Origin of the sequence: Delftia sp. WSY_22 (assembly GCF_043104185.1) — a bacterium.
GTDB classification, from domain to species: domain Bacteria; phylum Pseudomonadota; class Gammaproteobacteria; order Burkholderiales; family Burkholderiaceae_C; genus Comamonas; species Comamonas tsuruhatensis.
Genome location: NZ_JBICKN010000027.1, coordinates 167180 through 277313, shown reverse-complemented (window position 1 = coordinate 277313; position 110134 = coordinate 167180). Strand labels below are relative to the sequence as shown.

The window sequence follows — 110134 nt, the reverse complement described above, 5'->3', positions numbered from 1 at the left end:
CATGCTGCCGCCCGTGCTGCAGGAGATCGCGCTGAACTTTCCGGGCATGCAGATCGACATCCATGTGGGGCGCAGCCCTTTCCTGATGGAGTCGCTCAAGCAGGGCGAGCTGGACCTGGCCATCTCCAACCGCGAGGATGAGGGCTTCGAGGGCTTTGCCCTGCGCTCCACACCCACGGTCTGGCTGTGCGGCGCGGGCTATGCCCATGACCCGGGCAAGCCCGTGCCCCTGGTCATGGCCGACGGGCCCAGCATCTTCCGCCGCCTGGGCTGCGACGCGCTGGATGCGGCAGGCATCGCCTGGACACCGCGCCACACCTGCACCAGCCTGGTCGGCATACGCGCAGCGCTGCGCGCGGGCCTGGGCGTGACGGCGCGCGGCGTGGAGCAGCTCGACCCGGGCCTGCGCGTGCTGGGCGCGGGCGACGGCATGCCGCCGCTGCCGGACCTGGCCTACCGCCTGTACATCCGCAGCCATGTGATCAGCCCCGTGACACGCCAGATCTTCGAGAACCTGCATGCCCGCATGCGCCAGCCGGCGAGCTGAGTGCCGGGGTGCTTGGCGCGCGGCAGCGCTGGATGTGGCGGCGCACTTGACTGCACCGCTTGTAATGGGACTTATTCTCAAATAACATCCGCGCCACCGCCGCCCCCTCCGGCCGGCGTTTTTCGAGCCTTTCCAGGCCCCGTGCCATGCCATCTCCCACTCTTGCCCGCACCCATGACTGGTTCCGTGACTACGGGCCGCTGATCTCCCGCATCCTCGCTGCGCTGTTCGGCGGCTATGCCGTGGCCGCCCTGGCCAGCGTGGCCGTTGTGGCCCTGCCCGCAGACCGCACGCAGGCGGCGATCTCGGGCACCTTGCTGAGCTTTGCCGTCTACGCGGGCGCGGTGATCTGGGTGTTTGCCGTGCGCAGCGCCACGCGCGCCTGGGCCGGCCTGCTGGTCGCCGCCCTGGTACTGGCGCCTGCCGCGTGGTGGACCTGGGGCAAGGGGCTGGGCGCATGAACACGAACACCACGAACACCGCGGACACCACGAACATGGCAGGCAAGCCCGCCAAGCCTGCGAAAGCGGCCAAGGCACCCGGCATCCGCCAGACCATGTCCGACCTGCACACCTGGGTCGGCCTGCTGCTGGGCTGGTTCCTCTACGCCATGTTCCTCACGGGCACGGTGAGCTATTTCAGGAACGAGATCACGCAGTGGATGCAGCCCGAGCAACCGCACCAGAGCCAGGCGAGCGAGCCCGCGCTCGTGGCCCAGCGGATCGGCGACGCCATGGCGCATGTGGCGCCGCAAAGCCCGCAATGGCTGATCAACCTGCCCGATGCGCGCAGCACGGTGGCCACGGTGTTCTGGAGCCCGCCGCAGACCGAAAAGGGCGCCAGGCGCCGCTTCGAGAACGGCCGCTTCGACCCGGCCACCGGCACGCGCCTCGAAGGCCCGGTGCGCGAGACGCGCGGCGGCGAGTTCTTCTACCGCTTCCACTTCCAGTTCCACTACATGCCCGTGCTCTGGGGCCGCTATCTGGCGGGGCTGTGCGCCATGTTCATGCTGGTGGCCATCGTCAGCGGGGTGATCACGCACAAGAAGATCTTTGCCGACTTCTTCACCTTCCGCTGGGGCAAGGGCCAGCGCTCCTGGCTGGACGCGCACAACGCGCTGTCCGTGCTGGGCCTGCCCTTCCACCTGATGATCACGTACACCGGCCTGGTGACCCTGGCCCTGATGTACATGCCCTGGGCCAATCTGGCCACGACCATGACGCCCGAGCAGCGCGTGGTGGCAGGCCAGCAGCTCAGCGCCTTCGTTCCGGCTGGCAAGCCCTCGGGGCAGGCCGCGCCCCTGGCACCGCTGGCCGACATGGTGCGCCAGGCCGAGCAGCGCTGGGGCGCGGGCCAGGTGGAGCGCCTGAACGTCAACCTGCCCGGCGATGCCAAGGCCAGCGTGGTCGTGGTGCGCGGCGACAACGGCCGCGTCTCCATCAGCCCGCAGTTCATGACGTTCGACGGCGTCAGCGGCCAGCTGCTGCAGGCACAGGACAGCGTGGGCGCCGCCGCCGAGACGCGCGGCGTGCTCTATGCGCTGCACATGGGCCGCTTCGGCGACCTGCCCACGCGCTGGCTGTACTTCATCGTCAGCCTTGCGGGCACGGCCATGGTGGGAACGGGACTGGTGCTGTGGAACGTGAAGCGGCGCAGCAAGCTGCCCGACCCGGAAAGGCCGCATTTCGGCTTCCGGCTCGTGGAACGGCTGAACATCGCCACCATCGCCGGCCTGTCCATCGGCATGGCCGGCATGCTCTGGGCCAACCGCCTGCTGCCGGTGGAGATGGCGCAGCGCGCCGAGTGGGAGGTGCACGCCATGTTCATCGCCTGGGGGGCCACCCTGTTCTGGGCGATGGGCCGGCCCGCCAAGCGGGCCTGGATCGAGTTGCTGTGGGCCGGCGCCGCCGCCCTGGCCCTGCTGCCCGTGGTCAACGCGCTGACCACGGATCGCGGCCTCTTGGCCAGCCTGCGCGCGGGCGACTGGGTATTCGCGGGCATGGACCTCATGCTGCTGGCCCTGGCCGCACTGCATGCCCATCTGGCCCTGCGCACCCAGCGCCACCAGCCCAAGGCCAAACCGGTGCGCGCCGCCCGGCCCGCGCCTACGGCAGCCGCCACTGCAGCAGCCGCCACGGCAGTGGCTGCCACGGCTGTGGCCGCCACAGCAGCGGCCGCCGCAGCGGAGACCAGCGCATGAGCATGGCCCATCTGTTCTGTCAGCTGCCGGCCCTGGGCGCCTTCGCCTGCCTGGCCCTGGCCATGGACCGCCACCAGAGCGACCTGTTCGGCAAGGAACTGCCACCCGCCCGCACACGGCGCCTGCGCGCGGCCGGCTGGGTGCTGCTGGCGCTGTCGCTGTGGGCGGCGCTGCAGGTGGAGCCCTGGTCGCTGGGGCTGGTGGCCTGGTTCGGCCACATCGCCGCAGCAGCCGCCATCGTGCTGCTGTCCATGGTGGCGCGCGAGCGCCTGCGCTGACGGCCCTCCTGGCGCCTTCAGAGAAACATGCCGCCCGAGGCCTCGATGCGCTGACCCTGCACCCAGCCCATGCCGGGCTGCAGCAGGGCGGCCATCACGGGGCCGATGTCGTCGGGCTGGCCCACGCGGCCCAGCGCCGTCTGGCTGGCCAGGGCCGCGCCTACCTGCGCATCGTCGCGCACACGGCCACCGCCAAAATCCGTGGCAATCGCCCCCGGCGCCACCGTGTTGACGCGAATGCCGCGCGCCCCCAGCTCGCGCGCCAGGTAGCGCGTCAGCACCTCCACCCCGCCCTTCATGGATGCATAGGCCGCATAACCGGGCTGGGTGAAGCGCGTGAGCCCGCTGGACAGGTGGATGATGCTGCCGCCGTCGCGCAGCAGGGGCAGCAGGTGCTGGCTCAGGAAGAACGGCGCCTTCAAGTGGATGGCGACCAGCTCGTCGAACTGCGCCTCGGTGGTGGTGGCGAATGGCGCGTTGATGCCGATGCCGGCGTTGTGCACCAGCGCATCGAGGCGGTCGGCCTGCCAGGTCTCGGCCAGGGCCCGGCGCACGCGGGCCGCAAAGTCCGCAAAGCCCGCGCTGCGCGCCACGTCCAGCTGCAGGGCGGCGGCCCGCCCGCCCAGCGCCTCGATGGCGGCCACGGCGGCCTGGGCCTGGTCGGCACGCTCGCGGTAGGTCAGCACCACGTCCAGGCCCTGGCGCGCCAGGTGCTCGGCCGTATTGCGGCCCAGGCCGCGGCTGCCGCCCGTGACGAGGACGATGCGGCGGGCGGCAGAGGAAGAAGTGTTCGAAAGAGACGCTGTCATGACGGACCTCGGCAGTGGGTTGCAATGACGGCGACTGTATTGAAGGCTGTTTTCTGGATAAATTGGCTGTTTCTGATTTATTTGTTCGTCCCATGCAAACAATCAAGCTTCTGGAGCAGATGCAGATCTTCAGCCGCGTGGCCGAGATGGCCAGCTTCACGCGTGCGGCCGACAGCATGGGACTGCCCAAGGCCAGCGTCTCCCAGGCCGTGCAGCAACTGGAGGCGCGGCTGGGCACGCGGCTGCTGCACCGGACCACGCGGCGCGTGCAGCTCACCCAGGACGGCCAGGCCTGCTACGAGCGCTGCCAGGACCTGCTGGCCGACGTGGACGAATTCCAGGGCCAGTTCCAGCAGGCCGGCGACGCACCGCTGCAGGGCAAGGTGCGGCTGGACATGACCACGGGCCTGGCGCGCCACGTCGTCATGCCCTTGCTGCCGCAACTGCTGCAAAGCCATCCGGCGCTGGAGCTGGAACTGAGCTGCACCGAGCGCCGCGTGGACCTGGTGCGCGAAGGCTTCGACTGCGTGCTGCGCCTGGGCCCCGTGGACGAGCCCGGACTGGTCGCCCGCCCGCTGGGCCTGGTGGCGCTGGTCACCTGCGCCAGCCCCGGCTATGCGCAGGCCCACGGCCTGCCGGCCACGCTGGCCGACCTGGGCGGACACCGGCTGGTGCACTACCAGCGCACGCTGGGCGCGCGGCCGCTGGGCTTCGAGTACGAAGAGAACGGCCAGGCACTCAGCCTGCCCATGGCGGGCGCGCTCACCGTGAACAACGCCGAGGCCTATCTCTCGGCCTGCCAGGCCGGCCTGGGCCTGATCCAGGTCCCGCGCCTGGCCGTGCAGCCGCTGCTGGATGCCGGGGAGCTGATCGAGGTGTTGCCCCGCCATCCGCCCCCGCCCATGCCCTTGCACCTGATCTATGCCCACCGCCGCCAATTGCCACGCCGCGTGCGCGTGCTCATGGACTGGCTGGCACAGGCCATACAGCCCTGGACACTCGACGCTGGCCTGCCCGAAAAGCAATAGGCGATGGCCCGCCGGACTCGGCCAGCGTCATTTTGCTTATCACTAATCCGTATCAAGACAAAGGTTCGCGCCTGCCCCTTTTGACGCCATTTACCGGACAATAGCGACCTTGCCCCGGTCACCGGCCGCCACGAAGCAGCGGCAACGCGCACACCGCGCCTGCCCCCTGCGCTTCCCGCCACCGCGTGCCTGCATGGCACTGACCTCTCATTGCAACGTCCCGGCGGGCACTGTCCGCCCCGAATTCACCGTATTGCCAACATGAGTGCTTTTCTTGAAGAACGCGTGCTGTCCGTCCACCACTGGACCGACCGCCTTTTCTCCTTCACCACCACCCGTGACACTGCGCTGCGCTTTTCCAACGGCCATTTCACGATGATCGGCCTGAAGGTCGACGGCAAGAACCTGCTGCGCGCCTACTCCATTGCCAGCCCCAATTACGAGGAGCACCTGGAGTTCCTGTCCATCAAGGTGCCCGACGGCCCGCTGACCTCGCGCCTGCAGAACATCAAGGTGGGCGACACCATCATCGTCGGCAAGAAGCCCACGGGCACGCTGCTGATCGACTACCTGCTGCCCGGCAAGAACCTGTACCTGATCGGCACCGGCACGGGCCTGGCCCCCTGGCTGGCCGTGGCGCGCGACCCCGAGACCTACGAGCGCTACGAGAAGGTGGTCGTGGTGCACGGCGTGCGCCATGCCAACGAGCTGGCCTACCAGGAGCTGTTCGAGAAGGAACTGCCCGAGCACGAGTTCCTCGGCGAGATCGTCAAGGACAAGCTCATCTACTACCCCACGGTGACGCGCGAGCCCTTCCGCAACCAGGGCCGCATCTCCAACCAGATCACGGCCGGAACCTTCCCGCAGAACATCGGCCTGCCCGAGCTCAACCCCGAGACCGACCGCGTCATGCTGTGCGGCAGCCCCGCCATGCTGAACGAACTCAAGGAGCTGCTGGAGCACCGCGGCTTCAAGGAAGGCAACACCACCACGCCCGGCGACTTCGTGGTCGAGCGCGCCTTCGTCGAGAAGTAAAGCCCACGACACCCCGTGGCGGGGCGGCTGCCGATAATCGGCGCATGCCGCCCTCCTCCCTCCCTTCAGCCCCGCCAGGCGACGAAGACCGCAACTTCATCGTCGCACTGGCGCGCGGGCTGGACGTGCTGTCGTGCTTTCGCTCCGGCGAGAAGCTGCTGGGCAACCAGGACATCGCCAGGCGCTGCGGACTGCCCAAGTCCACGGTCTCGCGCCTGACGCACACGCTGACCACGCTGGGTTACCTCATCCATGTGCCCGAAGAGGGCAAATACCGCCTGGGCACGGCCACGCTGGCGCTGGGCAGCGCCATGCTCTCGCGCCTGGACGTGCGCCAGATCGCGCGCCCGCTGATGCGCAAGCTGGCGGCCGCCACCGATGCCGAGGTGGCCCTGGCCACGCGCGACCGGCACAACATGGTCTACATCGAGCACTGCCCCAGCGCGCGCTTCATGCACCGCGACCTGGACATGGGCTCGCGCATTCCCCTGGCCACCACGGCCGTGGGCCGTGCCTGGCTGGCCGCCAGCCCCGCGTCCGAGCGCCAGCGCGCGCTGGACTACCTGCAATCGCACGCCCCCGAGCAATGGGCCGCCGCACAGGCCCAGTTGCCGCTGTGGCCGGAGGCAGGCAACCAGCCCCAGCCATGGCTGTCGCGCTCGTTCGGCGACTGGCAGCCCGAGGTCAACGCCATTGCCCTGGCCTTCTCGCCGGGGCGCGGCCTGCCGCTGATGGCCGTCAGCCTGGGCGGGCCCTCGCGCTTCGTCACGGCCGACGCGCTGCGCCAGGACGGCGTGCCCGCGCTGCAGCGCATGGTGCGGCGGCTGCAGCAGGACATCGACAGGGCCTGAACGCCTGTCCCGCAGGTGCCCGCGCGGTACCGCTCAGCACGGCAAAGTAGCCAAGACGACAGCGTGCACGGTGCCGGCGCCCTAGCATGCAGGTGTTGCTCAACCACCAGAAACCCAAGCCAGGAGACATACAGCATGAGCGTGAAAGCATTGTTCGACCTCACGGGCAAGACCGCCCTGATCACCGGAGGCTCGCGCGGCCTGGGCCTGCAGATGGCCGAGGCGCTGGGCGAGATGGGCGCCCGGCTCGCCATCACGGCGCGCAAGTCCGACGAGCTGGCCGAAGCCAAGGCCCACCTGCAGGGCCTTGGCTACCAGGTCGAGACCTTCACCAACGACCTGCAGAAGTTCGACACCATCCCCGCCCTGGTCGAGGACGTGCTGGCGCGCTGCGGCGACATCGACATCCTCGTCAACAACGCGGGCGCCACCTGGGGCGCCAAGGCCGAGGAATACCCGGACGAGGCCTGGAACAAGGTCATGAACCTCAACGTCTCCGCACCCTTCTTCCTCACCCGCGAAGTGGCCAGGCGCGTGATGATCCCCAAGGGCCGGGGCAACGTGATCATCACGGCCTCGGTCGCCGCCTTCAAGGGCACGCCGCCCGGCATGAACACCGTGGCCTACAACACCTCCAAGGCGGCCGCCGTGCACCTGGCGCGCACCCTGGCCTCGGAATGGGGCCACTACGGCATCCGCGTCAACTCCATCTGCCCGGGCTTTTTCCCCAGCAAGCTGGCCAACGGCCTCATCGACAAGCTCGGCGACCAGCTCATCGCCCGCGCCCCGCTGCGACGCATCGGCGGCGAGGAGGACCTCAAGGGCGCCGTGGTCTACCTGGCGTCCGATGCATCGCGGCACATGACGGGGCAGGCGTTGGTGCTGGATGGTGGAGCGAGCTTGTTGTAAACAACGCAGCCCTGCAATGAGAAAGGCCCCTGTACCGCGGTGCAGGGGCCTTTCTTACGTGAGCCGCTGCGCAGCGACTCAGCATGTCTTCTTCAAGCCTGCAGAGCAAAGGGCTCGATGGACTCCAGGTCGTCGCCTATGGCCTCGCGCGCGATATCGGCGTCGTACTGGCTTTGCAGATTCATCCAGAACTCCACGGACGTGCCAAAGAAGCGCGCCAGGCGCAGCGCCGTATCCGCCGTGATGGAGCGGCCGTTCTTGACGATGGCCGCGATGCGTGTCTGCGGGACATGGATGGCCTGGGCCAGGCGGTATTGCGTCAGGCCCATGGGCTCCAGGAATTCAGTGGCCAGGATTTCGCCTGGCGTGGGGAGGTTCAAAGGTTTGTTCATGGTCAGCACTCCTGCGCCAGATCCAGGATCAACGCTTTCGCTTCAGTGGTAATCGACGATCTCCAGCTCACTCGGGCCTTCATGGGTCCACACAAAGCACACGCGCCACTGGTCATTGATGCGGATGCTGTGCTGCCCCTTGCGATCCCCCTGTAGCGCCTCCAGCCGGTTTCCGGGCGGGACCCTCAAGTCCTGAAGCACATGAGCGGCATGCAGCATCCGAAGCTTGCGCAGCGCAACCACTTCAATGCTGCTCCACCGACGCACCCGCCTCTGCTGGAACAGTTGCTCGGTGTCGGGGCACTTGAATGACTGGATCGTCATGGAAGCAAATAATAACGCACCGCGTCAGTAACGTCAAACGTAAGCATCAGGCAACTGAGTCCACAAGAAAGCGCCTGGGCCAGATCAAGCTGGCACCAGGCGCTTTCGGTCGAAAAACTGAGCGGCGCTCTACTTGTTCGCCACCGTCATCACCGCCTCGATCTTGCCGTCGCGCACAGCGGCGCCGCGCTCCGTGGTCAACGTGCCGCCACGCTCATCCACGCCCTTGACGCCACCGGGGTTCACGTCGGGGCGCAGGGATTTGTAGGCTTCGTCGAGCTTGGCGTGGATGGCCTTGGTGTCCGAGGCCGAGCCGGCCAGCTGCATGGCCTTGACGGTGGCGTGCACGGCCGTGTAGTTCCACTGCGCCTCCGAGCCGGGGATGCGGCCCGGGTAGACCTTGCCGAAGCGTTCGACGAAGGCCTTGTTCTCGGGCTTGGTGTCCTCGGAGACGGGCATGACGCCGATGGCGCCTTCCAGCGGCGCATAGCCGCCGACCACGCGGGCCATTTCGTCGAGCTTGGCCTGGTCCATGACCACGAAGCCGCCCTTGAAGCCCAGCTCGCGAGCCTGCTTGACGACCAGGGCCGTGGGCTCGGAGGCTCCGCCCACAAAGAGCACGTCGGGCTTCTCGGCCAGGGCCTTGCTCACGCCGCTGTAGAAATCGGTGGCGCGGTTGTAGCTCATGGCGTTCTCGGCCACCACGGTGCCGCCCAGCTTTTCCCAGCCGGGCTTGAAGGCGGCGACCCAGGCCTTGGCGTAGTCGTGGTCGGCGCCCACCAGGGCCACCTTCTTGCCGAAGCGGCCCATCACGTACTTGGAGAACGGGTCGATATACGAGGTGAACTCGGGCGGGATGCGCAGGGTCAGCTTGTTGCCCCGGTTGGTGATCTGCGGCACCGAGCTGTAGGCCAGCACGATGAAGTTGCTGCGCTCGTTGGTGGTCTGCAGCGCGAAGATGCCGCCCGAATGCGGCACCAGGATGGCCGCCGTCTTGTGCTGCTGCACCAGGCGCTGGGCGTTGATCGCGGTCTCGGACGGGTTGTACTTGTCGTCCAGCGGAACGATCTCGATCTTGACCTTCTTGCCACCGATCTCGGGCGCTGCGGCATTGATCTCGGAGACGGCCATCTGCATGCCGTCGAGCACGTTCTTGCCGTACTGGGCAGCGCCGCCCGACAGCGGGCCGGAGTAGCCGATCTTGACGACTTCCTGGGCCAGCGCAGGGCCGGCGGCGGCCACGGCGGCGCAGGCCAGGGCCAGCGTGCCCACCCTGCGGCGGGTCAATGGTGCGAATGCTGTCATGTCTGTCTCCTTGGATCGTTGGTGGTGGTGGCTTGGGTAGAGGCAAGAGGCGGCGTCATGCACCGATGTAGGCTTTTCGGATGGAGTCGTCAGCCAGCAGCTCGGCCGGCTTGCCCTCGCGCACGATGCGGCCGCTTTCCATCACATAGGCGCGGTGCGCGATCTTCAGCGCCGCATAGGCGTTCTGCTCGGCCAGCAGCACGGTGGTGCCGGCCGCGTTGATGCGCTGTATGGCCTCGAACATCTGCTTGATGACCAGGGGCGCCAGGCCCAGCGAGGGCTCGTCCAGCAGCAGGGCCTGGGGCCGGCCCATCATGGCGCGGCCGATGGCCACCATCTGCTGCTGGCCGCCAGACAGCGAGCCGGCCGGGTCGTGCTGCTTCTCGCGCAGGATGGGAAACAGCTCCATCACCTCCTGCAGCGTCTTCTGGCTGGGACCGGGGTCGCGGCGGTGCACATAGGCGCCCAGCTGCAGGTTGCGCAGCACCGACATCTGGGGAAACAGCTTGCGCCCTTCGGGGCACTGAACCACGCCGGACTGCACGATGGCCGAAGGCTTGCGCCCGGCCAGCTCTTGCCCGTTCCAGACGATGGAGCCGCCCGCGGCCTTGTGGATGCCGCTGGCCGTGAGGAACAGCGAACTCTTGCCTGCGCCGTTGGCGCCCAGCAGCACCACCAGCTCGCCCCGGTCGGCATGCAGGCTGACCCCGTCCAGCGCCAGGAAGCTGCCGTAGCGCAGCGACACGTTCTCAAACTTCAGCATGCTCGCTCCCCAGGTAGGCATCGATGACGGCGGGGTTGCGGCGTATCTCCTCGGGCGTGCCCTCGGCGATCTTCTCGCCGTAGCTGAGCACCAGGATCTTGTCGGCCAGGCTCATGATCATGCCCATCTTGTGCTCGATCAGCGCCACCGTGATGCCGTGGCGCACCAGCTTGCGGATCAGCTCGGCCAGGCCCTCGGTCTCCTCGGGGTTGACGCCGCCGGCGGGCTCGTCGAGCAGCATCAGCTTGGGGTCGGTGGCCAGGGCCAGCGCGAAGGCCACGCGCTTGCGCTCCTCCTGCGTGATGTCGCCCGCAATGCGGCCGGCCACATGCGACAGGCCCACGAAGTCCAGCGCGTCGCGCGCCTTTTCGCGGCACACGCGCTCTTCCTCGCGCAGGCGGCTGGAGCCGCGCAGCACATCCCATAGCCCTGAGCGCGTGCGCAGCCGGTGGCCCACGATGAGGTTGTCCAGCACCGTGGCGCGGTCGAACAGCGCCGTGGTCTGGAAGGTGCGCGCCACGCCCAGTTTCGCCACCTGGTCGGTGCGCAGCGAGGTCACGTCCTGGCCATTGAAGGTGATGGTGCCCGAGGTGGGCTTGTGCACGCAGCTGATCAGGTTGAAGAACGTGGTCTTGCCGGCGCCGTTGGGGCCGATGATGGCGTTGATGCGGCCTTCCTCGATCACGGTACTGACATCGCTCACGGCGGCCAGTCCGCCGAACCGCTTGGTCAGGTGGTCAATCTTGAGCATGCGGCTTGCCCTCCTTGGCATTGCGGCGCGCGCGCCAGGCGGTGACGCTGCCCACCACGCCGTAGGGCATGAAGATCACCAGCATCACGAGAATGGGGCCGAAGACGATGAAGCGGTACTCCTGCAGGAACTGCAGGTACTGCGTGATCCAGGGCATGCCGATGGCGCCCAGCAGCGGCCCCAGCACCGTGCCCATGCCGCCGACCATGGCGAAGATCATCATGTCGAAGGTGTGGTGCACGCCCGCCATGTCCGGCCCGATGAAGCGCACGAAGCCCGCATACAGGCCGCCCGCCACGCCCGCGTAGACCACGCTCAGCATGAAGGCCAGCACCTTGTTGCGCATGAGGTTGATGCCGAGCGCCTCGGCCAGCTCGTCGCTGTTGCGGATGGCCACGAAGGTGCGGCCCAGCAGCGACCGGACGATGCGCCGCATCACCCAGACCGAGGCCACGAGGAAGGCCAGCACCAGGTAGTACAGCGCCAGCGGCGACTCGAAGCTCAGCGCACCCAGGGCCTCGGGCGCGGGGATGCCCATGATGCCCACCGTGCCGTGGGTCAGGCCCTCCCACTTCTCGATGACGAGGAACATGATGTAGCCCACGCACAGCGTGAAGATGGAGAAGTAGTGGCCCTTGAGCCGCAGCGAGACGATGCCGATCAGGTAGCCCAGCACCGCGCACACCACGCCCGACATCACCAGCCCGCCCCAGAACGGCCAGCCATGGTCCACCGTAAGGATGCCCACGGTATAGGCGCCCGCGGCCATGAAGCCCGCATGCGCCAGATTGAGCTGGCCCGTGTAGCCCGTGATCAGGTTCAGGCCCAGCGTGGCGATGGCGAAGATGTAGGCCGTGCTCATCACCGTGAGGTGGTAGTCGTTGCCCGCCAGCCAGGGAAAGGCGATGCCGGCGGCCAGCAGCAGGCCCCAGGCAACGCGGGAGTCGATGAATCCGTTCATTCAATGACTCCTCTTGGCGAACAGGCCCTGAGGGCGCAGCGACAGGATCACCACCAGCAGCACGAAGGCGATGATGTCCTTGTAGTCGGTGGAGATGTAGTAGGCGCCGAAGCTCTCGGCGAAGCCGATGATCAGCCCGCCCAGCACGGCGCCCGGGATGCTGCCCATGCCGCCCAGGATGATGATCACGAAGGCCTTGGTGATGACCAGGTGACCCATGGCCGGATAGACCAGGTTGATGGGCGCATACAGCGTGGCCGCCACGGCCGCGAGCACGCCCGAGATGGCAAAGGTCAGCATGGATACGCGGTTGGCGTCGATGCCCACCATCGATGCGCCCTCGCGGTTCTGGGCCATGGCGATGATGGTCGAGCCCGTGGTGGTGCGCGTCAGGAACAGGTGCAGCGCCACCATCAGCGCAAAGGCCGCGACTATGATCAGCAGGCGCTGCGCAGGCGCCGTGATTCCGCCCATCTCCACGATGGAGGTATAGGGCGTGGGCATGCGCTGGAAGTCCGCGCCCCACAGCGCCTGGGCTCCGGCCTCCAGGAACAGCAGCAGCCCGATGGAGGCGATCTTGGGATGCAGGGGCGAGGCCTTGCGCAGCGGATGGAAGATCAGCCGCTCGCTGACGATGCCCAGCACCGCCACCGCCACCGCCGCCACCAGCATGGCCGCCCAGTAGCCCCAGCTCCAGGCCACCATGGCCTGGAAGGCCACGAAGGCGCCGATCATGTAGAAGCCCCCGTGCGCGAAGTTGGGCACGTGCAGGATGCCGTAGACCAGGGTCAGGCCCAGGGCCACGAGGCCATAGATGCCGCCCAGGGTCAGTCCGTTGAGCACTTGCTGCAGGAAGACGTCCATCACCGCCTCCCGCCTGCCGCCGCCGGTGGCCGCCACCGGACCAGGGTCTGTTCTCGCATTGCCTTGCCTCCTTGTTTGCTGTGAACCAGCTTAGGAGGCGGTGCCGTGCACCATCAACCCGAAGATTCCGCACAGCGGAATTCACCTGGGAAACCCCGAGGCTCAAACCGCTGCGGCAGTAACCTAGATGACAGGCGCAGGCCGGCAGGAGCGGGGAACGCTAGATGGACAGCGCCGGCAGGTTCTCGGGCAGGCCCTGCATGGAGCGCTGCGTGTGCTCGGCCACGAAGTCAAGAAAGCTGCGCACGCGCGCCGGCATGAACTTGCGCGTGGGCAGGGTGGCGTAGAGCGTGAATCGGCCCGTGGTCCATTCGGGCAGCACATGGCGCAGCCGGCCCGAGCGCAGGTGGCGCGCGATCAGGTCCAGCGGCTGGGTGCTGATGCCCGCGCCGTCCAGCGTGGCGCGCAGCAGCGTGCCCGTGTGGTTGGCCACCAGCACGGGGCGCACGGCCACCTCGACCTCGCCCGCGTTGCCGTCGAGCCGGCGCATGCGCAGCATGTCGGAGCGGCCCTGGATGCGCCGGCGCAGCAGGCACTGGTGGCCGGCCAGGTCCTCGGGCACGACAGGCACGCCATGGGCGTCCAGGTACTCGGGCGCGGCACAGGCCAGGCCGCAGGTGGTGACGATGGGCCGGGCCACCACGTTGCCGTCGTAGCCCTCCTCGGCATTGAGGAAGGTGATGTCGTATTCGCCCACGGCCGCCTCGCTGGCCGACTCCACGAAGACCTCGATGCAAATGCGCGGATGCAGGCGGTGGAAGTCCGCCACCAGCGGTGCCAGCACATGCTCGGCGAACACGGGCGGCGTGAGCACGCGCACGGCGCCAGACAGCTCCAGCGTGTGCGCCTGGGCCAGGCTGAAGGCGTCCTCCACATCGGCCAGGATGCCGCGCACGCGCTCCAGGTAGGCCTCGCCAGCCTCGGTCAGCGACACGCTTCGCGTGGTGCGCTGCAGCAGCCGCGTGCCCAGGTGCTGCTCCAGGTCGGCCACCAGGCGCGTGACCGTGGGCACGGACATGTCCAGGCGCCGCGCCGCCGCCGAAAACCCGGCCTCGTCGGCCACGGTCTGGAATACCCGCATGGTCTGCAATCGGTCCATCTTGTCCTTGGCCCCCGGCCTTGGTGCCAGGGGACTTTGCTGCATTGTTCCATTGCCCAAACGCCTGCGCCGCGGCTTTGCGGGCCGCGGCGCAGGCGTTCATCTTCGTCGAAATGCGGGAACTCAGCCCTTGCCGCCTGGAGTGTCCCCGGCGCTGGCCGCCTCGGCGGGCGGCGCCCAGCGGATAGGGTGGGTGAAGCGCACGCCGGCATCGCTGAAGGCCTTGGCCGTGGCGGCCGACAGCAGCAGGATGGCCGAGGAAAAGTAGATCCACATCAGCAGCACCACCAGCGAGCCCGCCGCGCCATAGGCCGAGACCACGGCCGCCGTGGCCAGGTACCAGGCCAGGGCCTGCTTGCCCAGCGTGAACAGCAGGGCGCCGATGATGGCACCGAAGATCAGATAGCGCAGCCGGGGCTTGGGGCCGCCGCCTATGCGCATCAGCCCCACAAAGAGCAGCACGGTGATGCCGAAGGACACGCACTCGTTGATCAGGCTGACCAGCGGCCCCAGCGGCTGCATCTGCAGCTTGGTGCCGGCCCAGTTGGTGATCAGCTGGATGGCCGTGGACAGGGCCATGGACACCAGCAGCAAGAAGCCCAGCGCCAGCACATAGGTCAGGCCGCGCAGCCGCAGCGCGGCCATGCGCCACCACACGGCCTTGGGCGGCGGCGGCTCGCCGTTCGAGGTCCAGAGCCTTTCCAGCGCGGACTGCAGCTCCACGAAGACACCGGTGGCGCCCGACATCAGCAGGATGAAGCCGAACAGCGAAGCCAGCCGCCCCTCGTCGGGCCGCTGGGCGCTTTCCAGCGCGCCGCGCACCACCTGGGCGCCGCGCTCGCCGATCACGTCCTGCACCTGGTCGATGAGCTGGTGCTCCACATAGCTGCGGTCCACCCACCAGCCCAGCACGCCGACCAGCAGCAGCAGCAGCGGCGCCAGGCTCAGGATGCCGTAGAAGGACATGGCGGCGCTCATGCGCAGGCCATCGGCGTCCAGCCACAGCTGCACGGCGTTCCACATGGCGCGCAGCGGGTTCAGTTCCAGCAGCCGGTCCAGGCGTGCGGACCAGGACGAAGCGGGGGGAGTTTCCGGGGTATCTGAGGGCATGGCCCCCATTGTGCGCAGCGGCGCACCGGCGCCCTGTCAGCCTGTGCCGACAGGGGCCTGTGCGCGCGGCTCAGGTCACGGGCGCTGGATTGAACAGCACCAGGGCGTTGTGCAGCTTCCACTGCTCGGCCCAGGTCTTCCTGCGGCCGCTGGCCACGTCCAGCATCAGGCGGAACATCTCCCAGCCCACGTCCTCGATGCTGGCCTGGCCCTCGGCGATGCGGCCCGCGTTCACGTCCATCAGGTCATGCCAGCGCCGCGCCAGGTCGCTGCGCGTGGCCACCTTGATCACGGGCACCTGGGCCAGGCCGTAGGGCGTGCCCCGGCCCGTGGTGAACACATGCAGGTTCATGCCGGCGGCCAGCTGCAGCGTGCCGCAGATGAAGTCGCTGGCCGGCGTGGCCGCGTAGACCAGGCCGCTTTGGATGCCCCGGTCGGCCAGACGCTGGCCCGGCGACAGCACGCCGGTGATGGGCGCCGTTCCGCTCTTGATGATGGAGCCCATGGCCTTCTCGACGATGTTGGACAGGCCGCCCTTCTTGTTGCCCGGCGTGGTGTTGGCGCTGCGGTCCACGCGGCCCTTGTCCAGGTAGGCGTCGTACCAGGCCATCTCCTCGATCATGGCCTGGGCCACCTCGGGGCTGGAGGCGCGCGAGGTGAGCTGGTCGATGCCGTCGCGCACCTCGGTCACCTCGCTGAACATCACGGTGGCGCCTGCGCGCACCAGCAAATCGGTGCAAAAGCCCACGGCCGGATTGGCCGTGACGCCGCTGAACGCATCGCTGCCGCCGCACTGCACGCCCACCACCAGGGCGCTGGCCGGCACGGTCTCGCGCCGGCGCGCGTTCAGCCGCTCCAGATGCACCCTGGCGCGGCCCATGATGGAGTCCACCATGGACATGAAGCCCACATGCGCCTCGTCCTGCAGGCAGACCACGTCCAGCGCGGGCTCGCGCTCATCGACGATGGGGAAGGACCCCGGCGGCAGCAGCCGTTCGGGCTGCAGCTTCTCGCAGCCCAGGCTCACCACCATCACCTCGCCGCCAAAATTCGGGTTGTGGCTGATGTTGCGCAGCGTGCGCTGCGGAATCTCGGCGCCCACGGCATCGATGGCCACGCCGCAGCCATAGCTGTGCTCCAGGCCCACCACATCGTCCACGTTCGGATAGCGCGGCAGCAGCTCGGCCTTGATGCGGCCCACCGCGAAATCCAGCACCCCGGCCACGCACTGCACCGTCGTGGTGATGGCCAGGATGTTGCGCGTGCCCACCGTGCCATCGGCATTGCGGTAGCCCTCGAAGGTGTAGCCCGTCAGCGGCGGCAGCTCGGGCGGCTGCACCGTGGCGATCGGCAACCCCTCAAGAGACAGCGCCCCCGGCATGCGCAGCAGCCGCTCATGCACCCAGCTGCCCGCGGCAATGGCCTGCAGCGCATAGCCGATCACCACGTTGTAGCGGCGCACCTCGCCGCCCTCGGCAATGTCCACCAGCGCCACCTTGTGCGCCTGCGGCACCTTGTCGACCAGCACCAGCCCCCCGGACATCACCGTGCCCGCAGGCAACCCCCCGTCATTGGCCACGATGGCCACGTTGTCGGCCGGATGCATGCGGATGGAAAGAGGAAGTGGGGTACTCATGGCAATGTCTCAATTTTCTAAAGGGCTGGCACTACAGCAGTAAAGCAGTTGGCACAGCCTGCGCGACTGGCGCGGCCCAAGGCGAGGGACACCGAGGAAGGGCCGCCCCGCACCGAGGGTGTCGTCCCCCTCCCTTGCGAAGCAAGTAGAGAGGCGCCGTGCAACGAGGGGGAAGCGGCGCAAGCCGCTCAGGGGGTGCTTTATTTACTCTGCCTTTATTCCAGCAGCCTTGATCACCTTCCCCCACTTGACCACCTCGGCCTTCTGGAACTCGCCCAGCTCGGCCGGCGTCATCTGCGAAGGCAGCATGCCGAAGTTCTTCAGGCGCGCCTGCACCTCGGGCGTGGCGACGATCTTCATGATCTCCGCATGCAGCCGCTCCACGATGGGGCCCGGCGTGCCTGCGGGCGCGAACACGGCCTGCCACGATCCCATGTCGAAGCCCTTCTCGCCGGCCTCGGCAATGGTGGGCACATCGGGCAGGGATTCCAGGCGCTTGGAGCTGGTCACGGCGATGGGGCGCAGCTTGCCGGCCTGCACATGGGGGCCGACGACCAGGGCGGTGTCGAACATCATGTCCACCTGGCCGCCGATCACGTCCTGCACGGCCGGGCCGCTGCCCTTGTAGGGCACATGGGTGAACTTCACGCCCGTCTGGTAGCCCAGCAGCTCCAGCGCCATGTGGTTGGAGGTGCCGCTGCCCGGCGAGGCCGAGGTCAGGCCGCCCGCCGCTGCCTTGGCCTTGCTGGCGGCCAGCACGTCGGCCAGCGTCCTGTAGGGGCTGGAGGCCGGCACCACCAGCACCAGCGGGCCCGAGCCCAGCATGGCCACCGGCGTGAAGGACTTGACCGGGTCGTAGTCCAGCTTGGCGTACAGGCTCACATTGATGGCGTGCGAGCTGATGGTGCCGCCCAGGATGGTGTAGCCATCGGCCGGTGCGCGCGCCGCAATGGCCGAGCCCACGCTGCCGCCCGCGCCGCCCTTGTTCTCGATCACCACGGGCGTGCCCAGGGCCTTGCTCAGCGGCTGGGCGATCACGCGCGCCAGCGTATCGGTATTGCCGCCGGGCGGGAACGGCACCAGGTAGGTGATGGGCTTGCCCGTGGGCCAGTTGCCCTGCGCTGCGGCCGGCATGGCGGCCAGGGCCGTGCCCAGCAGCAGGGCGCTGGCGAGGGAATGTTGGATGAGTGTGCGGCGTTGCATGGTGCTTGTCTCCGGGTTTGTGTCGTTGGAATCGTGTGAAAGCGGGTTCAGAAGCGCGGCTGGTGGCCGGTGAACGCGGGGTCGTACTTGCGCATCTGCCCCAGGTCGTCGCGGTTGCGGATGCCGCAGTGCAGGTAGTTGTCGTGCAGGCGGGCCAGGGCCTCGCGGTCCAGCCGCACACCCAGGCCGGGCGCCGTGGGCACGCGCAGGCTGCCCTGCTCGAACTGCAGCCGGCCGCCCTCGACCACTTCCTCGTCCTGCCAGGGGTAGTGCGTGTCGCAGGCATAGGTCAGCAGGGGCACGCTGGCGCACAGGTGCGTCATGGCCACCAGGCTGATGCCCAGGTGGGAATTGCTGTGCATGGACAGGCCCAGGTCGAAGGTGCGGCACAGCGTGGACAGGCGCTGCGTGGCGCGCAGCCCGCCCCAGTAATGGTGGTCGCTGAGCACGATCTTCACGGGGCAGCCCATGTCGGCGTTGCGGCGGAACTCGGCAAAGTCCGTCACCACCATGTTGGTGGCCAGCGGCACATCGCACTCGCGCGCCACGGCGGCCATGCCGTCCAGGCCCGGCGCCGGGTCCTCGTAGTACTCGAGCACGCCCTGCAGCTGCTGCACGATCTTCAGGCTGGTCTCCACCGTCCAGTTGCCATTGGGATCGATGCGCAGCGGCGTGCCCGGAAAGGCATCGGCCAGCGCCAGGATGCCGGCCGCCTCCTGCCCGGGCGGCAGCGCGCCGGCCTTGAGCTTGATGCTCTGGAAGCCGTACTGCGCAATCATGCGCCGCGCCTGCTCCACCAGCTGCTGCGGCGCCAGGGCCTCGCCCCAGGCGTCGGGCGAAGAATCTGGCCCATAGGGCCTGTCGATGTGCTCGGCGTACTTGTAGAACAGGTAGGCCGAGAACGGCACGCTGTCGCGCGCCGCCCCGCCCAGCAGGTCCACGATGGGCGCCCCGGCCATCTGGCCCTGCAGGTCCAGCATGGCGACCTCGAAGGCGCTGACCACCTTGGCCACGGTCTTGGACACATGCGTGCCCGGCGCCAGCGACACCTGCTGGCCCAGGAACTCCGACGCCGTCAGCGCAGGCGGCGCCACCAGGGCCGCGACGCGGGCCTCCATCTCGTTGAGCGCCCAGGGCGACAGCCCCACCAGCGCGGGCGCGGCCTTGGCCAGCGCATCGAGCATGGGCTGGTCGCCGTAGCTTTCGTTGATGCCGACCAGGCCCGAGGCCGTCTCGATCTCGATGATGGAGCGCAGCGCCCAGGGCTCGTGGATGCCGGCCGCATTGAGCAGCGGCGGATCACGGAAGGCAATGGGCGTGATGCGGACGTGGCGGATCGCGTGGGTCGCTTGGGAGGTGCTCATCTGGACTGCGGACGGGGTCGGAAAATCGGAAAAATCTGCGAAAGCATTGACGTCTTGTGATACGTTGTCGTACAACTTGGAGCGATTATGATCAGCACCATGGAAAGTTCGGCAAAGGGATTTCCCGCATCACCCCCAACGATCGAGCTTCCCCTGCGAGGAAAGTCCGGTCGCAGCGGCCGCAATCTGGCCGCCCTGCTGTTCGACGAGTTCGCGAGCAAGATCCGCAACGGCCTGCTGGCCGAAGGCGAGAAGCTGCCCACGGAATCGTCGCTGGTGCAGACCTACGAAGTCAGCCGCACCGTGGTGCGCGAGGCGCTGTCGCGCCTGCAGGCCTCGGGCCTGGTGGAGACGCGCCATGGCATAGGCACCTTCGTGCGCGCCGCCCAGCCCGCATCCACGCTGATGCTCAATGCCGACGAGCTGACGGCCGCCGTAGACGTGATGGCCGTGCTGGAGCTGCGCATCAGCCTGGAGACCGAAAGCGCCGGCCTGGCCGCGCTGCGCCGCAGCCCCGAGCAGCTGCAGGGCATACGCACGGCGCTGCAGGCCTTCGAGATCGCCTTTGCGCGCGGCGAGGACACGGTGGCCCATGACCTGGCCTTCCACACCCAGATCGCCGAGGCCACGGGCAACCGCTACTTCGGCGACATCCTGCGCCACTTCGGCGCCCAGCTGATTCCGCGCACGCGCATCGCCTCCATCCACCAGCCCCAGCGCGACCCCGACTACCTGCGCCGCGTCAACCGCGAGCATGAGGAAATCCTCGCCGCCATCGAGCGCCAGGACGCCGACTCGGCCCGCGCGGCCATGCGCATCCACCTGACCAACAGCCGCGAACGCCTGCGCCTGGCGCAAAAGACCAGCGCCGCCTGACGCCTTCTGACGCCTTCTGGGCATCCTGGACCGCCCTGCGCCCTGCGGGACGGATGGCGCCGGCACAGGAATTCAGACAACCAAGGGAAAACCCTTTATCACGGCATGCATGTCTCGGTTGAAAATTCGCTTCAGTTGTACGACAACTGACAACACAAAACCCGGAGACAAGAGCATGACCCTGAGCCGAAAGCAATTCCTGCGCGCCGCTGGCGCCACCGCCCTCGTGGCCACCGGCGCCGGCGCGCTGGCCCAGAGCAACTGGCCCACGCGGCCGCTGCGCCTGGTGGTGCCCTACCCGCCGGGCGGCAGCTCGGACATCATTGCGCGCGCCATCGGCCCGCTGCTGTCGGCGGAACTCAAGCAGCCCGTGGTCATCGAGAACAAGCCTGGCGCCAACGGCAACCTGGGCGCCGACATGGTGGCCAAGGCCCAGCCCGACGGCCACACGCTGATGCTGTGCGACCTGGGTGCGCTGGCCATCTCGCCCTCGCTCTACACCAAGCTGTCCTTCGACCTGTCCCGGGACCTGCGCGGCACGGCCATGCTGGCCTACTCGCCCCACCTGCTGGTGGTCCATCCTTCGGTGCCAGCCAACAACCTGCAGGAGCTGGTGGCGCTGTCCAAGAAGGAAGACCTGAGCTTTGCCGTCACCGCCACGGGCAGCGCCCCGCACCTGGCCGGCGTGGAACTGGCGCGCGCCACGGGCGCCCGCTGGGAATACGTGCCCTACAAGGGCGGCGTGCAGTCCATACAGGACACGGTGGCAGGCCAGACCCAGGTGCTGATGAACGGCATGCTGGCCACCTATCCCCATGTGCAAAGCGGCAAGCTCAAGCTGCTGGGCCTGTCCAAGGGCACGCGCATGCCGCTGGCCGCCAACGTGCCCACCATCGCCGAGCAGGGCGTACCCGGCTTCGAGACCGGCACCTGGCAAGGCGTGGTCGTTCCGGCCAAGACGCCCGAGGCCGTGGTCCAGCGCCTGCATGAGGCCCTGATCACCGCCATCCGCTCGCCCGAGGTGCGCGCCCGCCTCACGGGCCAGGGCGCCGAGGTCGTGACCATGAACCCCGCCGAGACCGCGCGCTTCCTGGCCACCGAACGCCAGCGCTGGCAAAAAGTGGTTCAGACAGCCGGTTTGAAGCTCGACTGACTCCACCCCTTTTTCTTTCTTCCCCACCCTTGTTCCCGAGAGCACCATGACCCCCCAAGACCTCAAAGACGTGATGAGTTCCGGCCTGCTGTCCTTCCCCGTGACGGACTTCGACAGCAACGGCAACTTCAATGCCAAGGGCTATGCGGCCCGCCTCGAATGGCTGGCCCCCTACGGCGCCAGCGCGCTGTTCGCGGCCGGCGGCACGGGCGAGTACTTCTCGCTGTACGGCGAGGAATACGGCCAGATCATCAAGACCGCCGTGGACACCTGCCGCGGCAAGGTGCCCATCATCGCGGGCGCCGGCGGACCCACGCGCACGGCCATCGCACACGCCCAGGAGGCCGAGCGCCTGGGCGCCCACGGCGTCCTGCTGCTGCCCCACTACCTGACCGAAGCCGGCCAGGAAGGCCTGATCGCCCATGTGGAGCAGGTCTGCAAGAGCGTGAAGTTCGGCGTCATCGTCTACAACCGCGACCGCACCCGCTTCACGCCCGAATCGCTGGCCATCCTGGCCGAGCGCTGCCCCAACCTGGTGGGCTTCAAGGACGGCATGGGCAACATCGAGACCATGTCCTCCATCTTCATGACGATGGGCGACCGCTTCGCCTACCTGGGCGGCCTGCCCACGGCCGAGGTCTATGCGGCCGCCTACAAGGCCCTGGGCACGCCGGTGTACTCCTCGGCCGTCTTCAACTTCATCCCCAGGACGGCGATGGCGTTCTACGAAGCCGTGCGCACCGACGACATGGCCACGCAGCACAAGCTGCTCAAGGAATTCTTCATGCCCTACCTGAAGATCCGCAACCGCGTCGAAGGCTACGGCGTGAGCATCATCAAGGCCGGCGCCAAGCTGGTGGGCCACGACGCCGGCCCCGTGCGCGCCCCGCTGACGGACCTCAAGCCCTCCGAGCTGGAAGAGCTCAAGGCCCTGATCGACAAGCTCGGCCCCCAATAAGCCACAAGACCGGGCGCAGGGGCCAGTCCGGCCCTTGCACCCCCCAGGAGACAAGAACATGAAAAAGATTCTGATCGCGCTGGGTGCCGCACTGGCCCTCACGGCGCAGGCGGCCGGCAGCTTCCCGGACAAGGCCGTCAACATCATCGTGCCCTTCCCGGCTGGCGGCTCCACCGACACCGTGGCCCGCGCCATGGCCCTGAGCATGGGCGAGCAGCTGGGCAAGCCCTTCGTGGTGGAAAACCGCCCCGGCGCCACGGGCACCATCGGCGCGGGCGCCGTCAAGCGCGCAGCGGCCGATGGCTACACCCTGCTGGTGGCCTCGCTGGGCCCCTTCGTGGTCACGCCGCACCTGGTCAAGAACGTGCCCTATGACGCAGGCAAGGACTTCGACTACATCACCATCCCCGTGCAGGCGCCCAACGTGCTCGTGGCCAGCCCCGCGCAGAAGGCCCGCACCGTGGCCGAGGTGATCGCCGCGCTCAAGGCCAACCCCGGCAAGATCAGTTTCGCGAGCTCGGGCAACGGCTCCTCGGACCATCTGTCGGCCGAGCTGTTCTGGCAGCAAAGCGGCACCGAAGGCATGCACGTTCCCTACAAGGGCGGCGCCCCGGCCATCACCGACCTGATCGGCGGCCAGGTGGACTTCTCGTTCCAGAACGTCAACGCCGTGCTGCCCCATCTGCGCAGCGGCAAGCTGCATGCGATCGCCGTGACCGGCAGCCAGCGCTCGCCCGTGCTGCCCGATGTGCCCACGCTGGCCGAGGCCGGCGTCAAGGGCGCCGAGGTCTATTCCTGGCAAGGCTTGGCCGCACCCAAGGGCCTGCCCGCCGATGTGAAGGCCAAGCTGGCCAAGGCCGCCATCGCCTCCGTGCAGCAGCCCGACATCCGCAAGCGCTTCGTGGAGCAGGGCCTGGAGATCGTGGGCAACACGCCCGAGGAATTCACGCGCTACCAGGCCCGGGAATCGGAGCGCTGGAGGCAGCTCATCCAGACAAGAAAGATCACCGCTGATTGAGCTGGAAACAACGGGCCGGCCCCGGGGCCTTTGCCCGCCGGCCTTTGCCCGCTGGCCTTTGCCCGCTGGCCTGCGCACCGCAGGCCCTTTTCACCGGGGCTTGCAGCCCCTGCAAGTTCCAAGGATTCCAAGGCATGGCGACCTCCCGTCCACGCGTTCTCCAGTTCGGCAAGATGCCGCTGCCCCAGCTCGATGCCGAGCTGGCCCAGGCCTATGAGGTGACGCTGCTGTCCGAGCAGCCCGACCGCGAGCGCTTTCTCGCCGAGCACGGCGCGCAGTTCGAATACCTGGTCACCTCGGCCGCCATGGGCGTGCCCGCGAGCGTGGTGCAGGCCCTGCCCCAGCTGCGCTTCGTGAGCAGCTTCGGCGTGGGCTTTGACGCGCTGGACCGCGAGTCCCTGCTGCGCCAGGGAGCCCGCGTGGGCTACACGCCCGGCGTGCTCGACGACTGCGTGGCCGACATGGCCTTCGCACTGCTGCTGGACGCCGCGCGTGGCCTGAGCGAGTCCGACCGCTTCGTGCGCCGGGGCGACTGGAGCCAGGGCCGCTTCGGCATCCGCACGCGTGCCAGCGGCAAGCGCCTGGGCATCTTCGGCATGGGCCGCATCGGCTCCACCGTGGCGCGCCGCGCGGCCGGCTTCGACATGGAGGTGGCCTATCACAACCGCCGCCCGGTCGAGGGATCGCCCCACCTCTACCAGCCCTCGCTGCTGGAGCTGGCGCGCTGGGCCGACTTCCTCGTCATCACGGCCGCAGGCGGCGACGGCACGCAGCACCTGGTCAACGCCGAGGTGCTGGACGCGCTGGGCCCGCAGGGCTTTCTGATCAACGTGGCGCGCGGCAGCGTGGTCGACGAGGCCGCACTGGTCCAGGCCCTGCAGCAGGGCCGCATCGCGGGCGCGGGCCTGGATGTGTTCGAGGACGAGCCCCGCCCCCATGCCGAGCTGCTGTCGCAGGACAACGTGGTGCTTGCGCCCCACATCGCCAGCGGCACGCATGAAACCCGCCGCGCCATGGCCGACCTCGTGCTGCGCAACCTGGCGCAATTCATCGCCACGGGCCGGCCCGAGGCCGAAGTGCCCTGGTCGGCCGCGCAGCAGCCGGCCACCGCCACCACCGCATAGCCCTTTTTTTCCCAGAGACCGATCCAACGATCCAAGAGCACGCCATGTCCTCCACCCCGACCATCACCGAGATCGAAGTCATTCCCGTCGCCGGCCGCGACGGCATGCTCATGAACCTCAGCGGCGCGCATGCGCCCTACTTCACGCGCAACATCGTGCTCATCCACGACAGCGCGGGCCACACCGGTGTGGGCGAAGTGCCTGGCGGCGAAGGCATACGCAAGGCGCTGGAGGACAGCAAGGCGCTGCTCATCGGCCAGTCCGTGGGCAACCACCTCAAGCTGCTGCAAAACGTGCAGCAGGCCCTGGCCGGCCGCGACACGGGCGGGCGCGGCCTGCAGACCTTCGATCTGCGCATTGCCGTGCATGCCGTCACCGCCGTGGAGTCGGCCCTGCTGGACCTGCTGGGCCAGCACCTGGGCGTGCCCGTGGCGGCCCTGCTGGGCGAAGGCCAGCAGCGCGACCGCGTGGAGATGCTGGGCTACCTGTTCTTCACCGGCCCCACCGACAGGACCGACCTGCCCTACGTCCAGCCCGGCGAAGACCAAAGCGGCAGCGACGACTGGACGCAGGTGCGCCACATGACCGCCATGGACCCGGCCGCCATCGTGCGCCAGGCCGAGGCGGCGCATGCGCGCTACGGCTTCAACGACTTCAAGCTCAAGGGCGGCGTGCTGGCCGGCGAGCAGGAGGTGGAGGCCGTCACCGCGCTGGCCAGGCGCTTTCCGCAGGCGCGCGTCACGCTGGACCCCAACGGCGGCTGGCTGCTCAAGGACGCCATCCGCCTCATGCGCGACATGCACGGCGTGCTCGCCTATGCCGAAGACCCCTGCGGCGCCGAGAACGGCTTCTCGGGCCGCGAAGTCATGGCCGAATTCCGCCGCGCCACCGGCCTGCCCACGGCCACCAACATGATCGCCACCGACTGGCGCCAGATGGTGCATGCGCTGTCGCTGCAGTCCGTGGACATCCCGCTGGCCGACCCGCATTTCTGGACCATGGCGGGCTCCGTGCGCGTGGGCCAGACCTGCCGCGACTGGGGTCTGACCTGGGGCTCGCACTCCAACAACCACTTCGACATCTCGCTGGCCATGTTCACCCACGTGGCCGCCGCCGTGCCCGGCAAGGTCACGGCCATCGACACGCACTGGATCTGGCAGGACGGCCAGTACCTCACCCAGAACCCGCTGCAGATCAAGGGCGGCTTCGTCGAAGTGCCCAAGACCCCGGGCCTGGGCGTCACCGTGGACCGCGCCGCGCTGCAGCGCGCCAACGCCCTGTACCTGGAGCACGGCCTGGGAGCGCGCAATGACGCCATGGCCATGCAGTACCTGATTCCCGGCTGGACCTTCGACAACAAGCGCCCCTGCATGGTCCGCTGACCCCTTCCTTCCGTTACCCCTTTCCCGGAGCACCTCATGTCCCGCTACGACAACCTCATCAACGGCCAATGGAAGGCCGCCGACGGCTACAGCGCCAACACCAACCCCAGCGACCTGTCCGATGTGATCGGCGAGTACGCCCAGGGCAATGTCGCCGATGTGGAAGCCGCCATCGCCGCGGCGGCCGCGGCCTTTCCCGCCTGGAGCACCTCGGGCATCCAGGCCCGCCACGACGCCCTGGACAGGATCGGCAACGAAATCCTGGCCCGCAAGGAAGAGCTGGGCGACCTGCTGGCGCGCGAGGAAGGCAAGACCCGCCCCGAAGCCATTGGCGAAGTCGGCCGCGCAGGCCAGATCTTCAAGTTCTTCGCGGGTGAATGCCTGCGCCTGGCCGGCGAAACCCTGCCCTCCGTGCGCCCCGGCATCGGCGTGGAAATCACGCGCGAGCCCGTCGGCGTGGTGGGCCTGATCACGCCGTGGAACTTCCCCATCGCCATTCCCGCCTGGAAGATCGCCCCGGCCCTGGCCTTCGGCAACTGCGTGGTCCTGAAGCCCGCCGACCTGGTGCCCGGCAGCGCCTGGGCGCTGGCCGACATCATTCACCGCTCGGGCATTCCGGCCGGTGTCTTCAACCTCGTCATGGGCCCGGGCCGTGTCATCGGTGATGCCCTGGTGCGCCATAGCGACGTGGCCGCCATCAGCTTCACCGGCTCCGTGGGCGTGGGCCGCGGCATTGCCCGCGCCTGCGTGGAAAGCGGCAAGAAGGTGCAGCTGGAGATGGGCGGCAAGAACCCGCAGATCGTGCTGGACGACGCCGACCTCACCCAGGCCGTGGAGCTGTCCGCGCAAAGCGGCTTCTACTCCACGGGCCAGCGCTGCACGGCATCGAGCCGCCTCATCGTCACCGACAGGATCTACCCCGCCTTCATCGAGGCCCTGCAGGCCCGCATGGCCAGGATCAAGGTGGGCGACGCCCGCGCCGCAGGCACCGACATGGGCCCCGTGGTCAGCCAGGCCCAGCTGGAGCAGGACCTGAGCTACGTGGAAATCGCCAAGGCCGAAGGCGCCGTGCTGGCTGCCGGCGGCGCAGCCGCCGCCTGCCACACCGGCAGCGGCAACAAGGGCTACTACATGGCGCCCACCCTGTTCGTGGACACCCAGGCCGCCATGCGCATCAACCGCGAGGAAGTCTTCGGCCCCGTGGCCAGCGTCATCCGCGTCAAGGACTACGAGGAAGCCCTGGCCGTGGCCAACGACACGCCCTTCGGCCTGGCCGCAGGCATTGCCACCACCAGCCTCAAGCACGCCACCCACTTCAAGCGCCACAGCCAGGCCGGCATGGTCATGGTCAACCTGCCCACGGCCGGCGTGGACTACCACGTGCCCTTCGGCGGCCGCAAAGGCAGCAGCTACGGCCCGCGCGAACAGGGCCGCTATGCGCAGGAGTTCTATACGACGGTGAAGACCGCCTACACGCTGGCCTGAACAGCATTCGGCTGACGAGAAAAAAGCACCTTTCGAGGTGCTTTTTCATTGGGCGGATTCCGGGAGTCAGCAGCCCGGGGCGCCCTGGCAAGCGGACCAGCGAATCAGCGCTGAAACGCCGCCGCAGCAGCCGCTATCCGCCGCAGATACGCCGGGTCTTCCTGCAGGCAATGCACGTGGTTGACCTCGTCCTCCACCAGTTCCTCCATCCGCTGCGCAGCCCCGCAAATGGCCTGCAGCGCATTGGCCACCACCTCCAGATTGCGGTAGCCCTCGGGCCGCTCCAGCCAGGCCAGCGCCAGCTGGCCCAGCGAGTACACCTCGCTGCTGCCCTGCAGCGTCAGCCGACCGATTTCGGTCACGGCATGGCTCAACTGCTGCGGCGTGGGCTGGGTCAGGGTTGTGGAAGCGGTACTCATGGCGCCACCCTTCCCATGGCAGATGCGCGAGAGTGAGGCGCTTGGGTGGCAGAGGGGAATGCAAAAGAAGAAATGCCGTGCATGGTTTCGTACTCCTTCGTGAGAACAAAAACCACCGGCCCGTGTTCTTACGCACAGACAGGTGGACGGGATGTTAAGAACACGAACGAAGCCGTGCGGACGCCCTTGCGGGTAGCCCCATCCCGTCCGTAACCGCAGGAACGCAGGCTTGCGCCCACGCTCCGGAAATCAGACGTGACAAGGCCTCCTTGACGGCGAGGCCGCACCGCTTCGTTTTGGGTGTTCTTACGCACCGGCCCCGGAACAGGGGGCTGCCGCGATGATAGAGGCTTTCAAGATGGCAAGCGCCCCAGCACTCCAGGCCGAGCGCAGCGAAGGCCCACACCCACTCCCCGTATGCCCGCGCCTGCGCCGTGGCGGTTGCGGGGTTGCAGTCCTGCCGAAGGACAGGACTGCTTCGTCATCTGACTCGCCGTGATTGTTTGAACGTAGCTCGCAGAGCGAAGTGAGTTTCACGGCGAACCCCGCAACCGCCACGGCGCAGGTGGCCCCGCAGCGCAGCGAAGGGGTCGCGGACATCCGGGTCGCCTTCTTTGATCTGACCTTTCTTGGCGAATCAAGAAAGGGCAGTCGGCTGCCGGGCCGAGACCCGGCCTCGAAAAACAACCACCCGGCAGGGGCAAAAAATGCACCTAAGCCAAAAGCAAACAAGGTGGGCGGGAGTCAAGACCATGTGCAAGGCATGCGGACGCCCTCACGGGCAGCCCCATACAGCCCCAAACCCAAAGACAGCCAGGCCCCCAAAAGCCCCAGCCATCAAACCCTGGACAAGGATGGCAGCTCCCGCATCAATTCAGAAAATCACTTCAGAAAAACAGCACCCTCACCCAAGGCGCCACCACCACATTCAACGCCCCCGCAATCATCATCACCAACGAAGCAACCACCGCCTGCACATCCCCAAACTGCCGCGCCTTCGCCACCCCGCTGCCATGCGCGGCACCGCCCAGAATGGCGCCCGCAGCCAGCTTGCTGCGTACGTGCGGCAGCAGCCGCAGGATGGTCTCGCCCATGAGCATGCCGCTGACGCCCGTGAGCAGCACGAACAGCGCGGCCAGGTCGGTGGGCCCGCCCAGCACGCGCTCGGCCTCGATGGCGAAGGGGGTGGTCACCGAGCGCACGGCCAGGCCCTTTTGCAGGTCCACGGGCAGTCCGAAGGCCTGTGCGAACCAGATGGTGGTGGCAATGGACACGCCACTGGCCACGAGCACGCCGGTGGCGATCGACATCCAGTGCTTGCGCAGCAAGTGGCGGTTTTCGTGCAGGGGCAGCGCAAAGGCCACCGTGGTGGGGCCCAGCAGCCAAACCAGCCAGTGCGTCTGGGCGATGTACTGCGGGTAGCGCACATGGGTCAGCAGCGCCAGCGCGATCAGCACCATGGGCGTGGCGACGATGGGCATGAGCAGCGGATGCGGATGGCGGCGGTACACGCGCTTGTTGGCCGCATAGCAGGCCAGCGTGGCCAGCAGCGACAGCAGGCCTATCGTCTGGTCGGACATGGCGTTCATTCCTGCTCCCTGTGCAGCCCGGCGCGCGTGGAGCGGCGCCGGGCCAGCCACAGCTCCAGCCGGTAGACGCGGTCCACGGCCAGCGCCGTGGCGGCCATCACGCAGGCCGTGCTGGCCACGATGACGCCCAGGATGCGCAGGCCCTGGTGCTGGATCAGCTCGGTGTATTCGGTGACGACCAGCATGGCGGGCACGAAGAACAGCAGCATCTCGGCCAGCAGCCAGTTGGTGCCGCCCTGCAGCCAGCGCGCCTTGACCAGCCCGCTGAACAGGCCCGTGGCCAGCAGCGCGAAGCCGATCAGCCCGGCCGGCATGCCCCAGCCAAAATGGGCGCGCACGGCCTCCATGGCCACCCACAGCGCACTGAGCAGCCCCACCTGCAGCACGCCGCGCAGCAGCGGCCAGCAGCGGTGCTGCAGACCCTGAAACACCTGCGGCCGCAGGACGGGCATGGCGGAAATCTTTGACATGGGGCAATCCTAGGGTTTCCACTCAGATTCGTAAAATGAATAATCTCCATTTTTCCCATGCACAAAAGGAATCCTCATGGACCTGCGCGCGCTGCGCTACTTTGTCGAGGTGGTGCGCTGCAACAGCTTCACGCGTGCGGCCGAGGCGCTGCATGTGACCCAGCCCACCATCAGCAAGATGGTGCGGGCGCTGGAGGAGGAGCTGGGCGGCCCGCTGCTGCTGCGCGAGGGGCGCAGTGTGCAACTGACCGACGCAGGCCAGGTGGTCCATGCGCGCGGCCTGCAGGTGCTGGAGCAGTCACGCCAGCTGCTGCAGGAGGTGGCCGAGGTGGACGGCATTGCGCGCGGCAGCCTGAGCGTGGGCATCATGCCCACGGCCGGGCACTACATGGCGCCCGTGATCGCGCGCTTTCAGCAACTGCATCCGGGCGTGGAACTGCATGTGCAGGAGCAGGGCGCACGCGCCCAGCGCCAGCTGCTGCTGGACGGCAAGCTGGACATGGCGCTGGGCCTGCACGGCGCGGGCGAGGCGGGTGGTGACCTGGCCGGAGAGGGCCTGGAGTACTGCACCATCGCCCACCAGAAGACACGCGTGGCCTTTGCCGCGCACGAGGTGCCCGACCCGGACGCACCCGTGCACTGGAGCGAGCTGGCCCGGCGGCCCTTTGTGTTCTACACCTCGGACTTCGCCCTGCACCAGGCCGTGCTGGAGCATTGCGCGGCGGCAGGCTTCAGCCCACAGGTGCGGCTGCAGACGCGCTACTGGGACTTCATCGGCGACCTGGTGGCAGAAGGCGTGGGCGTGGCCGTGATGTTCGAGCACGTGATCGCGCGGTTCGACCCCCGGCGCGTGTCCAGCCGCCCGCTGGTGGGGCCTGAACTGCACTGGGACGTGGTGCAGCTGTGGCGCAGCGGCTATCTGTCACGCGCGGCGAGGGCCTGGCTGGAGTGCGTGCGTGCGGTCTATCCCGACGACAATCGCTGAGTCCATGCAACCCAGAAAACGCCCTCCCTCGCGCTCCTTTGCGGGCCCATCCCGGCGCCTGCAGACCGCCTTCGCCGACCGGCCCGACACCGGCCCCTCACGCCTGCTGTGCTTCAACAAGCCCTACGGCGTACTCAGCCAGTTCACCCCCGAGGGCCGCTGGCGTGGCCTCAAGGAATACATCGACGTGCCGGGCGTGCATGCGGCAGGCCGGCTCGACGCCGACAGCGAAGGACTGCTGCTGCTGACCAACGACGGCCCGCTGCAGGCGCGCATCGCCGATCCGCGCTTCAAGATGGAGAAGACCTACTGGGTACAGGTCGAGGGCCTGCCCGACGCGGCCGCGCTGCAGGCCCTGCGCCAGGGCGTGCAGCTCAACGACGGCATGACGCTGCCCGCGCAGGCGCGCCGGCTGGAGCCGCCGCCCGTGCTGTGGCAGCGCGACCCGCCCATCCGCGTGCGCCAGAACATTCCCGACTGCTGGATCGAGCTGGTCATCCGCGAAGGCCGCAACCGCCAGGTGCGCCGCATGACGGCGGCCATTGGCCACCCCACGCTGCGGCTGGTGCGCGCGGCCATCGGGCCCTACACGCTGGACGGCCTGGAGCCCGGCCAGTGGAAGGATGTGGAGCCCGCCTAGGGCTCCGGATTGTCGGTAGGTGCCACAGCCTTCCAGCGCTGCAGGCCGAGCCACGGATGAAAGCGCCGCGCCTCGCCCACCTCCACGCGCTCGACGCTGCCGGCCAGCAGCGGCCACAGGCGCTGCAATTGCGCCGAGCGCTGCTGCGTGCAGCGCCGCGCGCGGGCCAGCAGCTCGCTGCCCTGGCCCAGCAGGCGCGACAGCTCGCGCAGGCGCGGCGGCGGCAGGCATTGGGCGCTGGCCAGCATCAGCCAGGACGGTGCCTGGCCCGCCTGGGCGGGGCCGCTGGCGGCGAACTGCTCCAGCAAAGCGACATGGGCGCTGAGCAGGGGCGCGGGTGGCTTCTCGGCCAGCATGATCTCCAGCAGCCTGCCATCGAAGCGAAAGCGGGCAGGCACCACGGCGTGCTCTACCGAGTTGCCGAAGCGCGTGGACTGGCGATGGCGGACGGCACGGCTGCCCTGCTCCAGCAAGGGCTGCAGCAGTTCGGCCAGGGCCTGCTCGCGCTGCGCCGTGGGCGCTTCGGCCAGCGTGATGCGCAGCGGCACGGCCTCGTAGCCGCGCAGCTGGTCGCGCCAGGCCATCCAGCCCGCCGTATCCGGGCCGCCCAGCAGCAGGGCGAGGAAGGCGCCCAGGCCAGCCAGGGCCGATCCGGTCCACCATGACACCTGCACAGGCTGCCGCCCGGCGATCAGCCAGCCCGTCAACCAGACCAGCGCCCCGGCGCAGGTGGCTGCCAGCAGGCCCATGCCGAAGGCGAGGAAGGGTGCGCCATCGAGCCGGTCGGGCAGCAGCACCAGCATGGCCACGCAGGCCGCGCCGGCGCACAGCGCAACGGCCCACCAGCCCGCCACGGGCAGGGTGCGCGCGGTGCGCTCTGTGTGGCCTATGCGCCCCGCCACCGCAAGCAGCATGAGGGCCACCACTGCGCCAGCGGTCAGCGCAATGAACAGGGGCGCAAACACCCACAGCGCCAGCAGCCCGAGGACCGCCGATACCGCAAGCGACAGCGCCAGCATGCTCAGGCCTTCTTGAGGAACTCCGACTTGAGCAGCATGGAGCCCAGTTCGGTCTTGCAGTCCACGTTGTGGCCGTCGGCGCCATCGACCAGGCGGATGCCCTTGATCTTGCTGCCCTTCTTGAGCACGGTGGACGAGCCCTTGACCTTGAGGTCCTTGACCAGGATCACGGCATCGCCGTCGGCCAGCGCATTGCCGTTGGCGTCGCGCACGATGCCGTCGCCAGCGGCGGCTTCGCCGGACTCTTCTTCGGCCTGCATGGGCCATTCGAAGGCGCAGTCGGGGCAGATGTAGCTGGTGGCGTCGGGATAGGTGTTTTCAAGGCCGCACTGGGGGCAGGCGGGAGTGGTCTGGGGCATGGGATGGACAGATTCGGTGAAGACAAAGAGGCGCGGCGGGCGCGCCGTACCTGGCGATTGTCGCCCCTGCCCCCGCAGGCATGCCCCGGCAAACCCGAGCGGCCTGCTACGCTGCGCGCCACTCTTTGCTTTTTCCCCATGGATACGCTGACCCCCTTGCGCGCCTTCCGGCGCATCGTAGAACTGGGCTCCATCGCCAAGGCGGCCGACGCGCTGGACCTGTCCTCGGCCGCGCTGAGCAAGCAGCTGCGCGCGCTCGAAGCCCATCTGGGCGCCGTGCTGCTGCAGCGCACCACGCGCCGCATGAGCCTGACCGACACGGGCCAGGCCTACTACGCCGAGTGCTGCCGCCTGCTCGATGAATTCGATGCGCTGGAGCAGTCGGTGCGCGCGCAGTCGCAGCAGGTGACCGGCCGGCTGCGCGTGAATGCGCCGCTGTCGTTTGCGCTGAGCACGCTGTCGCCGCTGCTGGCGCGCTTCATGCAGCGCCATCCGCAGCTGCAGATCGACCTGTCCATGGAAGACCGGCTGGTGGATGCGGTGGGCCAGGGCTTCGATGTGTCCATCCGCCTGAGCGCGGAGCTGGCGGACTCCTCGCTGATCGCGCGGCGCCTGGCCTCGCTGTCGCAGATGCTGTGCGCGGCCCCGTCCTATCTGCAGGCGCATGGCCGCCCGGCCAGTGCCGCCGGGCTGCGCGGCCATGCGCTGCTGAACTACAGCCTGGCGCATGCGCCCCGCGAAGCGGGCGAGAGCCCCCAGGCGCCGTCCGAGGCGCGCGCCAACGTCAACAACAGCCTGATGCTGCGCGACCTGCTGGTGGCGGGCCTGGGCATTGGCGCCCTGCCCTCGTTCCTGGCGCGGCCGGCGATTGCGGCAGGCCAGCTGGTCGCACTGGACCTTGCGGACCAGGCCGCGCAGGCCCGCCATGTCTACGCGGTCTATCCCACGCAGCGCCACCTGCTGCCCAAGGTGCGCGCCTTCGTGGACTTCCTGGCCGAGGAGCTGCCCGCCGCCATGGGCGAGGATTGTTGACGCCGCGTTAAGAGTTCCTCAAGCGCGCGCCCCTTTTTCGCGCCGGGCCTGCGGCCTACGCTTGCCGTCCATCACAGCCATGAAGGACACAAGCATGACGCAATGCAATGATTTTTCCTGCGCCCTGCCCGCGCAGGATGCGGCGGCCGCCTCGCCGCAGCAGGCCCTGCAGGCGGCGCCCGCAGCGGCGCCTGCGGTCGCCCCCGCCATCGACTTCTTCCATGACGTGGTCTGCGGCTGGTGCTACGTGATGTCGCCACGCCTGCGCCAGGTGGCGCGCGAGCTGGGCCTGCGCGTGCGCCACCGCAGCTTCGTGCTGCAGGCCTCGCGCGCCGAGATGGTGGCGGCCTTCGGCTCCATGGAGCGCGCCAAGCAGGTCATCCTGGAGCACTGGCAGGCCTGCGCGCAGCATGACGACGAGGACCGCATCGACATCGAGGGCATGCGCCGCGAGGCCTTCGAGTACCCCAGCGGCATGGCCGGCGCACTGGCCTGCCAGGCGGCCCAGATCCTGGGCGGCGATGACGCGCACTGGGATCTGTTCGACGCCATCCAGCACGCCCACATGAGCGAGCACCGCAACATCGGCGACGCCGAAGTGCTGCTGGACATCGCCACGCGCACGGGCTTCGAGCGCAACGCCTTCGCAGGCTGCATGGAAGGCGCCCAGGCGCTGGAGCAGGTGCGCCAGGACCGCGCTCTGGCGCAGCGCATGGGCCTGCGCTCCATTCCCACGCTGATCGCGCCGGGCCTGCCGCCGCTGCAGACCCAGTCGCTGGCTGCGCTGCGCGAACGGCTGCACTTCCTGGCGGCCTGAGCGCCCCCGTCTTTGCTTTTTTTCATCGGCGTTTTCCGCCTTCCCTTGCGCGCGGCATGCGCGCCCTCTTTCAGCAGACCAAGGACTCTTGCATGACTCTCCAACGCTTCGCTCGCCGCATGGCGCTGCCCTCTCTCGTGATCGCCCTGGCCGCCGCCTTCGCGGGCACCGCGGCCCAGGCCCATGGCGGCCACGAGCCCCCGGCCGGCGCACGCCAGGACGTGGGCACCAGCCCCTGGGGGCCGGCCGACGAGATCGGCCGCCTGAACCTGATCACGCCGGCCTCGCGCGCGGCCATCCTGCAGCGCATCACGGGCGGGCAGGTCTATGACCTGGCCACCGAGTACTACGTGGGCATGCCCAGCTGGCAGGACGCGGGCGATCCGCACTACCAGTTCTGGATGACGCACACGCCGCGCGGCACAGTGGTGGACGACCCGATGAACGTGGGCAAGGACATGAACGCCACGCGCAGCTACACGGGCACGGCGTTTTCCATGTACAGCCACACGGGCACGCACATCGATGCGCTCAACCACTTCGGCATCCGCGGCAGGATCTGGAACGGCTTCAGCGCAGACCAGCACCTGGGCGACCGGGGCTGGCAGCGCACGGGCATCGAGAAATTCCCGCCGCTGGTGGCGCGCGGCGTGCTGATCGACGTGGCGGCCGCCAAGGGCCTGGAGATGCTGCCCGACCAGTACCGCATCACGCGCCAGGACCTCAAGGATGCGCTGGCACGCCAGAAGGTGACGCTGCAGGAGGGCGACATCGTGCTGGTGCGCACGGGCCGCATGAAGCTGTACGGCCAGCCCCAGGCCTACATGGCCAAGCCGCCGGGCCTGGGCCTGGATGCCGCGCGCTTCCTGGTGGAGGAAGGCGGCGCCATGATCGTGGGCGCCGACAACCTGAGCCTGGAGACGTTCCCGTCCGAGGTGGACGACGACTACGTCCCGCTGCACAGCTACCTGCTGGCGCAAAAGGGCGTGCCCATCATGGAGCTGGTGGCGCTGGACGATCTGTCGCGCGACAAGGTCTACGAGTTCGCCTTCATCGGCGGCCCGCTCAAGATCCGCGGCGGCGACGCCGCGCCGCTGCGGCCCATCGCCATCCCGGTGCGCTGAGCGGGGCAAGACGAGATTTCTTGAGCTTGACCTCGAAACTCCCGCGCCCCCAAGGCGAGGGACACCGAGCAAGGGCCTACGCCGGCCGCGCCGCCCCGCAGCAAGGGTGTCGCCGGCTGCCCGTACGCCCCCCTCCGAAGAGAGGGGGAAGGCGCGAAGCGACTCAGGGGGTGATCACAGACTCGTGCCCATTTTGCTGAGGAAGCGCTCGCAGGCGTCGAGCTGGGCCAGCTCGACGAACTCGTCGGGCTTGTGCGCCTGCTCGATGGAGCCGGGGCCGCAGACCACGGTGGGAACGCCGGCGTTGTGGAACAGGCCGGCCTCGGTGCCGTAGGCCACCTTGCGCTTTTCCTGGTCGGCGGTCAGCGCGCGCACCAGCTGGGTGATGGCGGCTTCTTCCGAGGCTTCCAGCGCGGGCGCGCTGGCGCCGGTCTCGATCTCGATGCGCGCGTCGGCGAACTCGGCGCGCATGCGCGGCAGCAGTTCGTCGCGCACATAGGACTCGACCTGGGCCTGGATGCCATCCACCGACATGCCGGGCAGGTTGCGGAATTCATAGGCGAATTCGCACAGCTCGGGGATGGTGTTGACCGCGATGCCGCCCTGGATCTGGTTGGTGGTCATGGTGGTGAAGGGCACGTCGAAGAATTCGTCGTAGGGGCCGTGCGCCTTGAAGTGGTCGGCGATGTCCCGGATGCGACAGATCAGCCGCGCCGCGTATTCGATGGCATTGCTGCCGCGCGGCGTGAGCGACGAATGCGCGGCCTTGCCGTGCACGCGGCAGCGGTAGAGGTTGATGCCCTTGTGCGCCACCACGACCTGCATGCTGGTGGGCTCGCCGACCACGCAGCCGTCGAAGCGCGCGCCCTCGGCCTTGAGCTGGTTGATCATCACGGGCGCGCCCGCGCAGCCGATTTCCTCGTCGTACGAGAAGGCCAGGTGCACGGGCCTGGCGCGCTGCGTGGCCAGGAATTCGGGCACCAGCGCCAGCGAGGCGGCGATGAAGCCCTTCATGTCGCAGCTGCCGCGACCATAGAGGCGCCCGCCCTTTTCGGTGAGCGCAAAGGGGTTGGTGCTCCACTGCTGGCCATCGACCGGCACCACGTCGGTATGGCCGGACAGCACGATGCCACCCTGCGTTTCGCCATTGCTGGCCGGCAAAGTGGCGAAGAGATTGGCCTTGGCGCCGTCCGGAGAGTGGAACAATCGGGCACTCACGCCCAGCGTGGCCAACTCATCGCGTACACACTCGATCAGCGCCAGGTTGGAGTTGCGGCTGGTGGTGTCGAATGCGACCAGTGTTTCCAGCCAGTCGCGGGTGTTTTTCCAGGTAGTCATGTGGTTCCATCTGCGCCATGGCCTGCGCCGCCCTTCGTGGACGACGCAGGCCATGGCATAGGCATTGCATATGGCGAAGCAGTGTACGCCCGGGTTGCGGCCCGGGCAGGCACGCCGACCCATGCCCCGGGCGTGACTGCCGTCTTTTCAATCCCTTTTCGGAAATGGACCCTGCTTTGACCAAGCAAACCGTCTCGACCCGCAACATCGTGGCTGCCGTCATCGGCAACGCGCTGGAGTGGTATGACTTCCTGGTGTTCGCCTTCATGACACCCATCGTCGCCAAGCTGTTCTTCCCCAGCAATCCCGACAATCCGGACGACAACATCAACCGCATCCTGATGACCACGGCCGTGTTCGGCGTGGGCTTCTTCATGCGGCCCGTGGGCGGCATCCTGCTGGGCCTGTACGGGGACCGCAAGGGTCGCAAGGCGGCCATGGTGATGGTGACCGGCCTGATGGCCGTGGCCATCGCGCTGATCACGCTGGCGCCCACGTATGCGGCGGTGGGCATCCTGGCGCCGCTGTTCATCGTGCTGGCGCGGCTGCTGCAGGGCTTTGCGGCCGGCGGCGAGTTCGGCACGTCCACGGCACTGCTGATCGAGCTGGCACCGCCCGGCAAGCGCGGCTTCTATGGTTCCTGGCAGATGGCCGGCCAGATGCTGGCCCTGCTGATCGGCGCGGCCACGGGCACGCTGATCACCGAGATCTTCACCGAGGAAGAGCTGATGGCCTGGGCCTGGCGCGTGCCCTTCGCCGTGGGCCTGCTGATCGTTCCCGTGGCGCTGTACATCCGCCGCCATGTGGAGGAGCCCGAGGTCTTCAAGGAAATGCAGGCCGCGCAGGCCAGCGGCAAGGCGCGCCAGATCGGCATCATGGAGATGCTGCGCACGCATGCGCGCGAGACGCTGGTGGGCATGGGCCTGGTGGTCACGGCCACGGTGTCCATCTACATCACCTTCACCTATCTGGTGACCTATGCCACGGTGACGCTGAAGCTGCCCATGCGCGATGCCTTCATGGTGCAGATGGCCGGCGCCGCGCTGATGGTGGTGATCATGCCGTTCTTCGGCGCCCTGTCGGACCGCGTGGGCCGCCGCATGCTGACCATCGGCTCGCTGATCGGCTACCTGGTGGTGCTCTACCCGCTGTATGCCTGGCTGACCGACGGCCCCACGGTGCAGAAGCTGCTGATCACCCAGCTGGTGGTCTGCGTGTTCGTGGCCGTGTTCTTCGGCGTGTTCAGCACGGTGATGGCCGAGCTGTTCCCGCCCCAGGTGCGTTCGGCCGGCATGTCCATGGCCTACAACGTGGCGGTGATGATCTTCGGCGGCTTCGCGCAGTTCATCGTGACCTGGCTGATCCGCTCCACGGGCTCGCCCATGGCGCCGGCCTTCTATGTGATGTTCGGCGTGACGCTGGGCCTGCTGGCGGCCTTCTTCATCAAGGACCGCGCGATGGAGCGCAACCTGCGCTGATCCCCCCCGGGCGGCGCGCCCTGCGCCGCCCTCGCGCATGCCCCGGCACGGGGCCTGCACAGCCTTGCCGCACGCCGCGCGCACCATGCGCGGGCATGCCGGCCCCCGCCCTGCACCACGGCGGGGAGGCCCGCCCGCATCTGCCGATTTCATGCAGAAAAAGTCAGGGCTGAACTTCTCTGGAGTGCCGCAAATCCGCAGGGAATACCCTCTGCTGGCACGCGTTTCGCTTGTCTACATTCTTGCATGCAAGTTGCAGAGCCACTTGCATACAAGATTCCACAACTTGCGAAAGACGACTATGCGCCGCTTTGCCAGATCACTGTTCGGACAGGTGGTGATCGCACTCATCCTGGGTGTGCTCGCCGGAATATTGGCCCCTGAATGGGCCGTGAAACTCAAGCCCCTGGGCGATGGCTTCATCAAGCTCATCAAGATGATCATTCCCGTGCTGGTGTTCTGCGTGGTGGTGCACGGCATCGCGGGCGCGGGCGACCTCAAGCGCGTGGGCCGGGTCGGCGTCAAGTCGCTGATCTACTTCGAGGTGCTGACCACCATCGCCCTGGTGCTGGGCCTGGTGCTGGCCTTCGTGTTCCAGCCCGGCGCGGGCATGAACGTGGACCCGAGCAAGCTCGACGCCTCGGCCATGAGCGCCTATGCCAGCAACGCCGACAAGCTGACCAGCGGCGGCACGGTGGACTTCCTGATGAAGCTCATCCCCACCACCGTGGTGCAGGCCTTTGCCACGGGCGACGTGCTGCAGGTGCTGCTGTTCGCCGTGCTGTTCGGCTGCGCACTGACCATGCTGGGCGAGCGCGGCGCGCCCGTGCATGCGCTGATCGACACGCTGTCGAACGTGCTGTTCAAGATCATGGGCATCCTCATCAAGCTGGCGCCGCTGGGCGTGCTGGGCGCCATCGCCTTCACCGTAGGCCAGTACGGCATAGGCTCGCTCAAGCAGCTGGGCATGCTGGTGCTGCTGTTCTACGTGGCGGTGATCTTCTTCGTCTTCGTGGTGCTGGGCCTGGTGATGCGCTTTTCGGGCTTCAGCCTGATCAAGCTGCTGCGCTACCTGCGCGAGGAGCTGATGGTGGTCTTCGCCACCACCTCCTCGGACAGCGTGCTGCCCCAGATCATGGCCAAGCTGCGCAACCTGGGCGTGCGCGACTCCACCGTGGGCCTGGTGATTCCCACGGGCTACTCGTTCAACCTGGACGCCTTCTCCATCTACATCACGCTGGCGGCCGTGTTCATCGCCCAGGCCACGAACACGCCCATCGGCATGGCCGACCTGCTGACCATCCTGGCGATTGCGCTGGTGACCTCCAAGGGCGCCCACGGCGTGCCGGGCTCGGCCATCGTGGTGCTGGCGGCCACGCTGCATGCGATTCCGGCCATCCCCGCCATCGGCCTGGTGCTGGTGCTGTCGGTGGACTGGTTCATGGGCATTGCCCGCGCGCTGGGCAACCTGATCGGCAACTGCGTGGCCACCGTGGCCATCGCGGCCTGGGAAGGTGACATCGACCGCGAGCGCGCCCATGCCGTGCTCAACGGCCTGGCCGACAATCAGGGGCCCGACGCCGAGCCCTCCGGCGCCGCCGCCGTCCCCGCAACCGTGACTCCTGCCCACCCTGCAACGCAATGACACCTGTAAGCCCCCAGCACATCGCCGAGCGCGTCGTCGAAGCCATCCTGGCCCAGAAACTGGCGCCCGGCGAACGGCTGGGGGAGCAGGAGCTGGCCGACAACTTCGAGGTCAGCCGCACCATGGTGCGCGAGGCGCTGATGCAGCTGCAGGCGCGCGGCTTCGTGCAGGTGCAGCCCCGGCGCGGCTGGTACGTGGTCCAGCCCTCGGCCGAGGAGGCGCAGGACGCCTTCGCGGCGCGCCGCATCATCGAGACCGGCATCCTGGGCGAGGCCGGGCGCCCCCTGCAAAGCGTGATCGGCCAGCTGCGCCGCCACATCGCCCAGGAGCAGGAGGCCATTGCGGGCGCCGACGCCGCCACGCGCGCCTTCCTGCTGGCCGACTTCCACGTCTGCCTGGCCGAGCAGATGGGCCACCGGCTGCTGGCGCTCACCCTGCGCGACCTCACGGCGCGCACCACGCTGGCGGCCACATTGTTCCAGTCCACCCACAGCGCCAGCCAGTCCTGCGCCGAGCACGAGCGCATCGTCGAGGCCCTGGAGCGCGGCGACACCGAGGGCGCCAAGGCCCTGCTGCTGGAGCACATCGGCACGGTGGAGCGTTCGCTGGAGATCCGCCCGAGCGAGGCGCCCGACGCCGGCGACCGCCTGCGTGCCACGCTGGCGCCCCTGTTCGGGGGATAACCCTGTGTCGGTGGGTCGGCAAATTTCCACCGACCGTCGCTAAAACGCCAATCCGGGCCCTACGGAGCGCACTGTCATGGTGCCGACACGGCTCACTGCATACGCTGCTGAGCTGGCGCATTGCGCGCCGTTCATCAACCCACCACTGCTTCGGATATGACCCAACGTCCTATGTCCTTTTCCCGCACTCCCCTGCTCGCGTCCCTGTGCGCGGCTGCAGTCCTCACGGCCTGCGGCGGCGACGGCGGCTCGTTCTACCTCACGCTCGACGGAAAGCAGCCCCAGGTGATCGCCCACCGCGGCTTCTCGGGCAAGTTCCCGGAGCAGACGCGCATGGCCTACGAGGCCGCCGCCGACGCGGGCGCGGACATGCTCGAACTCGACATGCACATGACGAAGGACTGCCAGCTGGTCGCCCGCCACAACGCCTGGCTCAGCGACAGCACCAACGTGGCCGACGTGGCCAAGACCAATGCCGAAGTGGCGCGCCGCCAGCGCACTGCGGCCGGCGTGCTGGTCAACGTGAAGTACCCCGCCGTGCCTGCCAACGGCCCCTCGCAATACCTGAGCGACCAGCTCGATGCCAACGATCCCAAGTCCGTGCTCAAGGCCCTGGTGGTCGATGGCGAGGACCACCGCAACGACTGGTCCATCAGCGACTTCACGATGCAGGAGCTGCGCAGCTGGCTGGGCGGCACGATCCTGGACAACCGCAGCGAGCGCCCCACCGAGTGGAACGGCAAGCTGCCCCTGATCAGCGCCCAGGACGTGCTGGACATCGCCGCCGCCAAGGGCAAGGCCCTGGGCCGCACCATCCCCGTCTACGCCGAGACCAAGAACCCGTACTGGAACAACCAGCAGGCGATCGCCAACGGCTGCGGCGCGCCCGGCTCGCGCCCGTTTGAAGACGCGGTGATCAAGCTGCTGGACCAGAACAAGCTCAACGCCAAGGATTCGCCCATCTACATCCAGAGCTTCGACCCGGCCAGCCTCAAGTACCTGCGCCAGGCCGGCATGAAGGCCAAGGGCGTGCAGCTGATCGACGGCAACGACTTCAATCTGCGCGACGGCTCCATGGTCTACATCACCAACGATGAATGGACCTTCATCAGCGGCCGCCCCTACAGCTGGACCCTGGCCGGCGACGCGCGCACCTTCGCCACCATGCTCACGCCCGCAGGCCTGGCCGAGATCAAGACCTATGCCGACGGCATCGGCCCCTGGAAGCCCCAGGTCCTGGCCCACTCCGTCGTGCCCTACAAGGACGGCGCCGGCCTCAAGGACGTGAACACCGTCAAGGACACGGGCCTGATCCGCGACGCCCACAAGGCCGGCCTGATCGTGCACAGCTTCACCTTCCGCAACGAGCCGGGCCGCCTGGCCGGCCTGTACAAGGGCGACCCCGTGCAGGAATACCTGGCCTACTACCGCCTGGGCATCGACGGCGTGTTCACCGACTTCACGGACACGGCCGTTGCGGCGCGCAAGGCGTACAACAAGGAAATCGGGCTCTGATCGAGCGCTGAATGCCGCTGCGGCGGCGTCCATAAAAAAGCCAGGGCACGCCCTGGCTTTTTTCTTGCAACGCGCGGCACCAGTCCGCGCGGACAAACGTTCTCACCCCAGATTCGGCGCCAGCAACCGGCGCAGTTCCTCGATGTCCATGCCCCGGCGCGCGGCCATGTCGGCGAGCTGGTCCTCGCCGATCTCGCCGACGTTGAAGTAGACGGAGTCGGGGTGGCCGATGTAGAAGCCGCTGACGCTGGAGGCCGGGTTCATGGCCAGGCTTTCGGTCAGGGTCATGCCGATCTCGTCGGCCTTGAGCACCGCGAACAGGTCGGTCTTGGCGCTGTGGTCGGGGCAGGCCGGGTAGCCGGGCGCGGGGCGCACGCCCTTGTACTGTTCCTTGATCAGCGCTTCGTTGCTGAGGTCCTCGTCGGGCGCATAGCCCCACAGGTCCTTGCGCACGCGCTGGTGCAGGCATTCGGCGAAGGCCTCGGCCAGGCGGTCGGCCAGGGCCTTGAACATGATGCCGGAGTAGTCGTCCAGCGCGTCCTGGAACTCCTTGTCCTTCTTCTCGGCGCCGATGCCGGCCGTGACGGCGAACAGGCCCGCGTAGTCCTGGATGCCCGATTCCTTGGTGGCCACGAAGTCGGACAGGCAGCGGCTGGGGCGCATCACGGGCTGGCCATCCGGGCCTTCCACCATCTGCTTTTCGGTCTGCTGGCGCATGCCGTACCAGGTCATCAGCACCTGGCTGCGTGATTCGTCGGCGTAGAACTCGATGTCATCGCCCACGCGGTTGGCAGGGAACAGGCCGATGGCGCCGTTGGCCTGCAGCCAGCGGCCTTCGATGATCTTCCTGAGCATGGCCTGGCCGTCGGCCAGCACCTGGCGGGCCTGCACGCCCACGATCTCGTCGTCGAGGATGGCCGGATAGGGGCCTGCCAGGTCCCAGGTCTGGAAGAACGGGCCCCAGTCGATGTATTCGGCGATCTCGGCCAGGTCGAAGTTGCGGAACACGCGCCGGCCCAGGGCGCGCGGTGCCACGGGTGCCTGGGAAAAGTCCACGGGCGTGGCGTTGGCGCGGGCCTTGTCCAGCGGCCACAGCGGCGTCTTCTTCTTGTTGGCGTGCTGGGTGCGGACCTTGTCGTAGTCGGCCTGGATCTCGGCCAGGTAGTTGCCCTTGTTCTCGCCCAGCAGGCTCTGGGCCACGCTGACGCTGCGCGAGGCATCGGGCACGTAGACCACGGGGCCTTCGTACTTGGGCGCGATCTTGACGGCGGTGTGCACGCGCGAGCAGGTGGCGCCGCCGATCAGCAGCGGAATCTTCTTGATGCGGAAGTAGTCGTCCTTGTGCATCTCGCCGGCGACGTACTGCATCTCTTCGAGGCTGGGCGTGATCAGGCCCGACAGGCCGATGATGTCCGCGCCCTCGGCCTTGGCCTTGGCCAGGATCTCGTGGCAGGGCACCATCACGCCCATGTTGATGACCTCGAAGTTGTTGCACTGCAGGACCACGGTGACGATGTTCTTGCCGATGTCGTGCACGTCGCCCTTGACGGTGGCGATGACGATCTTGCCCTTGCTGGACACGTCCAGGCCCGCCGCTTCCTGCTGGCGCTTTTCCTCTTCGATGTAGGGCACGAGGTGGGCCACGGCCTGCTTCATCACGCGCGCCGACTTGACCACCTGGGGCAGGAACATCTTGCCGGCGCCGAACAGGTCGCCCACGATGTTCATGCCGTCCATGAGCGGGCCTTCGATCACGTGCAGCGGGCGGCCGCCGCCCTGCACCACAATCTGCTGGTAGGCCTCTTCGGTGTCGACGACGATGAAGTCGGTGATGCCGTGCACCAGGGCGTGCGACAGGCGCTCGCCCACGGTCTTCGGGTTCTCGGGCGTGCCGCGCCATTCGAGCTTCTTGCTGTCGTCCTTGGCGGCGCCCTTGGCGGCGTCGGCAATCTCCAGCAGGCGTTCCGCAGCGTCAGGGCGGCGGTTGAGCACCACGTCTTCCACGCGCTCGCGCAGTTCGGGCTCCAGGTCGTCATAGACGCCGACCATGCCGGCGTTGACGATGCCCATGTCCATGCCCGCCGAGATGGCGTGGTAGAGGAACACGGTGTGGATGGCCTCGCGCACGGGGTCGTTGCCGCGGAAGCTGAAGCTCACGTTGGAGACGCCGCCCGAGACCTTGGCGCCGGGCAGGTTCTGCTTGATCCAGCGCACGGCCTCGATGAAGTCCACGGCGTAGTTGTCGTGCTCCTCGATGCCGGTGGCCACGGCGAAGATGTTGGGGTCGAAGACGATGTCCTCGGGCGGGAAGCCCACCTCGTCCACCAGGATGCGGTAGGCGCGCTCGCAGATCTCGATCTTGCGCTGGTAGGTGTCGGCCTGGCCCTTCTCGTCGAAGGCCATGACCACGGCGGCCGCGCCGTAGCGCTTGATCAGCCGGGCCTGGCGCTTGAATTCATCCAGGCCTTCCTTCATGGAGATGGAGTTGACGATGCCCTTGCCCTGCAGGCAGCGCAGGCCGGCCTCGATGACCTCCCACTTGGAGCTGTCCACCATGACCGGCACCTTGGCGATGTCGGGCTCGGAGGCGATGAGGTTCAGGAAGCGCACCATGGCGGCCTTGCTGTCCAGCATGGCCTCGTCCATGTTCACGTCGATGACCTGGGCGCCGTTTTCCACCTGCTGGCGCGCCACGGACAGCGCTTCCTCGTACTGCTCGTTGAGGATCATGCGCGCAAAGGCCTTGGAACCCGTGACGTTGGTGCGCTCGCCCACGTTGACGAACAGCGTGCCCTCGCCGATGGTCACCGGCTCCAGGCCGGACAGCTTCATGGGAGGGGGAGTGAAAGAGGACGACATCAAGCTCACCTGCAAAAACGGCATGGCAACAGGTGAGCGTCGTTGGCACCGTGGGCGCGGTCCGGCCGGGAACCTGCACCTGGCCCAAGCCTGACGCGGCACGCGATCCGGTGTACGGATGGGCGGGTGCCGCGCTGCAACGCTCCTCGGGCCAAAGCCCGGGATTCTACGGCGGCTGGCGGCGGCCTGCAGTGCGGGTTTTACGCCCGCATTCGGGGCAGGCCTGCACAAAGCCATGCGGCACTGCACCAAAGCGCGGCAGCGCGGGCCGCTGGCGGCGCCTTCGGGACGGATTGTCTATGCCCCATCGCCCCGGATTCTTTGCAGCGCCTGAGGACAACGCTCCTTTTTTTGCATCTGGCACGCAATTCGCTATCTGCTGGGTACGTGGTCTGACCAGTCAGGCCAAAACCCTCCACCCGCGCCAGCCCATGCAAAGCATTCCGATCTCGATGGCCCAGACGCTGCAGCAGCACATCCTGAGCGGCCACTACCCCGGCGGCAGCCAGCTGCCGCCGCAGCGCGAGCTGGCCCGGCAGCTGGGCATCAGCCGCGCTTCGCTGCGCGAGGCGCTGTCCATGCTGGAGGCCCTGGGCCTGGTCGAGATCCAGCCGGGCAAGGGCGTGCGCATCAACGGCCCGCACAGCGGCCGTGCACGCATGCACCGCGCCTATGCCACCCCGGCGCTGGGCACGCTGTCGCCGCGCCAGCTGATCGAGCTGCGCCTGGTGCTGGAGCCCGGCTGGGCCGCGCTGGCGGCCGTGCGCGCCGACGACAGCGGCCTGCGCCAGCTGCAATGGACCCAGTCCCAGCTGGCCCACGCCCTGGACCGCAGCGACCTGCTGGCCGCCGCCGACGCCGATCTGCAGTTCCACCTGCTGCTGGCCCAGCTGTCGGGCAACCCGGGCCTGGTGGCCATGGCGCGCCAGCTGGAGCTGGCCATCAGCCACAGCCTGCGCCTGCCCTTTGCCTGGAGCGGCGCCGACGACCAGCCGGTGCGCGAGCACGACGCCATCGTGCAGGCCGTCTGCGCAGGCGATGCGCCGGGTGCGGCGGGTGCCATGCGCGCCCACCTGCTGTCGGCTGCCAGGCGCAGCGGCATCGATCTCGACACACCGGACGACGCGGCGGCGCCCGACGCGACGGCGCCCGACGCAACGGCGCCCGATACATCTGCGCCCGATACATCTGCGCCCGACCCTGACCCGCTTTCCTTTCGCCTCACCCCACCTTCCGAAGGAGCTTTCGCATGACTTCCCCCCTGACACCCCGCCGCGCATTCATCCGCACCGCCCTGGCGGCCGCCACCCTGGCCGCTGCCGGCCTGGGCGGCGCCGCCCATGCCGACATGCTGGCCAACATCCAGAAGGCCGGCGTGCTGCGCGTGGCGATTCCGCAGGACTTCCCGCCCTTCGGCTCGCTGGGCACCGACCTGAAGCTGCAGGGCTATGACATCGACATGGCGGCCCTGGTGGCCCAGGAGCTGGGCGTGAAGGTGGAGCTGGTGCCCGTGACCAGCACCAACCGCATCCCCTTCCTGACCACGGGCAAGGCCGACATCGTCATCTCCAGCCTGGGCAAGAACGCCGAGCGCGCCAAGGTGATCGACTTCACCCAGGCCTATGCACCCTTCCCCAAGAGCGTCTATGGCCCCAAGGACATGAGCATCAAGGCCCCTGCCGACCTGGCCGGCAAAACCGTGGGCGTGACGCGCGGCTCCACCGAGGACCTGGCCCTCACGCAGGTGGCGCCGGCCTCGGCCACCATCAAGCGCTACGAGGACAACAACGCCACCGCGCAAAGCTATCTGACGGGCCAGGTGCAGCTGGTGACGCTGGGCAACATCGTGGCCAACGCCGTGAACGAGCGCACCAGGCTGCGCCAGCTGGACGTGAAGTTCGCGGTCGAGGACACGCCCTGCTACATCGGCGTGGCCAAGGGCGAGCCGGCGCTGCTGCAGAAGGTGGACGCCATCATCACCAAGCTCAAGGCCGACGGCCGCCTGACCAGCCTGTCCCAGCGCTGGATGAAGATGCCGCTGCCCGCCACCCTGTAACCGCTGCGCCCCTGTTCCCGGAAATCCTTCCATGGCCTATCAATTCGACTTCGGCGCCGTGTTCGACTACAGCGGCCTGCTGGCACAGGGCGCGGGCTTCACGCTGGCGCTGACGGCGGCGGGCGCCGTGCTGGGCGGCGCCATCGGCGTGGCCGGCGGCGTCAGCCGCGCCTGGCGCATTGCGCCGCTGCACTGGCTGTTCAAGGTGTACGTGGAGGGCATACGCAACACGCCCTTCCTGGTGCAGCTGATGTTCGTGTTCTTCGGCCTGCCTTCGCTGGGCGTGCAGATCAACGAATGGCAGGCCTGCCTGCTGACCACGGTGATCAACCTGGGCGCCTACATCACCGAGATCGTGCGCGCCGGCATCCAGGAGACGCCGCGCGGCCAGCTGGAAGCCGCTGGCGCGCTGGGCATGGGCCGCTGGGCGGTCTTCCGCCATGTGGTGCTGCGCCCTGCGCTGCAGCGGGTCTGGCCCTCGCTGAGCAGCCAGATCGTGATCGTGATGCTGGGCACCTCGGTGGTCTCGCAGATCGCGGCCCAGGACCTGACGTTTGCGGCCAACTTCATCCAGTCGCGCAACTTCCGCGCGTTCGAGACCTACCTGGTGGTGACGGCGGCGTACTTCGTGCTGGCCCTGGCACTGCGCCAGTTGCTGGCCTGGATAGGCCAGCGCTTCGTGGTGGGCCGCCGCACGCCGCGTGCAGCCAGGCCCGCTGCACCTGCTGCACCTGCGACCACTGCCGGAGACGCCGCATGATTGCCGACATTCCCCTGCTGCCCATCCTGGCCAAGCTGGCCGAGGGCCTGCTGGCCACGCTGGCGCTGTCGCTGCTGGCCTTCGTGCTGGGCGGCGCCACCGGATTGCTGGTGCTGTTCGCCCGCGTGGGCCGCAGCCTGAACCTGCGCCGCCTGGCCAAGGCCTATATCCAGGCCTTCCAGAACACGCCGCTGCTGATGCAGATGTTCATCGTGTTCTTCGGCTCGTCCATGGCCGGCCTGGACATCTCGCCCTGGACGGCGGCCGCCATCGGCCTGACGCTGTACACCAGCGCCTACCTGGCCGAGGTCTGGCGCGGCTGCGTGGAGGCTATCCCCCGCGGCCAGTGGGAAGCCTCGTCCAGCCTGGCCATGGGCTACCTGCAGCAGATGCGCCATGTGGTGCTGCCGCAGGCGCTGCGCCTGTCGATAGCGCCCACGGTCGGCTTCTCGGTGCAGATCATCAAGGGCACGGCCGTGGCCTCGATCATCGGCTTCAGCGAGCTGACCAAGCTCGGCTCCATGCTGGCCAACGCCACCTTCCAGCCCTTCCTTATCTACGGCCTGGTCGCCGCAGGCTACTTCCTGCTGTGCTGGCCCCTGTCCCTCTACGCATCCCATCTGGAGAAGAAACTCTATGCCGCTCGTTGATGTGCGCGCCGTTCACAAGCATTACGGCAACAACCATGTGCTCAAGGGCGTGGACCTGAGCGTGGACAGCGGCCAGGTGGTCGCCATCATCGGCCGCAGCGGCTCGGGCAAGAGCACGCTGCTGCGCTCCATCAATGGGCTGGAGGCCATCCAGTCCGGCCAGATCGTGGTGGACGACGCCGTGCTCAAGGGCTCGGAGGGCAGCGCGCCCTCGCCCGCCCAGCTGCGCGCGCTGCGCCTGAACGTGGGCATGGTCTTCCAGCAGTTCAATCTGTTCCCCCACCTGACGGCGGGCGAGAACGTGGCCCTGTCGCCCACCGTGGTCAAGGGCGTGAAAAAGCCCGAGGCGGCGGCGCTGGCGCGCCAGATGCTGGCCAAGGTCGGCCTGGGCGACAAGTACGACAGCTACCCCGACCAGCTCAGCGGCGGCCAGCAGCAGCGCGTGGCGATTGCTCGCGCGCTGGCCATGCAGCCCAAGGTGCTGCTGTGCGACGAGATCACCTCGGCCCTGGACCCGGAGCTGGTCAACGAGGTGCTGGCCGTGGTCAAGCAGCTCGCCGCCGAGGGCATGACGCTGATCATGGTCACGCACGAGATGCGCTTTGCCCGCGACGTGGGCGACCAGCTGGTGTTCATGCACCAGGGCCTGATCCACGAAAGCGGCCCGGCCAAGCAGCTGTTCGCCAACCCGCAGACGCCGGAGCTGGCCGGCTTCATCGGCGCCGTGCATTGAGCGGGACGGCCAGGCAGGACAAAGGCCCGCGTCGCGGGCCTTTTTTGCATCGGTGCGGCGCAGGGGCCGCGGTCAGTGGCTGATCATCCAGGGCCGCTTGGTCGGGAAGGTCTTGGCGCCGTTGGGCGCCGTGACCGTGGAGCCGCGCTTGCTGGCGCCGCTGCAGCAGCCGCAGCCCGAAGGGTGGCGCATGCGCGCATAGCTGCCCTCGGCCACATCGCGTGAGCGCCTGGGCTCGTGCCGGGCGCGTTCGTTGGTGTCGTGGGCGCGGCGCTGCTCGGGGCTGGTGCAGGCCAGGCGCGGCGCGCTGACGAAGACGCGGGGCGAGGCCGCCTCGCAGCTGGGGCAGGGCGCGGGCTCGTTGCGCTGCGAGAGGCTGCGCAGCGCGTCGAAGCCGCCGCATGCGGTGCAGTGGTAGTCATAGGTGGGCATGGGCGGCCTCTGGCGGATGGTGGATGGCGGGTGTCGTATGCCGGGCTTACTTGTCCTGGGCGATGGGCAGGTCCACCCCGCCCGTGATGATCTTCTGTGGTCCCTCGGCCGTGGGATTGATGTCGAAGTCGAAGATCTCCGTGGGCAGCCACAGCGTGGCGCAGGCATTGGGCACGTCCACCACGCCGCTGATGTGGCCCTGCACGGGCGCCGTGCCCAGCAGCGAGTAGGCCTGGGCACCGCTGTAGCCGAATTTCTTCAGGTACTCGATGGCGTTCAGGCAGGCCTGGCGGTAGGCCACGGTCACGTCCAGGTAGTGCTGCTTGCCCTTTTCGTCCACCGAGATGCCTTCGAAGATCAGGTAGTCCTTGTAGTTGGGCGTCATGGGGCTGGGCTTGAAGATGGGGTTTTTGATGCCGTACTTGGCCATGCCGCCCTTGATCAGCGAGACCTTCATGTGCACCCAGCCGGCCATCTCGATGGCGCCGCAGAAGGTGATCTCGCCATCGCCCTGGCTGAAGTGCAGGTCGCCCACGCTCAGGCCCGCGCCGTCCACGTAGACGGGGAAGAACACGCGCGAGCCGCGCGAGAGGTCCTTGATGTCGCAGTTGCCGCCGTGCTCGCGCGGCGGCACGGTGCGCGCGCCTTCGGCGGCGGCCTTGTCGCGCGCCTCGCCCTGCATCTGGCCCATGTGGGCAGTGCTGGCGTTGGGCGGGTTGGCCAGGCCGGGAATGCGGTCGGGGTCGGTGGCGATGAGGCCGGTCTCGCGCTCATTCCAGCTGGCCAGCATCTTGGGGTCGGGCAGGCAGCCGATCAGGCCCGGGTGGATGAGGCCTGCGAAGTTGACGCCGGGGATGTGGCGGCTCTTGGTGAACATGCCGTGGAAGTCCCAGATGGACTTCTGGGCCAGCGGGAAATGCTCGTCCAGGAAGCCGCCGCCGTTCTGCTTGGAGAAAAAGCCGTTGAAGCCCCAGAGGCTGTCGTCGCGCGCGCCGATGTCCAGCAGGTCCACCACCAGCAGGTCGCCGGGCTGTGCGCCCTTGACGCCCACGGGGCCGGACAGGAAGTGGACGGTGGACAGGTCCACGTCGCGCACGTCTTCGGCGCTGTCGTCGTTCTTGATGGCGCCGCCGGTCCAGTCATAGGTCTCCAGCTTGAACTCCGCGCCCGGCTCCACCCAGACCGCCATGGGAATGTCGGGATGCCAGCGGTTGTGCACCTGCGGGTTGTCGTAGGGGGACTGGTTGAGATCGACCTTGATCAGGGTTTCGGCCATGGTGTGCTCCTTGCGATGGCAGTGGGAAAAAACGGATCAGACGGAGAGGTAGGACTTGATGCGCTGCTCGTCGGTATCTGCTCTGGCCGTCTCATGGACCAGGCGCCCGCCCTCGATGACGAACAGCCGGTCGGCCACATCCATGGCGAAGGAAAGCACCTGCTCGCTGACCACGATGGTGATGCGGCGCAGCTTGCGGATCTCGTTGAGCGCCTTGGCGATGTCCTTGATGATGGAAGGCTGTATGCCCTCGGTGGGCTCGTCCAGCAGCAGCACCTTGGGGTCGGTGACCAGGGCGCGCGCAATGGCCAGCTGCTGCTGCTGCCCGCCCGAGAGGTTGCCGCCCTTGCGCCGGCGCATGTCCCAGAGCACGGGGAACAGGACGTAGATGTCGTCGGGCACCTGGCGCGTCTTCGCGTTCTCCAGGCCCGTCTGTATGTTCTCTTCCACGGTCAGCGTGGGGAAGATCATGCGGCCCTGGGGCACGTAGGCAATGCCCTTGGCCACGCGCCGGAAGCTCTCGTCCTTCGTGACGTCCTGGCCGGCCACGGTGATCTGGCCGCTCTTGGCGGGCATGACGCCCATCAGGCTTTTGAACAGCGTGGTCTTGCCCATGCCGTTGCGGCCCATGATGGCCACGGTTTCGTTCTCCCGGCCCTCGAAGCTGATGCCGTGCAGCGCCTCGCTCTGGCCATAGGCCACGTACAGATCCTTGACTTGCAGCATGTGAATTCCTTGTGCGTGCCTCAGTGGCCGAGGTAGACGTCGATGACCTTGGGGTCGGCCTGCACCTTGTCCATGGGACCCTCGGCGAGGATCTTTCCCTGGTGCATGACGGTGACCTTGTGCGCGATGCGCGCCACGAACTCCATGTCGTGCTCGATGACGATGACGGAGCGGTTCTTGCAGATGCGCTGCAGCAGCTCGGCCGTCAGCTCGCGCTCGCGGGCGCTCATGCCGGCGATGGGCTCGTCCAGCATCAGCAGCTCGGGCTCCTGCATGAGCAGCATGCCGATCTCCAGCCACTGCTTCTGGCCGTGGCTGAGCAGGCCGGCCTCGGTGTCCAGGCGCTCGTCCAGGCCGATGTCGGCGGCCACGGCCTGCACGCGATCGCGCACCGCCTCCGTGCACTTGAAGGCCAGCGCGCCGAAGACCGAGCGGCCTTGCGGGTAGGAGACCTCCAGGTTCTGGAAGACCGACAGGTTCTCGTAGATGGACGGCGTCTGGAACTTGCGCCCGATCCCCAGGCGCACGCGCTTGTGCTCGGCCATGCGCGTGAGTTCCTCGTTCTTGAACTTGATGCTGCCGGCCGTGGCGCGGGTCTTGCCGCAGATCAGGTCCAGCAGCGTGGTCTTGCCCGCGCCGTTGGGGCCGATGATGACGCGCAGCTCGTTCCTGTCGATGTACAGGTTCAGCGCGTCGATGGCCTTGAAGCCGTCGAAGGAGACCGTCAGGTCTTCCACGGCCAGCGTGAAGTCGGTATTGCTCATGGTGTGCTCCCGCTGTGGTTCAGGCGCCCTGGCGGCCCATGCCTTCGGACAGGGCGGACGTGGACTTGGTGGCGGCCGGGGCCTGGGCAGGTGCTGCCTGGGCTCCCTGCGCTGCGGCAGGCGCTGCGGCCGGTGCCGCGCCCTTGCGGCGGCTGTTCCACCAGGGAACGATGCGGCTTTCCCACAGCCCGGCCAGCCCCATCGGGAAGGCCATGGTCACGCCGATGAACAGGCCCGCCATGAGGAACAGCCACAGGTCCGGGAAGCTCTCCGAGAAATAGGTCTTGCCCGCGTTGACCAGCAGCGTGCCGTACACGGCACCCACCAGGCTCATGCGCCCGCCCACGGCGGCGTAGATGACCATCTCGATGGAGGGCACGATGCCCACGAAGCTGGGCGACATGAAGCCCACCTGCAGCGTGAACAGCGCGCCGCCCACGCCCGACAGCGCAGCGGCCAGGCAGAACACAAAGACCTTGAAATTGGCCACGTCGTAGCCGGAAAAGCGCACGCGGTCTTCCTTGTCGCGCATGGCCAGCAGCAGGGTGCCCACCTTGCCCGTCTGAATCCAGCGGCACAGCACGATGGCGCCGATCAGCAGGGCCACGCAGACGTAGTAGAGGATGTACTTGGCGCTGTCCGTGCGCGTGTCCCAGCCCCACAGGGTCTTGAGGTCGGTCATGCCGTTGACGCCGCCCGTGTAGCCCTGCTGGCCGATGATGAGCACGGTGACGATCAGCGCCACGGCCTGCGTGATGATGGCGAAGTACACCCCGCCCACGCGGCGCTTGAACATGGCGAAGCTGATGAGCCAGGCCAGCAGCGTGGGCACGGCGATGACGGCGGCCAGCGAGAACGGCAGGCTCTTGAAGGGCAGCCAGAACGAGGGCAGCTCGGTCAGCTGGTTCCAGTCCATGAAGTCGGGGATGCCGGGCGTGGACTGGATCTTGGTGCTGATGGGGTCGGACGCCTCCAGCTTCAGGAACATGGCCATGGCGTAGCCGCCCAGGCCGAAGAACACGCCCTGGCCCAGGCTGAGCACGCCGCCATAGCCCCAGACCATGACCAGGCCGATGGCGACGAAGGCATAGGTCAGGTACTTGCCGACCAGGTTGAGGCGGAAGATGTCCAGCGCCAGGGGCAGCACCACCGCCAGCAGGACGGTGAGCAGCACCAGGCTGGCGAGCTGGTAGCGCTGTATCCAGGCTTTGAGGGCTTGCATGGAATGACTCCGGTGAACTCAGGGGAAATCGGGGGAACGCGGGGGAATTCGTGGACAGGGCCGGCGCCGGGATCAGCGCCGCACCTTGGACGCGAACAGGCCCTGGGGACGCAGCATCAGGATGAAAACGATCAGCGACAGCGTGATCACCTTGGCCATGGAGCCCGCGAGGAAGAACTCGGTGATGGACTGCGTCTGCGCAATGCCGAAGGCCGAGACCACGGTGCCCAGCAGGCTGGCCGCGCCGCCGAAGGTGACCACCAGGAAGGCGTCCACGATGTACAGCGAGCCCGAGGTGGGGCCGGTGGAGCCGATGGTGGTGAAGGCCGCGCCCGCCACGCCCGCGATGCCGCAGCCGATGGCAAAGGTCAGGCGGTCGGTCTTCTTGGTGTCGATGCCGATGGCGTTGGCCATCACGCGGTTGCTGACCGTGGCGCGCACGCGCAGGCCCCAGCGGCTCTTGTGCAGCGCGATCAGCACGCCGGCCGTGACGGCCATGGTCAGCGCCAGCACGAACAGGCCGTTGATGGGAATGTCCAGCCCCTCGGCCGGCGCCCACGAGCCCATCAGCCAGTCAGGCAGGGTGGGGCTGACTTCCTTGGGGCCGATGAAGGTGCGAAAGCACTGCTGCAGCGCCAGGCTCACGCCCCAGGTGGCCAGCAGCGTGTCCAGCGGCCGCTTGTAGAGGTGGCGGATCAGCCCCCATTCCACCAGCCAGCCGGCCACGAAGGCGAACAGGAAGGCGGCCACGATGGCCAGCGGGAAGTAGTAGGGCATGAACTCGGGCGCGTGCTGCGCCGTGAGCGTGGAGCCCAGGTAGATGGTGTAGGCGCCAATGGTCATGAACTCGCCATGCGCCATGTTGATCACGCCCATCTGGCCAAAGATGATGGCCAGGCCCAGGCCCATCAGCAGCAGCACGGCGAACAGGCTCAGCCCCGCGAAGCCCTGCATCAGGCCGATGTTCATCATGTCGGAAAAACTCATGGTGCTGCTCCTGCGCGCAAGCCAATCGGGAGAGGGGGAAACGATTCACGCGGCAGCCCGCCCACCAGGCCGCAGGCCGCCGCGCATCACCTGCCTGAACGGATCAGGGCTTACTGGTAACCCTTGGGGAAGGGATCGGGTTTGATGAGTTCAGGCGACTCCGAGACCACCTTGAACGTGCCGTCCGGCTGCCCCACGGCAATGCGCGACTTGCTCCACAGGTGGTGGTTGGCATCCACCTTCACGTAGCCTTCGGGCGCGGTCTTGAGTTCCAGCCCCGGCGATGCGGCCACCACCTTGTCCACGTCGAAGCTCTTGGCCTTTTCCACGGCGGCCTTCCACAGCCAGGGGCCCAGGTAGCCGGCCTGGGTGACGTCGCCGATGACGGCGTTGGGGCCGTACTTGGCCTTGAAGGCGGCCACGAACTTCTTGTTGTTCTCGTTGTCCAGCGTCTGGAAGTACTTCATCGAGGAGTAGAAGCCCGTGAAGTTCTCGCCGCCCACGCCGGTCATCTCGTCCTCGGTCACCGACAGCGTGACCAGCAATTGCTTGTCACCCGTGATGCCTGCGGCCTTGAGCGCCTTGTAGAAGGCCACGTTGGAGCCGCCCACCACGGCCACGAAGATGCAGTCCGGCTTTTGCAGCTTGATCTTGTTGACCAGCGAGCCGAAGTTGGTGCTGCCCAGCGGGTAGTACTCCTCGCCGACGACCTTGCCCTTCTGGAAGTTCTCGATGTGCTTGCGCGCGATCTTCATCGAGGTGCGCGGCCAGATGTAGTCCGAGCCGATCAGGAAGAAGGTCTTGGCCTTTTTCTCGGCCTTGGCCCAGTCCAGGCTGTACAGGATCTGCTGCGTGGCTTCCTGGCCCGTGTAGATCACGTTCTTGGACTGCTCCAGGCCTTCGTAGAAGGTGGGGTAGTACAGCAGGCCGTTTTCCTTCTCGAACACGGGCAGCACGGCCTTGCGCGAGGCGCTGGTCCAGCATCCGAAGACGGCGGCGCAGCGGTCGTTGATGAGCAGTTTCTTGGACTTCTCGGCGAAGGTGGGCCAGTCGGAGGCGCCGTCTTCCTTGATCACGCGGATCTTGCGGCCCAGGATGCCGCCCATGGCGTTGATCTGGTCGATGGCCAGTTGCTCGGCCTGGATGGAGCCGGTCTCGGAGATCGCCATGGTGCCCGTGGCCGAGTGCAGCTGGCCCACGACGACCTCGGTGTCGGTCACGGCCAGCTTGGTGGTGTTGACCTGGGCCGTGGGCTGGGCGAAGGACCAGGCCGGCAACCCGGCCACCGAGGCGGCGCCAAGCGCCTGCAGGACGCGGCGGCGGCCCATTTCCGTGCCGGGGGAACCAGGTGTGCGGGGGTCGGAGGGGTGGCTCATGGTGACTCTCCTGTAAGGATCGGTTGGGTGATCTGCAAGTGGCTGAAAACTGGCGTTGCGGTTACGGCTTGTTTCCGCGCTGGGTCCAAGATTAGGAAGAACCCTTGCCGCCGCCCATACGTCAATTGACGTAGCCACCTGCGTACGCACCCCGGCTACCCCTCTTGCAAGCCGCGCCAGCATTGGCCCCGCACGTTTCTTGCTAGACCTGGGAATGCACTCCGCCCCCCCGCCCGACAGCCCCACCGGCACCGCAGCCGCGCCGCAGACCATCTTCCGGTTCCGGCGCGAGTACAACGCCTGGGTGGCCGACGAGACCATGGAGGACTACGCGCTGCGCTACACGCCGCGCAGCTTCCGGCGCTGGAGCGAGTTCCGTGTGGCCAACACGGCCTTCGGCTCGCTGTCCTTCCTGGCGCTGGAGGCCATCGGCGGCGCCATTGCGCTGAACTACGGCTTCGCCAACGCCATGTGGGCCATCGTCACCGTGGGGCTGGTGATTTTCCTGACGGGGCTGCCCATCGCCGTCTGCGCCGCACGCTACGGGCTGGACATGGACCTGCTGACGCGCGGCGCGGGCTTCGGCTACCTGGGCTCGACCATCACCTCGCTGATCTACGCCGTCTTCACCTTCATCTTCTTCGCGCTGGAGGCGGCCATCATGGCGCTGGCCCTGCAGCTGGTGGTGGACTGGCCGCTGCAGTGGTGCTATGCGCTGTCGGCCCTGGTGGTGCTGCCGCTGGCCATGCGCGGCATCACGCTGATCTCGCGCCTGCAGGCCTGGACGCAGCCGCTGTGGCTGTTCCTGCTGGTGCTGCCCTTCGTGTGGATGGCGCTGGCCCAGCCGCAGCTGTACCGCGACTTCGCCAGCCTCACCGGCCTGCGCTCGGGCAGCAGCCAGTTCGATCCGCTGATGTTCGGCGCGGCGGCAGCCGTGATCTTCGCGCTGGTGGTGCAGATCGGCGAGCAGGTGGACTTCCTGCGCTTTCTGCCGCCGCGCACCCAGGCCAACCGGCTGCGCTGGTGGGGCGCGGTGCTGGTGGCCGGCCCGGGCTGGGCCGTGATGGGCATGCTCAAGATGGCGGGCGGCGCCTTTCTCGCGTTCGCGGCCATGCAGCTGCAGGGGGTGGACGCCACGCGCGCGGCCGAGCCCACGCAGATGTTCCTGGCAGGCTTCCAGCAGGTGCTGCAGGCCCTGGGCCTGCCGGGGCTGGCCGTGGCGGTGACCGTGGTCTTCGTGGTCATCTCGCAGGTCAAGATCAACGTGACCAATGCCTATGCGGGGTCGCTTGCCTGGTCCAACTTCTTCGCGCGCATCACGCGCAGCCATCCCGGGCGCGTGGTCTGGATGGTGTTCAACGTGGTCATCGCCACCTTGCTGATGACGCTGGGCGTGTTCGGCGCGCTGGAGAAGGTGCTGACCATCTACAGCAACGTGGCCATCGCCTGGGTGGGCGCGCTGGTGGCCGACCTGGTCATCAACAAGCCGCTGGGGCTGAGCCCGCCGGGCATCGAATTCCGCCGCGCCCATCTGTACGACTTCAATCCCGTGGGCCCCGTCGCCATGCTGCTGGCCGCCGCCGTGGCCTGCTGCGCCTATGCGGGCCTGCTGGGCGAGACGGCGGCCGCGTTCTCGCCCTTCATCGCGCTGGCGCTGTCCATGCTGCTGTCGCCGCTGCTGGCCTGGCTGACGGGCGGGCGCTACTACCTGGCGCGGCCCGCAGGCAATCTGTGGAAGCCCGGCGAGACGGTGCGCTGCGCCGTCTGCCAGAACCAGTTCGAGTCCGAGGACATGGCGCGCTGCCCGGCCTACGGCGCGCCCATCTGCTCGCTGTGCTGCTCGCTGGAGTCGCGCTGCCATGACCGCTGCAAGACCGGCTCGCGCGCGGGCGAGCAGCTGCGCGCGCTGGCCTCGGCCATGCTGCCGCCGCGCTGGGCCACCAAGGTGAACTTCCGCGCGGGCCAGTACCTGGTGGTGATGCTGTCGCTGTGCGCGGTGACGGCCTTCATGGTGGGCGTGGTCTACATGCAGGAAAGCCTGCAGGCAGGCAGCGTCGATGGCGGCGCGCTGCGCATCCCCTTCCTCAAGGTCTTCGCGCTGCTGGCCCTGCTGTGCGCCGTGGCCGCCTGGTGGGTGGTGCTGAGCACGGACAGCCGGCGCATGGCCCAGGACGAGTCCGAGCGCCAGAACCAGCTGCTGCTGCAGGAGATCGCCGCCCACAAGCGCACCGATGCCGAGCTGCAGGCCGCCAAGGACCATGCCGAGCAGGCCAGCCAGGCCAAGACCCGCTATGTGGCGGGCATGACGCACGAGCTGCGCTCGCCGCTCAACAGCCTGCTCGGCTATACGCAGATCCTGCTCAAGAGCCCGCAGGTCGATGGCTGGGTGCGCGAGACCCTGTCCACCATGCAGCACAGCGGCCAGCACCTGCGCGCGCTGATCGACGAATCGCTGGAGCTGGCCAGCATCGAGGCCGGCCGCCTGCGCCTGGACCTCGCCCCCCTGCCCCTGCCCGCGCTGATCGACGGCATCGAGGCCATGATGCGGCCCCAGGCCCAGGCCAGGGGGCTGCAGTTCTCGGTCGAGACGCTGGGCACCATGCCGCGCTGGGTGCGGGCCGACGCCAAGCGGCTGCGCCAGATCCTGATCAACCTGCTGTCCAACGCCGTGCGCTTCACCCAGCGCGGCGAGGTGCGGCTGCGCATGGATTTCCGGCCCCATGTCTCGCGCATCGAGGTCATCGATACCGGCATCGGGATCGAACCGCAGGACATGGAGCGCATCTTCGTGCCCTTCGAGCGCGGCAGCGCGGGCCGGCGCGTCAGCGAGGCGGGCACGGGCCTGGGGCTGACCATCACCCACCTGCTGACCGAGCTGATGGGCGGGCAGCTCACGCTCAGCAGCACGCCCGGCGAGGGCAGCTGCTTCACCGTGCGCCTGTACCTGCCCGAGATGGCGCCCGACGCGTCCTGGGTGCCCCCCGGCGCAGCCGCCACGCTGCACACCGTCATCGGCTATCTGCCGCCCCGGCGCACCCTGCTGGTGGTGGACGACCAGCCGCTGCAGCGCCAGCTGCTGGCCGGCCTGCTGCTGCCGCTGGGCTTCGAGATCCGCGAGGCCGCCAGCGGCCGCGAGTGCCTGGAGATCGTGGAGCAAAGCCTGCCTGACCTGGTGCTGCTGGACATCAGCATGGACGACCTGGACGGCTGGCAGACCGCCGCCCTGCTGCGCGCGCGCCGGGATGCGCAGCAGCTTCCCGTGGTCTTCGTCTCGGCCAACCTGTTCGACAACGACCCGCCGCGCCTGGCCGATGCGCATTGCCAGGGCTTTGTCGCCAAGCCGGTGATCGAGTCCGAGCTGCTGCAGGTGCTCGAGCGCGTGCTGCGGATCGAATGGGTGCATGACAACCGCCCGTTGCTGCTGCCGGCGCCGCGCGCGGAGCAGGCAGAGGCAAAGGCAGCGCAGGCGCCGGCAGCCGCCCCCTTCCCGCCCGACCTGCGCGAAGACCTGGCCCGGCTGGCGCGCTCGGGCCAGGCCACGGCCCTGCGCGAGCGCCTGCGCCAGGCGCGCCAGCAGGCGCCCGCGCATGCCGCGCTGCTCGATGCGCTGCAGGCCTGCGCGAACCGCTTCGACTTCGATGCGCTGGCGCGCATGCTGCCGCGGCCCGAGCAAGAGGATGAAGAAGACGAAGAAAGAGAGGAGACCGATGAATGAGAACCCGCAAAGGCCACAGATGACGACCGCCGACAGCAGCAGACACCCCAGCCACCCCCCTCACAACGCCCACGTCATCCTCGTGGTGGACGACGCGCTGGACAGCCTGCGCATGCTGTGCGACGCGCTGGCCGCCGAAGGCTACGTGGTGCTCGCCGCGCGCGATGCCGACGAGGCGCTGCAGCGCTTTGCCCTGACCGTGCCCGATGGCGTGCTGCTGGACGCCGTCATGCCCGGCATGGACGGCTTCACGCTGTGCCGCCGGCTCAAGGACACGCCGGCCTGGGCCCATGTGCCCGTGGTCTTCATGACCGGCCTGTCGGACACGGACCAGATCATCCGCGGCTTTGCCAGCGGCGGCGTGGACTACGTGGTCAAGCCGCTGCGCATCCCCGAGGTGCTGGTGCGCCTGGCCACCCATGTGCGCAACGCCCGCGCCACGCGCCAGGCGCAGGAGGCCGTGGACGTGGCGGGGCTGGGGGTGGTGGTGCTCGACGGCCAGGGCCGCGTGGCCTGGCGCTCTCCCCAGGCAGCGCGCTGGCTGGAGGAGGCCTTTGCGGACCAGCCCTTCCCCATGGAGGCGGCCGGGGACTGGCTGGCCGGTGCCCAACAGCCGGACCAGGCCGGTCACCAGGATCTGGCGCTGGCCCTGGCCGATGGCCGCCAGTTGCTGGCGCGCCACATGGGCGCCAGCGGCCTGGGGGAGTCGATGGTGCTGCTCAGCCACGAGGCGCCGCAGGCGCCCGCCGCGCGCCGGCTGCAGCAGGTGGCGCTCACCCCGCGCGAGACCGAGGTGCTGTCATGGCTGAGCAAGGGCAAGACCAACCGCGACATCGCCGACATCCTGGGCATGAGCCCGCGCACGGTCAACAAGCACCTGGAGCACATCTTCGAGAAACTCGGCGTGGAGACCCGCACGGCCGCCGCCGCCGTGGCCGGTCAGCTGCTGCAGGCCGGCTCGCCCTGAGCGCGGGGTGCCACCGCAGCGGATGCCGAGGCCGAGGCCGGCAGGCCGAACACATGGTCGAAGCACCAGTTGAAGACATAGGTGTAGACCAGGAAGAAGACCAGCAGGCCGGCCTCCATCACCGTGGCCTCCCACAGCGTGACGCCGAACCACCAGGCCATCAGCGGGATCAGCACCATGGCCAGCCCGCCCTCGAAGCCCAGGGCGTGCACCACGCGGCGCAGCACCGAGCGGCCCTTGACGCTCTGGCGCGACTCCCACTGCTCGAACAGGTGGTTGAAGGTCAGGTTCCAGACGATGGCCAGCGTGGAGGCGGCAATCGCCATGCCGCCCGAATGCCCGGCGCTCTGGCCGATGGCCATGAACAGCAGGCTGGAGGCGAGGATGGCGATCAATTCATACAGGGTCACGAAGACCACTTTGCGCTTGGGCCCCTGGAGGCCCTTTTTGTGTGTCTGCAAGGTCATAGGGGGCGCAGTCTATATGCCGACAATTGAACGTTAAAGTCAGATTCTTTCAATAAATCTGACAGGTCCCCACCATGTCCTTTCCAGCCGACCAGGTGCCGCTGTTCATTGCCGTGCTGGACCACGGCTCGTTTTCCGCCGCCGCGCGCCAGCTGGGCCGCGTGCCCTCGGCCGTGAGCATGGCCATCGCCCAGCTGGAGGCCGAGCTGGACCTGCAGCTGTTCGACCGCAGCGGCCGCGAGCCCCGGCCCACGGCGGCGGCACGCGCACTGGAGCCCCAGGCCCGGCTGCTGGCCGCCCAGCTGCAGCAGCTCAACCACCAGGCGCTGGCCCTGCACCAGGGACTGGAGGAGCGGCTGACCCTGGTGATCGCGCCCGAGCTGCTGTCCACGGCCTGGGCCGCGCCGCTGCAGCCGCTGGTCGAGGAATTCCCGGGTCTGGAGGTGGAAGTGCTGGTGGCCGCCCAGGTCGATGCGCTCAAGGAACTGCACTCGGGCCGCGCACATCTGGCCCTGGTCTTCGAGCGCCCGGCCATCGACGGGCGCGAGGATTTCCAGGAGATGGGCCAGGAAACCATGGTCGCCGTGATGGCGGCCAGGCATCCGCTGGCCCGGCAACTGGGCGTGGACGGGCAGCAGCGCCTGGACGTGGGCCAGCTGGCCGGCGCGCGCCAGATCCTGCTGGCCAGCCGCGACCTGGCCCATACCGATCCGCGCTTCGTGTTCTCGCACCAGCTGTGGCGCACGGACAGCCACCTGGCGGCCCTGTCGCTGATCTCGGCCGGCCTGGGCTGGGGGTGGCTGCCCTTCAGCGTCGCCGAGCCCCTGCTGCAGACGGGCGCGCTGCTGCGCATTCCGCTGTGCAACATCAGCAACGGCACCCAGCTGTTCGTCGACTGGGTGTGGTCCAAGGAGCGCCCGCTGGGGCTGGCGGCGCGGCGGTTCGTGGAGCAGTTGCAGGTGCCGGTGCGGCTGGAGCCCAGGTGAGGCCTGCGGCTTGCGACCTGCAGGCAAGCCCTGCGCCTACACGCGGGAAACCGGCCAGCGCTTGCCGCCTGCAGGCAGGCCTGGGATAGTGGCGCAAGCGTCCGGCCGCCCTCCTTCTTCTGGCTGGACATGGACCATCGAGAGGAACCCATGTTTCAAGACCACTTTGGGGCCAAGGCCCTTGTTGCACTGGTACTGGGTGCGGGACTGGCAGGCTGCGGCGGCGGGGGCGGCGGCTCCACGCCGGGCGACTCCATCACGACACAGTTGACCCCCGCCTGCACGGGCGCCTCGTGCGGGGCGACCGACGCCACCACCTATTCCGGCCAGGGCGTCGGCGTCTGGAGCTACACCAACGCCACCGCCGCAGAGCAGCCCGTTGCCGTGGGCCTGCGCAATCTGGGCACCCGGCCCGTGACGCTGATCTATACCAACACCGGCGATGCCGCCGTGGCCCTGCCGCCCATCACGCTCACGCCGCCAGCCGCAGCGGCGCAGGGCATTGCGGCGCAACAGTCGCTGAGCGCTGCGCAACTGGTCAACCAGATCCCCCAGCGCGTACGTGACTTCAAGCCGAGCCTGCCCGCCCCGGTTGCAGGGCAGAGCGTGCAGCCCTCGCGCGCGGTGTCGGCGGCCGTGCTGCCCGTGGGCAGCCAGCGCAGCTGGTTCGTCAACACGGAAAGCCCCACGGTCGAGACGCGCAGCGCCACGCTGCGGCGCCAGACCACCGCGCCCACGCCCACGGGCACCCGCACCATCAATCTGTGGCTGGAAGACAGCGAGTACGGCAGCGCCAAGGTCAGCGACGCCCTGCTGGACACCGTGATACAGCGCTTCGCCAGCGGGCCGGATTCCGTGCACGCCCTGGTTACGGGGCTGGCGGGCCAGCCCTGGGGAGCCCAGGCCCACAGCGAGCTGATCGCGGCCGACCAGCCGATCGACATCGTGTTCGTGAACTTCACGCCCGACAGCCAGCCCTACGGCCTGCTGGGCTACTTCTGGGCCGTGAACAACTTCAAGCGCACGGCCGGCAGCTCGCAGTTCCAGTACAGCAACGAATCGCTGTCGTTCTACATGGACACGGAAACGCTGTACCTGGGCGGCGCCAACGGGCTGACCACGCAGATCAGCACGCTGTCGCACGAGTTCATCCACATGATCAACTTCTACCAGCGCGGCGCGCTCAAGGGCTCGGACTACATGTTCGACACCTTCCTGGAAGAGATGTCGGCCCTGATGTCCGAAGACATCCTGGCCGAAAGACTCACGCCCGGCACCAATCCCATGCGTGACGGCCGCATCAGCGGCTGGATGTCCAAGCCCGGCTTCAACTGCGACCTGGCCAGCTGGGCCTCGGATGTCAATGCCACCTGCTTCGGCTACAACGTCACGGGCAGCCTGGGCGCCTATCTGCTGCGCCAGCACGGCGTGGGCTTCTACCAGCAAATGCTGAGGAACACCTCCTCGCCCGACTCGCTGCAGGTGCTCGGCAACGCCATTGCACAGGCCGGTGGCCCCTCGTTGCCCGTCACGCTGCAGCGATGGGGGTCCAACATCGCCCTGTTGCCTTCCAGCGGCCCGGCCGGCTACGGCTGGCCCGCACGCACGGACCAGGGCTTCACCCTGGTGGGCATCGACGGCCAGCGCTATGCGGCGGCACGCCGCCTGCCCGCCACCGTGCCCGCCCAGCTCGCGGCGCGCGGCCACTTCCCCTTCGTACGCCAGCCGGACGCCCAGGGCCTGTACCAGGAGCAGTTGCGCGTTCCCGCCGGCACCACCCTCACCGCCATCGTGCAATGACCGCCATGACCCAGACATCCCATACCGCAGTTGCCCGGGCCCTGCCCCTGCTGCTGGCCGGCAGCCTGTCGCTGCTGGCCACGGCCTGCGCCGCGCCACCTCCACCTCCTGCAACCGCACCGGCGCCCGCTTCGACATCGGCCGCGCCCGCCGCGCCGGATGCCGGCCAGCCCCTGACCCTGCAAGGCCGCCTGGTGCTGCGCGGCAATGCGCCCCATGAGCAGCCCGTGCTGCAGACCACCTCCGGCGAGACCTGGCAGCTCCAGGGCCTGAGCGCCGAGCAGATCACGCAGTGGCAGCGGCAGAACGTGGAGGTCCGGGGCCAGCCCGGCCCCAGGCCCGCCGCTGGCGCCGCGCCTTCGATGGCGCAGCCGCAACTGCAGGTGCAATCCATTCGCGCCCGGCCCTGACATTCCACCTCACCCACCGCTCTATCCATGGACGCCTCCAACCCTTTCTCCAGCCGCGATGCGGCCGTGCAAAAGCTCTGGGAACAGTGGCAGCCGCGCTCCGCCAGGTCCGACAAGGACAAGGACAAACCCATTGCCCTGGCCGACTTCGACCCGGGCGCCAAGCCCTTTTCCAATGGCAACGGCAAGGCCGAGGACAAGGTCGCCGTCGAGGCCCTGGCCGAGGAGCTGGATGCGCTGCAGAACCTGCTGTACGCCGACCGCCGCTACAAGCTGCTGGTCGTGCTGCAGGGCACGGACACGGCGGGCAAGGACGGCACCATCCGTGGCGTCTTCGGCCGCATGAGTGCGCTGGGCGTGCACGCCGTGGGCTGGAAGGCCCCCACCGAGGCCGAGCGCGCCCATGACTACCTGTGGCGCATCCACCAGCAGGTGCCTGCCGCTGGCGAAATCACGGTCTTCAACCGCAGCCATTACGAGGACGTGCTGGTGCCCGTGGTCAACGGCTGGATCACACCCGAGCAGCAGCGCCAGCGCTTTGCCCACATCAACGACTTCGAGCGCATGCTCAGCGAGACGGGCACCGTGGTCGTCAAGTTCCTGCTGCACATCAGCGCCGACGAACAGCGCATGCGCCTGCAGGAGCGCCTGGACGACCCGGCCAAGCACTGGAAGTTCGACGAGAACGACATGAAGGTGCGCACGCAGTGGAAGGACTACCAGCAGGCCTACGGCCAGCTGCTGGGCGCCACGCATACGCCCTGGGCGCCCTGGACCATCGTGCCGGCCGACTCCAAGACGCACCGCAACCTCATGATCGCCACCTTGCTGCGCGAGGTGCTGCGCAACCTGGAACTGCGCTTTCCGCCCGGCGATCCGGCCCTCAAGGACTACAAGATCACCTGATCACTCGATGGCCTGCCTGAAGGTTCACAGCTGCAGGCGGGCTTCGGCGATGCCGTCCAGCTCGGCCACCACCAGGTCGCCGGCCTGGGCAAAGGCCAGGCCATTCCACGTGCCCGTGGTCACCACCGTGCCTGCGGGCACGCTGCCATAGCGGCGCACCAGCTCCTGCAGCCAGCCGGCCAGCAGCCACAGCGGATCGCCCAGCGGATGCGTTCCGGTGAACGCCTGCAGCGGCGCCGCACCCACGCGCAGCCGGCAGACCTGGGCAGACCAGTCCCGCGGCGACTCGCGCGGCAGCAGCCGCGAAGCGTCCTGCCACGGCCCCAGCACCAGGGCGCGATGGCACAGGCCGTCGGCGGCCAGCAGCAGCGGCGGCGCCTTCAGGTGCTGGCGCCAGCGCGTATCCACCACCTCGATGGCGGCGGTGATGCCGTCGATCAGCTCCAGCCCATCGCCGGGCTGCAGCGCGGAAGCCATCTCGGCCGTCACCTCGCGGCCCAGGCGCAGGGCGATCTCGGCTTCGATGCCGCGCAGGTGCAGCGGCGCGCCACCGGCCACCGAAGGGCTGGCCCAGACGCCTTCTTCGGGCAGCGGCGCATGGGTTAGCGGGGCATCGCGGCGCGGCGCGCCAGACTTCCAATAGCCCGGAACGCGGCCCGGTCCCTGCTGGCTGCCGGCCACGCGCCAGCCCAGGGCGGGCGCCATGGCGGCCTGCACGGCCTGCGCATCTGCGGGCGCGCGCACCACGTCGGCCCAGTCGTCGGCATCCAGCAATTCGCCGCTGTGGCGCGCCTGGAGCAGCGCATGGGCCAGGTCTGTGGGAGTGCGGGGGTTGTTCGTCATGGAGCGGCTTTCTTGGAGTGCATCGGAGGGTCGCAAGCGGCCCCGATTGTCCGCTGGACAAGGCGATCCCATGGTTATGCATTAAATGCATAAGGCTCTCGCGCATAAGGCGTTGGACAGCGCATAGCCCCGGGAATAAGCTCAAAACCCTCAGACAACTCTTGTGTGGAACCACCATGCAGCAACCCGCTTCGGCCGGCGTTACCAACCACGCCATCCCTTCCTACCTGCAGGCCAATCACCTCGGCCCCTGGGGCAATTACCTGCAGCAGGTCGATCGCGTCACCCCCTACCTGGGCCATCTCGCCCGCTGGGTCGAAACCCTCAAGCGCCCCAAGCGCATCCTGATCGTCGATGTGCCGATCGAGCTGGACAACGGCACCATCGCCCACTACGAAGGCTACCGCGTGCAGCACAACCTGAGCCGCGGCCCCGGCAAGGGCGGCGTGCGTTTCCACCAGGACGTGACCCTGTCCGAAGTCATGGCCCTGTCGGCCTGGATGTCGGTCAAGAACGCGGCCGTCAACGTGCCCTACGGCGGCGCCAAGGGCGGCATCCGTGTAGATCCCAAGACGCTGTCGCGCGGTGAGCTGGAGCGCCTGACGCGCCGCTACACCAGCGAGATCGGCCTGCTGATCGGCCCCTCCAAGGACATTCCAGCGCCTGACGTCAACACGAACGGCCAGATCATGTCCTGGATGATGGACACCTACTCCATGAACACCGGCGCCACCGCCACCGGCGTGGTCACGGGCAAGCCCGTGGACCTGGGCGGCTCGCTGGGCCGCGTCGAGGCCACCGGCCGCGGCGTGTTCACCGTGGGCGTGGAAGCGGCCAAGCTGACCGGCCTGTCGGTCCAGGGCGCGCGCATTGCCGTGCAGGGCTTCGGCAACGTGGGCGGCACGGCCGGCAAGCTGTTCGCCGACGCGGGCGCCAAGGTCGTGGCCGTGCAGGACCACACCGGCACCATCCGCAACGCCAACGGCCTGGATGTGACGGCCCTGCTGGCCCACGTGGCCGCCAAGGGCGGCGTGGGCGGCTTTGACGGCGCCGAGGCCATGGACGCTGCCGATTTCTGGGGCGTGGACTGCGACATCCTGATCCCCGCCGCACTGGAAGGCCAGATCACCAAGGACAACGCCGGCAAGATCAAGGCCAAGATGGTGATCGAGGGCGCCAACGGCCCCACCACCACCGAGGCCGACGACATCCTGACCGAAAAGGGCGTGCTGGTGCTGCCCGACGTGCTGGCCAATGCCGGCGGCGTGACGGTGAGCTACTTCGAATGGGTGCAGGACTTCTCCAGCTTCTTCTGGAGCGAGGACGAGATCAACGCCCGCCTGGTGCGCATCATGCAGGACGCCTTCGCGGCCATCTGGCAGGTGGCCCAGCAGCACGGCGTGACGCTGCGCACCGCCACATTCATCGTGGCCTGCCAGCGCATCCTGCATGCGCGCGAAATGCGGGGACTGTATCCCTGATCACCCCCTGAGGCGCTGACGCGCCTTCCCCCTCTCTGCTTGCTTCGCAAGGGAGGGGGACGACACCCTCGCGGCGGGGCGGCCCTTGCTCGGTGTCCCTGACTTGGGCCGCGCCAGTTTTTGGCGCTGTGCACCACACGGTCAATGAAAGGCGCTTCGGCGCCTTTTTTCTTGGGCTCTTTTCTGGTGCTGGCAAGGGGTTAGCACCCGTTCCAGTGGGCCTAAGCGCGGGTTTCCGAATGGCGAAGCGGATCTCCAGTCAAACCCTGGTGCCCTGGGGCCCAGGGTTTTCTATCGTTGCGGGCAGTGAACTGGAGACTGCCCATGACCGTCCGCCGCAGCCTGCTGGCCCTGCTGGCCGCTTTGCCTTTTTTCTCCCTGGCTCCTGCCGCCGCGCTGGCGGCGGCCTGGCCTGAACGCCCCATCACCATCGTGGTGCCGGCCGCCGCTGGCGGCACCACGGACATTGCCGCGCGCGTGCTGGCCGAGAAGATGGGCAAGGACCTGGGCACGTCGGTGGTGGTGGAGAACAAGGGCGGGGGCGGCGGCAGCATCGGCACGGCCCAGGTGGCGCGCGCCAGGCCCGATGGCTACACGCTGCTCATGGGCAACATCGGCCCGGTGGCCATCAATTTCAGCCTGTACAAGCAGCTCAGCTACAAGGAAAGCGATCTGCGCGGCATCACCAATGTGATCTCCGTGCCCAACATCCTCGTGGTCCATGCCGATTCGCCCGTGCGCAGCGTGCGCGAGCTGGTGGAGCTGGCCAGGACCCGGCGCCTGAACGTGTCCACGTCGGGCGTGGGCCAGTCGCCGCACATGTCCTCTGAGATGTTCCGCCAGAAGGCCGGCATCGAGGTCACGCTCGTGCCCTTTCCCGGGGCCGCGCCAGCGGTCACGGCGCTGCTGGGCCAGCAGGTGGACTACATGATCGACAACCTGCCCAGCTCCATGCCGCACATCAGGAGCGGCAAGTTCCGCGCGCTGGCCATCACCAGCGCCACGCGCTCGGCCCAGTTGCCCGAGGTGCCCACCATGACCGAGGCCGGCGTGCCCATGCAGGTCACGGCCTGGTTCGGGCTGCTGGCACCGGCCGGCACGCCCGATGCCGTGGTCGGCCGCATCCAGGAATCTGCCCGGCGTGCCATGCAGACGGCCGAAGTGCGCCAGCGCTTTGCCGACCTGGGCGGCGTGCCCGGTGGCGAGACACCGGCCGAGTACGACGCCTTCATCGCCCAGGAACGCAAGAGCTGGGCCCAGATCGTCAAGGCCGCAGGCCTGTCGCTGGAATAGTTCTCCCCTCCCGTCCGCCCCCCATGCAAGAAGACATCGCCGCCCTGCTGCGCCAGCCCTTTGGCTCGCTGCCCGAACTCGTCGCGCTGCAGGCCAGCCAGCGCCCCCGCCACACCGCCCTGGCCATGGACGGCCGCAGCCTCGACTACGCCGCGCTGCGCCTGGGCATGGACCGCGTGGCCCTGCGCCTGCAACGCCAGGGCCTGGGCCCCGGCGACGTGGTGGCCATCTGCGCGGGCAGCTCGCCCGAGTACGTGCTGGCCTTCCTGGGCGCGTTGCGCGCGGGCGTGGCCGTGGCGCCGCTGGCCCCGTCGGCCACGGCCGGCCACCTGAGCGCCATGCTGGACAACTGCGGCGCCCGGCTGGTACTGCGCGACGCGGACACCGCCGCGCAATGGCCGCTGCAGGCCGGACAGGATCTGCAATGCGTGGCCCTGGACGGCGCTGTCGAAGCCGGCATGCCGTGGTCGCAATGGCTGGCTGCGGACGAAGCGGACCATGGCACGGCACCCACGCCCATCCACCCCCAGCCCGACTGGCCCTTCAACGTCATCTACTCCTCGGGCACCACGGGCGTGCCCAAGGGCATCGTCCAGTCCTGGGCCATGCGCTGGGCCCATGTGCAGCGCGCCATCCACAACGGCTACGGGCCCGATGCCGTCTCGCTGTGCGCCACGCCGCTGTACTCCAACACCACCCTGGTCGCGGCCCTGCCCACCCTGGGGCTGGGCGGCACCCTGGTGCTGATGCGCAAGTTCGACGCGGCGCACTACCTGGAACTGGCCGAGCGCCACCATGCCACCCACACCATGCTCGTGCCCGTGCAGTACCAGCGGCTGATGCAGTGCCCGGGGTTCGACGGCGCCGACCTGAGCCGCCTGCGGCACAAGTTCTGCACCAGCGCGCCGTTCCATCCCGCGCTCAAGGCCGAGGTGCTGCGCCGCTGGCCCGGACGGCTCATCGAGTACTACGGCATGACCGAAGGCGGCGTGCGCTGCGAGCTGCACTGCCATGAGTTCCCCGACAAGCTGCACACCGTGGGCAGGCCAGGGCCGGGCGCCGACATCCGCTTCATCGATGAGCAGGGCCGCGAACTGCCGCACGGCGAGCAGGGCGAGATCGTGGGCCGCTCGGCCGGGATGATGAGCGGCTACCACCGCCTGCCCGACAAGACGCAGGAGGCCGAATGGTTCGATGCCCAGGGCCTGCGCTTCATCCGCAGCGGCGACGTGGGCCGCCTGGACGAGGACGGCTTCATCGTGCTGGGCGACCGCAAGAAGGACATGATCATCACGGGCGGCTTCAACGTCTACCCGAGCGACATCGAGTCCGTGCTGCTGCAGCACCCGCAGGTGGCCGAATGCGCAGTGATCGGCGTGCCCTCCGATGCTTGGGGCGAGACCCCCGTGGCCTACGCCGTGGCGCGCCCCGATGCCACGCCCTCGGCCGCCGAGCTGCGCGAATGGCTCAACGCCCGCGTGGGCAAGACCCAGCGCGTGGCCGAGCTGCGGCTGGCCGCCAGCCTGCCGCGCAGCGAGATCGGCAAAGTGCTCAAGCGCGCGCTGCGCGAGCAGTACCAGGCCGGCGCCCTGTCCTCTTCATGAAACGGAGTCCCCCCATGCCCATGCCCATGCACCCACTCCCGCGCCGCCGCCTGCTGTCCTGCCTGGCCCTGGCGACCTGCGCCCTGCTGGCCCCGGCCACCCATCTCGCCCATGCTGCCGAGGCCTGGCCTGCCAAGCCCATACAGCTGGTCATTCCCTATCCGCCCGGCGGCAGTGCCGACCTCCTGGGCCGCCCGCTGGCCGTGCAGCTGCAGCAGCAGCTGGGCCAGCCCGTGGTGCTGGAGTACAAGCCCGGCGCAGGCGGCACGCTGGCCTCGCAATACGTGGCGCGCGCCAGGCCCGATGGCTACACCGTGCTCATGGTGCTGGCCGCCCATGCCATCAACGACAGCCTCTATCCCAAGCTGCCCTACGACACCCGCCGCGACTTCGCGCCCGTGTCTTTGGTGGCCAACCTGCCCATGGTGGTTGCGGCCAGCAGCAAGCTGCCGGCCAGGAACATCCAGGAACTCATCCAGGCCGCCAAGGCCAACCCCGGCAAGCTCACCTTCGGCTCGGCGGGCAACGGCAACACGGGGCATCTTGCGGCCGAGTACTTCGGTTCCATGGCAGGCGTGCGCATGACCCATGTGCCCTACAAGGGCAGCGCGGGCGTGGTCAACGCCATGCTGGCCGGCGACATCGACCTGACCTTCGACAGCATCTCCACCTCCATGCCCCACATCCGCAGCGGGCGCATGCACGCGCTGGCCGTCACCAGCCCGCAGCGCTCGGCGCTGGCGCCCGAGGTGGCCACCATCCAGGAGCAGGGCATCGCAGGCTTCGACGTGACCGGCTGGTACGCCGTCATCGCGCCGGCCGGCACGCCCGCCGAAGCCACCCAGCGCCTGAGCCGCGAGATCGCCTCCGCCCTGCGCCAGCCCGCGCTGCAGGCCCAGCTGGCCGCCGGCGGCTACGAGCCCGTGGGCTCCACGCCCGAGGCGCTGCAGGCGCATATCGACAAGGAAATCACGCGCTGGGCCACTGTCGTCAAATCGACAGGTGCACGGGTGGATTGAGTCATGCCGATGCGATGATTGCCCGCATGAACACACCCATCAAAGACCACCCGGCCAACCCCTTCGAAGGCGAGGCGCCCGGCATCCTCTTCGGGCTGCCCATGCCCATGGCCCGCGCCATGAAGCTCAGCGGTGAACGCATCGGCGATGACCGCGCCCAGATCCGCATGGGCTTTCAACCGGACCAGGCCAACAGCCGCGGCGACGTGCACGGCGGCGCCATCGCCTCGCTGCTGGACTGCGCCCTGGCCTCAGCCTGCCGCTCGCATGACCCCACGGCCTTCGGCGTGGCCACCATCGATCTCACGCTGCACTACGTCTCCGCCGGCAGCGGTGATCTCATCGCCACCGCCCACTGCGAGCGGCGCGGCCGCTCCATCAGCTTCGCGCGCGGCGAAGTTCGTTCCGAGGATGGCACCCTGGTGGCCCTGGCCACCGGCACCTTCAAGCTGATGGCGCGTGGCGGGGCTCAGGCCTGAGTGATCACCTCTTTCGCTGGCGCACGGCACGCCCCCAGGAAATACCGCCTCATCTGAAGCGGTATTTTTTTGAAGACACTTATTGTTACCTCCCTAACAAGGACGCGAAAGATTCCACCATTCTCCCAAGAGCAATCTTGCCGTATGACTGCATTCCGGCAGGCTCGTACATGCCCAAATGACTGGCAATTCACTCAAACAGGAATGATGGCTATTGCCCAGACATGCCTGGCCAGTCAATAATTGCCCTTCGACCCGGAGCTTCCAGCCAGAATACAACTGCCAGTGCATGTTGATTGAGCCAAGAACTCTCGCACTCAAATCATCGATTCACCATGAAAGGCAGAGATGGCAATGTACGGATTCTTGAGGGTTCACACAGACAGCAGAAAACCACCAGTCTTTGGCAATTCGATGCCGTTCTGTTTTTGGAAGTATCTTTCCAGCCCTATCCTCATTATTTTTACTTTGATACTGGATGTCTTTCCCCATGCCAACGCTGAGACTCGGCTTGCCCGACCAGTTCCAGATTCCCAGCGGCTGATCATCGAGAACAACAATTTATCGGCGGATACGTTCTTTACTGCATATATGAGCAAAAACCTCATGGAAAGAAGATATGCGGAGATGTATCTGCTCGGTGTTCTGGATGCCACGGAAGGACGGGTCTGGTGCGATTACCAGCATTTCAAGACCATCACTCTGGCAGAAGTACTTCACAGCGGATTGAGCAAATTGGATCTCAAACAGCGTGAGTCACGGGCTGCCCATGTCATCAGCGACATTCTTGGAAAAGAGTTTCCTTGCAAAGGCGGGAAAAAATGAAACCGTCCTACGCAACGCTCAAATCTCATCACTATTCGGCCAACGAGCTGAACTCCAGCCATGTGTCTCGCACAGCACTCTATGAGGAGCTTGGATACGACGATGCAGCATTGATCCGACAAAACGCCGGTTATCAGAACACCTGCGCAACCAGATTGAGCCTGGCCCTGATCAAGTCAGGCGTCATCATCAACGGGCGATTGAAGATAAAAACCGGGAAATACAAAGGCCGGACGTTCGAGCCCGGCGCAAAACTACTCGCTGATCAGCTTGCCAAGCCCCATATACTTGGCAAGCCTCAGATATTCAGCGCTACCGATGCACATACCAAATTGTCCGGCAAGAAAGGGGTAATCTTCTTCTGGAAGATTGCAGGCTACAACGGAGGCCATATTGATGTGATTGAATCCCAAAATAGCACTCAGGTGTGTAACTCCGCATGCTATTTCGATTCAAAAGAAATATGGTTCTGGCCTTTGGACTGATCCGGAGCACACCATCACCCTTCTCGACGCCCGCAAACCGCTAGCCGCCATCTCGGCATCGGGCGACTCCATGGCAGCCACAGGCCAGCAGCACTACTTTCGTCTGGCGCCTGAAGCCAGCCAGACACCCGCGCAGCACCACTACCTGCCGCTGGGCATGGACGTGGAGCCCGACTGCTCCCCATCTGCCCAATAGCGCGCGCCGGGTCTTGCCCCCAGATCGCGGCGCGCACAAGGAAAGCGCATGCCGCGCTTTCCTTTTCACTCAAGCGGTCAGAGCCGCTTTTCCTTGGCCTCGATCAGCTTTTGCATCAGTTCGCAGACCTGCCTGGCCTGCTCCTGGGTGATGTCGATGTTCTCGATCACCGAGCGCTTGAACTGGATGCCGTTGACTGCGCCGCTGTTCTCGATGAAGCCCAGCGTCAGGGTGCGGTTCAGGAAGTAGATGACGGCGGCGATGCCCCAGCCGATCAGCATAACCACCAGACCTGCAAAGAAGCTCTGGGCCATCATGGACCCGCCCATGAACAGCGACAGGGCACCGATGCCCAGCGCCGTCTTCCAGGGCTTGTGATAGCCGTAGTAGGTGGAGCAGATGCCCTGCAGCGGGATCAGGCGCGACTGGGTGCCCGACAGCGAGGCGCTGCTGAACTCCAGGCGCTCGCTGCCCACGCGGATGGTGGTGGTGGGATCGATGTTGACCTTGGACAGGATCCAGGCGACCAGGCCGCCTTCGCGGCCTGTGATGGCAATGTGGTTGCCCTTGTCGTCTATGGGTTGCTCGCTGGCTTTCCAGGCCTTGATGACCAATGCACTCACGGTAATACCCTCTCTTGAATGTTTGAGAAACCACGGGCTGTCCCGTCATGGCATTGCACCACCGGGGCCGCCTGAGGAGGGGCGATTACAGCACAGGGCATGAGTGCAGCCTTGGGCAACCAGGGCCGCTGTGCGCCATCAACCGGGTTGCACCCCCGCCGACTGCAGCAGCCGCCCCCAGACCGGAGCCTCCTGCGCCCAGGCCTTGCCGAAGCGCTGAGGGCTGTCGTCATCGACAGGGACGAAACCGGCCGCGATGATGCGGGCCGTGCCTTCGCGGCTGGCCACGGCGCGGTTGGAGATCTCGCCCCATTGCCGCGTGAGGTCGGCCGGCAGGCCCCTGGGGCCGGCGATGGCCAGCCAGCCGGACAGTTCCATGGCCTCGTGGCGGTAGCCGGCCTCGGCAAAGGTAGGCACCTCGGGCAGCAGGGGCACGCGGCGCGTGCCGGTGACGGCCAGGGCGCGCAGCTTGCCTGCATCGATGTGGGGCTTGAGCGTGAGCAGGCTGCCCATGCCGATGGGGATGCGCCCGCCCAGCATGTCCTGCACCATCAGCGCCTCGCCCCGGTAGGCGGCATGCGCCATGCCGGCACCGGCCATGTCGCTGAGCACGGCGCAGGCCAGGTGGCCGTGCGAGCCTATGCCGTAGGAGCCATACGAGAGCTTGCCCGCGTTGGCCTGGGCCCAGGCCATGAATTCGCGCAGGTTGGAGGCGGGCACGTCGGCCGTGACCACCAGGGCGATGGGCGCCATGCACACGCGCGACAGGGGCGTGAGGTCGGTCAGCGGGTCGTAGGCGGTCTTCTTGTAGAGGTATTTGTTGGTGAGCATGGTGGAGGTGGTGCCCAGCAGCAGGGTGAGCCCGTCAGGCGCGGAGCGGACCACCATTTCGCCGCCGATCAGTCCGGCCGCGCCGGGCTTGTTGTCCACCACCACGGTCTGGCCCAGCTGCTGGGCCATGCGCTCGCCCAGGATGCGCGCAATCACGTCGGTGGCGCCGCCCGCCGCAAAGGGCACGACGATGCGCACGGGCCGTGTGGCAAAGCCGGCCTGCGCCAGCACGCTGGCGGGCCCTGCCGCCACGGCGCCGGCCGCCAGGGCCAGCGCCTGGCGCCGATTCAATCGGTTGTTCAGTCGGTCATTCAATTGGCCGTTGAATCCGCTGTTCGATTCCGTCCCCGAGATCACTGCCATCACACGCTCCTTTGCCTGGGTGCCCCCATGGGCGGAGACACCGGATCAAGAAACCGCCGTCTCGAAATCAATCGAGTTGGCCAAGCGTATTCGAGGCAGATGGATTCACCATCAGGGAAATCATTGGACTGCTTGCACCAGAATCAGAAAACTCTGAGTGCAAAACGGCCTTTCAGTCTCATTTTCATCAAGATCGTGCTGCAGATCTCTGTTGCGCCCAGGCATGGCGCAGCAGCACCTGTTCGGCCTGCTTGAGCACGGGCGCATCGACCATGCGGCCGTCCAGCACGCAGACGCCGCCTCCGGCCTCGGCCAGGGCCTGGCGCAGGCGCTGCGCGTGGGCCACGGCCGCTGCATCGGGGTCGAAGACGGCGTGCAGGGGCTGAACCTGGGCCGGGTGGATGCACAGCTTGCCGCCAAAGCCCATGCGCCGCGCGCGTGCCGCGTCCTGGGCCAGCCGCTCGGGGTTGCGCGTGTCCACCGTCACGCCGTCCACGGCCGCGCCGATGCCGGCGCGGCGCGAGGCCAGGACCAGGGCCATGCGCATGGGCAGCAGCTCTTCCTCGCCCTGGTCGCATGCCATGCCCGCATTGACCTGGAAGTCCAGGTGGCCGAAGGCCAGGCGCACCACCTGGGGCGCGGCAGCCAGGGCGTCGGCCGCGTCCAGGCCGGCCACGCTTTCGATGAGGGGCAGCACGGCCGCCCGTGCGCCCGCAGCCTGGGCCACCGCATGCAGTGTCTGGGCGCGCTCGGCCTTGGAGACCATGGCGCCGGCCACGCCCTGCTCCACCAGCTGCGCCAGCGCGCGCAGGTCATCCGCATGCCAGGGCGTGCCTTCGGCGTTGATGCGCACCAGCAGGCGGGCACGGGCCGGGCCTTCCAGCGCACCCACGGCCTGGGCCAGCGCCTGGCGGGCGCCGTCCTTGTCGGCCGGGGCCACGGCGTCCTCCCAGTCGGCGATGACCATGTCGGCGCCGCTGTCCAGGGCCTTGCCCAGGCGCTCGGGCCGCGTGGCGGGGACGAAGAGAAAGGAAGTGGCCTGTCGCGCCAGATCGTGCATGCGGATGTCCTTGGGAGAGCGGTTTATTCGGCCGAGACGCCTGCGGCCTTGATGACCTTGTCCCAGCGCGCCACCTCGGCCTGCAGGTGGGTGCGCAGGCCTTCCGGCGTCGCCTTGTCGGGCGTGACCAGGTCGGAGCTGAGTTCGGCGATGCGCTTTTTGACGTTCTCGTCCTTGATGGCCACGTTCAGCGCCTTGTTGATGGCCATGACCACCTCCTTGGGCGTGCCCTTGGGCGCGTACATGCCGTGCCAGACCTTGACGTCGAAGCCCTTGAGGCCCTGCTCGTCCAGCGTGGGGATGTCGGGCAGCGAGGACAGGCGCTTGGGCGTGGTCACGCCGAAGACCTTGGCGCGCTGGCCGTCCTTGATCACGGGCACGGTCTGCGTGGTCTGGTCGCACAGCAGGTCCACCTGGCCGCCCATGAGGTCGTTCATGGCCGGGCCTGCGCCCTTGTAGGGCACGGTGGTGAGCTTGACGCCCGCCTGGTGCATGAACAGCATGCCGCACAGCTGGGAGACGGCGCCGATGCCGGCATTGGCCAGCGAGACCTTGTCCTGGTTCTTCTTCACGTAGTCCAGCAGCTCGGCGAAGTTGTTGGCCGGGAAGTCCTTGCGCGACAGCAGGGTCATGGGCACGTCCAGCACCTGGCCGATGTACTCGAAGTCCTTGAGCGGGTCATAGGGCAGCTTCTTGTACAGCGCAGGCGCCGTGGCCATGCCCATGTGGTGGATGAGGATGGTGTAGCCGTCGGCCTTGGCCTTGGCCACGCGGTTGGGCGCAATGGTGCCGCCCGCTCCCACGGTGTTCTCGACCAGCACGCTCTGGCCCAGCACCTGGCCCATGGGCACGGCCAGCAGGCGCGCCACCACATCGGTGGGGCCGCCAGCGCTGTAGGGCACGACGAGGACGACGGGCTTCTCGGGCCAGGCCGCGGCCAGGGCGCCGGTGGTCGTCCCGCCGGCGGCAAGGGCGCAGGCGGCGGCCGCTGCGTAAACGAGGCGGCGGCGGAAAGAAGTGGTGCGTTGCATGGTTTGTCTCCTGTGCACTTTGGTGGAAGCGGGAGGCGCTCTGTGGTGGCGCCTTTCCCATGGATTCGCCGGCCGGGGCCGGCGCGAAAACTCAGTCAAGAACTCAGTCAAGCAGGCGCTGCACGCGCGGCCAGTGCGCGATCTGCCACAGCCGCGCTACGGCGGCCTGGGCGGGGTCGTCCTGCAGGGCACCGCCATAGGCGATCAGTCGCAGCGCCTTGGCCGTGATCTCCTCGCGCGACAGCGTGTTGCCCGGATCGCCCTTGGGCTCTTCCACGCGGCCGTGCAGCGTGCGGCCATCGGTGGTGAGCACGGTGACCTTGCCGATCCAGCGCTGCGGGTAGGCGGCATCGACCTCAGGGTCCAGCACCATGCCCACCTTCTCGCGCAGGGCCACCGTGGTGGCGGCCAGGTATTCGTTGTCGAACTCGTCCAGGCCCGCATGGCCGTGGCGCGCGGCCAGCGCCAGCACCGTGCCCATGGAGAACTTGCTCTGGTGCACCGTGCCGGGATCGACCACGGGGCCCAGCACGTCGATGGCGCCCTGGTGCACGTGGCAGGTAACCTGCGCCAGGTCGGCGGGGGCCAGGCCGTGGTCCTGCATGACCTGCAGCAGCGCGTCGGCGGCCGGGTGCGTGTGGCGGCAGGAGGCATGCCATTTGAACGAGGTCTCGGCCGTGGCCCAGCGCGTGCCGATGCCGTCCGTGAGGCGCGTGGGATCGGCGTCCGTGGACATGCCTGCCGCCAGGCCCTGCGGCCCGGTGAAGATGTCCTGCGCACCGGTGAATCCGTCCCGGGCCAGGTAGGCCGACATCAGGCCCGCAGCGGCCGCATGCGCCGTGTGCAGCTGCTTGCTGTCGGCGCCCGTGCGCAGGAACTCCCACAGCCCTGCCGACTGCGTGCCGGCCGAGCCGAAGGCATGCTGCATCTGCGCGGGCGTGAGGCCCAGCAGCCGGCCCACGGCGGCCGCGGCGGCCAGGGTGCCGGCCGTGGCCGTGGTGTGGAAGATGCGGTAGTGGCTGCGGCCCAGGAACTCGCCCACGCGGATGCCGACCTCATAGCCGGCCACGCAGGCGGCCATGAGCTCGGCGCCGCTGGCGCCGATGCTCTGCGCCACGGCCAGCGCGGGCGGGAAGACCACGGCGGCGGGGTGGAAGACCGAGCCGTTGTGCACATCGTCCTGCTCGGCCACATGCGAGGCGGCGGCATTGGCCAGGGCAGCCATCATGGGCGAAGTGGCGGCGTCCTGGCCCAGCACCTCGCTGGGGCCGCCGGCCAGTCCCTGGGACAGCGCAAAGCGCGTGATGCTCTGCACGGGGCGCGCGCCCTGGCCTGCGAGCACGGAGCCGAACCAGTCCACCCAGAGGTCTTCGGCGCGCTGCTGCACGGCGGCGGGAACGTCGTCCCAGCGCAGCGTGGCGGCGAACTGGGCCAGCGGATGGATGCTCACTTGGGTGTCGTTTTTCATGGGTTGGGTCTCCGGCGCATTCTTGGGCATGCGCCCTGGTTTCAGGGGGCGGTTTTTCCCGGGGGCGGGCACAGGGCACTGATGCGTTCGGCGCTCCAGCCCAGCTCGGCCAGGATGGCGGCGCTGTGCTCGCCCACGGCGGGCACGGCCTCCATGCGGTAGTCGAAGGCGCTGTTGGCGCCGGGCGGCAGCAGCGCCTGCACCGGACCGGCCGGCGTGTCCACGCTGCACCAGCGCTGGCGTGCGGCCAGCTGCGGATGGGCCCACAGGCCGGCCATGTCGTTGACGCGCGCATTGGCAATGCCGGCCGCATCCAGCCGCTGCACCACCTGGGCGGCATCGAGCGCGTTGAACACGCCCAGGATCAGCGCGCGCAGCTCCTCGCGGTTGGCGTTGCGGCGCGCATTGCTGTCAAAGCGCGCATCCGTGGCCAGCGCGGGCTGCAGCAGCACCTGTTCGCAAAAGAGCTTCCACTCGCGTTCGTTTTGCAGGCCCAGCATCACCGTCCCGCCGTCACCGGCCTCGAACGGCCCGTAGGGATAGATGCTGGCGTGCGAGGCGCCGGTGCGCGGCGGCGGCGGCGCGCCGTCGAAGGCGTAGTACATGGGGTAACCCATCCACTCGCCCAGCGCCTCCAGCATGGACACGTCGATGTGGCTGCCCTCGCCCGTGCGCCCGCGCAGCAGCAGGGCCGACAGGATGTTGGTGTACGCATACATGCCGGCCGCGATGTCGGCCACCGAGATGCCAGCCTTGGACGGCACCTCGGGCGTGCCCGTGACCGAGAGAAAGCCCGCCTCGCTCTGGATCAGCAGGTCGTAGGCCTTCTTGTCGCGGTAGGGGCCGTCAGCGCCGTAGCCGCTGATGTCGCAGACGATGAGGCGCGGAAAGCGCTCGCGCAGCGCCGCATAGGACAGGCCCATGCGCGCGGCCGCGCCGGGCGCCAGGTTCTGCACCAGCACGTCGGCACCCTCCAGCAGCTGCAGCAGCGCCTGCATGGCCTCGTCCTGCTTGAGGTCCAGCGCCAGGCTCTGCTTGCTGCGGTTGATCCAGGTGAAGTGCGAGGACTGGCCCTGCACGCGCTGGTCATAGCCGCGCGCAAAGTCGCCGCTGCCGGGCCGCTCGACCTTGATCACGCGCGCGCCCAGGTCGGCCAGCTGGCGCGTGCAAAACGGTGCGGCCACCGCATGTTCCAGCGAGACGACGGTGGTGCCGTCCAGGGGCCTCAGGCGTTGCTGTGTCATGCGCAGTGCCTTCAGAAAGAACGCGGCAGACCGAGGATGTGCTCGGCCACGTAGGAATAGATCAGGTTCGTGGAGATCGGCGCCACCTGGTACAGGCGCGTCTCGCGGAACTTGCGCTCCACGTCGTATTCGCAGGCAAAGCCGAAGCCGCCGTGGAACTGGATGCAGGCATTGGCCGCCTCCCAGCTGGCCTTGGCCGCCAGGTACTTGGCCATGTTGGCCTGGGCGCCCATGGCCTGGTTGGCGTCGAACATCTCGCAGGCCTTCCAGCGCATGAGGTTGGCGGCCTCGACCTCGATGAAGGCATCGGCAATCGGGAACTGCACGCCCTGGTTCTGGCCGATGGGGCGGCCGAACACGTTGCGGTCGCGCACATAGTTGGTCACGCGGTCCAGGAACCAGTAGCCGTCGCCAATGCATTCGGCCGCAATCAGCGTGCGCTCGGCGTTGAGGCCGTCCAGGATGTACTTGAAGCCCTTGCCTTCCTCGCCGATCAGGTTCTCCTCGGGGATTTCCAGGTTCTCGAAGAACAGCTCGTTGGTCTCGTGGTTGACCATGTTGGGGATGGGGCGCACGGTCAGGCCGCTCTTCTGGGCCTCGGCCAGGTCCACCATGAAGATGGACATGCCCTCGCTCTTTTTCTTCACCTCGGCCAGCGGCGTGGTACGCGCCAGCAGGATCATCCAGTCGCTGTGCTGCACGCGGCTGATCCAGACCTTCTGGCCGTTGACCACGTAGCGGCCATCCTTCTTGACGGCGCTGGTCTTGATCTTGGTGGTGTCCGTGCCCGTGGTGGGCTCGGTCACGCCCATGGACTGCAGGCGCCATTCGCCCGAGGCGATGCGCGGCAGGTACTTCTCCTTTTGCGCCTGCGAGCCGTGGCGCAGCAGCGTGCCCATGTTGTACATCTGGCCATGGCAGGCGCCCGAGTTGCCGCCGCAGCGGTTGATCTCTTCCATGATCACGCTGGCCTCGGTCAGGCCCAGGCCCGAGCCGCCGTACTCCTGCGGGATCAGCGCGGCCAGCCAGCCGGCCTTGGTCAGCGCGTCCACGAAGGTCTCGGGATAGGCGCGCTGCTCGTCGATCTTGCGGAAATACTCGTCAGGGAACTCGGCGCACAGCGCACGGATGGCGTCGCGGATCTCGGGGAAATTGTTGGAAAGCGTGTGTTCGATCATGGTGGTCTCAAGGCTCGGTGTTCAGGGGTCTCAGGCCAGGGTGGCTTTTCCGGTCATGGTCAGCCAGCCCTCGTGGTCCTGGGCCCAGAGTTCAATGGTCTTGCCGTCCGCAGAAGGCTTGCCGTGCACGCTGAAGGCATGCAGGTCGAAGGTGGGGCGCACGGCCTTGAACTCGAAGGACAGCACGCGCGCCTGGGGCAGCTCGCGGCGCAGCAGGTCCAGCAGCAGGGTGGCGATCAGCGGGCCGTGCACGATCAGGCCCGGATAGCCCTCCACGCCCGTGACGTAGCGGCGGTCGTAGTGGATGCGGTGGCCGTTGAAGGTCAGGGCCGAGTAGCGGAACAGCAGCACGTCGTCGGGAACGATGGTGCGCGACCAGGTTTGCTGGCCGTCCAGCGGCGGCTTCTGCGGCGTGGGCGCGGGATCGCCGGGCTGGGCAGCGGCGCGGTAGACGATGTCGTGCTCCTCGGTCAGCGCCAGGCCCTGGTCGTTGCTGTAGGCATGCTCGACCAGCACGAACAGCAGCTCGCCCGAGCGGCCGCTCTTGTGGCTGACCGAGCCGATGGTGGAGCGGCGCTGCACCTTCTGGCCCACCTGCAGCGCGTTGCCTGCCTCCCAGCGCAGTCGCCCGCCGGCCCACATGCGGCGCGGCAGCGGCACGGGCGGCAGAAAGCCGCCACGGCGCGGGTGGCCGTCGGGGCCCAGCTCGCTTTGGCGTGCATGGGGCAGGAAGTACATCCAGTGCCACAGCGGCGGCAGCGCCGTGCCGTCGGCGGGCTCAGGGTCTTCCCGGTCCAGCGTGGCCGACAGCGCGGCCACGGGCGCGGCCGTGATGCTGTCTGCCAGGGTTTCGCTGCGGCCCTGCCAGGACTGAAGATGCGCCAGCGCGGCGGCGTCGAGGGTGTCGGTAGCTTGCTTGTCTGTCATGGCCGCCATGGTCGGTGCAAGCGCGGCGGCCCGCAATCCGCGTTTTCTTAAGCAAGCCTTTGGCCGCGCTGAAGGCTGGACCGGCGCGGCCTGTCCGCCGCGCTGCTTTCATTCCCGCGAAGTCCGCCCTTGTGATTGGCGAATGGCGCGGTGCGGCGTTTGCCGGCATCCTTGGTCCCGACTTCTTTCCAACGAACATTGAACGGGGACGACAGGCCATGGCGCAGAAAATGATGCAGGACAAGGTAGTGGTGGTGACGGGTGCCGGCGGCGGCATCGGGCGCGACATGGCGCTGGCCATGGCGGCCGAGGGCGCCAAGGTGGTGGTCAACGACATCGGCACCTCCACCACGGGCGAGGGCACGGACGCCGGCCCGGCGCAAAAGGTGGTCGATGAGATCAAGGCCGCAGGCGGCCAGGCCGTGGCCAACACCGACAGCGTGGCCGAGGCCGCCAGCGCGGCCCGCATCGTGCAGTGCGCCGTGGACAGCTTCGGCCGCATCGACGGCGTGGTCAACAACGCCGGCATCCTGCGCGACCGGTTCTTCCACAAGATGAGCCTGGACGAGTGGGACGCCGTCATCAAGGTCCACCTGTACGGCAGCTACTACATGAGCCGCGCGGCCGCCAACCATTTCAAGGAGCAGGAAAGCGGCGCCTTCGTGCACATGACCTCGACCTCGGGCCTGATCGGCAACCTGGGCCAGGCCAACTACAGCGCGGCCAAGCTGGGGCTGACGGCCCTGTCCAAGTCCATCGCGCTGGACATGCAGAAGTTCAACGTGCGCTCCAACTGCATCGCGCCGTTCGCCTGGAGCCGCATGATCGGCTCCATCCCCACCGACACGCCCGAGCAGCAGGCGCGCGTAGCCAAGATCCAGCAGATGACGCCCAACAAGATCGCCCCGCTGGCCGTCTACCTGCTGTCCGACGCGGCCCGCGACGTGAACGCCCAGGTCTTCGCCGTGCGCAACAACGAGATCTTCATCATGAGCCAGCCGCGCCCGCTGCGCTCGGTGCACCGCAGCGAGGGCTGGTCGCCCCAGTTCATTGCCGAGCACGGCATGCCTGCGCTCAAGGCATCGTTCGTGCCGCTGGACCGGTCAGCCGACGTTTTCAGCTGGGATCCTGTTTGAACGACACCCCCTGAGGCGCTACGCGCCTTCCCCCTCTCTACTCGCTTCGCGAGGGAGGGGGACGACACCCTCGGTGCGGGGCGGCCCTTCCTCGGTGTCCCTGAGTCGGGCCGCGCCAGTTGCGAGGGTTGAAGCGCGCCAGCGCCATCAACCACTGAGAGGAACCGTGATGGCCATCAGCTATCAGCACCTGAAACAGCGCCCCTTCGAGCCCGTGCGCCAGCACTATGGCGAGCGCGACACCATGCTCTATGCATTGAGCCTGGGCCTGGGCAGCGATCCGCTGTGCGCCGACGCCCTGCCCTTTTTCTACGAAGGGGCGCCGGGCGGGCTGCGCGCCCTGCCCTCGCAGGCCGTGGTGCTGGGCTACCCGGGCTTCTGGGCGCGCGAGGCCGATACGGGAATCGACTGGGTGAAGCTGCTGCATGGCGAGCAGCGCATGCGGCTGCACCGCCCGCTGCCGGCCAGCGCCGACGTGGTGGGCCACAACCGCATCACGCACCTGACGGACAAGGGTGAGGGCAAAGGCGCCATCATGGTCACCGAGCGGCGCCTGGAGACCGCCGGGGGCGAGCTGCTGGCCACCGTGCAGCAGGTCAGCTTTCTGCGCGGCGATGGCGGCTACAGCCTGCTGGACGGCGGCCAGCCCAGCGACGCGCCCCTGGCGCCGCTGCGCCCCACGCCGGAGGACCGCGCGCCCGACTTCACCGACACCCAGGCCATACGCCCCGAGGCCGCGCTGCTGTACCGCCTGATGGGCGACTACAACCCGCTGCATGCCGACCCGGCCGTGGCGCGCAAGGCCGGTTTCGAGCGGCCCATCCTGCATGGCCTGGCCAGCTACGGCCTGGTGGCCCATGCCGTGCTGCGCCAATGCGGCGACCGCAATCCCGCGCGCCTGAAGGCGCTGGATGTGCGCTTCACCGCGCCCGTCTATCCCGGGGAGACCCTGGTCACCGAGATCTGGCGCACGCCCGACCAGCCCTGCCAGCTGCAGTTGCGCGCCCGCGTGCTCGAACGTGACAAAGTGGTCCTGAGTCACGGCTACGCCGAACTCGCCTGATGCACGGCGGCCTCGCAAGAGGCCGCTCCTTCCCCCTGCCCTGGAGTTCCCATGAACACCTCCCCCGTATTGACCTCCGTCCAGGACGGCATAGGCACGATCACGCTGAACCGGCCCGAGGCCCGCAACGCGCTCAACCAGGCCATGCGCCCGGCCCTGGCCGCCGCCGTGGCGCAGATGCGCGATGACGCGCAGGTGCACACCGTCATCCTCACGGGCGCGGGCGGCGCCTTCTGCTCGGGCGGCGATATCAGCCAGATGATGGATGCCAGCCAGGCCGGCCTGCCCTGGCGCCAGCGCATGCGCAGCCTGCACCAGTGGTTCCCCGAGCTGGTCAACCTCGAAAAGCCCGTGATCGCCGCCGTGGACGGCCCGGCCTTCGGCGCGGGCCTGAGCCTGGCGCTGGCCGCCGACTTCGTGCTGTGCACGCGGCGCGCGAAATTCTGCGCCGTGTTCGGCCGCATCGGCCTGGTGCCCGACCTGGGCGCCATGCACATGCTGCCGCGCATCGTGGGCCTGCAAAAGGCCAAGGAGCTGGTCTTCACCGCGCGCACCGTGCAGGCCGAGGAAGCCAGGTCGCTGGGCATGGTCTACGAGATCGTGGAAGACGGCGAGGCCCTGCAGGCCGCCGCCCTGGCGCTGGCGCGGCGCTTCGGGGAGGCATCCACAGCCGCCATCGGCATGGCCAAGACGGCCATGAACCAGGCCTTCGAGCTGGACGCACGCGCCATGGCCGAGCTGGAAGCCTATGCCCAGACGATGTGCCGTGGCTCGGACTACCACCAGGAGGCGGTGCAGCGCTTCAAGGACAAGCAGCCCACGCGCTTCGACTGGGACCGCGCGCCATGAGCGTGCTGTCGCCGGACGCCCTGCAAGAAAGGCTGCAGGCCCTGATCCGCCCCGGCGACACCCTGTGGTGGGGCCAGGCCACGGCCGAGCCGCTGACGCTCACGCGCGCCGTGGTCGCGCAGCGCCATGCACTGGCCCGGCACGGTGGCCAGGGCCGGCTGCGCGTCTTCGTGGGCATGGGCGCATCGGACACGCTGCAACCGGCGCATGCCGACGCCATCGACTTCTTCGGCTACGCGGCCGGCGGCCCCCACCGCGCGCTGGCCCAGGCCGGCGTGCTGGACATCCTGCCCAGCCACTACTCCCACCTGCCCGGCCTGATCGACGAGGGCCTGCTGCCTGCCGACGTGGTGCTGCTCCAGGTCTCGCCACCCGATGCACAAGGCCGCTACAGCCTGGGCCTGGTCCATGAATACCTGCCGGCCGCCATACGCAAGGCGCGCGTGCTGATCGGCGAGGTCAACCCCGCCATTCCGTGGACGCACGGCAGCCTGCACCTGCAGGCCGGCGACTTCGCCCTGCTGGTCGATGCCGAACACCCTCCGCCGGACCAAGCGCGCAGCGCGCCCGGCCCTGCCGAGCAGGCCATTGCCGGCCATGTGGCCGCCCTCATCGAAGACGGCGCCACGCTGCAGGTGGGCGTGGGCAACCTGCCCGAGGCCGTGCTCGCCGCCCTGCACGGCCACCGCGACCTGGGCCTGCACAGCGGCGCCGTGGGCGACGGCATTGCAGCCCTGGCCGAAGCCGGCGTGCTGACCCACGCGCGCAAGAGCCAGGACCGCGGCGTGGGCATCGGCGGCATCCTCATGGGCGGCGAATCGCTCAGGCGCTGGGCCCACCGCAACCCCGCCCTGCAGCTGCGCGAGACGCGCTACACGCACGACCCCGAGGTGCTGGCCGCCAGCCACAGGCTGGCCGCCATCAATTCGGCGGTGGAAGTGGACATCACGGGCCAGATCAATTCCGAAGTGGCAGGCGGCGTCTACGTGGGCGCCGTGGGCGGCGCCGTGGACTTTCTGCGCGGCGCGGCACGCAGCCGCGGCGGCCTGCCCATCATCGCCCTGCCCGCCACGGCCAGGGGGGCCACGCGCATCGTTGCGCGGCTGTCCGGCCCCGTCAGCACGCCGCGCAGCGACGCCGGCCTCATCGTCACCGAACACGGCGTGGCCGACCTGCGCGGCCAGACGCTGTCGCGCCGCGTGAAACGGCTGATCGACATCGCGGCGCCGGAGCACCGCGCCGACCTGGAACAACAGGCACATACCCTGCTGCGCCAATGCGGCGCAGCCTTTTCCTGATCCACTGATCCACTGATCCACTGATTCCCAAGGAGACAACACCATGCGCAGAGCCGCCATCGTCACCCCCCTTCGCACGCCCGTGGGCACCTTCGGCGGCAGCCTGCGGCCGGTATCGGTCGAGGAGCTGGCCGCCACCACGGTGCGCGCCGTGGTCGAGAAAAGCGGCATCGACCCCGCACGCATCGACGACGTGGTCTTCGCCCAGTCCTACGCCAGCAGCGAGACGCCCTGCGTGGGCCGCTGGGCCGCGCTGCAGGCCGGCCTGCCGGTGACGGTGCCGGGCATGCAGCTGGACCGGCGCTGCGGCGGCGGCCTGCAGGCCGTGGCCACGGCGGCCATGATGGTGCAAAGCGGCGCCGCCGACGTGGTGATCGCAGGCGGCGTGGAGAGCATGAGCAACATCGAGTACTACAGCACCGACATGCGCTGGGGTGCGCGCTCGGGCAATGTGCGCTTCTACGACCGGCTGGACCGCGGCCGCGAGCGCTCCCAGCCCGTGGAGCGCTTCGGAAAGATCTCGGGAATGATCGAGACCGCCGAGAACCTGGCGCGCGACTACGGCATCAGCCGCGAGGCAGCCGACGCCTATGCCGTGCGCAGCCACCAGCGCGCCGCCGCCGCCTGGGAGGCGGGCCGCTTCGCCGACGAGATCGTCCCCGTCAAGGTGCCCCAGCGCAAGGGCGACCCCGTGCTGTTCACGCGCGACGAAGGCTTTCGCGCCGACGCCACCACCGACAGCATGGGCAAGCTGCGCGTGCTCATGCCCAATGGAACGGTCACGGCCGGCAACGCCAGCCAGCAAAACGACGCCAGCGCCGCCTGCCTGATCGTGGCCGAGGACAGGCTGGCCGAACTGGGCCTCACCCCCATGGCCACCCTGGTGGGCTGGGCCGCCGCAGGCTGCGAGCCCTCGCACATGGGCATAGGCCCCGTGCCCGCCGTCAAGAAACTGCTGGCGCGCCTGAACCTCACGCTGGACCAGATGGACCTGGTCGAACTCAACGAAGCCTTTGCCTGCCAGGTGCTGTCCGTGCTCAAGGGCTGGGAGTGGAACGACCAGGGCGCCATAGACCACAAGCTCAACGTCAACGGCTCCGGCATCTCCCTGGGCCACCCCATAGGCGCCACCGGCGTGCGCATCCTGGCCACCTTGCTGCACGAGCTGGAGCGCCGCAAGGGCCGCTATGGGCTGGAGACCATGTGCATAGGCGGCGGCCAGGGGATTGCGGCGGTGTTCGAGCGGGTGTGAGGAACCCGTCATGTCGACACGTCCAGTGAATCTGAGCCAGCAACAACATCGAATCGTTGAAGCTCAGACCCAAGCGACCAAGCTGGAAACGCTACGGCAAGCGGCTATGCGGGGGTGGGCGGATGTCGCCTCGGGTCACTACATTGACGTGCCGGATGAAGACTTTGACCTCTTTATCGCGGATCTGGGAAGGCAGGCAGCCAGCCGAATCAAGGCTGGTGCCTGACGGCGGCCTCCTCAATCCGCCCGCGCCCCCGACGCCTTCACGATCTCTTCCCACTTGCGGGCCTCGGCCTGGATGTAGCGCGCGAACTCGGCGGGCGTGGAGCCCACGGGCTCGGCGCCCAGGCGGCGGTATTGCGCGGCGATCTGGGGTTCGGCAAGCACGCGGCGGGACTCGGTCCACAGTTTCTGCACCACGTCCTGGGGCGTGTTCTTCGGCGCCCACAGTCCGTACCAGGTGCTGGTGCGAAAGCCCGGCATGCCGGCCTCTTCCATGGTGGGCACATCGGGCAGGGAGGGCGAGCGACTGGCCGAGGTGACGGCCAGCGCGCGCAGCCGGCCCGAGGCGATGAAGGGCATGGCCGAGGGCATGGAGTCGAACATGAGCTGGATCTGCCCGCCCATCAGGTCGGTCAGGGCCGGCGAGCTGCCCTTGTAGGGCACATGCTGCATCTGCGCGCCGGTCTTCAGGCGGAACAGCTCGCCCGACAGGTGCTGGGACGAGGCATTGCCGGCAGAGCCGAAGTTCACCTGCCCGGGATGGGCCTTGGCCCAGGCGATCAGCTCCTGCACATTGCGCACCGGAAGCTGGCTGCCCACGACCAGCACCAGCGGGACATCGACCAGCTGCGTGACCGGCTCGAAATCGCGGAAGGCGTCATAGGGCGCGCTGGCATAGACGTAGGAGTTGATGACGTGGATGGAGGCGTTGACCAGCAGCGTGTAGCCGTCGGCCGGCGCCTTGGCCACCAGGGCCGCGCCGACCATGCCGCTGGCGCCGGCCTTGTTGTCCACGACCAGCGGCTGGCCCAGCGCCTCGCCCAGCCGCGTGGTGACCACGCGCCCGACCACGTCGGTAGGCCCGCCCGGTGGATAGGGCACGACGACGCGGATGGGCGCCTTGGGATAGCCCTGGGCCCCGGCGGATGGCTGCGCCCCTGCCGTTCTCCATGCGGCCAGCGCCGCAGCGGCGCCCAGCAGGGTGCGGCGGGAAAGCGCGGAGCCTGTGCGTTGCGTTGTCATACCTTGTCTCCTTGAATGGCGAGTGCGAGCTTGCCGGTCACGTTGCGGCCGTGCAGCGCGTGCAGCGCCTCCCGCAGTTCATGCATGGCGAAGACCTGGCTGACCTGGGGATGGATGCATCCCCGGGCCGCCCAGTCGAGCAGCGTGGCAATGACGGGCTGCAGCTGCGCCGCGAAGGCCTGGCGTTCATCGGCCGGCGTCCAGCCGATGTAGCGGCCGTAGAAGAAGCCGTGCAGCGTGAGGTTCTTGACCAGGACCAGGTTCATGGGCACGGCGGGAATGGCGCCGCTGGCGAAGCCCACGCTCAGCAGCTGCGCGTTCTGCGCGGCCGCGCGCAGTGCCTGCAGCAAGAGATCGCCCCCCACGGGGTCGAAGACCAGGGAGGCGCCCCGGCCCTGCGTGGCCTGCTTGACCTGGGCGGCCAGGTCCTGCGGGGTGACTGCCTGGTGCGCGCCGCGGCGCAGCGCATCGGCGCGCTTGGCCTCGGTGCTGGCGCAGGCGATGACCTGCACGCCGGGCGTCTGCCGGGCCACTTCCACCGCCGCGGCGCCCACGCCCGAACCGGCGCCCAGCACCAGCACCACATCGCCTTCCTGCAGGCGCGCGCGCCAGTGCAGGGCCGTGTAGGCCGTGCCGTAGGACAGGGCAATGGGCAGGGCCTGCAGCCAGGGCATGCCCGCAGGCAGGCGGTAGACGGTGGATGCATGCACCACCGTCTCCTGCGCAAAGGCACCCCAGTCGGCAATGAAGGCCACGGCATCGCCGGGCTGCAGGTGCTGCACCGCGCTGCCGCATTCCAGCACGCGCCCCACGCCTTCGGTGCCGGGCACGAAGGGCAGCGGCGGGCGCCGCTGGTAGCGGCCCTCGATCAGCAGGCCCGTGGCGTGGCTGACGTTGGCGTAGGCCACGGCAATCCGCGCCTGGTGCGCGCCCAGGGGCTGGCCGGGCCGATCCATGGACTGCAGGCTGACCACCTCGTGCGGCGCGCCGAATTGATGGCAGACGAGGGCCTGCATGGAGGTGTCCGGGCAGGTGTCCGGAGAGGCAGGTGTGAACGTGGATGTGGAAGCGCTCATGCCATGACCTCCTGCGCGCACTGGTGCACCACGCCGCTGGCCATCCATTGCTCCATCTCCTGCGGCGTGCAGCCGGCCTCGGCCAGGATCTGGCGCGTGTGCTCGCCCGTGCGCGGCGCGGCGCCAAGGGATGCACCGCAGGCTGCTGCGTCTGCCGGCCAGGGTGAAGCCGCATACAGCAGCGGCCCGAACCCGGGCTGCGCCAGCGTGGCGAACGATGCGCGGTACACGGCCTGGGGATGCGCCACCACGTCGGCCAGCGTGCGCACGCCCGCATGCAGGGCGCCCTGCGCCGCCAGGCGCTGCTCCCAGTGGGCGCGCGGCTGCTGCGCCAGCAAGGCCTGCAGCCCGGCATGCAGGACATGGCGGTGGGCCATGCGGCCCGCATTGGAGGCAAAGCGCGCGTCCTGCAGCCAGTGCGGCAGGTCCAGCGCGCGGCACAGCCGCTCGAACTGGTCGTTGTTCAGGGCCAGCACGGTGATGAAGCCATCGGCCGTGGCGAACACGCCGTTGGGGGCGCTCACGCCTTCGGCGGGCAGGCCGCCGCGCAGCGCGTCTTCGGCCAGCACCGTGGATTGCAGGGCGCAGCAGACCTCGAACAGGTTCAGCTCCACATGGCGCCCGCGCCCGCTGCGCGCCTTGCCCAGCAGGGCCGCCGTGCACGCCTGTGCGGCGTAGACGCCGGCCGCGATGTCGGCCAGCAGCAGGCCCACGCGCTGGGGCTGGCCCTGCGCGTCGCGGTTGCTGGTCATCAGCCCCGTGTCGGCCTGCATGACGGAGTCGGTGGCGGGCCGGTCGGCATACGGCCCCGTGGGTCCGTAGCCGCTGATGGAGACGTACACCGGGTCCAGGCCGGCCGCGCGCAGGCTGTCGTAGTCCACGCCCATGCGCTGCACGACCTGGGGGCGGAAGTTCTGCACCACGATGTCGGCCTCACGCGCCAGCCGCAGCAGCAGCGCGCGCCCCTGGGCCCGGCGCGCATCGACGGCAATGCTGCGCTTGCCCGCGTTGTAGGTGGCCGACAGGCTGCTGTGTCCGTTTCGCGAGATGCCCACGTGGCGCGCCCAGTCGCCTTCGGGCGGATCGACCTTGATCACCTCGGCGCCCTGGCGCGACAGCAGGTGGGTGCAGTAGGGGCCGGCCACGCCCTGGCTCAGATCGAGCACACGGTAGTGCGCCAGGGGCGCCGGCGGCGCGGTTTGCAAAGCTTCTTGGTTCACGGTCAGCGGCCTTTCGCCATGGTTTCCTCCATGCTAGGGAGGCAGGGCTGGCGCCACAATCCTCGCCAGCAGGCCAGGCCTGGTGACTCCCGATCAACAATGGCCGGCCCCGGCCCTGCAAAGAATGCCGAGATGGACCTGAACCTGTGCCGCGTCTTCATCGACATCGCCGAGGCCAAGAGCCTCACGCGGGCGGCCGAGCGCGGCGGCATGACGCGCTCCAACGTCTCGCGCCGGCTGCGTGCGCTGGAGACCGAGATGGGCACGCAGCTGCTGCGCCGCACCACGCGCAATGTGGAGCTCACCCAGGCTGGCCAGCTGCTGTACCGGCGCTGCCTGGCCATGATGGAGGAGCTGCAGCGTGCCCGCGATGCCATCCACCAGTTGCGCTCCACCGTGAGCGGCGAGGTGGGCGTGCGCGTGCCCACCGGCTTCGGGCATTTCTATCTCAAGCCGCTGATCCTGGGCTTTTGCCGCGAGCATCCCGACATCCGCCTGCGCCTGCTGATCAACGACCAGATGGCCGACCTCGTGGCCTCCAAGGTCGATCTGGCGGTGCAGATCACCTCCGCGCCGCTGGACGATCTGGTGGCCACGCGGCTGTGCGATGTGCGCTGGAACTTCGTGGCCACGCCCGCCTGCCTGCAGGCGCTGGAGCAGTCGCTGGGCCGGCCCCTGCGCGCGCCTGCCGACCTGCTGCAGGCCCGCCTCATCCTGCCGCTGGCCATGGGCGGCAGGCTGGCCTGGCTGGCCGGCAGCGGCGACGATGGCGTCGCCGCTGCCCTCGATGTGCTGCCCTCGCTGCAATCGGGCGACTACCGCCTGCTGTACGACGCCGTGCTGGACGGCCTGGGCCTGGCCCTGCTCCCGGACTACGTGACCTCGGCCGCGCTGGCCGGCGGCACGCTGGTGGCCGTGCTGGACCAGGTGGTGTTCTCCGGCCTGGGCAATGCCATGTACCTGGTGCGCATGCCCGACCGCCAGCCCACCATGGCCGCGCGCGCCTTCCAGCAGTTCCTGCGCGAGGCCATCGTCACCGCCGCACCCAGCTGGCAGGCGGGGGCTGAAGAGGGTGGTGAAGAAGGCGGTGAAGAAGGCGGCGGAGGGGGCTGCACGCACCGCTCTTCCTAGGATTGCCCTAACAGCCGGCAAACCCTGGCTTTGGCAAAAGCAGATTCCCAAGACGCGCCCGCCTGCGCACCATTGCCTGCATGTCCGGCGCAGACCGGGCGCGCCGCCGTGCAGACCACGGCAGCGCTTCATTCATCTTTTGCAGGAGACATGCACATGCCCGCCCAACACCGCCGCAAGGCCCTGGCCACCCTGGCCCATGCCCCGCTTCTGGCGTCCCTGGTGACCGCCCTGGCCACCCTCCCCGCCGCCGCGCAGGACGCGCAGCCCGTGCGCCTCATCGTGGGCTACTCGGCCGGTGGCCCCGTGGACCAGGGCGCCCGCCTGCTCAGCGTGGCGCTGACCAAGGAGCTGGGCGCCTCGGTGGTGGTGGAGAACAAGCCCGGCGCCAATGCCACCATGGCCGGCAGCGAGGTCGTGCGCGCCAGGCCCGATGGGCTCACGCTGTGGTTCGCGGCCAGCCCCACCATCACCATCAGCCCCAACGTGATGAGCAAGATGTCCTTCGACCCGGCCCGTGACCTCACGCCCGTGGCGCCCGTGCTCAGCTACTACAACGTGCTGGTGGTCAACAACAACGAGCCCTACAGGACCACGGCCGAGCTCGTGGCCTATGCCAAGGCCCATCCGCAAAAGCTCAACTACGGCTCGGCCGGCGTGGGCGGCTCCAACCACCTGGGCGCGCTGCTGTTCGCGCGGCGCAGCGGCATCGAGATGAACCACATCCCCTACAAGGGCAACGCACCGGCCATGACCGACGTGATCGGCGGCCAGCTGAGCATGATGCTGGACATCATCAGCACCGCCAGCAGCTACATCCAGGGCGGCAAGGTGCGGGCCATCGCCGTCACCTCGCCGCAGCGCAATGCGTCCCTGCCCGATGTGCCCACCTTTGCCGAGTCCGGCATCGAAGGCCTCAAGGGCTTCGACGTGGGCGGCTGGTATGGCGTCTATGGGCCCAAGGGCATGTCGCCCGAACTCGTGGCCCGCCTGAACAAGTCCATCAACGCCGCCCTAGCCCAGCCGGAGCTGCGCAAGCGCCTCAAGGAACTGGGCTACGAAGAGTGGACCGGCGCACCCCAAAAACTGGCCGAGCGCGGTGCCAAGGAGCGCGCCATGTGGGCCACCGTCACGCAAGGCATTGTGGTGGACTGAGGGATACGCGGAGCATGAGTCAACGAATACACCATCTGCTGGACCGCTGGCTGGCCGAAGCGCCGCAGCGTCCCTTCATCCACCTGCCCGACGGCAGCAGCCTGAGCTTTGCCGACCTGGGCGCGCTGGCGGACACGGCCGAGGCCGAGCTGCGCGCGCTGCAGGTGCGGCCCGGCGACCGCGTGCTGGTCGTGGCCGAGAACTGCCCCGAGCATGCGGCGCTGATCCTGGCCTGCAGCCGCGTGGGCGCCTGGTCCTGCGGCGTGAACGCACGCATGGCGCCCGGCGAGATCGATGCCTTTGCGGCCAAGGCCGACGCCCGCGTGGTGTATTTCACCTCGGCCGCATCGGACAGCGCCAGCGGCCACGCGCGGCGCTTTGGCGCAGGCGACTCGGCCCTGGCCGGCATGCAGCACAGCCCCGTGCGCACGCAGGCCGTGGCCGAATCCGGTGCGCTGCAGGACGAGGTGGCGGCGCTGATCTTCACCTCGGGCACCACGGGCACGCCCAAGGGCGTGATGGTGGGGCATGACGCGCTGACGCTGTTCGCGCGCGTCTCGGCCGCATCGCGCGGCCTGGGTCCGCAGGACCGCAGCTATGCATTCGTGCCCATGACCCACATCTTCGGGCTGGGCACGGTGCTGCTGGCCTCGCTGCATGCGGGCGCGCAGATGGTGATGCGCCCGCAGTTCGACCCCGCCGATCTTCTGGACGCGCTGGCGCGCCACGGCATCTCGCAACTGCAGGGGCCGCCAGCGCTGTACGCGCGCCTGCTGGCCCATCTGCAGGAGCAGGGCATTGCCCACCCGCAGGCGCCTGCGCTGCGCTATGTCTACACAGGCGCAGGCCCGCTGGACCTGACGCTCAAGAAACGCGTGGAGGCCGCCTTCGGCCAGGCGCTGCACCATGGCTACGGCCTGTCGGAATACGCAGGGTCGGTCCACCTCACGCGACAGGGCGAGCAGCGGCCCGACACCAGCGCCGGCTACGTGGTGGAAGGCGCCGAGGTGCGCGCCGTGGACCCGGCCACGGGCCGGCCCCTGCCGGTGGGCGAGCGCGGCGAGCTGTGGATACGCGGGCGCGGCCTGATGCACGGCTACTTCCGCGATGACCAGGCCACGGCCGCCGTGATGCGCGAGGGCGGCTGGTACGCCAGCGGCGACCTGGGCGAGCTGCATGCCGACGGCGCGCTCTTCGTGGTGGGGCGGCTCAAGGAAATGATCATCCGCTCGGGCTTCAACGTGTATCCGGCCGAGGTGGAACTGGCGCTCAACGAGCTGCCCGGCGTGCAGCGCAGCGCCGTGGTCGGCCGCCCCGAAAACGATGGCAACGAGGAGGTCATCGCCTTCGTCGAGCTGCAGCCCGGCGCCACGCTGGACAACGCTGCCGCGCGTGCCCACCTGCGCGAACGGCTGGCGCCCTACAAGCTGCCCGCCCGCATCGTGCCCCTGTCCGAGCTGCCCACCAGCCCCAACGGCAAGGTGCTCAAGCGCCTGCTGCAGGAACAGGCGCTGCGCGTTTGAGCCAACACGCCCGCTGAATCGTTGCGCCGGTGCCACTGCCGGTGCAACCTTTCACCCTCCCTGCCCTGAATCCCGACGCGCGCCAAGGCCATCGCCGTCGGAAACCCTTATCTGCGGCATCGATGCAACACCCCTACGCCAAGCGTGGCGCAGGCCTTGCACCCCTTCTTTCATGATGTAAAACTATGGAACTTAATATCTCGATAGTTTAAAAAGATTCATTAACTGAACGCTTGCCAGGCCCGGGCTGCAGGCAGCCGCAGTGGTGCACATCCCATGTGCCTGCTCACGTCTGCAAAAAGACAAGCCCCATTTCCGCAACCATTTGAATCAAGCGAATGAAAAAAATCCTCAATCTGATTTTCGGAGGTATTTTCCTGATCGCTGCCAGCTTGGTTCATGCGGCCTGGCCAGACCGGCAGATCACGCTGGTTGTACCTTTCCCGGCAGGCGGTGGCACCGATATCGTGGGGCGCATCATCGCCAAGGAGCTTGCACAACGCCTGCGCGTCAACGTGGTGGTGGAAAACCGCCCTGGCGCCTCGGGCAACATCGGTGCGCGCCAGGTCTCCAAGGCCCGTCCCGATGGATATACGCTGCTGATCTGCTCCACGGCCCAGACCATCTCGGGCGCGCTGTACACGCAGGCCGGCTATGACGTGGTCAACGACCTCGAAGCCATCTCCACCATCAACGACGGTCCTCTGGTGCTCATCACACGCCCGGGCCTGAAGCTGGCGTCGGTGCAGGACCTGATCGAGCTGGCGCGGCGCAGCCCCGGCAAGCTGACCTATGCCACGCCGGGCTACGGCAGCGCGGGCCACATGGCGGCCGAGGCCCTGAGCCTGGCCGCCGACATACGCATGCTGCACATCCCCTACCAGGGCGCCGCGCCCATGATGAGCGACCTGGTGAGCGGCCAGGTCGATATCGCCTTCGACCTGCTGATCACGGCCAAGCAGTATGTGCACCAGGGCAAGGTCAATCGCGTGGGCGTGGCCACGCGCGAGCGCTCGCCCCTCATGCCCGACTGGCAGACGCTCAGCGAGCAAAGCCCGGCCCGGCTCGGCAATTTCAACGAGACCTCATGGAATGTGCTCATGGCACCCAAGGGCACGCCGGCCGCGATAGTGAACGCCATCAATGCACAGATGAAAAATATCCTGACCGACGAAAAGGTGCAGAAGAAATTCATGGAGCTTGGCAGCATTCCCCTTTGGAAATCCGTGGACAGCACCAAGGCATTCGTATCCGACGACGCCAGAAAATGGAGAAAGGTGGTCAGTGATGCCGGCATCGCGAAAATCTGAAATACCCCCTTCGCCGCAGAAACTGGCAGGGCCCGATGTCAATGCGCTGCACGAATTGCTCAATGCGCTGAAAAAGCACGGCATCGACATCCCCTTCGAGCGGCTGGGACCCATCCTGGCGGAGCACCAGTTGCTGATGGAGCACCGCGGCCTCGTCAACGAACTGGCGCATGAGGCGGGACCCTCGCAGATCCACACCACCATCTCCCGTCAGAGCAAGCATGAGCGGCAGTCCTGAACTTTCGATACGACAGATGGCCAGCGCGCTGCGCGCCGGCAAGACCACTTCGGAGATGCTGACCCGGGCGGCGCTGGGACGCATCCGCGCCATGGACATCGACATCCATGCCTTCACCAATCTCGATGCCAGCGGTGCCATGGAGGCTGCGCGCAACGCAGACATGGCGCGCGGAGAAAGCGCCGATCTGCCGCTGCTCCACGGCATTGCCGTGGCCATCAAGGACGTCTACGACGTGGCCGGCCTGCCGACCACCTGCCAGTCCTGGCTGAGCCTGGACTATGTGCCCGAAGACGATTCCACGCCGGTGCGGCGCCTGCGCGATGCGGGCGCCGTCATCCTGGGCAAGCTGGCCACGCACGAGTTCGCCATCGGCGCGCCCAGCCCCGACCTGCCGTTTCCCGCAGCCCGCAACCCCTGGGACCTGGCCCATATCCCGGGCGGATCGTCGTCGGGCTCGGGCGCCGCCATTGCGGCAGGCTTCACGCGGCTGGCCCTGGGCACCTGCACGGGCGGCTCCATCCTCATACCGGCCGCCTGGTGCGGCGCCGTGGGGCTGAAACCCACCTACGGCCGCGTCTCCAAGCACGGCGTGTTCCCCCTGGCCTGGACGCTGGACCACTGCGGCCCCCTGTCGCGCAGCGTGGAGGATGCGGCCATCGCGCTGCAGGTGCTGGCCGGGCACGACCCGCTGGACCCGGCCAGCTCCACCGAACCCGTGGACGACTACTGCACGGGGCTGGAGCAGGGCGTGAAGGGCCTGACCATCGGCGTGCCGCAGGACCACTTCCAGTCGTCGCCCCAGGCGTCGCCCACGTTCCTGTCGGCCTTCGACCGCACGGCCGCGCTGCTGGCCGAGGCCGGCGCCCGTCCCATCCACGTGAGCCTGCCCCACAGCCAGCAGTTCCTGGCGGCCGGCCGCGTCATCCTCAGTGCCGAGATGTTCACCATCCATGCGCAGGACCTGCGCTCGCGCCCGCTGGACTATGGCGAACTCACGGCGGCGCGGCTGCTGCTGGGCGCCACCGTGTCCTCGGAGGACTACCTGAACGCCCTGCGTGTGCGCCGCATGCTGGCGGCCCGCGTGGACGCTGCGCTGGACCGCTGCGACGTGTTGCTGACCGCCATCACCCTGGATACGGCGCCGCGCTTCGACCCCATGCCGCATTTCCGCCACTGGCCGGTACAGACCCATGCCTTCAACGTGACCGGGCACCCGGCCGTCAGCGTGCCGGTGGGCCTGTCGCCCCAGGGCCTGCCGCTGGCCGTGCAGGTGGTGGGACGCTACTTCGACGAGGCCCGCATCCTGCAGGTGGCCCGGGCCATCGAGCGGCTGACCGGCTGGGAAAACCAGCTGCTGCCCGACGGCACCTGACCGCCGTGCTTGGCTTGGACACAGCCGCAGCAGCAGCCCCGGTCCTCGCTGATCAGCCTGACCTCCTATCAGGCCTCCATGCGGATGATCTGGCGTATGGCCTCGCCACGCGCCAGGCGGTCGAAGCCCTCGTTGATCTGGTCCAGCGTCAGGTGGCCGGTGACCAGCCGGTCCACGGGCAGCCTGCCGGCCGCATGCAGGGCCAGGTAGCGGTCGATGTCGCGGCGCGGCACGCAGCTGCCCATGTAGCAGCCCTTGAGCGTGCGCTCCTCGGCCACCAGGTGCCAGACCGGCAGGCTGATGGCCTGGGCGCTGGAGGGCAGGCCCGCCGTCACGGTCTGGCCGCCGCGCCGCGTGATGCGGTAGGCCATCTCCAGTGCCTTGGCCGAGCCCACCATCTCGAAGGCATGGTCCACGCCGCCGCCCGTCAGCGCCCGCACCTGCTTGACGGCATCCTCGTCGCCGGCGTTGACGGTGTCGGTGGCGCCGAAATCGCGCGCCATGGCCAGCTTGTCGGCATTGAGGTCCACGGCCACCACGCGGGCCGCACCCGCCGCCGCCGCGCCCATCACCGAGGACAGGCCCACGCCGCCCAGCCCCACCACGGCCACGCTCTGGCCGGGGCTCACCCTGGCGGTATTGGCCACGGCGCCCACGCCGGTCATCACGGCGCAGCCGAACAGCGCGGCCAGCTCCAGCGGCACCGACTTGTCGATGCGGTGCACGCCGCGGCGCGAGAGCACGGCATGCTCGGCAAAGGCCGAGACGCCGACGAAGTGCGAGATGGGCTGGCCATTGCGCGACAGGCGCCTGGCGCCCGACAGCAGGGTGCCCGCCACGCCGGCCTGGCCTGCGGGCTCGCACAGCACGGGCCGGCCCTCGGCGCAGGGCTGGCAGTTGCCGCAGCCGGGCACGAAGAGCATGACCACGTGGTCGCCCACCTCCAGGTCGGTCACGCCCTCGCCGAGGGCCTGGATCACGCCTGCGGCCTCATGGCCGAGCACGATGGGCGTGTCGCGCGGACGGTCGCCGTTGATGATGGACAGGTCGGAGTGGCACACGCCTGCGGCGGCCACCTTGACCAGCACCTCGCCGGGGCCGGGCGGCGCCAGGTCCACCTCCCAGATCTCCAGCGGTCGGCTGTCGGCATAGGGCGCGGCTGCGCCCGTTCTCGTGAGTACGGCGGCGCGTGTCTTCATGATGTCTTCACCAGCTTGCAGCTGCTCCTGGACAGCGGGCGGAAGGCCTCGTCACCGGGGATGGTGGAGAGCACCTTGTAGTAGTCCCAGGGGTATCTGGATTCCTCGGGCTTCTTGATCTGCACCAGGTACATGTCGTGCACCATGCGGCCGTCCTCGCGCACCTTGCCGTTCTGGGCGAAGAAGTCCTCGATGGGCATCTGCTTGAGCTGGCGCGCCACCGCGTTGCCGTCGTCTCCCCTGGTGGCCTGCACGGCCTTGAGGTAGTTGGTGACGGCCGAGTAGGCGCCCGCATGGATCATGGAGGGCATCTTCTTCATCTTCTCGAAGAAGCGCCGCGACCAGGCGCGCGTGGCTTCGGTGCGGTCCCAGTAAAAGCCCGTGGTCAGCACCATGCCCTGGCCGTAGCGCAGGCCCAGCGCATGCACGTCGTTGATGAACAGCAGGCTGGGCACCAGGGTCTGCCTGGGCGCGATGCCGAACTCGTGCGCGGCCTTGATGGCGTTGACCGTGTCGCTGGTGGCATTGGCCAGGTTGATCACCGAGGCCTTGGAGGCCTGGGCCTGCAGCAGGAAGGACGAGAAATCGCTGGCGTTGAGCGGATGGAAGGTGGTGCCCACCAGCTTGCCGCCGCCGTCCTTCAGGAAGTCGGTCACGTTGGCCGTCATGGCCTTGCCGAAGGCATAGTCCACGCCCAGGATGAACCATTCCTTCTTGCCCTGCGCCAGGATGCCGCGCACCGCGCCGTTGGCCAGCGCATAGCTGTCATAGGTGTAGTGGATGGCCGTGGGCGCGCAGTGCTCGTTGGTGAGGATGTCGGAGGCGCCGCCGGTGTTGATCACCATCTTGCCGCGCTCGCGCGCCAGGTTGTTGACGGCGATGGCGACGGCCGTGTTGTTGATGTCCACGATCAGGTCCACGCCGTCGCGGTCGAACCAGGTGCGCGCATGGGTGGCGCCCACGTCGGCCTTGTTCTGGTGGTCGGCCCAGACCACCTCGATCTTCCTGCCCAGCACCTGGCCGCCGAAGTCGGCCACGGCCATCTTCGCGGCCTCGACGGAGCCGCGCCCCGCCGTGTCCGCGTACAGGCCCGACATGTCGCTGAGCACGCCGATGCGCACCACGTCGTCCGATATCTGCTGCGCCTGCGCCGCCGCCGTCCACAGCAGGCCGGCGCCCAGCGCGCAGCCGGCAGCGCGCGCCTTGGTCAAGCCGCCTCGCATCAAGCCTTTCCGCATATCCGTCTCCTTGTCTCGGGGTTGTTTTTCTGGATACCGAAGGCAAGCCTAAGCAGGCCATAGCGGCCCGCCTATGCGCGATTGCGAAAGGCGGGGTTGCAGCGCTGCGAAGCCGGGTTTGTCCCGAGTCCGGCCCGCCGCCGTGCTCAGTCCGCCTGGATGCCGGCCACCTTGACCACCTGGGCCCATTTGCGCAGCTCGCTGCTCAGGCGCTCGCGCATCTGCTGCTGGGTGCCGGGGTCGGCCTCGGCGCCGGCCGTCAGCAGGCGCTCGCGCACGGCGGCATCGCGCAGCGCGGTGTTGAAGTCGGCATTGATGCGCGCCAGCACGGCGGGCGGCGTGCGGGCCGGCGCGAACAGCGCGGCCCAGGAATAGGCCTCGTACTCGGGCAGGCCCGACTCGGCAATGGTGGGCACCTCGGGCAGCATGGCCGAGCGCTGGCGGCTGGCCACGCCCAGCACCTTGATGCGGCCCGACTTGATGTGCTGCAGCGCACTGGGCGCATCGGCAAACATCAGCTGCACCTGGCCACCCAGCAGGTCGTTCATGGCCGGCGCGCTGCCCTTGTAGGGAATGTGCTGCAGCTTGATGCCCGCATGCATGTTGAACAGCTCGCCGGCCAGGTGCGTGCCGCCGCCATTGCCCGAGGAGCCGAAGCTCAGCCCGTTGCCGGACTTGGCCAGCGCGATCAGCTCCCGCACGTTGCGGGCGGGCACCGAGGGATGGGCCACCAGGAAGACCGGGAACATGGCGGCAAAGCTCACGGGCGCGAAGTCGCGCTCTATGTCGTAGGTCATCTTCGGCTGCAGCGCCGGGTTGACCGCATGGTGGATGGAGCCCACGAACAGCGTGTAGCCGTCGGCAGGCTCCTTGGCTGCGAGGGCCGCGCCCACCATGCCGCCGGCGCCCGCGCGGTTGTCCACGATGCAGGGCTGCGGCCAGATCTCGCCCAGCTTCTGGGTGAAGGCGCGCGCCGTGGTGTCCACCGGGCCGCCGGGCGGAAAGGGCACGATGAAACGCACGGGCCGCGTGGGCCAGGCATCGGCCGCAAACGCCGGCCGGACTGCAGGCAAGAGGCTGCCGGCCGCCAGCGCGCCACCGGCGGACAGCAGGCGGCGGCGGCGCGAAGAGAAGGAGGAAGTGGCAGAAGGCAGGAAGGAAGACGGGGGCATGGCGAAACTCCGGGCAACGGGCGGCGGCTTGCCGCGCGGCCCATTCTGGGCAAGCCGCCCTGCGCCGTGTTTCGCGAATGTGGAAGGCGCGCTTCCAGGGCTCCCAAGCGGTGGAAACCCTGGGAAGCGGTCCACTCCGATGCAGCCTAGTGGCTGATCATCCAGGGCCGCCGCGAGGGCGCGGACTTTGCGCCGTTGGGCGCCGTCACCGTGGCGCTGCGCCGCCCCGATCCGCAGCAGCCGCAGCCTGCCGGGTGCCTGAGCCGCGCATAGTCATAGTCGCGCGAGCTGGCGGGCTCGTGGCGCGCGCGCTCGTTGGTGGCCATGGCGCGGCGCGTGCCGTCGGCCATCAGCGCCAGCCGGGGCGCGGCGGCCAGCACGCGCGCAGCCGCCGTGCCGCAGCCAGGGCAGGCCGCAGGCTCGTCGCGCAGGCGCAGCGGCCGCAGGGCCTCGAAGCCGCCGCATTGCGCGCAGTCGTAGTCGTAGGTGGGCATGGGCGGGCTCCTTGGCGTCAGCGCAGGTCGGGGGACAGGGGCATATCCACGCTACCGTCGAACTGGACGACCGGCCCCGCCGCGTTGGGGTTGATGTCGAAGTCGAAGATGCCCGTGGGCAGCCACAGCGTGGCGCAGGAGTTGGGCACGTCCACCACGCCGCTGATATGGCCCTGCACGGGCGCCGTGCCCAGGATGGAATACGCCTGGGCGCCGCTGTAGCCGAACTTCTTCAGGTATTCGATGGCGTTCAGGCAGGCCTGGCGGTAGGCCACGTTGACATCCAGGTAGTGCTGCCTGCCGCTCTCGTCCACCGAGATGCCCTCGAAGATCAGGTAGTCGTCATAGCGCGGCGTGATGGGGCTGGGCTTGAAGATGGGGTTCTTGATGCCGTACTTGGCCATGCCGCCCTTGATGAGGCCGACCTTCATGTGCACCCAGCCGGCCATCTCGATGGCGCCGCAGAAGGTGATCTCGCCATCGCCCTGGCTGAAGTGCAGGTCGCCCACGCTCAGGCCGGCGCCGTCCACATAGACCGGAAAGAACACCTTGGCGCCGCGCGAGAGGTCCTTGATGTCGCAGTTGCCGCCATGCTCGCGCGGCGGCACGGTGCGCGCGCCTTCGGCGGCGGCCTTGTCGCGCGCTTCGCCGCGCATCTGGCCCATGTGGGCCGTGCCGGCCGACGGCGGGTTGGCCAGGCCGGGCACGCGCTCGGGATCGGTGGCGATCAGGGCGCGCTCGCGCTCGTTCCACATCTCCAGCATGGGCCGGTCGGGCAGGCAGCCGATGAGGCCGGGATGGATGAGGCCGGGGAAGTTCACGCCTGGTATGTGGCGCGAGCTGGTGAACATGCCCTTGAAGTCCCAGATCGATTTCTGGGCCGAGGGGAAATGGTCGGTCAGGAAGCCGCCGCCATTGTTCTTGGAGAAAAAGCCGTTGAAGCCCCAGAGGCTGTCGGGCTTGGCGCCGATGTCCAGCAGGTCCACCACCAGCAGGTCGCCGGGCTGGGCGCCCTTCACGCCCACGGGGCCGGACAGGTAGTGCACCGTGGTCAGGTCGATGTCGCGCACATCGTCGGCGCTGTCGTTGTTCTTGATGAAGCCGCCGGTCCAGTCGTAGGTCTCCAGGATGAAGTCGTCGCCGGGCTGGACCCAGCAGGCCATGGGAATGTCCGGGTGCCAGCGGTTGTGGACTCTTTCGTTGTCGGTGGGCGGGCGGTTCAGGTCCACCTTGATCAGCGTATCCGTCATGTGCAAAAACCTCCTGGGTGGGTGGGGATCGACAGCGGAGAACGGGCCGGGGTGCGGCACGCCATTGCCGGCCTTCCTGTAGCGCCACGCCGTGCCAAAGCGGCGGCGCGCCCTCGGTGCGCCGGCAGGCGGCGCAGGGCGGGTATGAAGAAAAGGCCGGGAATGCATAAACACCATAGCAGCCGTGCCTGCCGGCCCGCCTAGGCAGCAACCCTGGGTTGACAGCCGGACGCCGGCGCTGGTGAAGCCACCCTTCCAGATTGGCGAATTGAAGCGGCACCGCGATGCGGGCATGCTGGCGGACAGCCGCTGCCCTGCATGCCGCCGTGCGCAGCGCCAAGAACACAAAGAATGGAAACACCGCCAATGCACCTGAGCGCACAGACCCACTACCAGGCCGAACTCGATGCCGGCCGTTTCTGCATACAGCAGTGCCCGCAATGCACGCGCCATGTCTTCACCCCGCGCGAGCTGTGCCCGCACTGCGGTGCCAGCCCGCTGCGCTGGGTGCGCGCCAGCGGCCAGGGCACGGTCTACTCCACCTCCACCGTCGCACGCAAGAGCGATGCCGGCGGCGACTACAACGTGGCCCTGATCGACCTGGACGAAGGCGTGCGCATGATGGGCCGCGTCGAAGGCATTGCGCCGGCCGACGTGCGCATAGGCCAGCGCGTGAGCGCCCATGTGGCGAGCAAGGACGGACGCGGCCTGGTGCTGTTCCAGCCCGCGCTGCAACCGGCTCCACAGGCTTCCCGTGGAGGTGCAGCATGAGCGCCCGTATCCCCCAATCCACCCTGGACGCCGCCGCCGTGAACCGCCCGCTGCGCGGGCGCGTGGCCATTGCCGGCGCCGCCACCTATGGCTGCGGCGAGGCACCCGGCATGGACGACATGACCCTGCTGGTGCGCGCCGCCCATGCGGCCGTGGCCGATGCCGGCCTGACCATGCAGGACATCGACGGCCTGGCCACCTGCAGCGTCAACGCCAGCATGTGGACCATGCCCGTGATCGAGCACCTGGGCATCAACCCCACCTACGTGGACGGCACGATGATCGGCGGCAGCAGCTTCATCGCCCACCTGCTGCCCGCCATCCGCGCGCTGGAGGCCGGCCAGTGCAAGGCCGTGCTGGTGTGCTACGGCAGCGCCCAGCGCTCGGCCACCTTCGGCCGCAAGGAAGGCCAGGCGGCGCGGCGTTTCCTGGACCCGCAGCCCTATGAGTTCCCCTACGAGCCCGTGCTGCCCGTGACCGCCTATGCGCTGGCGGCCGCGCGCCACATGCACGAGTTCGGCACCACGCGCGAGCAGCTGGCCGAGGTGGCCGTGGCCGCGCGTGCCTGGGCCCAGCTCAACCCCGAAGCCTTCATGCGCGACCCGCTGATCATCGAGGACGTGCTCTCGGCCCGCCCCATCGCCAGCCCCTTGAGCGTGCGCGACTGCTGCCTGGTGACGGACGGCGCGGGCGCCATCGTGCTGGTGCGCGGCGAGCGCGCCCGCGACCTGCCGCGCCCCCCCGTCTACGTGCTGGGCAATGCCACGGCCATCTGGAACCGCCAGATCTCCTGCATGCCCGACCTGACCACCACGGCCGCCGCGCAGTCGGGCGCCCAGGCCTTTGCCATGGCCGGGCTCACCGCTGCCGACATGGACATGGCCCAGGTCTACGACGCCTTCACCATCAACACCCTGCTGTTCCTGGAGGACCTGGGCTTTTGCGCCAAGGGCGAGGGCGGCGCCTTCGTGTCCGGGGGCGGCATTGCGCCCGGCGGGCGGCTGGCCGTCAACACCAACGGCGGCGGCCTGTCCTGCGTGCACCCGGGCATGTACGGCATCTTTGCGCTGATCGAGGCCGTGCGCCAGCTGCGCGGCGAGGCCGGCCAGCGCCAGCTGGGACGCCACCGCACGGCCGTGGTGCACGGCAACGGCGGCACGCTGTCCAGCCAATCCACGGCGGTGCTGGGAACCGCCGAAACCCTCTGAACCGCACAGGAAGCACACCGCAATGATCCGCGACCAAGAAACCCTCGAAGCCCTGCTGGACAGCGTGCGCCGCTTTGTGCGCGAGCGCCTGGTGCCCGCCGAGAACGAAGTGGCCGAGACCGACGAGATTCCCGAGTCCATCGTGCAGGAGATGCGCAACCTGGGCCTGTTCGGCATGACCATCCCCGAGCAGTTCGGCGGGCTGGAACTGACCATGGAGGAAGAGGTGCGCGTGCTCTTCGAGCTGTGCCAGACCGCGCCGGCCTTCCGCTCGGTGATCGGCACGACCGTGGGCATAGGCTCGCAGGGCATCCTCATCGACGGCACGCCCGAGCAGCAGGCGGCCTGGCTGCCCAAGCTGGCCACGGGCGAGATCATGGCCTCGTTCGCGCTGACCGAGCCCGAGGCGGGCTCGGACGCGGCCTCGCTGCGCACCACCGCCATCAGGGACGGGGACCACTACGTGGTCAACGGCAACAAGCGCTTCATCACCAATGCGCCGCATGCGGGCATGTTCACGCTGATGGCGCGCACCGACCCGGCCAACAAGGGCGCGGGCGGCGTCTCGGCCTTCATCGTGGATGCGAAGTCGCCGGGCATCAGCTTCGGCAAGAACGACGTGAAGATGGGCCAGAAGGGCGCGCACACCTGCGACGTATTCTTCGACAACGTGCGCGTGCCGGCTGCCAACCTCATCGGCCTGAAGGAAGGCCAGGGCTTCAAGACCGCCATGAAGGTGCTGGACAAGGGCCGCATCCACATCGCGGCCGTGAGCGTGGGCGTGGCGCAGCGCATCCTGCGCGACGCGCTGAACTATGCGCTGGAGCGCAAGCAGTTCGGCCAGCCCATCTGCGAGTTCCAGCTGGTGCAGGCCATGCTGGCCGACAGCCAGGCCGAGCTGTATGCGGCCGAGTGCATGGTGATCGACGCAGCGCGCCGCCGCGACGAGGGCCGCAACGTCTCCACCGAGGCCTCGTGCTGCAAGATGTTCGCCACGGAGATGGTGGGCCGCGTGGCCGACCGGGCCGTGCAGATCCTGGGCGGCTCGGGCTACCTGGCCGAGTTCGGCATCGAGCGCTTCTACCGCGACGTGCGGCTGTTCCGCCTGTACGAAGGCACGACCCAGATCCAGCAGGTCATCATCGCGCGCAACATGGTGCGCGAGGCGCGCGCCGCATGAGCCACATGAGTGCACCGCCCCCCGACCGCAATGCCTTCATGCGGCTGATCGGCGCCTCGCAGGTGCCCGCGCCGCCCGGCAAGGTCCATGTTCGCCTGCCCCACATGCGCGAGGAACTGCTCAACCAGCTGCCGGCCGCGCACGGCGGCGTGCTCATGACGCTGCTGGACTCCGTGATGTCGCGCGCCGCCGGCGAGCTGCCCGGTGCGCCATCGCAGACCGCCGTGACGGTGGAGATGAGCAGCCGCTTCCACCGCCCGGGCAAGGGCGCGCTGCTGGCCGAAGGCTGGGTGGTGCACGCCAGCCGCAGCCTGTGCAGCTGCGCGGCGCAGTTGCTCGATGAAGACGGAAAGCTGGTGGCCACGGCCACCGGCACCTTCAAATACTGGCTGGCACCGACCACGCTGGACCGGGGCACGGCCCAGGCCGACTGAACGGTCGGCGGTCGGCGGTCGGCGGGCAGCCGTCGGTGGGCCCCTACTCCAGCGTGAGCCGGCCCTGTGCGTCGGCCACCAGCAGCTCCACCAGCTCCTGGGCGAAGGACGGCAGGGCCTCCAGGCTGCGCACGCAGATCTGCATCTCGCGCACCGACCAGGCATCGGACAGCGGCACGATGGCGATGTCCATGGAATGCGCATGGCGGCTGGCGGCCGACTCGGGCAGCACGCCCACGCCCACGCCGGACTCGATCATGCGGCAGGCCGTCTCGAAGTTGCCCACCTGGATGCGCTGCTTGATGGGCCGGTGCAGCTGGTCGCTGGCCTGGCGCAGGAAGGCGTGGATGGCGCTGGATTCGTGCAGGCCCACATGGTCCAGGTCCAGCGTGTCGGCAAAGGCCATCTGCATCTCGCCATCGAGCGCATGGCCGCGCGGCACGACCAGCACCAGGCGGTCGCGGCGGTAGGGCAGGGTCTCCAGGTTCTCGGTGCGCACCAGGCCGGCGACGATGCCGATGTCGGTCTGCCCCTCGGTCACGGCACGCACGATGTCGTGCGACAGGCGTTCGCGCAGGTCGATGTTCACGTCGGGATTGCGGCGCAGGTAGTGGCGCAGCACGGGCGGCAGGAACTCGCCCAGCGAGGTGGTGTTGGCAAACACCCGCACATGGCCCTTGATGCCGCGCACGTACTCCTGCATGTCGCCGCGCAGGTGCTCGATCTGGCCCAGCACCATGCGCGCATGGGTGACGAAGGCCTGGCCCGGCGGCGTCAGCGTCACGCCCTGGCTGGTGCGGTACAGCAGCTTGGTGCCGATGCTCTCTTCCAGGTTCTTGATGCGGGTGCTGGCCGCCGGCAGGGAGATAAAGGAAAGTTCCGCGCCACGCGTCATGCTGTTGGCGTCGGCGATGTGCACCATGAGGCGCAGATCCACAAGATCGAAATGCATGGCCATCCGGCATTGTAGAAAGCCGCAGCGGCCCCGGCTGAGCCCTGCGCGTCAGTACAAACCGCAGTGCCGGCCGGGCGCGAACGCGCGCTTTCACAAATGCGAAGCCACGGCGGGCCGCCGCGCCGTAGCATGGCCCATCTGCCCGGGATAGCCGCCTCAGCCCATGAACCACACAGCAACCCCCTCCCCCAGCCCCATCCACAACACGGCCACCCAGACCGCAGGAGCGCTGGGCCATCTGCGCGTGCTCGACCTCTCTCGCGTGCTGGCCGGCCCCTGGTGCACGCAGAACCTGGCCGACATGGGGGCCGACGTGATCAAGATCGAAAAGCCCGGCGAGGGCGACGACACGCGCCACTGGGGCCCGCCCTTCTTCCCCGATGCGCAAGGCAATCCCTCGGACAACGCCGTGTACTTCGCGGCCTGCAACCGCAACAAGCGATCGGTCACCGTGGACATGGCCACGGCCGAGGGCCAGCGGCTGATCCGCGAGCTGGCCATGCAAAGCGATGTGGTGGTGGAGAACTTCAAGACCGGGGGCCTCAAGCGCTACGGCCTGGACTACGCCTCGCTGAGCGCGCTGAACCCGCGCCTGATCTATTGCTCGGTCACGGGCTTCGGCCAGACCGGGCCGTATGCGCCGCGCGCCGGCTACGACCTGCTGGTGCAGGCCATGAGCGGCCTCATGAGCATCACGGGCCGCGCCGACAGCGAGCCCGGCGGCGGCCCGCTGCGCGTGGGCGTGGCCGTGATCGACCTGTTCACGGGCATGTATGCCACCACGGCCATCCTGGGCGCACTGGAGGCCCGCCACCGCACGGGACGCGGCCAGCACATCGACATGGCCCTGCTGGACGTGGCCATGGCCGTGCTGGCCAACCAGGGCGCGGGCTTCCTGAACACCGGCCATGTGCCGGGCCGCCAGGGCAACACCCATCCCAGCGTCGTGCCCTACCAGGACTTCCCCACGGCCGACGGCCGCATGCTGCTGGCCATCGGCAACGACGGCCAGTTCGCGCGCTTTTGCGAGGCGGCCGGCACGGACTGGGCGAGCGACGAGCGCTTTGCCACCAATGCCGGCCGCGTCACCCACCGCGACGCGCTGATCCCGCTGATGGCCGATCTCACGCGCAGCCGGCCCACGGCTGAATGGATCGCGCTGCTGGAGGACAAGGCCGTGCCCTGCGGCCCCATCAACCACATCGGCCAGGCCTTCGACGATGCGCAGGTGCGTGCGCGCGGCCTGCGCGTGGAGCAGGAACGCTACCCGGGCGCCACGCCGCCTGCCGGCGAGACCATCAACCGCGTGGTGACCACGGCCAGCCCGCTGCGCCTGTCGGACACGCCCACCACGCTGCGCCATGCGCCGCCGGCCCTGGGCCAGCACACGGACGAGGTGCTGCGCGAGCGCCTGGGCCTGGATGCACAGCAGCTGCAGGCCTTGCGCGACCAGGGCGTGGTCTGAACGACCGGCATCGGCAGGCACCTGGCACACGCTGTCGCGCGGCTGTCCTGACGTCCTGAAGGCTGGGGGCCGGCCCGTCGCACCGGCGCACATGACGGCACAAATGACGGCACAAATGACGGAGCGAAAGCCGGTGCGAAGACGGTGCGGACGGCCGTGTCGCGCGCCCGCAAACCGCTTTTAGGACACGTCCTATCGAAAATCAGATAGGAAGCATTCTCATCATCTGGCGGTGCGGAAATAATCCCCACCACAGA

At 68.4% G+C, this 110134-nt stretch carries 106 protein-coding genes and 1 riboswitch (1 of these 107 only partly in view); of the genes, 60 read left to right on the top strand and 46 right to left on the bottom strand.

All coding sequences use genetic code 11. The annotated features are described in order from the left end of the window. From ACF8NF_RS15460 to ACF8NF_RS15445, 4 genes are all read left to right on the top strand, one after another. On the top strand, positions 1–547 hold the 3' portion of the coding sequence (locus ACF8NF_RS15460) for a LysR substrate-binding domain-containing protein (protein ID WP_392450811.1). Its footprint begins 314 nt before the window's first position; the window shows 547 of its 861 coding nt (coding positions 315–861); its start codon lies off the left edge, out of view; it ends in the stop codon at positions 545–547. Positions 548–693: 146 nt separating this feature from the next. Next, positions 694–1008, top strand: coding sequence for a DUF3649 domain-containing protein (locus ACF8NF_RS15455; protein ID WP_017405291.1), 315 nt, complete (start codon positions 694–696; stop codon positions 1006–1008). Then, positions 1005–2747 (top strand): PepSY-associated TM helix domain-containing protein, encoded by a 1743-nt coding sequence (locus ACF8NF_RS15450; RefSeq protein WP_392450810.1) that lies wholly within the window; start codon positions 1005–1007, stop codon positions 2745–2747. The genes ACF8NF_RS15455 and ACF8NF_RS15450 overlap by 4 nt, the downstream gene beginning before the upstream one ends. Continuing rightward, positions 2744–3025 carry a DUF3325 domain-containing protein gene (locus ACF8NF_RS15445; RefSeq protein ID WP_392450809.1) on the top strand — a complete coding sequence of 94 codons (282 nt, stop codon included), beginning with the start codon at positions 2744–2746 and terminating at the stop codon, positions 3023–3025. Before ACF8NF_RS15450 ends, ACF8NF_RS15445 begins: the two co-directional genes overlap by 4 nt. Before the next feature lie 17 nt (positions 3026–3042). Here the strand turns inward: ACF8NF_RS15445 and ACF8NF_RS15440 are convergent, their stop codons facing one another. After that, the gene (locus ACF8NF_RS15440; protein ID WP_392450808.1) at positions 3043–3834 is read right to left on the bottom strand and encodes an SDR family NAD(P)-dependent oxidoreductase; all 792 of its coding nucleotides are present in this window, start codon (positions 3832–3834) and stop codon (positions 3043–3045) included. Positions 3835–3926: 92 nt separating this feature from the next. On the opposite strand from ACF8NF_RS15440, the gene ACF8NF_RS15435 reads away from it, so the two are divergent. The 4 genes from ACF8NF_RS15435 (at position 3927) to ACF8NF_RS15420 (ending at position 7657) form a co-directional block, all read left to right on the top strand. Next, on the top strand, positions 3927–4862 hold the full coding sequence (locus ACF8NF_RS15435; RefSeq protein ID WP_392450807.1) for a LysR family transcriptional regulator: 936 nt from the start codon (positions 3927–3929) through the stop codon (positions 4860–4862). Between the two features lie 261 nt (positions 4863–5123). Beyond that, entirely contained in the window at positions 5124–5897 is a 774-nt protein-coding gene (locus ACF8NF_RS15430; RefSeq protein WP_016448667.1) for a ferredoxin--NADP reductase, read from the top strand. A 44-nt stretch (positions 5898–5941) separates the two neighbouring features. Then, on the top strand, positions 5942–6748 hold the full coding sequence (locus ACF8NF_RS15425; RefSeq protein ID WP_016448668.1) for an IclR family transcriptional regulator: 807 nt from the start codon (positions 5942–5944) through the stop codon (positions 6746–6748). Positions 6749–6883: 135 nt separating this feature from the next. Next, positions 6884–7657, top strand: a complete 774-nt coding sequence (locus ACF8NF_RS15420; RefSeq protein ID WP_016448669.1) for an SDR family oxidoreductase — start codon at positions 6884–6886, stop codon at positions 7655–7657. Between the two features lie 92 nt (positions 7658–7749). On the opposite strand, the gene ACF8NF_RS15415 is transcribed toward ACF8NF_RS15420, so the two are convergent. The 12 genes from ACF8NF_RS15415 to ACF8NF_RS15360 form a co-directional block, all read right to left on the bottom strand. Continuing rightward, positions 7750–8049 carry a HigA family addiction module antitoxin gene (locus ACF8NF_RS15415; RefSeq protein WP_013800141.1) on the bottom strand — a complete coding sequence of 100 codons (300 nt, stop codon included), beginning with the start codon at positions 8047–8049 and terminating at the stop codon, positions 7750–7752. 42 nt (positions 8050–8091) lie between these two features. Then, entirely contained in the window at positions 8092–8373 is a 282-nt protein-coding gene (locus tag ACF8NF_RS15410; protein WP_099732503.1) for a type II toxin-antitoxin system RelE/ParE family toxin, read from the bottom strand. A gap of 129 nt (positions 8374–8502) precedes the next feature. Further along, on the bottom strand, positions 8503–9678 hold the full coding sequence (locus ACF8NF_RS15405) for an ABC transporter substrate-binding protein (RefSeq protein ID WP_013800139.1): 1176 nt from the start codon (positions 9676–9678) through the stop codon (positions 8503–8505). A 55-nt stretch (positions 9679–9733) separates the two neighbouring features. Next, a complete protein-coding gene (locus tag ACF8NF_RS15400) occupies positions 9734–10441 on the bottom strand; it encodes an ABC transporter ATP-binding protein (protein ID WP_046238968.1) in 708 nt (235 codons plus the stop codon). Further along, positions 10428–11192, bottom strand: a complete 765-nt coding sequence (locus ACF8NF_RS15395) for an ABC transporter ATP-binding protein (RefSeq protein WP_016452146.1) — start codon at positions 11190–11192, stop codon at positions 10428–10430. Before ACF8NF_RS15395 ends, ACF8NF_RS15400 begins: the two co-directional genes overlap by 14 nt. Next, complete coding sequence (locus tag ACF8NF_RS15390; RefSeq protein WP_017405281.1) at positions 11179–12153, bottom strand: branched-chain amino acid ABC transporter permease; 975 nt, start codon at positions 12151–12153, stop codon at positions 11179–11181. The genes ACF8NF_RS15395 and ACF8NF_RS15390 overlap by 14 nt, the downstream gene beginning before the upstream one ends. Further along, positions 12154–13017, bottom strand: coding sequence for a branched-chain amino acid ABC transporter permease (locus ACF8NF_RS15385; protein WP_016448674.1), 864 nt, complete (start codon positions 13015–13017; stop codon positions 12154–12156). A 220-nt stretch (positions 13018–13237) separates the two neighbouring features. Continuing rightward, the gene (locus tag ACF8NF_RS15380; RefSeq protein ID WP_209670592.1) at positions 13238–14176 is read right to left on the bottom strand and encodes a LysR family transcriptional regulator; all 939 of its coding nucleotides are present in this window, start codon (positions 14174–14176) and stop codon (positions 13238–13240) included. A 123-nt stretch (positions 14177–14299) separates the two neighbouring features. Continuing rightward, a complete protein-coding gene (locus ACF8NF_RS15375; protein WP_046238973.1) occupies positions 14300–15286 on the bottom strand; it encodes a YihY/virulence factor BrkB family protein in 987 nt (328 codons plus the stop codon). Between the two features lie 70 nt (positions 15287–15356). Then, positions 15357–16922 carry a galactarate dehydratase gene (gene garD / locus ACF8NF_RS15370; protein WP_267178774.1) on the bottom strand — a complete coding sequence of 522 codons (1566 nt, stop codon included), beginning with the start codon at positions 16920–16922 and terminating at the stop codon, positions 15357–15359. Between the two features lie 204 nt (positions 16923–17126). Further along, a complete protein-coding gene (locus tag ACF8NF_RS15365) occupies positions 17127–18125 on the bottom strand; it encodes a tripartite tricarboxylate transporter substrate binding protein (RefSeq protein WP_017405277.1) in 999 nt (332 codons plus the stop codon). Positions 18126–18172: 47 nt separating this feature from the next. Further along, positions 18173–19489, bottom strand: coding sequence for a glucarate dehydratase family protein (locus tag ACF8NF_RS15360; protein WP_017405276.1), 1317 nt, complete (start codon positions 19487–19489; stop codon positions 18173–18175). An 87-nt stretch (positions 19490–19576) separates the two neighbouring features. On the opposite strand from ACF8NF_RS15360, the gene ACF8NF_RS15355 reads away from it, so the two are divergent. The 7 genes from ACF8NF_RS15355 to ACF8NF_RS15325 all read left to right on the top strand — a co-directional run bounded on the left by ACF8NF_RS15355 (position 19577) and on the right by ACF8NF_RS15325 (position 27485). Beyond that, positions 19577–20365 (top strand): FadR/GntR family transcriptional regulator, encoded by a 789-nt coding sequence (locus ACF8NF_RS15355; protein ID WP_034366548.1) that lies wholly within the window; start codon positions 19577–19579, stop codon positions 20363–20365. Positions 20366–20540: 175 nt separating this feature from the next. Beyond that, positions 20541–21518, top strand: a complete 978-nt coding sequence (locus tag ACF8NF_RS15350; RefSeq protein ID WP_026062356.1) for a tripartite tricarboxylate transporter substrate binding protein — start codon at positions 20541–20543, stop codon at positions 21516–21518. A 46-nt stretch (positions 21519–21564) separates the two neighbouring features. Further along, positions 21565–22476 carry a 5-dehydro-4-deoxyglucarate dehydratase gene (gene kdgD / locus ACF8NF_RS15345; protein WP_016448682.1) on the top strand — a complete coding sequence of 304 codons (912 nt, stop codon included), beginning with the start codon at positions 21565–21567 and terminating at the stop codon, positions 22474–22476. Between the two features lie 58 nt (positions 22477–22534). Further along, positions 22535–23494, top strand: coding sequence for a Bug family tripartite tricarboxylate transporter substrate binding protein (locus ACF8NF_RS15340; protein ID WP_392450806.1), 960 nt, complete (start codon positions 22535–22537; stop codon positions 23492–23494). Positions 23495–23628: 134 nt separating this feature from the next. Next, positions 23629–24618, top strand: a complete 990-nt coding sequence (locus ACF8NF_RS15335; RefSeq protein ID WP_392450805.1) for a 2-hydroxyacid dehydrogenase — start codon at positions 23629–23631, stop codon at positions 24616–24618. Positions 24619–24662: 44 nt separating this feature from the next. Beyond that, positions 24663–26000, top strand: coding sequence for an enolase C-terminal domain-like protein (locus ACF8NF_RS15330; RefSeq protein ID WP_074921236.1), 1338 nt, complete (start codon positions 24663–24665; stop codon positions 25998–26000). 36 nt (positions 26001–26036) lie between these two features. Continuing rightward, the gene (locus ACF8NF_RS15325; RefSeq protein ID WP_392450804.1) at positions 26037–27485 is read left to right on the top strand and encodes an aldehyde dehydrogenase family protein; all 1449 of its coding nucleotides are present in this window, start codon (positions 26037–26039) and stop codon (positions 27483–27485) included. A 104-nt stretch (positions 27486–27589) separates the two neighbouring features. On the opposite strand, the gene ACF8NF_RS15320 is transcribed toward ACF8NF_RS15325, so the two are convergent. From ACF8NF_RS15320 to ACF8NF_RS15310, 3 genes are all read right to left on the bottom strand, one after another. Then, on the bottom strand, positions 27590–27904 hold the full coding sequence (locus ACF8NF_RS15320) for a hypothetical protein (protein WP_315530390.1): 315 nt from the start codon (positions 27902–27904) through the stop codon (positions 27590–27592). 887 nt (positions 27905–28791) lie between these two features. After that, positions 28792–29484 (bottom strand): LrgB family protein, encoded by a 693-nt coding sequence (locus tag ACF8NF_RS15315; RefSeq protein ID WP_061287476.1) that lies wholly within the window; start codon positions 29482–29484, stop codon positions 28792–28794. Positions 29485–29489: 5 nt separating this feature from the next. After that, positions 29490–29963, bottom strand: a complete 474-nt coding sequence (locus ACF8NF_RS15310) for a CidA/LrgA family protein (RefSeq protein ID WP_016448689.1) — start codon at positions 29961–29963, stop codon at positions 29490–29492. Between the two features lie 76 nt (positions 29964–30039). Here ACF8NF_RS15310 and ACF8NF_RS15305 point away from each other — a divergent pair, with 76 nt between their 5' ends. Together ACF8NF_RS15305 and ACF8NF_RS15300 are read left to right on the top strand one after the other, a co-directional pair. Continuing rightward, positions 30040–30948, top strand: a complete 909-nt coding sequence (locus ACF8NF_RS15305; RefSeq protein WP_338499380.1) for a LysR substrate-binding domain-containing protein — start codon at positions 30040–30042, stop codon at positions 30946–30948. Between the two features lie 4 nt (positions 30949–30952). Next, complete coding sequence (locus ACF8NF_RS15300; RefSeq protein ID WP_074921232.1) at positions 30953–31588, top strand: pseudouridine synthase; 636 nt, start codon at positions 30953–30955, stop codon at positions 31586–31588. On the opposite strand, the gene ACF8NF_RS15295 is transcribed toward ACF8NF_RS15300, so the two are convergent. Both ACF8NF_RS15295 and ACF8NF_RS15290 read right to left on the bottom strand, forming a co-directional pair. Continuing rightward, a complete protein-coding gene (locus ACF8NF_RS15295; RefSeq protein ID WP_392450803.1) occupies positions 31585–32607 on the bottom strand; it encodes a hypothetical protein in 1023 nt (340 codons plus the stop codon). The genes ACF8NF_RS15300 and ACF8NF_RS15295 overlap by 4 nt on opposite strands. Before the next feature lie 2 nt (positions 32608–32609). Continuing rightward, positions 32610–32966, bottom strand: a complete 357-nt coding sequence (locus tag ACF8NF_RS15290; RefSeq protein WP_013800120.1) for a zinc ribbon domain-containing protein YjdM — start codon at positions 32964–32966, stop codon at positions 32610–32612. A gap of 138 nt (positions 32967–33104) precedes the next feature. Between ACF8NF_RS15290 and ACF8NF_RS15285 the strand changes: the two genes are divergently transcribed. The 3 genes from ACF8NF_RS15285 to ACF8NF_RS15275 all read left to right on the top strand — a co-directional run bounded on the left by ACF8NF_RS15285 (position 33105) and on the right by ACF8NF_RS15275 (position 35939). Continuing rightward, on the top strand, positions 33105–33998 hold the full coding sequence (locus ACF8NF_RS15285; protein WP_392450802.1) for a LysR family transcriptional regulator: 894 nt from the start codon (positions 33105–33107) through the stop codon (positions 33996–33998). A 94-nt stretch (positions 33999–34092) separates the two neighbouring features. After that, the gene (locus ACF8NF_RS15280; RefSeq protein ID WP_016448694.1) at positions 34093–34815 is read left to right on the top strand and encodes a DsbA family protein; all 723 of its coding nucleotides are present in this window, start codon (positions 34093–34095) and stop codon (positions 34813–34815) included. Between the two features lie 92 nt (positions 34816–34907). After that, positions 34908–35939 carry a cyclase family protein gene (locus tag ACF8NF_RS15275; protein WP_016448695.1) on the top strand — a complete coding sequence of 344 codons (1032 nt, stop codon included), beginning with the start codon at positions 34908–34910 and terminating at the stop codon, positions 35937–35939. 174 nt (positions 35940–36113) lie between these two features. On the opposite strand, the gene argE is transcribed toward ACF8NF_RS15275, so the two are convergent. Further along, complete coding sequence (gene argE, locus ACF8NF_RS15270) at positions 36114–37277, bottom strand: acetylornithine deacetylase (protein WP_046240753.1); 1164 nt, start codon at positions 37275–37277, stop codon at positions 36114–36116. 164 nt (positions 37278–37441) lie between these two features. On the opposite strand from argE, the gene ACF8NF_RS15265 reads away from it, so the two are divergent. The 4 genes from ACF8NF_RS15265 to ACF8NF_RS15250 all read left to right on the top strand — a co-directional run bounded on the left by ACF8NF_RS15265 (position 37442) and on the right by ACF8NF_RS15250 (position 42598). After that, positions 37442–38755: an MFS transporter gene (locus tag ACF8NF_RS15265; RefSeq protein ID WP_016448697.1), complete on the top strand. Its 1314-nt coding sequence runs from the start codon at positions 37442–37444 to the stop codon at positions 38753–38755. A gap of 301 nt (positions 38756–39056) precedes the next feature. Further along, entirely contained in the window at positions 39057–40400 is a 1344-nt protein-coding gene (locus ACF8NF_RS15260) for a C4-dicarboxylate transporter DctA (protein ID WP_016448698.1), read from the top strand. Further along, entirely contained in the window at positions 40397–41083 is a 687-nt protein-coding gene (locus tag ACF8NF_RS15255) for a GntR family transcriptional regulator (protein ID WP_016448699.1), read from the top strand. The genes ACF8NF_RS15260 and ACF8NF_RS15255 overlap by 4 nt, the downstream gene beginning before the upstream one ends. Before the next feature lie 171 nt (positions 41084–41254). After that, on the top strand, positions 41255–42598 hold the full coding sequence (locus tag ACF8NF_RS15250) for a glycerophosphodiester phosphodiesterase family protein (RefSeq protein ID WP_016448700.1): 1344 nt from the start codon (positions 41255–41257) through the stop codon (positions 42596–42598). A 102-nt stretch (positions 42599–42700) separates the two neighbouring features. On the opposite strand, the gene metH is transcribed toward ACF8NF_RS15250, so the two are convergent. Beyond that, complete coding sequence (gene metH, locus ACF8NF_RS15245) at positions 42701–45457, bottom strand: methionine synthase (RefSeq protein ID WP_206424535.1); 2757 nt, start codon at positions 45455–45457, stop codon at positions 42701–42703. A gap of 27 nt (positions 45458–45484) precedes the next feature. Next, positions 45485–45611: riboswitch (S-adenosyl-L-homocysteine riboswitch) on the bottom strand. Positions 45612–45888: 277 nt separating this feature from the next. Between metH and ACF8NF_RS15240 the strand changes: the two genes are divergently transcribed. From ACF8NF_RS15240 to ACF8NF_RS15220, 5 genes are read left to right on the top strand one after another with little or no spacing between them, the layout of a single operon-like run. Next, positions 45889–46710 (top strand): FadR/GntR family transcriptional regulator, encoded by an 822-nt coding sequence (locus tag ACF8NF_RS15240; RefSeq protein WP_392450801.1) that lies wholly within the window; start codon positions 45889–45891, stop codon positions 46708–46710. Further along, positions 46707–47513: a transporter substrate-binding domain-containing protein gene (locus tag ACF8NF_RS15235; RefSeq protein WP_016452167.1), complete on the top strand. Its 807-nt coding sequence runs from the start codon at positions 46707–46709 to the stop codon at positions 47511–47513. The genes ACF8NF_RS15240 and ACF8NF_RS15235 overlap by 4 nt, the downstream gene beginning before the upstream one ends. A gap of 31 nt (positions 47514–47544) precedes the next feature. After that, positions 47545–48273: an amino acid ABC transporter permease gene (locus tag ACF8NF_RS15230; RefSeq protein ID WP_016448704.1), complete on the top strand. Its 729-nt coding sequence runs from the start codon at positions 47545–47547 to the stop codon at positions 48271–48273. Further along, positions 48270–48923 carry an amino acid ABC transporter permease gene (locus ACF8NF_RS15225; protein ID WP_016448705.1) on the top strand — a complete coding sequence of 218 codons (654 nt, stop codon included), beginning with the start codon at positions 48270–48272 and terminating at the stop codon, positions 48921–48923. Before ACF8NF_RS15230 ends, ACF8NF_RS15225 begins: the two co-directional genes overlap by 4 nt. Continuing rightward, the gene (locus tag ACF8NF_RS15220; protein WP_012202166.1) at positions 48910–49656 is read left to right on the top strand and encodes an amino acid ABC transporter ATP-binding protein; all 747 of its coding nucleotides are present in this window, start codon (positions 48910–48912) and stop codon (positions 49654–49656) included. The genes ACF8NF_RS15225 and ACF8NF_RS15220 overlap by 14 nt, the downstream gene beginning before the upstream one ends. Positions 49657–49728: 72 nt before the next feature. Here the strand turns inward: ACF8NF_RS15220 and ACF8NF_RS15215 are convergent, their stop codons facing one another. The 7 genes from ACF8NF_RS15215 to urtA all read right to left on the bottom strand — a co-directional run bounded on the left by ACF8NF_RS15215 (position 49729) and on the right by urtA (position 56439). Beyond that, positions 49729–50088, bottom strand: coding sequence for a zinc ribbon domain-containing protein (locus ACF8NF_RS15215; protein ID WP_012202165.1), 360 nt, complete (start codon positions 50086–50088; stop codon positions 49729–49731). Between the two features lie 46 nt (positions 50089–50134). Further along, positions 50135–51364: a formamidase gene (fmdA, locus tag ACF8NF_RS15210; RefSeq protein WP_097204649.1), complete on the bottom strand. Its 1230-nt coding sequence runs from the start codon at positions 51362–51364 to the stop codon at positions 50135–50137. 36 nt (positions 51365–51400) lie between these two features. Continuing rightward, complete coding sequence (gene urtE, locus ACF8NF_RS15205; RefSeq protein WP_392450800.1) at positions 51401–52090, bottom strand: urea ABC transporter ATP-binding subunit UrtE; 690 nt, start codon at positions 52088–52090, stop codon at positions 51401–51403. 20 nt (positions 52091–52110) lie between these two features. After that, positions 52111–52854, bottom strand: coding sequence for an urea ABC transporter ATP-binding protein UrtD (gene urtD / locus ACF8NF_RS15200; RefSeq protein ID WP_183021209.1), 744 nt, complete (start codon positions 52852–52854; stop codon positions 52111–52113). Between the two features lie 19 nt (positions 52855–52873). Beyond that, positions 52874–54076 carry an urea ABC transporter permease subunit UrtC gene (urtC, locus tag ACF8NF_RS15195; protein WP_160851183.1) on the bottom strand — a complete coding sequence of 401 codons (1203 nt, stop codon included), beginning with the start codon at positions 54074–54076 and terminating at the stop codon, positions 52874–52876. 72 nt (positions 54077–54148) lie between these two features. After that, positions 54149–55063 (bottom strand): urea ABC transporter permease subunit UrtB, encoded by a 915-nt coding sequence (urtB, locus tag ACF8NF_RS15190; protein ID WP_016450224.1) that lies wholly within the window; start codon positions 55061–55063, stop codon positions 54149–54151. Positions 55064–55173: 110 nt separating this feature from the next. After that, entirely contained in the window at positions 55174–56439 is a 1266-nt protein-coding gene (gene urtA / locus ACF8NF_RS15185; protein ID WP_012202159.1) for an urea ABC transporter substrate-binding protein, read from the bottom strand. Positions 56440–56653: 214 nt separating this feature from the next. On the opposite strand from urtA, the gene ACF8NF_RS15180 reads away from it, so the two are divergent. Together ACF8NF_RS15180 and ACF8NF_RS15175 are read left to right on the top strand one after the other, a co-directional pair. Further along, on the top strand, positions 56654–60154 hold the full coding sequence (locus tag ACF8NF_RS15180; RefSeq protein ID WP_154833094.1) for an ATP-binding protein: 3501 nt from the start codon (positions 56654–56656) through the stop codon (positions 60152–60154). 19 nt (positions 60155–60173) lie between these two features. Then, positions 60174–61121, top strand: coding sequence for a response regulator (locus ACF8NF_RS15175; protein ID WP_392450799.1), 948 nt, complete (start codon positions 60174–60176; stop codon positions 61119–61121). Here the strand turns inward: ACF8NF_RS15175 and ACF8NF_RS15170 are convergent. Continuing rightward, positions 61094–61588, bottom strand: coding sequence for a PACE efflux transporter (locus ACF8NF_RS15170; RefSeq protein WP_016452173.1), 495 nt, complete (start codon positions 61586–61588; stop codon positions 61094–61096). The genes ACF8NF_RS15175 and ACF8NF_RS15170 overlap by 28 nt on opposite strands. Positions 61589–61662: 74 nt before the next feature. Between ACF8NF_RS15170 and ACF8NF_RS15165 the strand changes: the two genes are divergently transcribed. From ACF8NF_RS15165 to ACF8NF_RS15150, 4 genes are all read left to right on the top strand, one after another. After that, positions 61663–62574 (top strand): LysR family transcriptional regulator, encoded by a 912-nt coding sequence (locus ACF8NF_RS15165; protein ID WP_017404947.1) that lies wholly within the window; start codon positions 61663–61665, stop codon positions 62572–62574. 150 nt (positions 62575–62724) lie between these two features. Continuing rightward, a complete protein-coding gene (locus tag ACF8NF_RS15160) occupies positions 62725–64374 on the top strand; it encodes a hemagglutinin (RefSeq protein ID WP_392450798.1) in 1650 nt (549 codons plus the stop codon). Between the two features lie 5 nt (positions 64375–64379). Beyond that, on the top strand, positions 64380–64784 hold the full coding sequence (locus tag ACF8NF_RS15155; protein WP_392450797.1) for a hypothetical protein: 405 nt from the start codon (positions 64380–64382) through the stop codon (positions 64782–64784). 27 nt (positions 64785–64811) lie between these two features. Then, a complete protein-coding gene (locus ACF8NF_RS15150; protein ID WP_017404944.1) occupies positions 64812–65690 on the top strand; it encodes a PPK2 family polyphosphate kinase in 879 nt (292 codons plus the stop codon). A gap of 24 nt (positions 65691–65714) precedes the next feature. On the opposite strand, the gene ACF8NF_RS15145 is transcribed toward ACF8NF_RS15150, so the two are convergent. After that, positions 65715–66533, bottom strand: coding sequence for a fumarylacetoacetate hydrolase family protein (locus ACF8NF_RS15145; protein WP_392450796.1), 819 nt, complete (start codon positions 66531–66533; stop codon positions 65715–65717). Between the two features lie 176 nt (positions 66534–66709). Here ACF8NF_RS15145 and ACF8NF_RS15140 point away from each other — a divergent pair, with 176 nt between their 5' ends. The 8 genes from ACF8NF_RS15140 (at position 66710) to ACF8NF_RS15105 (ending at position 73915) form a co-directional block, all read left to right on the top strand. Next, a complete protein-coding gene (locus tag ACF8NF_RS15140) occupies positions 66710–68014 on the top strand; it encodes a Glu/Leu/Phe/Val dehydrogenase (protein ID WP_280047605.1) in 1305 nt (434 codons plus the stop codon). Positions 68015–68338: 324 nt separating this feature from the next. Beyond that, entirely contained in the window at positions 68339–69307 is a 969-nt protein-coding gene (locus ACF8NF_RS15135) for a tripartite tricarboxylate transporter substrate binding protein (protein WP_141832882.1), read from the top strand. 23 nt (positions 69308–69330) lie between these two features. Then, complete coding sequence (locus ACF8NF_RS15130; protein WP_392450795.1) at positions 69331–70911, top strand: class I adenylate-forming enzyme family protein; 1581 nt, start codon at positions 69331–69333, stop codon at positions 70909–70911. Between the two features lie 20 nt (positions 70912–70931). Further along, positions 70932–71930, top strand: a complete 999-nt coding sequence (locus ACF8NF_RS15125) for a tripartite tricarboxylate transporter substrate binding protein (RefSeq protein WP_155524846.1) — start codon at positions 70932–70934, stop codon at positions 71928–71930. A gap of 26 nt (positions 71931–71956) precedes the next feature. Continuing rightward, entirely contained in the window at positions 71957–72409 is a 453-nt protein-coding gene (locus ACF8NF_RS15120; protein ID WP_034348652.1) for a PaaI family thioesterase, read from the top strand. A gap of 348 nt (positions 72410–72757) precedes the next feature. Further along, positions 72758–73234, top strand: a complete 477-nt coding sequence (locus ACF8NF_RS15115) for a Rap1a/Tai family immunity protein (RefSeq protein WP_392450793.1) — start codon at positions 72758–72760, stop codon at positions 73232–73234. Continuing rightward, positions 73231–73719 (top strand): T6SS effector amidase Tae4 family protein, encoded by a 489-nt coding sequence (locus ACF8NF_RS15110; protein ID WP_160851167.1) that lies wholly within the window; start codon positions 73231–73233, stop codon positions 73717–73719. Before ACF8NF_RS15115 ends, ACF8NF_RS15110 begins: the two co-directional genes overlap by 4 nt. 70 nt (positions 73720–73789) lie before the next feature. Then, complete coding sequence (locus ACF8NF_RS15105) at positions 73790–73915, top strand: hypothetical protein (RefSeq protein ID WP_265334601.1); 126 nt, start codon at positions 73790–73792, stop codon at positions 73913–73915. 77 nt (positions 73916–73992) lie between these two features. On the opposite strand, the gene ACF8NF_RS15100 is transcribed toward ACF8NF_RS15105, so the two are convergent. The 8 genes from ACF8NF_RS15100 to ACF8NF_RS15065 form a co-directional block, all read right to left on the bottom strand. Next, positions 73993–74538: a hypothetical protein gene (locus ACF8NF_RS15100; protein WP_012202143.1), complete on the bottom strand. Its 546-nt coding sequence runs from the start codon at positions 74536–74538 to the stop codon at positions 73993–73995. Between the two features lie 138 nt (positions 74539–74676). Next, complete coding sequence (locus ACF8NF_RS15095; protein WP_160851165.1) at positions 74677–75732, bottom strand: tripartite tricarboxylate transporter substrate binding protein; 1056 nt, start codon at positions 75730–75732, stop codon at positions 74677–74679. A 187-nt stretch (positions 75733–75919) separates the two neighbouring features. Further along, positions 75920–76792 (bottom strand): HpcH/HpaI aldolase/citrate lyase family protein, encoded by an 873-nt coding sequence (locus tag ACF8NF_RS15090; protein WP_392450792.1) that lies wholly within the window; start codon positions 76790–76792, stop codon positions 75920–75922. Positions 76793–76815: 23 nt separating this feature from the next. Then, on the bottom strand, positions 76816–77823 hold the full coding sequence (locus ACF8NF_RS15085; RefSeq protein ID WP_074921220.1) for a tripartite tricarboxylate transporter substrate binding protein BugD: 1008 nt from the start codon (positions 77821–77823) through the stop codon (positions 76816–76818). A gap of 103 nt (positions 77824–77926) precedes the next feature. Then, positions 77927–79291: an MmgE/PrpD family protein gene (locus tag ACF8NF_RS15080; RefSeq protein ID WP_392450790.1), complete on the bottom strand. Its 1365-nt coding sequence runs from the start codon at positions 79289–79291 to the stop codon at positions 77927–77929. Positions 79292–79332: 41 nt separating this feature from the next. Next, a complete protein-coding gene (locus ACF8NF_RS15075) occupies positions 79333–80535 on the bottom strand; it encodes a CaiB/BaiF CoA-transferase family protein (protein ID WP_013800090.1) in 1203 nt (400 codons plus the stop codon). A gap of 11 nt (positions 80536–80546) precedes the next feature. Further along, complete coding sequence (locus ACF8NF_RS15070) at positions 80547–81713, bottom strand: acyl-CoA dehydrogenase family protein (RefSeq protein ID WP_012202137.1); 1167 nt, start codon at positions 81711–81713, stop codon at positions 80547–80549. A gap of 30 nt (positions 81714–81743) precedes the next feature. Further along, positions 81744–82649 carry a MaoC family dehydratase N-terminal domain-containing protein gene (locus ACF8NF_RS15065; protein WP_016450243.1) on the bottom strand — a complete coding sequence of 302 codons (906 nt, stop codon included), beginning with the start codon at positions 82647–82649 and terminating at the stop codon, positions 81744–81746. Between the two features lie 209 nt (positions 82650–82858). On the opposite strand from ACF8NF_RS15065, the gene ACF8NF_RS15060 reads away from it, so the two are divergent. From ACF8NF_RS15060 to ACF8NF_RS15035, 6 genes are all read left to right on the top strand, one after another. Beyond that, entirely contained in the window at positions 82859–83776 is a 918-nt protein-coding gene (locus tag ACF8NF_RS15060; RefSeq protein ID WP_392450789.1) for an SDR family NAD(P)-dependent oxidoreductase, read from the top strand. A 169-nt stretch (positions 83777–83945) separates the two neighbouring features. After that, positions 83946–84839: a MaoC family dehydratase gene (locus ACF8NF_RS15055; RefSeq protein WP_016450245.1), complete on the top strand. Its 894-nt coding sequence runs from the start codon at positions 83946–83948 to the stop codon at positions 84837–84839. Between the two features lie 51 nt (positions 84840–84890). Continuing rightward, the gene (locus tag ACF8NF_RS15050; protein ID WP_016450246.1) at positions 84891–85688 is read left to right on the top strand and encodes an enoyl-CoA hydratase/isomerase family protein; all 798 of its coding nucleotides are present in this window, start codon (positions 84891–84893) and stop codon (positions 85686–85688) included. After that, positions 85685–86986: an acetyl-CoA hydrolase/transferase family protein gene (locus ACF8NF_RS15045; RefSeq protein ID WP_392450788.1), complete on the top strand. Its 1302-nt coding sequence runs from the start codon at positions 85685–85687 to the stop codon at positions 86984–86986. The genes ACF8NF_RS15050 and ACF8NF_RS15045 overlap by 4 nt, the downstream gene beginning before the upstream one ends. Before the next feature lie 43 nt (positions 86987–87029). Beyond that, positions 87030–88238 carry an acetyl-CoA C-acetyltransferase gene (locus tag ACF8NF_RS15040; protein WP_013800084.1) on the top strand — a complete coding sequence of 403 codons (1209 nt, stop codon included), beginning with the start codon at positions 87030–87032 and terminating at the stop codon, positions 88236–88238. Positions 88239–88248: 10 nt separating this feature from the next. Then, positions 88249–88464: a hypothetical protein gene (locus ACF8NF_RS15035; protein WP_047474923.1), complete on the top strand. Its 216-nt coding sequence runs from the start codon at positions 88249–88251 to the stop codon at positions 88462–88464. A gap of 11 nt (positions 88465–88475) precedes the next feature. On the opposite strand, the gene ACF8NF_RS15030 is transcribed toward ACF8NF_RS15035, so the two are convergent. From ACF8NF_RS15030 to ACF8NF_RS15020, 3 genes are read right to left on the bottom strand one after another with little or no spacing between them, the layout of a single operon-like run. Next, a complete protein-coding gene (locus ACF8NF_RS15030) occupies positions 88476–89483 on the bottom strand; it encodes a tripartite tricarboxylate transporter substrate binding protein (RefSeq protein WP_209801389.1) in 1008 nt (335 codons plus the stop codon). Further along, on the bottom strand, positions 89480–90499 hold the full coding sequence (locus tag ACF8NF_RS15025; protein ID WP_209801484.1) for an NADPH:quinone oxidoreductase family protein: 1020 nt from the start codon (positions 90497–90499) through the stop codon (positions 89480–89482). Before ACF8NF_RS15025 ends, ACF8NF_RS15030 begins: the two co-directional genes overlap by 4 nt. Before the next feature lie 56 nt (positions 90500–90555). Beyond that, positions 90556–91779, bottom strand: coding sequence for a CaiB/BaiF CoA-transferase family protein (locus ACF8NF_RS15020; protein WP_209801387.1), 1224 nt, complete (start codon positions 91777–91779; stop codon positions 90556–90558). 99 nt (positions 91780–91878) lie between these two features. Here ACF8NF_RS15020 and ACF8NF_RS15015 point away from each other — a divergent pair, with 99 nt between their 5' ends. The 6 genes from ACF8NF_RS15015 (at position 91879) to ACF8NF_RS14990 (ending at position 98511) form a co-directional block, all read left to right on the top strand. Continuing rightward, complete coding sequence (locus ACF8NF_RS15015; RefSeq protein WP_133072638.1) at positions 91879–92910, top strand: LysR family transcriptional regulator; 1032 nt, start codon at positions 91879–91881, stop codon at positions 92908–92910. A 156-nt stretch (positions 92911–93066) separates the two neighbouring features. Further along, on the top strand, positions 93067–94065 hold the full coding sequence (locus tag ACF8NF_RS15010; RefSeq protein WP_016450253.1) for a tripartite tricarboxylate transporter substrate binding protein: 999 nt from the start codon (positions 93067–93069) through the stop codon (positions 94063–94065). A 14-nt stretch (positions 94066–94079) separates the two neighbouring features. After that, entirely contained in the window at positions 94080–95588 is a 1509-nt protein-coding gene (locus tag ACF8NF_RS15005) for a class I adenylate-forming enzyme family protein (RefSeq protein WP_209801385.1), read from the top strand. A gap of 338 nt (positions 95589–95926) precedes the next feature. Next, positions 95927–96898, top strand: coding sequence for a tripartite tricarboxylate transporter substrate binding protein (locus ACF8NF_RS15000; RefSeq protein ID WP_016450255.1), 972 nt, complete (start codon positions 95927–95929; stop codon positions 96896–96898). Then, positions 96876–97136, top strand: coding sequence for a hypothetical protein (locus ACF8NF_RS14995; protein WP_016450256.1), 261 nt, complete (start codon positions 96876–96878; stop codon positions 97134–97136). The genes ACF8NF_RS15000 and ACF8NF_RS14995 overlap by 23 nt, the downstream gene beginning before the upstream one ends. Further along, entirely contained in the window at positions 97120–98511 is a 1392-nt protein-coding gene (locus tag ACF8NF_RS14990; RefSeq protein ID WP_046987214.1) for an amidase, read from the top strand. Before ACF8NF_RS14995 ends, ACF8NF_RS14990 begins: the two co-directional genes overlap by 17 nt. 68 nt (positions 98512–98579) lie before the next feature. On the opposite strand, the gene ACF8NF_RS14985 is transcribed toward ACF8NF_RS14990, so the two are convergent. The 5 genes from ACF8NF_RS14985 to fmdA (ACF8NF_RS14965) form a co-directional block, all read right to left on the bottom strand. Further along, entirely contained in the window at positions 98580–99710 is a 1131-nt protein-coding gene (locus ACF8NF_RS14985; protein WP_016450258.1) for a zinc-dependent alcohol dehydrogenase family protein, read from the bottom strand. Continuing rightward, entirely contained in the window at positions 99707–100948 is a 1242-nt protein-coding gene (locus ACF8NF_RS14980; protein ID WP_126311591.1) for an ABC transporter substrate-binding protein, read from the bottom strand. The genes ACF8NF_RS14985 and ACF8NF_RS14980 overlap by 4 nt, the downstream gene beginning before the upstream one ends. A 146-nt stretch (positions 100949–101094) precedes the next feature. Further along, entirely contained in the window at positions 101095–102120 is a 1026-nt protein-coding gene (locus ACF8NF_RS14975; protein ID WP_016450260.1) for a tripartite tricarboxylate transporter substrate binding protein, read from the bottom strand. A gap of 146 nt (positions 102121–102266) precedes the next feature. Further along, positions 102267–102614: a zinc ribbon domain-containing protein gene (locus ACF8NF_RS14970; protein WP_016452200.1), complete on the bottom strand. Its 348-nt coding sequence runs from the start codon at positions 102612–102614 to the stop codon at positions 102267–102269. Between the two features lie 17 nt (positions 102615–102631). Then, complete coding sequence (gene fmdA / locus ACF8NF_RS14965) at positions 102632–103864, bottom strand: formamidase (RefSeq protein ID WP_046241120.1); 1233 nt, start codon at positions 103862–103864, stop codon at positions 102632–102634. A gap of 366 nt (positions 103865–104230) precedes the next feature. Here fmdA (ACF8NF_RS14965) and ACF8NF_RS14960 point away from each other — a divergent pair, with 366 nt between their 5' ends. From ACF8NF_RS14960 to ACF8NF_RS14945, 4 genes are read left to right on the top strand one after another with little or no spacing between them, the layout of a single operon-like run. Then, positions 104231–104635, top strand: a complete 405-nt coding sequence (locus ACF8NF_RS14960) for a Zn-ribbon domain-containing OB-fold protein (RefSeq protein WP_026062701.1) — start codon at positions 104231–104233, stop codon at positions 104633–104635. Continuing rightward, positions 104632–105843: a thiolase gene (locus tag ACF8NF_RS14955; protein ID WP_392450787.1), complete on the top strand. Its 1212-nt coding sequence runs from the start codon at positions 104632–104634 to the stop codon at positions 105841–105843. The genes ACF8NF_RS14960 and ACF8NF_RS14955 overlap by 4 nt, the downstream gene beginning before the upstream one ends. A 22-nt stretch (positions 105844–105865) precedes the next feature. Then, positions 105866–107023 (top strand): acyl-CoA dehydrogenase family protein, encoded by a 1158-nt coding sequence (locus tag ACF8NF_RS14950; RefSeq protein WP_013800068.1) that lies wholly within the window; start codon positions 105866–105868, stop codon positions 107021–107023. A 5-nt stretch (positions 107024–107028) separates the two neighbouring features. Beyond that, positions 107029–107457 carry a PaaI family thioesterase gene (locus tag ACF8NF_RS14945; protein WP_017406618.1) on the top strand — a complete coding sequence of 143 codons (429 nt, stop codon included), beginning with the start codon at positions 107029–107031 and terminating at the stop codon, positions 107455–107457. A gap of 43 nt (positions 107458–107500) precedes the next feature. On the opposite strand, the gene ACF8NF_RS14940 is transcribed toward ACF8NF_RS14945, so the two are convergent. After that, positions 107501–108415 (bottom strand): LysR family transcriptional regulator, encoded by a 915-nt coding sequence (locus tag ACF8NF_RS14940; protein ID WP_012202113.1) that lies wholly within the window; start codon positions 108413–108415, stop codon positions 107501–107503. Between the two features lie 160 nt (positions 108416–108575). Here ACF8NF_RS14940 and ACF8NF_RS14935 point away from each other — a divergent pair, with 160 nt between their 5' ends. After that, on the top strand, positions 108576–109877 hold the full coding sequence (locus tag ACF8NF_RS14935; protein ID WP_209670512.1) for a CaiB/BaiF CoA-transferase family protein: 1302 nt from the start codon (positions 108576–108578) through the stop codon (positions 109875–109877). Positions 109878–110134: the final 257 nt, after the last annotated feature.

What these genes read in the sequence shown, in the direction of transcription:
- ACF8NF_RS14945 (WP_017406618.1), top strand. Translation starts at nt 107,029, where the DNA reads ATGAGTGCACCGCCCCCCGACCGCAATGCCTTCATGCGGCTGATCGGC.
- ACF8NF_RS15320 (WP_315530390.1), bottom strand. Translation starts at nt 27,904, where the DNA reads ATGAGTACCGCTTCCACAACCCTGACCCAGCCCACGCCGCAGCAGTTG.
- fmdA (WP_097204649.1), bottom strand. Translation starts at nt 51,364, where the DNA reads ATGGCCGAAACCCTGATCAAGGTCGATCTCAACCAGTCCCCCTACGAC.
- ACF8NF_RS14940 (WP_012202113.1), bottom strand. Translation starts at nt 108,415, where the DNA reads ATGGCCATGCATTTCGATCTTGTGGATCTGCGCCTCATGGTGCACATC.
- ACF8NF_RS15410 (WP_099732503.1), bottom strand. Translation starts at nt 8,373, where the DNA reads ATGACGATCCAGTCATTCAAGTGCCCCGACACCGAGCAACTGTTCCAG.
- ACF8NF_RS14985 (WP_016450258.1), bottom strand. Translation starts at nt 99,710, where the DNA reads ATGAAGACACGCGCCGCCGTACTCACGAGAACGGGCGCAGCCGCGCCC.
- argE (WP_046240753.1), bottom strand. Translation starts at nt 37,277, where the DNA reads ATGACTACCTGGAAAAACACCCGCGACTGGCTGGAAACACTGGTCGCA.
- metH (WP_206424535.1), bottom strand. Translation starts at nt 45,457, where the DNA reads ATGTCGTCCTCTTTCACTCCCCCTCCCATGAAGCTGTCCGGCCTGGAG.
- ACF8NF_RS15290 (WP_013800120.1), bottom strand. Translation starts at nt 32,966, where the DNA reads ATGCCCCAGACCACTCCCGCCTGCCCCCAGTGCGGCCTTGAAAACACC.
- ACF8NF_RS15330 (WP_074921236.1), top strand. Translation starts at nt 24,663, where the DNA reads ATGTCCTCCACCCCGACCATCACCGAGATCGAAGTCATTCCCGTCGCC.
- ACF8NF_RS15275 (WP_016448695.1), top strand. Translation starts at nt 34,908, where the DNA reads ATGACTCTCCAACGCTTCGCTCGCCGCATGGCGCTGCCCTCTCTCGTG.
- ACF8NF_RS15065 (WP_016450243.1), bottom strand. Translation starts at nt 82,649, where the DNA reads ATGGCGGCCATGACAGACAAGCAAGCTACCGACACCCTCGACGCCGCC.
- urtA (WP_012202159.1), bottom strand. Translation starts at nt 56,439, where the DNA reads ATGAGCCACCCCTCCGACCCCCGCACACCTGGTTCCCCCGGCACGGAA.
- ACF8NF_RS15015 (WP_133072638.1), top strand. Translation starts at nt 91,879, where the DNA reads ATGGCCGGCCCCGGCCCTGCAAAGAATGCCGAGATGGACCTGAACCTG.
- ACF8NF_RS15250 (WP_016448700.1), top strand. Translation starts at nt 41,255, where the DNA reads ATGTCCTTTTCCCGCACTCCCCTGCTCGCGTCCCTGTGCGCGGCTGCA.
- ACF8NF_RS15115 (WP_392450793.1), top strand. Translation starts at nt 72,758, where the DNA reads ATGGCAATGTACGGATTCTTGAGGGTTCACACAGACAGCAGAAAACCA.
- ACF8NF_RS15235 (WP_016452167.1), top strand. Translation starts at nt 46,707, where the DNA reads ATGACTTCCCCCCTGACACCCCGCCGCGCATTCATCCGCACCGCCCTG.
- ACF8NF_RS15005 (WP_209801385.1), top strand. Translation starts at nt 94,080, where the DNA reads ATGAGTCAACGAATACACCATCTGCTGGACCGCTGGCTGGCCGAAGCG.
- ACF8NF_RS15395 (WP_016452146.1), bottom strand. Translation starts at nt 11,192, where the DNA reads ATGCTCAAGATTGACCACCTGACCAAGCGGTTCGGCGGACTGGCCGCC.
- ACF8NF_RS15225 (WP_016448705.1), top strand. Translation starts at nt 48,270, where the DNA reads ATGATTGCCGACATTCCCCTGCTGCCCATCCTGGCCAAGCTGGCCGAG.
- ACF8NF_RS15390 (WP_017405281.1), bottom strand. Translation starts at nt 12,153, where the DNA reads ATGAACGGATTCATCGACTCCCGCGTTGCCTGGGGCCTGCTGCTGGCC.
- ACF8NF_RS15145 (WP_392450796.1), bottom strand. Translation starts at nt 66,533, where the DNA reads ATGACGAACAACCCCCGCACTCCCACAGACCTGGCCCATGCGCTGCTC.
- urtC (WP_160851183.1), bottom strand. Translation starts at nt 54,076, where the DNA reads ATGCAAGCCCTCAAAGCCTGGATACAGCGCTACCAGCTCGCCAGCCTG.
- ACF8NF_RS15175 (WP_392450799.1), top strand. Translation starts at nt 60,174, where the DNA reads ATGACGACCGCCGACAGCAGCAGACACCCCAGCCACCCCCCTCACAAC.
- ACF8NF_RS15160 (WP_392450798.1), top strand. Translation starts at nt 62,725, where the DNA reads ATGTTTCAAGACCACTTTGGGGCCAAGGCCCTTGTTGCACTGGTACTG.
- ACF8NF_RS15010 (WP_016450253.1), top strand. Translation starts at nt 93,067, where the DNA reads ATGCCCGCCCAACACCGCCGCAAGGCCCTGGCCACCCTGGCCCATGCC.
- ACF8NF_RS15350 (WP_026062356.1), top strand. Translation starts at nt 20,541, where the DNA reads ATGACCCTGAGCCGAAAGCAATTCCTGCGCGCCGCTGGCGCCACCGCC.
- ACF8NF_RS15030 (WP_209801389.1), bottom strand. Translation starts at nt 89,483, where the DNA reads ATGACAACGCAACGCACAGGCTCCGCGCTTTCCCGCCGCACCCTGCTG.
- ACF8NF_RS15060 (WP_392450789.1), top strand. Translation starts at nt 82,859, where the DNA reads ATGGCGCAGAAAATGATGCAGGACAAGGTAGTGGTGGTGACGGGTGCC.
- ACF8NF_RS15130 (WP_392450795.1), top strand. Translation starts at nt 69,331, where the DNA reads ATGCAAGAAGACATCGCCGCCCTGCTGCGCCAGCCCTTTGGCTCGCTG.
- ACF8NF_RS15295 (WP_392450803.1), bottom strand. Translation starts at nt 32,607, where the DNA reads ATGCTGGCGCTGTCGCTTGCGGTATCGGCGGTCCTCGGGCTGCTGGCG.
- ACF8NF_RS15335 (WP_392450805.1), top strand. Translation starts at nt 23,629, where the DNA reads ATGGCGACCTCCCGTCCACGCGTTCTCCAGTTCGGCAAGATGCCGCTG.
- ACF8NF_RS15440 (WP_392450808.1), bottom strand. Translation starts at nt 3,834, where the DNA reads ATGACAGCGTCTCTTTCGAACACTTCTTCCTCTGCCGCCCGCCGCATC.
- ACF8NF_RS15095 (WP_160851165.1), bottom strand. Translation starts at nt 75,732, where the DNA reads ATGGCAGTGATCTCGGGGACGGAATCGAACAGCGGATTCAACGGCCAA.
- ACF8NF_RS15255 (WP_016448699.1), top strand. Translation starts at nt 40,397, where the DNA reads ATGACACCTGTAAGCCCCCAGCACATCGCCGAGCGCGTCGTCGAAGCC.
- ACF8NF_RS15240 (WP_392450801.1), top strand. Translation starts at nt 45,889, where the DNA reads ATGCAAAGCATTCCGATCTCGATGGCCCAGACGCTGCAGCAGCACATC.
- ACF8NF_RS15305 (WP_338499380.1), top strand. Translation starts at nt 30,040, where the DNA reads ATGGACCTGCGCGCGCTGCGCTACTTTGTCGAGGTGGTGCGCTGCAAC.
- ACF8NF_RS15150 (WP_017404944.1), top strand. Translation starts at nt 64,812, where the DNA reads ATGGACGCCTCCAACCCTTTCTCCAGCCGCGATGCGGCCGTGCAAAAG.
- ACF8NF_RS15155 (WP_392450797.1), top strand. Translation starts at nt 64,380, where the DNA reads ATGACCCAGACATCCCATACCGCAGTTGCCCGGGCCCTGCCCCTGCTG.
- urtB (WP_016450224.1), bottom strand. Translation starts at nt 55,063, where the DNA reads ATGAGTTTTTCCGACATGATGAACATCGGCCTGATGCAGGGCTTCGCG.
- ACF8NF_RS15285 (WP_392450802.1), top strand. Translation starts at nt 33,105, where the DNA reads ATGGATACGCTGACCCCCTTGCGCGCCTTCCGGCGCATCGTAGAACTG.
- ACF8NF_RS15450 (WP_392450810.1), top strand. Translation starts at nt 1,005, where the DNA reads ATGAACACGAACACCACGAACACCGCGGACACCACGAACATGGCAGGC.
- ACF8NF_RS15380 (WP_209670592.1), bottom strand. Translation starts at nt 14,176, where the DNA reads ATGGACCGATTGCAGACCATGCGGGTATTCCAGACCGTGGCCGACGAG.
- ACF8NF_RS15375 (WP_046238973.1), bottom strand. Translation starts at nt 15,286, where the DNA reads ATGCCCTCAGATACCCCGGAAACTCCCCCCGCTTCGTCCTGGTCCGCA.
- garD (WP_267178774.1), bottom strand. Translation starts at nt 16,922, where the DNA reads ATGAGTACCCCACTTCCTCTTTCCATCCGCATGCATCCGGCCGACAAC.
- ACF8NF_RS15400 (WP_046238968.1), bottom strand. Translation starts at nt 10,441, where the DNA reads ATGCTGAAGTTTGAGAACGTGTCGCTGCGCTACGGCAGCTTCCTGGCG.
- ACF8NF_RS15325 (WP_392450804.1), top strand. Translation starts at nt 26,037, where the DNA reads ATGTCCCGCTACGACAACCTCATCAACGGCCAATGGAAGGCCGCCGAC.
- ACF8NF_RS14955 (WP_392450787.1), top strand. Translation starts at nt 104,632, where the DNA reads ATGAGCGCCCGTATCCCCCAATCCACCCTGGACGCCGCCGCCGTGAAC.
- ACF8NF_RS15135 (WP_141832882.1), top strand. Translation starts at nt 68,339, where the DNA reads ATGACCGTCCGCCGCAGCCTGCTGGCCCTGCTGGCCGCTTTGCCTTTT.
- ACF8NF_RS15445 (WP_392450809.1), top strand. Translation starts at nt 2,744, where the DNA reads ATGAGCATGGCCCATCTGTTCTGTCAGCTGCCGGCCCTGGGCGCCTTC.
- ACF8NF_RS15105 (WP_265334601.1), top strand. Translation starts at nt 73,790, where the DNA reads ATGGCAGCCACAGGCCAGCAGCACTACTTTCGTCTGGCGCCTGAAGCC.
- ACF8NF_RS15340 (WP_392450806.1), top strand. Translation starts at nt 22,535, where the DNA reads ATGAAAAAGATTCTGATCGCGCTGGGTGCCGCACTGGCCCTCACGGCG.
- ACF8NF_RS15075 (WP_013800090.1), bottom strand. Translation starts at nt 80,535, where the DNA reads ATGACACAGCAACGCCTGAGGCCCCTGGACGGCACCACCGTCGTCTCG.
- ACF8NF_RS15045 (WP_392450788.1), top strand. Translation starts at nt 85,685, where the DNA reads ATGAGCGTGCTGTCGCCGGACGCCCTGCAAGAAAGGCTGCAGGCCCTG.
- ACF8NF_RS14975 (WP_016450260.1), bottom strand. Translation starts at nt 102,120, where the DNA reads ATGCCCCCGTCTTCCTTCCTGCCTTCTGCCACTTCCTCCTTCTCTTCG.
- kdgD (WP_016448682.1), top strand. Translation starts at nt 21,565, where the DNA reads ATGACCCCCCAAGACCTCAAAGACGTGATGAGTTCCGGCCTGCTGTCC.
- ACF8NF_RS15070 (WP_012202137.1), bottom strand. Translation starts at nt 81,713, where the DNA reads ATGATCGAACACACGCTTTCCAACAATTTCCCCGAGATCCGCGACGCC.
- ACF8NF_RS15230 (WP_016448704.1), top strand. Translation starts at nt 47,545, where the DNA reads ATGGCCTATCAATTCGACTTCGGCGCCGTGTTCGACTACAGCGGCCTG.
- ACF8NF_RS15215 (WP_012202165.1), bottom strand. Translation starts at nt 50,088, where the DNA reads ATGCCCACCTATGACTACCACTGCACCGCATGCGGCGGCTTCGACGCG.
- ACF8NF_RS15420 (WP_016448669.1), top strand. Translation starts at nt 6,884, where the DNA reads ATGAGCGTGAAAGCATTGTTCGACCTCACGGGCAAGACCGCCCTGATC.
- ACF8NF_RS15000 (WP_016450255.1), top strand. Translation starts at nt 95,927, where the DNA reads ATGAAAAAAATCCTCAATCTGATTTTCGGAGGTATTTTCCTGATCGCT.
- ACF8NF_RS15405 (WP_013800139.1), bottom strand. Translation starts at nt 9,678, where the DNA reads ATGACAGCATTCGCACCATTGACCCGCCGCAGGGTGGGCACGCTGGCC.
- urtD (WP_183021209.1), bottom strand. Translation starts at nt 52,854, where the DNA reads ATGAGCAATACCGACTTCACGCTGGCCGTGGAAGACCTGACGGTCTCC.
- ACF8NF_RS15310 (WP_016448689.1), bottom strand. Translation starts at nt 29,963, where the DNA reads ATGTCAAAGATTTCCGCCATGCCCGTCCTGCGGCCGCAGGTGTTTCAG.
- ACF8NF_RS15180 (WP_154833094.1), top strand. Translation starts at nt 56,654, where the DNA reads ATGCACTCCGCCCCCCCGCCCGACAGCCCCACCGGCACCGCAGCCGCG.
- ACF8NF_RS15050 (WP_016450246.1), top strand. Translation starts at nt 84,891, where the DNA reads ATGAACACCTCCCCCGTATTGACCTCCGTCCAGGACGGCATAGGCACG.
- urtE (WP_392450800.1), bottom strand. Translation starts at nt 52,090, where the DNA reads ATGCTGCAAGTCAAGGATCTGTACGTGGCCTATGGCCAGAGCGAGGCG.
- ACF8NF_RS14935 (WP_209670512.1), top strand. Translation starts at nt 108,576, where the DNA reads ATGAACCACACAGCAACCCCCTCCCCCAGCCCCATCCACAACACGGCC.
- ACF8NF_RS15055 (WP_016450245.1), top strand. Translation starts at nt 83,946, where the DNA reads ATGGCCATCAGCTATCAGCACCTGAAACAGCGCCCCTTCGAGCCCGTG.
- ACF8NF_RS15125 (WP_155524846.1), top strand. Translation starts at nt 70,932, where the DNA reads ATGCCCATGCACCCACTCCCGCGCCGCCGCCTGCTGTCCTGCCTGGCC.
- ACF8NF_RS15080 (WP_392450790.1), bottom strand. Translation starts at nt 79,291, where the DNA reads ATGAAAAACGACACCCAAGTGAGCATCCATCCGCTGGCCCAGTTCGCC.
- ACF8NF_RS15035 (WP_047474923.1), top strand. Translation starts at nt 88,249, where the DNA reads ATGTCGACACGTCCAGTGAATCTGAGCCAGCAACAACATCGAATCGTT.
- ACF8NF_RS15220 (WP_012202166.1), top strand. Translation starts at nt 48,910, where the DNA reads ATGCCGCTCGTTGATGTGCGCGCCGTTCACAAGCATTACGGCAACAAC.
- ACF8NF_RS15265 (WP_016448697.1), top strand. Translation starts at nt 37,442, where the DNA reads ATGGACCCTGCTTTGACCAAGCAAACCGTCTCGACCCGCAACATCGTG.
- ACF8NF_RS15355 (WP_034366548.1), top strand. Translation starts at nt 19,577, where the DNA reads ATGATCAGCACCATGGAAAGTTCGGCAAAGGGATTTCCCGCATCACCC.
- ACF8NF_RS15110 (WP_160851167.1), top strand. Translation starts at nt 73,231, where the DNA reads ATGAAACCGTCCTACGCAACGCTCAAATCTCATCACTATTCGGCCAAC.
- ACF8NF_RS15385 (WP_016448674.1), bottom strand. Translation starts at nt 13,017, where the DNA reads ATGGACGTCTTCCTGCAGCAAGTGCTCAACGGACTGACCCTGGGCGGC.
- ACF8NF_RS14980 (WP_126311591.1), bottom strand. Translation starts at nt 100,948, where the DNA reads ATGCGGAAAGGCTTGATGCGAGGCGGCTTGACCAAGGCGCGCGCTGCC.
- ACF8NF_RS15365 (WP_017405277.1), bottom strand. Translation starts at nt 18,125, where the DNA reads ATGCAACGCCGCACACTCATCCAACATTCCCTCGCCAGCGCCCTGCTG.
- ACF8NF_RS15360 (WP_017405276.1), bottom strand. Translation starts at nt 19,489, where the DNA reads ATGAGCACCTCCCAAGCGACCCACGCGATCCGCCACGTCCGCATCACG.
- ACF8NF_RS15040 (WP_013800084.1), top strand. Translation starts at nt 87,030, where the DNA reads ATGCGCAGAGCCGCCATCGTCACCCCCCTTCGCACGCCCGTGGGCACC.
- ACF8NF_RS15090 (WP_392450792.1), bottom strand. Translation starts at nt 76,792, where the DNA reads ATGCACGATCTGGCGCGACAGGCCACTTCCTTTCTCTTCGTCCCCGCC.
- ACF8NF_RS15425 (WP_016448668.1), top strand. Translation starts at nt 5,942, where the DNA reads ATGCCGCCCTCCTCCCTCCCTTCAGCCCCGCCAGGCGACGAAGACCGC.
- ACF8NF_RS14990 (WP_046987214.1), top strand. Translation starts at nt 97,120, where the DNA reads ATGAGCGGCAGTCCTGAACTTTCGATACGACAGATGGCCAGCGCGCTG.
- ACF8NF_RS15170 (WP_016452173.1), bottom strand. Translation starts at nt 61,588, where the DNA reads ATGACCTTGCAGACACACAAAAAGGGCCTCCAGGGGCCCAAGCGCAAA.
- ACF8NF_RS15455 (WP_017405291.1), top strand. Translation starts at nt 694, where the DNA reads ATGCCATCTCCCACTCTTGCCCGCACCCATGACTGGTTCCGTGACTAC.
- ACF8NF_RS14950 (WP_013800068.1), top strand. Translation starts at nt 105,866, where the DNA reads ATGATCCGCGACCAAGAAACCCTCGAAGCCCTGCTGGACAGCGTGCGC.
- ACF8NF_RS15165 (WP_017404947.1), top strand. Translation starts at nt 61,663, where the DNA reads ATGTCCTTTCCAGCCGACCAGGTGCCGCTGTTCATTGCCGTGCTGGAC.
- ACF8NF_RS14960 (WP_026062701.1), top strand. Translation starts at nt 104,231, where the DNA reads ATGCACCTGAGCGCACAGACCCACTACCAGGCCGAACTCGATGCCGGC.
- ACF8NF_RS15140 (WP_280047605.1), top strand. Translation starts at nt 66,710, where the DNA reads ATGCAGCAACCCGCTTCGGCCGGCGTTACCAACCACGCCATCCCTTCC.
- ACF8NF_RS15280 (WP_016448694.1), top strand. Translation starts at nt 34,093, where the DNA reads ATGACGCAATGCAATGATTTTTCCTGCGCCCTGCCCGCGCAGGATGCG.
- ACF8NF_RS15085 (WP_074921220.1), bottom strand. Translation starts at nt 77,823, where the DNA reads ATGCAACGCACCACTTCTTTCCGCCGCCGCCTCGTTTACGCAGCGGCC.
- ACF8NF_RS14970 (WP_016452200.1), bottom strand. Translation starts at nt 102,614, where the DNA reads ATGCCCACCTACGACTACGACTGCGCGCAATGCGGCGGCTTCGAGGCC.
- ACF8NF_RS15315 (WP_061287476.1), bottom strand. Translation starts at nt 29,484, where the DNA reads ATGTCCGACCAGACGATAGGCCTGCTGTCGCTGCTGGCCACGCTGGCC.
- fmdA (WP_046241120.1), bottom strand. Translation starts at nt 103,864, where the DNA reads ATGACGGATACGCTGATCAAGGTGGACCTGAACCGCCCGCCCACCGAC.
- ACF8NF_RS15435 (WP_392450807.1), top strand. Translation starts at nt 3,927, where the DNA reads ATGCAAACAATCAAGCTTCTGGAGCAGATGCAGATCTTCAGCCGCGTG.
- ACF8NF_RS15260 (WP_016448698.1), top strand. Translation starts at nt 39,057, where the DNA reads ATGCGCCGCTTTGCCAGATCACTGTTCGGACAGGTGGTGATCGCACTC.
- ACF8NF_RS15120 (WP_034348652.1), top strand. Translation starts at nt 71,957, where the DNA reads ATGAACACACCCATCAAAGACCACCCGGCCAACCCCTTCGAAGGCGAG.
- ACF8NF_RS15025 (WP_209801484.1), bottom strand. Translation starts at nt 90,499, where the DNA reads ATGCAGGCCCTCGTCTGCCATCAATTCGGCGCGCCGCACGAGGTGGTC.
- ACF8NF_RS15415 (WP_013800141.1), bottom strand. Translation starts at nt 8,049, where the DNA reads ATGAACAAACCTTTGAACCTCCCCACGCCAGGCGAAATCCTGGCCACT.
- ACF8NF_RS15430 (WP_016448667.1), top strand. Translation starts at nt 5,124, where the DNA reads ATGAGTGCTTTTCTTGAAGAACGCGTGCTGTCCGTCCACCACTGGACC.
- ACF8NF_RS14995 (WP_016450256.1), top strand. Translation starts at nt 96,876, where the DNA reads ATGCCGGCATCGCGAAAATCTGAAATACCCCCTTCGCCGCAGAAACTG.
- ACF8NF_RS15300 (WP_074921232.1), top strand. Translation starts at nt 30,953, where the DNA reads ATGCAACCCAGAAAACGCCCTCCCTCGCGCTCCTTTGCGGGCCCATCC.